Raw genomic sequence first — 110,223 nt, 5'->3', positions numbered from 1 at the left:
GCGGCCGCCAGCGAACGTGTAAGGCCCGAGCAGTCCCATCCTGGTGATCGCTTGAACCCCCTGCCCCAAAATCCCGTCGCTGCGTCCGGATCGTTCGCGGCGATGAGGTCCGTGCCGTACCGGCTCCAGTTCATCGCCTACGTGCTGGCGATGATGGCCGACAATATCGAGCATGTGATCAGCTATTGGGTGGTGTTCCAGAAATTCCACTCGCCAACGCTGGGCGGCTTTGCGGTGCTCTCGCACTGGCTGCCGTTCCTGCTGTTCTCGGTCGCGGTCGGCGGGCTCGCCGACCGGTTCGATCCGCGCCGCATCATCCAGTGCGGCATGCTGCTGTTCATCGCGGCCTCCGCCGGCTGGGGCTTCTTCTTCATCACCGACACGATCCAGATGTGGCACGCGATGCTGCTGCTGGTGATCCACGGCTGCGCCGGAGTCCTTTGGCAAACACCGAACCAGCTGTTGCTCTACGACCTCGTCGGCCCCGCCGACCTGCCGAGCGCGGTGCGGCTGAACGCGATGGCGCGCTATCTCGGCATCCTGGTCGGGCCCGCCGTCGGCGGCATCATCATGCTGACGCTCGGCACCTCGCACGGCATCATCTTCAACACGCTGTTCTACCTGCCGATGCTGCTGTGGCTGTTCTGGGCGCCGGTCCGCGACAGCAGCGTGGCGGTGCGACGCTTCGCCGTGCGCGGCTTCGCCGACATCCTGCTCACCATCCGCGCCATCGGCACCCAGCCGGTGCTGACGGCGATGACATGGCTTGCCGGCCTCACCTCCTTCATGATCGGCAACGCCTATCACGCGCAGATGCCGGGCTTTGCCGGCGATCTCGGCCACGGCGATCCCGGCGTCTCCTACAGCGTGCTGCTCGCCGCCGATGCCGCCGGCGCGCTGCTCGCCGGCATCGCGCTGGAATCCTGGGGACGCCTCAAGGGCACACCGCGCACGGCGATCACGCTCGCGATGCTCTGGAGCGTTGCACTGCTCGGCTTCGCCGCGGTGCGGATCTATCCGCTCGCGATCGTGCTGCTGTTCTTTGCCGGCTTCTTCGAATTGTCGTTCAACACCATGGCGCAGGCACTGGTGCAGCTGAACGCGCCGCACGACATCCGCGGCCGCGTCGTCGGCCTCTACAATATGGCTGGGCTCGGCATGCGGGCCTTCAGCGGCATCACCGTCGGCGTATTCGGCGCTGCGATCGGCATTCACTGGTCGCTCGGCCTCTCGGCCGCCGTGCTGCTGGCATTACTGTGCCTGCTCTACGGGCGCGCGACGAGGAAGCCAGCCGGTTGACTCCAGCCTCTCCCGACCGCACCCTCGGCTGAGGGGCATGGGGAGATGAGCCGTTGCGCAATCGCTGGGGCATTCTTGCGATCCTGTTCCTGGTTCGCCTCACCATCGCGTTCCAATTCCAAAGCGTGGCCGCGGTCGCGCCGCTGCTGCAACAGAGCTTTGGCGTCGGCATCGCCGATATCGGCATCCTGATCGGACTCTATTTCACCCCCGGTATCGTCCTGGCGCTGCCGGGCGGCGCGATCGGCCGATTTCTCGGCGACAAGCCGACGACGATTGCCGCGCTGCTGCTGATGACAGTGGGCAGCCTCGTCATGGCGGCCACCGATGTCTGGGGCTGGCAGATGGCGGGCCGGCTTACCTCCGGCGCCGGCGGCGTGCTGCTCACAGTGCAGCTCACCAAGATGGCCGCCGACTGGTTCGCAGGAAAGGAGATCGCCACCGCCATGGCGATCTTCGTCAATTCCTGGCCGGCCGGCGTTGGGATCTCTCTGCTGCTATTGCCGGCGCTCGGCACCGCCTATGGCGCAAGCAGCGTATTCCTTGCCGGAGCCGCGCTGACCGCGATCGGCGTTGTGCTGATCGCATTCTACCAGCCGCCGCCCGCAGCAATAGCCGGCCCGGCGGGCTCGGGCCGCCTCGATCCCCTGGCGCTGCTGGCGGTGATCGTCGCGGGCGCGATCTGGGGCCTCTATAATGTCGGCTTCGCCATGATCTTCTCGTTCGGCCCGTCCCTGCTCGCCGAGCGCGGCTGGAGCATCGCCGCCGCAGGCTCGGCGATCAGTGTCGTGATGTGGCTGTCGGTGATCTCGGTGCCGGCCGGCGGCTATCTCGCCGATCGCTTCAAGCGACCCTTTATACTGGCGATCGCGGCCAGCCTCGTCGTGGCCCTGCTGCTGGCCTGGCTACCGAGATCGGACGCCGTCATCACCATCCTCGTTCTGATTGGCCTGATCGGCGGCCATCCGGCCGGCCCGATCATGAGCCTGGCCGCGCGCGTGCTCGCCCCCGAGACCAGGGCGATCGGGATGGGCGTGTTCTACACGCTCTTCTATGCCGCGATGATGCTGGGGCCGGCCATTGCAGGCCGGCTCGCCAAATCGGCCGGCACCGCCGCGGTCGCGCTCGACCTCGGCGCGCTCGCAGTATTGGCCTGCCCGCCCCTGATGTGGCTTTTCGAGCGCATTGTTTCTGTCCGTCATCGCCGCGCGCAATCCTAACGCGGCATTAACCCTATGCACCTTAGGGTCGTCCCGGACTCCGCCAGGCGGGGGGTCGGGTTGTGAAAATGGCGTTGGCGAACAAAAAATTTCTTCCGGCCGCCGAGGAACGTCGGCGTTTTCAGCGGGTGAAGGTTCACCTGCTCGGTCGCTACATGCTGCCGGACCGCCGTGAATTCCCCTGCCAGGTGATCAACATGTCGCCGGGGGGTCTTGCGCTGCTCGCGCCCGGCATCGGCAATGTCGGTGACCGCGTGGTCGCCTATCTCGACCATATCGGCCGCGTCGAGGGCAAGATCACCCGCATCATCGACAATGGCTTTGCCATGACGATCGGCGCGACGCCGCGCAAGCGCGACAAGCTCGCGGCGCAGCTGACCTGGCTCGCCAACCGCGACATTCTCAATCTGCCCGAGGATCGCCGCCACGACCGTATCGTGCCGCGCAACCCGATCGCGGTGCTGACGCTCGAGGACGGCACCAAGATGACCTGCCGCATCATCGACCTGTCACTGTCCGGCGCGGCGATCGCCGCGGAGAACCGGCCGCCGCTGAAATCGACGGTTTTCCTCGGCCGGGTCCAGGGCCGCGTGGTCCGCAACCTCGAAGACGGCTTCGCGCTGGAGTTCATGCACGAGCAGCCGGCCGAGACACTCGAAGAGAGCGTTACCGCGCGGTAAAACGCAACCGCACCAAAACCACTGTTTTTCCAGACCAAGAGGCGGCCTCCGCGATGCGGACGCCGCCTTTTTCATGCGGCGTGACCAGCCTAGCGCGGGTTAACGCCGGCGCGCTTGCGCGCGGAAACGGCGGTTCCGCCAGCGTTTCCGCGTTAATCCCTAAAATTTGAATCAATTGCAGTATTCTCAAATTTTATTCGAATTTGGCTCAAGTATAGATCGAATTCTCCGCCAGTTTTACTTGCATTCGTCTCGACTTGACTTGGCCGACTTAGCGGCAACTCAAAAGCTCCATGCGAAACGTGGTCCCAACAAGAAACGGGGGCCGCAATGTTGGACTTCAGGGGACAGGGGAAAGGCTTGGCGATCGCCGCCATGCTCTTCGGGATCAGCGCGACAGCGCAGGCCGGCGAAGGCCGTCTGCTCTACGCGAGCCTCGGCGACACCACGCGTGCGCCGATCGGCTGGGTCGAGTTCTGTGCGGACAATGCCGCGCAGTGCCAGAGCGGGCCGACGCAGCCACGCGACATCGTGATGTCGCAGACGGCTTGGCGCGACCTCGTCAAGGTCAATCGCTGGGTCAACGAGACCGTCAAGCCTTTGACCGACCAGGAGCACTGGGGCGTGATCGAGAAGTGGTCGCTGCCGACCGACGGCTACGGCGACTGTGAAGACTACGTGCTGCTGAAGCGCAAGATGCTGATGGATGCCGGATGGCCGCGCGAGGCCCTGCTCATCACCGTCGTGCGCGACAAGAAGGGCGAAGGACACGCGGTGCTGACGGTGAAGACCGACAAGGGCGAGTTCGTTCTCGACAATCAGAACGAGAACGTCGTGGCCTGGACGGAGACCGGCTACCGCTTCGTCAAGCGCCAGTCGCAGAGCGATCCCAACGTCTGGGTCTCGCTGGGCGACACCAAGCCGGCGGTCTCCACCGCCAGCGCGCGAGATTAGGAACGAGACAACGAGTTACGCGACCCGGTCACATCCCCACCCCTCCCCGTCCCAGACCGGTTCGCGCGCGGCCAGCCATCCCCCAATGGCTGGCCGCAACTTTTTTGGGATGCGATCAGTTCTGCGACACCCACGGCACGCGCGCGGCGGTGAAATCGCGCCACGTGCTTTGCAGGGCGGGCTGCACGCCGACCGAGGCGCGCGCCTGCCAGCCGGCGATCGCGGCAGCCGCGATGGCGCTGTCGGAGGACTCGCCACCGAGCCTATCGAGCAGCGAGGCCGTGACCGCCATGTCGTTGAAGGCGCCGAGCTCCTCCTGCAGGCCGGCGAGCCGGCGCGAGTAGCGCCTGGCGGATTTGCGATCGGCAAACAGCGGCAGCAGGAACTCGCTGAGATAGCGCAGCCGCTTGGCCGCGAGCCGCACCCGGTGCACCTGCTCAGGCGACAGCGACTTGAACCGGCGCCCGCGCTTGAGCACCTTGGCGTGCTGCTCCGACAGGATGCGCTGCGCGAAATTGACCGCCGGCTCGGCGAGCTGGCCGAGGTCTTCGGCGGCGACGTCGTTGCGCCAGCCGCGCGTCTCGATCCAGCCGCCGAGGCCGATCAGGAACAGCGCGCAGCGGCGATCGCCGAGCGCGCGATGCGCTTTGCGATAAGCCTCGGACTGGCGCCTGGCCGCGGCTCGGCCGAGCGTATCGAAGCCGGCGACCGCAGGACAGGCCGAGGCGATCGTCGGCAAGGTGTCGAGCTGGAACACATCCCAGTCGCGCGCAGCCGAAAGGTCCTGCGCCAGCCATTTGGTTTCAGCCCGCAGCGCATCGAGATTGCTGAGCGCGCCGACCGACGCCATCAGATCGAGCGCCGAGCGAAGCCTCCGCAGCGAGACGCGCAGCTGATGCACGCCTTCCGGATTGCGACCGTCCTCGGCCGCCGGCAGCGATTGCAGCAAATGGTGGAAGCAGGACCGCAGGATGGTCTCGAAGGCCTCGTCGAGCGTGACTGACGGATCGAGCTGAAGCTTGCGCGGCCGGCGCGCCGCCGGCGGCTTGTCGGCGGCAAGATCGAAGCCGCGCGCCGACTTGCTGCGGATCGACGGCTTCACCGCGCCGTGCTCGGCAAGACGCAGCGCGATCTCGTAGATCGTGCTGGCGCTGCCGCTCTTCAGCTCAAGCTCGATCTCGCTCACCGGCAGCGACCGCTCGCCGGCAATCAGCTCGCCCTGATCGAAGGCGATCTCGACGGTGCCGGACGGCAGGTCGATCATTCGCGCGTGGCGATGGATGTCGGCGGTGAAGACGGGTTCAAGCGGCTGCGTCTCGAGCTGCTCGCGGAGCTTCTCCGGAATGAAAGGCATCGCCAGAGCGAGATCCGGCGCGAGCGAGGGAACGCTCGCCTCCCACTCGCCACGGCGCAGCGGATCGTCCGCGGCGTCGGTCTTCACGGTCTGCACGAAGCGCGCGCCGTTCTGGCGCACGCGCAAGCTGAGGCCGCTCTTCCGAAGCGCGCGCTCGGGCGTGTCGTAGTAGACCGATTTGAGATGCTTGCGTGCCCCCTTGTTGCGCGCGTTGCTCGCGATGATCGGCGCGGCATTGAAATGCGCCATGCGCTCGGCATCGACGAGAAGCTTGAGCTCGATCTCGGCCGAGACGCGCGCGGCGACAGTCGATTGGGTTGGCTCCGGCGAGGGCGTCGCATCTTGCGACGGCGTCTGATCACTCACAGCGCCCTCGACGGTCTTTGGTTCCGCGCCGGCCTCGGCCAGATCAATCTGCCTGAGGAAGCCGGCGGCGACTTGCGTTCTCTTGTTGTCCTTTGGGACAGGATTCCCATCCGGCGCGCCCGGAGTCTTGCGGGCCGGCGTTGCGTCTGACTTTAGCATTTTACGATGACATGACAGTTAGATGACAGAACGTCAGCATATAGCGGGTGCGGTGCGCGAGGAATAGTAACGTTACGCTGCGGCGCATGATCGTCCACACGACGTTCAGGCGCAAAAGTCAGGCAAAGCTTGTCACAATCGGCTTGACGCCGACGAATTAAATTGCCGCGGGGCCCGGCAAGTGATCGAATTGACAGCGAATCTCGTCGCTCTCGAAAGCGAGATGAACGCGTCAGCGAGCTTGACTCAATGCTAGCCGAGAAATTCTTCCTGGTTCTGGAAACGCTTAGAAGTCACGCATCCGATGACCGGCCCGAAATTGTGACAAGTCCTGCGAGGCCGCCTGCGATCCCGGAGATTGCATCCACCTCGCCGCGCAAGAAGCCGGCATCTGACGATCGCAACTAGAAGCGTTCCAATGTCGCAAGGCCGCGAGACGCGCCATACGCGTCAATGTGCAAGACTGTTCTTGTAGATCCTGCCGCCCTTCATGATCACGACAAAATTCTTCGCCGGATCTTCGACGAGCGCGATGTTGTCGAGCGGATTGCCGTCGACGAGCAGGAGATCGGCGAGTGCGCCCTCCTCCACCACGCCGAGCTTGCCAGGATAGGGATTGCGCAGGCCCGAGAGGCTCAACAGTTCCGCATTGGCCGAGGTCGCCATGGCCAGTGCTTCGGCCGGCGTGTACCAGCGCGTCAGCGCAGCCAGCATCGAGCCCTGCTTCTCCGCCAGTGCCTGCGAGAACAGCACGTCGGTGCCGAACGCGGTCTTGATCTTGTACTTCTTCGCCAGCGCGTAGACGCGATCGGTGCCGGCGACCACTTGCCGCATCTTGTCCTGCTCCGCAGGCCCGAGCGCAGCGGCACCGGACAGATCGAGGAACGGCTGCGTGCTGAGCCAGATGCCCTTCTCTGCGATCAGTTTCGCATTCGCCTCGTCCATGAGATGACCGTGCTCGATGCATCTCACGCCGGCCGCGATCGAGCGCTGGATCGCGACCGGCGTGTAGGCGTGCGTCGCAACGTAAGTGCCCCAATTGTCGGCGGCTTCGACTGCCGCGCGCAACTCGGGCTCGGTGAAGGTGGAGACGTCGAGCGGGCTGAACGGCGAAGCGACGCCGCCGCCGGCGGTGAGCTTGACTTGCGAGGCGCCCTGCATCAGCTGCTCGCGGGCGCGGACGCGCACCTCGTCGGGACTGTCGGCGACCATGCTGCCGCCGATCTGCTCCATACGGCTGAGCATGCCGCCGATGGTCCGCGGCAGGTCGGAGAGCTGGCGGAAATCGCCGTGTCCGCCAGTGATGGTGATGATGGCACCGGATGGATAGATGCGCGGGCCAGCAACGAGGTCCTCGTCGATGGCCTGCTTGAGGCCGAAGGTCGGCCCGCCCATGTCGCGAATGGTGGTGAAGCCGCGCATCAGCGTCGCGGTCGCTTCGCTCGCGGCAACCAGATTGTTGTAGCCAATGTCGCCCGCGAGCGCCGCCATCGGCGTCGGACGCACCAGCATCGCGTGCCAGTGCGCGTCGATCAGCCCCGGCATCAGAACGCGTCCGCCTCCGTCGATGATTTGTGCGGCTACCGTCGCGTCTCCCGTCGCAATCTTCTCGATGGCACCGTTCCTGACGAGGACGCTGGATGGCGCCGAGAGCGCGCTGGCCTTGCCGTCGAAGATCCGGACATTGCGGAACAGCACCGCGGAGTCCTCGGCCGCTGCTGACGAGGGGCCGCCGAGCCCCATTGCAGTGCCGACAAGCCATGCTGCGAACGCGAAAACTTTGGCCGACATCCTCAAACCCGACATATCCAGCCTTCCACTGAGGTCTAGGGCTACGCGAGGGGCGATGGCAGGCACGCAACGTCTGGTCGGCAGTTGACCCCGACGTTTAGCTTCCGTCAACGTACAACCATGGCGGCAAGATGCAGCCCTGCTATCTGCGTTGACGGGGATCGGCGCGATCAGCCGCAATTGAATCAAAGAGGTCGCGCGTGACGTCCGGCCGCGTCCGACTCAGGCGCCAAGCACGTCCACGAGCCGCAGCTCGTCGGCCGCGAGATCCTTCAGGAACAGCTCGGCCTCGATCTCTCGCAGATGCGACAACATCTGCGCCCGCGCGGCCTCCCGGTCGCGCTTGCGGATCGCGGCGACGATGCCGGCGTGATGATCGGTGCCGCAGGCCGGCGTGTCGTGGCGGCGATAGAGCAGGATGATCAGCGAGGAGCGCGCGATCAGCTCCTTGAGGAAGCCGAGATAGATGCTGTGGCCGCTCATCTCGGCAACAAGCCGGTGAAACTCGCCGGAGAGCCGCACGGAGGCGCGGGCATCGCCGCGCAGCTCGGCCTCGCGCTCTTCGGCGAGATGTTGCTGGAGACGATCGATCCAGACCGGTGACGCCGCATCGATCGCATGATCGACGATCGCCGGTTCGATCAGGCGGCGCGCCTCGAACACTTCGCGAGCATCGGCCGGCGTCGGCCGCGCGACGAAGGCGCCGCGGTTCTTCTCGATGTTGACGATTCCCTCATGTGCAAGCTGTTGCAGCGCGGTGCGCACCAGCGTGCGGCTCGCGCCGTAGATCTCGCCGATCTCGTCTTCGCCGAGCTTCGTGCCCGGCAGCAGGCGATGCTCGAGGATCGCGGCGGTCACGCCTTCCCTGATCCGGCTGACGCGATCGCTCGCATCTGGCGCGTCGGATTTCTGGCGGGTCTTGGCAGCCATGGGGTTGAGGGCTCGATCGGCGAATATCGGGCCAAATGTTAGTCGACGAGCTGTATCCAATCACAGGCGAAACTTTATACAATTTGCGCCCGTTTTGTGTGCAGGTGGCTGCGCGCGCGCCGGGCAGCCCGGATGCGCCGAATTCGATCTAACGATCTGACTCCGCAGCACACTTTCTGGGATTTGACGGACCGAAGCCTGTTGGCACGGACCTTGCGGAGAGAGGCGGAAAGCATCGCCCTCCCCCTGGACACGCCATGGCCACTCCCGCCGCTCTCGAACTGGTCGCCGTCACCAAGCGCTACGACACGACGCTGGCGGTCGACAACGTCAACCTGAAGATCCCGGCCGGCACCTATTGCTGCCTGCTCGGCCCCTCCGGCTGCGGCAAGACCTCGACCTTGCGCATGATCGCAGGCCATGAGGCGGTCAGCGCGGGCGACATCATTCTCGGCGCGCAGAACGTCACTGATCTCGAGCCCGCCAAGCGCGGCACGGCGATGATGTTCCAGTCCTACGCGCTGTTTCCGCACCTGACCGTGCTCGACAACGTGGCGTTTGCCCTGAAAATGCGCGGCGTCGATCGCGCGACGCGGCACAAGCGCGCAGGCGAGCTGCTCGAGCTCGTGGCCATGAGCCCCTATGCCGGCCGGCTGCCGGCGCAGCTCTCCGGCGGCCAGCAGCAGCGCGTGGCGCTCGCCCGCGCGCTGATCACCGAGCCGCAGATCCTGCTGCTCGACGAGCCGCTCTCAGCGCTCGACCCGTTCCTGCGGGTCAAGATGCGTGGCGAGCTCAGGCGCCTCCAGCGCGAGCTCGGCATCAGCTTCATCCAGGTCACCCACGGCCAGGAGGAGGCGATGGCGCTCGCCGACCACATCGTGGTGATGAACCACGGCAGGATCGAGCAGCAGGGCCCGGCCCGCGACATCTTCCACCATCCCCGCACCGAATTCGTGGCGCGCTTCATCGGCGGCCACAACGTCCTCAGCGACGCCGGCAACCTCATCGCCGTGCGCGCCGATCAGCTCGGCATCGTGCCGTTCGCCGACGGCGCGTTCGGCGCGCCGGCGCTGCTGACCCAGACCGAGTACCAGGGCTCCTACATCGCCGTCTCGCTCACGCTCGACGACGGCACCGCCCTGTTCTCCCACGTTCCGGAAGCCACCTTCGACGTTCACCCGTTCCGTCCGGGCGATCGCGTGCTGGCCACCTGGGATCCCGCCAAGGCGCAGCGCCTGCAATAGCGCCGATCAATCAGTGGAATGCGCAACAGAGGAGTGACTGATATGACCGAGACGACCAAGAAGGGTTTTAGCCGCCGCACCCTGCTCAAGGGCAGCGCGGGTCTCGCCGGCCTTGCCGCCGGCTCCGGCGCGATCACCGGTTTTCCCTATGTGCATTCGGCCGAGCCGAAGGTGCTGCGCTATCTCGGCACCGCCGTGAACGAGGGCGACGACATCTCCAAGCAGTGCCTGAAGGACACCGGCATCAAGATCGAATACATCACCGCGACCACCGACGACGTGACCAAGCGCGTGATGACCCAGCCGAACTCCTTCGACGTGCTGGACACCGAATATTTCTCGCTGAAGAAGATCGTGCCGTCGGGCAACATCCTTGCCCTCGACGCCAAGAAGATCAAGGAATTCGACAACATCACGCCGGTCTTCACCAAGGGCGAGACGCCCGGCGGTAAGAAGATCGGTGGCCAGGGCACCGCGCCGTGGAAGGTGCTCTATCTCGAAGGCAAGGACTCCAAGAAGTTCGCGACGTCGGCGACCGAATTCGTCACGCTGATCCCGACCGTCTACAATGCCGACACCCTCGGCATCCGCCCCGATTTGATCAAGCGTCCGATCAGCACCTGGGCCGAGCTGCTCAACCCCGAGTTCAAGGGCAAGGCCTCGATCCTCAACATCCCCTCGATCGGCATCATGGATGCCGCGATGGTCGTGGAAGCCAGCGGTAAATACAAATATGCCGACAAGGGCAACATGACCAAGGAAGAGATCGATCTCACCATGAAGGTGATGACCGAGGCGAAGAAGGCCGGCCAGTTCCGTGCCTTCTGGAAGGACTTCAACGAGAGCGTCAACCTGATGGCTTCGGGCGAAACGGTCATCCAGTCGATGTGGTCGCCGGCGGTGACGAAGGTGCGCTCGATGGGGATCGCCTGCACCTTCCAGCCGCTGAAGGAAGGCTATCGCTCCTGGGCCTCGGGCTTCTGCGTGTCGAAGGGCGTGTCGGGCGCGAAGCTCGACTGGGCCTATGAGTTCGTCAACTGGTTCCTGTCCGGCTATGCCGGCGCCTATCTCAACCGCCAGGGCTACTACTCCGCTGTGCTCTCCACCGCGAAGGCGCATATGGAGCCGTATGAGTGGGCGTACTGGATGGAAGGCAAGCCGGCCGAGAAGGACATCAAGGCGCCCGACGGCTCGCTGCTCGAAAAGGCCGGCGCGGTGCGCGACGGTGGCTCCTATGAAGATCGCATGGGCGCGGTCGCGTGCTGGAACGCGGTGATGGACGAGAACGACTACATGGTCCGCAAGTGGAACGAGTTCATCGCGGCGTGACGGACATGTCGGAAGAGGTTTTGCAACAGGCAACCCCGGGCTTGATCCCGGGGTCGGGCACGGCGCGCGCCGCAAAAGCGACGCGGCTGTCGCCCTCCTTCATCTCCTGGCTCCAGGCCGGGCCGATGATGCTGGTGTTTCTTGCCTTCTTCCTCATTCCACTCGTCTTCGTCGTCATCGTCTCGTTCTGGGACTACAACGAATATCAGCTGCTCCCGGCCTTCTCGGGCCGCGGCTACACCGACACGTTCGAGGGCTGCATCGCGCAGCTCCCCGATCTCTGCACCATCGGCAAGACCTATCTGAAGACGCTGAAGCTGTGCTTCCTGGTGTGGGCGATCACGCTCTTCATCGGCTTCTGGGTCGCCTATTTCCTCGCCTTCCACGTCAAGTCCAAGACCTGGCAGATGGGATTGTCGTTGCTCTGCACGATCCCGTTCTGGACCTCCAACGTCATCCGCATGATCGCCTGGATCCCGCTGCTCGGCCGCAACGGTCTCGTCAACTCCGGCCTGATCAAGACCGGCCTGGTCAACCACCCCGTGGAATGGCTGCTGTTCTCCGAATTCTCCGTCGTGCTCGCGCTCGTCCACCTCTTCACCTTCTTCATGGTGGTGCCGATCTTCAATTCGATGATCCGCATCGACAAGTCGCTGATCGAGGCCGCCTATGACGCCGGCGCCACCGGCCTCCAGACGCTGGTCAATGTCATCATTCCCCTTGCAAAACCCGGCATCGTGATCGGCTCGATCTTCGTCATCACCATCGTGATGGGCGACTTCATCACCATCGGCGTGATGGGCGGCCAGCAGATCGCCGCCGCCGGCAAGATCATCGAGACGCGGCTGAACGCGCTGCAATTCCCGGCAGCGGCGGCGAATGCCGTAATCCTGCTCGCAATCACTTTCCTGATCATCACCATGATGTCGCGCATCGTCGACATCCGGAAGGAGCTGTGATGAAGGAAGGACGCGCGCGCTCTTTCTACGTGCTCGCGATCTTCTTCGCGGCCTATGTGCTGTTCCTCTACGGGCCGATGATCGCGATCTACGTGCTGTCGTTCCAGGGGCCGCAGGGCGGCCTCACCTTTCCGATGAACGGCGTCTCGACCTTCTGGCTTGCAAAGCTGTTCGAGGGCACCGGCATCGTCGATCTCGGCGCCGCCTTCCGCCGCTCGCTGCTGCTCGGCCTCGTGGTGATGGCCGTCACCGTCGTGCTGTCGGTTGCCGCCGGCATGGCGTTCCGCAGGAAATTCAGGGCGCAAAGCATCCTGTTCTACTCGGCGATCGCGAGCCTCATCGTGCCCTCGATCATCACCTCGCTCGGCATCTCCCTGGAATTCCGCATCATCGACGATCTGATCAAGGCGCATTGGAACGAGAATTTCGAGACCTCGATGGGCCTACTCACCTCGGGTCTCGGCGCGCACCTGACCTGGACGTTGCCGTTCGGCCTGCTCATCATGTTCGCGATCTTCAACCGCTTCGACCCGCGCCTCGAGGAAGCCGCGCGCGACCTCGGCGCGACGCCGTGGCAGACCTTCCGCTACGTCGTGCTGCCGATCATCCTGCCGTCGGTGATCGGCATCGGCCTGTTTGGCTTCACGCTGTCCTGGGACGAGCTCGCCCGCTCCAGCCAGGCGATCGGCCCGGTGAATACGCTGCCGCTCGATCTGCAGGGCCTCACCACCACCGTGACCAAGCCCGACATCTACGCGCTCGGCACCGTGATCTCGGCGGTGTCGTTCGCGGTGATCGCGCTTGCGCTCGGCACCATCCACATGCTCAACAAGCGGCAGGCGGCCAAGGGCTCGGACGCTGGCAAAGGGCTCGTCTGATCGCGATGCGGCTGCACATCGTCAATCCCAACACGACCGCGTCGATGACGGCGAAGATCGCCGCTGCGGCGCGCAGCGTTGCGCTGCCCGACACCGTGATCGATGCGCGCCAGCCGTCGATGGGCCCGGTCTCGATCGAAGGCTTTTACGACGAGGCATTTGCGGTGCCCGGCATGCTCGGCTGCATCCGCGAGGCCGACCGCGACGGTGCGGATGCGCACATCATCGCCTGCTTCGATGACACCGGCATCGACGCTGCGCGTGCGGCCGCAAAGACGCCGGTGATCGGCATCGGCGAAGCCGGCTTCCACATGGCGAGCCTGATCGCAGCGCGCTTTGCCGTGGTGACGACGCTCGGTGTCTCCATCGTTCCGATCGAGCATAACTTACGGAAATACGGCCTCGCCGAGCGCTGCGCCCGCGTCCGCGCAGCCGAGGTGCCGGTGCTCGCACTCGAGGAGCGCAACACTGATGCGCTTGGAAAAATCTCCGCGGAGATCACCGCCGCGATCCGCGACGATCGTGCCGAGGCCATCGTGCTCGGCTGTGCCGGCATGGCCGACTTCGCCGCTGAACTCGCCGCCACGCACGGCCTCCCCGTGATCGACGGCGTCGCAGCGGCCGTGACGCTGGCGGAAGGATTGGTGCGGCTCGGACTGCAGACGTCGCGGCTCGGGCCCTACGCCGCGCCGCGATCGAAGACCTATTCCGGTCCGTTTGCGCCGTTCCAGCCATGAGCCCTAACCGGCGACCGGCAATCCCGATCAACTTTTATGTTTCTGTCATAGAGCGCACTGTTTTCGCGCCAACCCCGTGCTAGGAAGCCGCACCAGTATTTCTACGGGGCTACTATGAAAAAGAACGACGTGACGTGTTCCGCGTGCGGGGCCGGCTTTCGGCGACTGGAACTGTCGACACCGCCGGCCAACAAGGGCGAGTACCGCTGTCCCGCCTGTGACGAGGTCGTGGAGACCTTCGACGGCAGCGCGTTCATCGCCTATCGCATGACGATTCAGCCTTCGATGAAGGCTGCCCGTCCCTAGCGGATTCGTTGCATGAACACGGGGCCGTCCCCGGATCGCTCATCGTACCTCAATACCCGCTCATGCCGAATTCGGCGTGGGCGGGTATTTTTTTTGGCACACCGATCCCGGTCACGGGAAGCCGCCGGGCTTGTGATAATTACGTTTTCCGGCACACGGCCTCTTTTTGGTCCCATTCCTTGCGGAAACGTAACGTTTTCGGGACATCCCCGGCCGCCTCTTGTTCTGCGTTCTTGGGTTGCCGGTCTTCGCCACTCACCAAGTTTCAATTTGGGTTTTGTCAGCGATGATCGATCTCGCAGAGAACACATCATCAAACCCTCTCCTTCGGCTCGGCGCCCAGCCTATCGCGCTGACCGCCGCCGCCCTCCTCCTGCTCATCGTCGGCGTGACCTCGATTGCGATGTGGCGCGCCTATACCGGCGCAGCACCCGAGACCGACCGGGTGGTGGCGTCGCGGCAACTCCAGGTCCGCACGGCCCAGGCGTCCGAGCAGCTGGTCGAGAAGACCAAGGGGCTGGAGGCTACCCAGCAGGAATCGATCGACCAGCTCCAGGTCGTGCAGGACCAGCTCCAGACCATGAAGCGGCTGATGGCGGCGCAGCAGGCCGACACCAAGCGCCTCTCCGAGCAGGTCGCAACGCTCAACGAGTCGATCGACGGTTTGCGGCAATCCTTCGCCAGCGCGCGGGCGACAGAGGCGGAGACGCCCTCGGTTACCCGCAGGAAACCGGCACGGTACCGCGTGCACGCCAGCGGCCGCAAACGCTCGCGCGGCTGAGCAACCACGGCGCGACTTTATTTTCGGCACTTGTGAACTGGATCACATTCCCCCGTATGATTCCGCGCCATGCTGGCCGTCACCGGATGGCGTGAGCCGATTTCAATATCCGGGGCTGGCAAGGTCGTTGACGGTATACTGCGTCAACGGCCTTGTTTTTTCAGGGTCCGGCCGGTCACCCGGCTATTCGCAGACGTCGACGCGGCGGTATCGCCATCCCGCGGGCGTCATCACGCGCTTGCGCACGACGTAGCAGCCGCCATAGCCACCGTCGTCGTAACCGGTCCCATAATAGTAGGGGTCGCCGTAATAGGGGGATCCGTAGCCGTAGCCATAGTAGCCGCCGTAAAGGCCGGCGCCGGCAATTCCCGCCCCGATGGCGACGCCGGGCCAGAAGCCGCCGCCATGCCAGTGGCCGCCATGGCCCCAGCCGCCGCCACCGTGCCAGCCGCCACCGCCGTGGAAGCCGCCGCCATGTCCGAAACCGCCCCTCGCCTCAGCTGCCTGCGGCGCCGACAGCCCGACTGCCGCGACGGCCAGCGCCGCCATGATCATCTTGCGTAACATTCACTTGATCCTCCGCGTGGACACGCTCCACGCTTCAAAGCGGGATCAAGCTAGCGTCCCTTCCGCATTCCCGACAGCCACACTGTCTCACTTCCGCGCGAGCATCAGCAGCCGCGGCAGATGCTCTTGAGCTTCTTGTCCAGCATGCGGTTCTCGGCGTTCACGGCGGCATCGGTCGACCCACCGTTGCCGGTGCCGGTGGTGGCTCCCGAGCCCGGGCCGGATGATTGAGCCGTCCCCAAACTATTGGTCCCGGGCGGCGGAGCTGGAGAATTGGCGACACCGCCGGTCGATCCGCTTGATCCGGTCGATCCGGCAGAACCCGCGCCGCCGGTTGCTTGCGCGAACGATGCAGCGGGCATCACCGCAAGACTGAGGATCACGATCAAGCTCTTCATTGAAACGGTTGGCGATCTGGCCATCGGACATGCTCCTTTGGTTGACCAACCGCCCCGGCAAAGACCGGTTCCGGAACAAATGTAGCCCCACCAGCTTGAACCGGGCAGACAGACGCGCTCATGCGCGAGCTGATGACCGCGACCTCGCAATCATGGGAAGGCAAAGTTCACGATGACCGATCGCGATCCTTTTGCAGAAGGCGAACGCGCCGCGCGCGACAACATTCCACCTGAAGCCAATCCTTATTCAGACGGCAGCGACGAGCATGCGCTGTGGTCGGCGGGACACGAGAAAGTCGCAAGCGCCATGGAGGCCCGCGAGTCCGAAGGCAGCTAGCCGATCCGCTTCAGGCCTTTCTTGAAGCGCGGACCGTTGGCGACGTAGAACCTGGCCGCGCTTCCCATCTTCTGGACCTGGGCGTCGTCGAGCGTGCGGATCACGCGCGCCGGCGAGCCGATGATCAGCGAGCGTTCCGGAAATTCCTTGCCCTCGGTGATGACCGAGCCGGCGCCGACGATGCTGTTGCGGCCGATCTTCGCACCGTTCATCACGATCGAGCCCATGCCGATCAGCGCGCCCTCCTCGATCGTGCAGCCGTGCAGGATGACGTTGTGGCCGACGGTGCAGTTTCGGCCGATCACCATGGGAAAACCAAGATCGGTATGGCAGGTCGAGCCGTCCTGCACATTGGCGCCCTCGCCGATCTCGATCCACTCATTGTCGCCGCGCAGCACCGCGCCGAACCAGACGCTGGCGCCCGGCTTCAGGCGCACGCGGCCGATCACGGTCGCGGTCTCCGCGATGAAGTAATTGCCGTCAGCCGGAAGATCGGGCGCCTGCCCGTCGAGCTCGTAGATCGCCATGGAGGTCTCCTGTCGCGTTGACCTCAGGCATAGCGAAACGGCGGCGCGGAGGCAAAGGGCCGCCGCGCAGCCCTGCAGAACGGCGTCAGACCAGCACGCCGGCCGCGCGCAGCGTCATCAGGAAGAAGGTGCCGCTCATCATGCTCCAGAAGCCGGCGATGAGGGTCGCCATCATCACGAACTCGAAGCGGCGGCTTTCCAGCCGCATGCCGCGCAAGGTGTTGCGCATGATGATGAAGGGCGCCGCGAACACCAGGAACGGCACGGCCGCGAAGGTCGTCGGCGCGACGCCGGCCTGCAACAGGCCGAACCCGGCGGGCCGCTGCGTGGCGGCCTGGTATCCGTTCACGAGGGCGCCGGCGAGGGCGAAACCGATGCAGATCGAGAAGAAGGTATTGAGAGCTTCAGGTGTCATCGGAACAGTCCGCCCTTACGCAACGCGAGGAGCCTTCCTGTGACAAAAAGTGCTGGTTAGCGCTACATTATCCTTAAGGGAAGGTTAACGCCGCCGGCCGGCCCGCGCAGGGCCCTTCCCGTTCCCCGCAGGTGCGGGACGCTGCGCGAAATCGCCGCCGCGTGGCATATTCGCCGCTGATTCGTCGGCCAGCGGCCGACCTCCGGCTCGCGCAACCCATGACGATGTTTTCGGCAGCTTCCCTCAGGTCCCCCCGGACGCGCCCCCGGGCGCATGTCGTCCCGATCGTGCTCGGCGGCGCCGCGGCGGCGTGCGCGGTCGCGCTGGTGGCCTATCTTCTGTGGCCGACCTGGGGCGTGACCGGCGCCAACGCGCCGGACAAGCTGCCGGTGAGCGTCGGCGGCACGCTGTTCAATCTGCCGGCGGCGGCGATCCGCATGAAGATCCAGCGGCACACCGGGCCGCAGGAGCGCATCGATCTCGACTTCCTCTATCCCTCACTTGAGCCGCCCGGCGCGCCGAAGCACGTCACAGCCGACACCGTGGAAGTGGCGGTGCACTCGATCGACCGGATCTTCCTGTCGATCGCAGCCCATCACGATGCGCTCTCGCCCGAGCAGCGCACCGCCACGATCTATCCGCGCTATCTCGACCAGGCTGCAACCCAGCCGGAGGACGGGCTGACGATGCGGATGTTCCGCGCTGACACGCCTTACGGCAGCGAGGATCTCTACTCTGCCGCAAGCCCGGCGCTGACCGCGCGCTGCACCCGCGATGCGTCCACCCCCGGCATGTGCCTCTCCGAACGCCGCGTCGGCGGCGCCGACCTCACCTTCCGCTTCCCGCGCAGCTGGCTGTCACAATGGCGCGACGTGGCCGAGGCGATGGACCGGCTGACCGCGCAGCTCCGCGGGCCGAAGGGCTGAGCGCCCTCTCCGCTGCGGGATCGGCTTGCAGGGACGCACCCGGAGCCTCCCGACAAAAAATCGAAAACAACCCCATGCACAGTAGCCAAGCGTCTTGTCACGGCTTTCGCATTTTCAAAATTCGTCTTTTTCGAAATCGCGCTTGACCCGTCGGGCAAAACAGTGGCATGATGTCAGCATGGGGCGATCGACATGAACGATGCGGCAACACCTCTCCCACCCGGCGCCCAGCTGCTCGGACGCGAATGGCTTGGCTTCGACGAGAGCGGGCGTGCGCTGATCCGCTTTAGGGCTCAGCAGGCATTCACCAACAGGCACGGGACGATCCAGGGCGGATTTCTCGCGGCCATGCTGGACTCCGCTACCGGAATTTGCGCGCTGGCGGCGCCCTCATCCGAACTGACCGTCGTCACAAGAAATCTCGATACGCGCTTCCTGAAGCCCGCATCGGTCGGGCCGATCACGGCACGTGCGCGCATTGTCGAACAGACGGAGCGCGACATGGTCGTGCACGCCGAGCTCGTCGATACGAGCGGCATCATCGCCGCCGATGCCACGGCGCGGCTGCGCATTCTCGCGAGGAAATAGAGCTATCGAGCCGTAGCGCTGATGCTCGTCATTGTGGAGAGAGCGCGCCCCGATCTCCGATGCGTGCCCCGGAAGCAGCGCAGCGTCACTTCGACGGTGCGCTGCAGAGCCGGGGGCCCATGTTGCAGAGATGCGCTGTGTAGCTTCTGGGTCCCGGCTCTGCGCAGCAACGCTAAGAGCGTTGCAGCGCGTCCGGGACACGAGAAGACGCCTCGCGGAGCCCACACGGCTTCATTGCGAGCCCAGCGAAAACGCCGCTTCGCTCGCAATGACGGCGTCGAAAACTATTCCTGATCGACGAGATCGTCCTCGAGGATCGCCATCTGGAACTGGAACGAGCGATCGTCGTCCTCGTCGTCGACGAAGAGCACGCCGATGAATTCCTCGCCGATATAGACCTCGGCGGAATCATCCTTCTTCGGCCGCGGCACGACGCGGATCTTGGGATTGCCGAATACGCGCTTCAGATACGCGTCCAGCTTTCTGACTTCTTTGACGTCCACGGCAAGTCTCCGATCGAAATTGGTCGGCGGGTTTTAGGACGAGACGCGACGAACCGCCAGCATGAATTGCCAAAGAATTTGGGGACGACAAGCGCCGGAAAATCCGGCGCTTGCTCGCGCGCTCAAAGCCCCATCGCGTTGATCATCTGATCCATGGTGCGTGACGGCTCGGCGCAGCCGGCCTCACCGACGATCTTGGCGGGCACGCCCGCGACCGTGACGTTATGCGGCACGGGCTTGACCACGACCGAGCCGGCAGCGATGCGCGCGCAATGGCCGATCTCGATGTTGCCGAGAATCTTTGCGCCGGCGCCGATCAACACGCCGTGACGGATTTTCGGATGACGGTCCTCGTTCTCCTTGCCGGTGCCACCGAGCGTGACGCCGTGCAGGATCGAGACGTCGTCCTCGATCACAGCGGTCTCGCCGCAGACAAAACCGGTGGCGTGGTCGAGGAAGATGCCGCGGCCGATGCGCGCGGCCGGATTGATGTCGGTCTGGAACACCGCGGAGGCGCGGCTCTGGAGATAATACGCAAAATCCTTGCGGCCCTTCAGGTAGAGCCAGTGCGCGAGGCGATGGGTCTGGATCGCGTGAAAACCCTTGAAGTAGAGCAAGGGATCGATGAAGCGCGCAGTGGCGGGATCGCGGTCGTAGACGGCGACGAGATCGGCACGGAACGCGTTGCCGAGATCGGGATCGTCGCGGAGCGCCTCGTCGTAGGTCTGGCGCACCAGATCGCCCGACAGCGCGGAGTGATCGAGCCGGTCGGCGAGACGATGGATCACCGAATCTTCCAGGCGGCTGTGATGCAGCACCGTCGAATAGATGAAGGTCGCAAGCTCGGGCTCGCGATGGACGATGTCCTCCGCCTCGCCCCGGATCCGGTCCCAGATCGGATCGAGCGATGCGAGCTTTCCTCCCGGATTGACCTGATGCACTGCCATGGGATCTGCTCTTTCGAATGGGCTGGTTTTGTTGGCTCTATAACACAGTCTAGGCGACAAAGTCCTGACGGGCTTGCCTGAGAGTGAACAGCGCCTTGCCCCGCGAAAGCAGCCAACGCGTTGAAACACAACGGTTTCTTTTGACGCCCCCAAGCGGCAAGGTGGGCTCAAAATGGTCAGGCTTTGGCCAAATTCAAGCCGGGCGGCGTCAAACTATTGGTGAATTCCGTCTCGACGGTTATTGCGGGCATGGTCCCCGGGGGACGACGGAGCAATCTTGAGCATCACCACCGATCAATTGCGCGCGCGCGCCGCGGGCTCGTTTTGGCTGCGGCTGGCGGCGGCAACCCTGCCCCTCCTGCTGATCGCGCCGGCGTTCTGGAACGGCTATCCGCTATTGCAATGGGACACCGGCGGCTATCTGGCGCGCTGGTACGAGGGCTATCTGGTCCCGAGCCGCTCCACCGTGTTCGGCCTCTACCTGCACTATGGCGAGAGCTTCAGCTTCTGGATCAACCTCGCGGTCCAGTCGCTGGCAACGCTGTGGCTGCTTCAGCTCACGCTGCGCGTGCTCGGCCTGATGCAGACCTTCCGCTTCGTCGCGATCAGCCTGCTCCTGATCCTGTCGACCGCACTGCCCTGGCTCGCCAGCATGCTGCTCACCGACATCTTTGCCGGCCTCTCGATATTGTCACTGTTCCTGCTGGTCGTCGGCGGAGAGCGCACATCGCTGCTCGAAAAGATCTCGCTGTTCGTCTTCACCGCCTTTGCCGCCGCGACCCACAGTGCCACGCTCGGCGTGCTGCTCGGCCTCTGTGTCGTCGGCTGGACGGCGCGGCCGCTGCTGGGCAGCCGACTTCCGCTGGCCGGATTGGCGCAGGCGAGCCTGACCATCGTCGTGGGCGCCTTGATGCTGGTGTCGGCGAACCACGCGCTGTCGGGCAAATGGGCCTGGACCCCCGGCGGCTACGGCGTCGCCTTCGGCCGCATGATGCAGGACGGCATCGTCGCACATTATCTCAACGACCATTGCCCGCATGAGCACTACAAGCTTTGTCCCTATCGCAACGAGCTGCCTGCAACTGCCGACGAGTTCCTGTGGGGCAAGAGCATGTTCAACACGCTCGGCCGCTTCGAAGGCATGAATGACGAGATGGGCACCATCGTGGTGCATTCGCTCGCAGACTATCCGGCCTGGCAGGCCGGCGCAGCGCTCCGAGCGATGGGCCAGCAATTGCTGCACGTGGCGACCGGCGAAGGCGCCAGTGTCTGGCTCGGGCACACCTGGGGCATCATTGAGCGCTACATCCCGGCACAGGTCGCGCAGATGCGCGCGGCGCGCCAGCAGAACTGGGGCCTCGATTTCGACTATGTCAACTGGCTGCACGTCCCCGTCGCGCTGGTCTCGATGCTGGCGCTGGTCGCACTCCTCGCCCATGCGCTCGCAAACCGCCGGCTCGACGATCTGACGCTGCTGGCTGCGACCGTGACGCTGGCGCTGCTCGGCAACGCCTTCATCTGCGGCGTGATCTCGGGCCCGCATGACCGCTACGGTGCGCGGATGGTGTGGGTCGCGACCTTCGTGGTGCTGATGGCGCTGGCGCGCGCGTTCGGTGATGACGACGAGCCTAAGACCCGACGAGATTAGGGCGTGTACTCATAAACACTTGCCGAGGATCAGCGCCTCGATGTCTGCTCTACCCCCGACAGCGGCGGAATAGCGGACATCCCTCGACTGCCGCTTGGGGCCATGTGCAGTCAAGCCCCCTTTCGCCCCGCCCTGTGATTGATGTAGCCTAACTACGGAGCTGCTCAACGGGATGTGCCGAAGTCTCCGTCTATTGTGATGAGCAGCAATTGTGCCGTCGGCGGGCATCGCGTTCTCTACTGATCGCATTTTTTGCAGCGCCGTCATCTCACGCCAAGTGTGTGTTCCGCCGCGGAACACCACCGGAGAAGCACGAGGGCTCAATCATGAATAGGTTCGAGGGCGCGATGAAAATCGCTAGAGCTGTCCTTGCGTCGGCAGCAATTTGCGTAGCGCTACCCATCACCACAGCCACGGCGGGCGACTCACCGCCACGATGGGCTTATCCGGAGAACAATCCCAACTACAAGCCGCCGGTCGATGACGGTAACGTTGTGCGTGTGCCGAACAGCACGGCCGGTTATACCTGGAGCCAGCTCCGGGACCGATTCATCGCGCCGATCTGGCACCCGGACGACCATCGGCCACTGCCGGACATCGTAGCCAACGGCCGCAAGCCCGACGTATTCGCCTGCGGGTTTTGTCACCGCGCTGACGGACCTGGGGGTCCGGAAAACGCCGACCTAGCAGGTCTTCCGAAGAGCTACATCATCCGACAAATGGCCGAATATAAGAGCGGCCTGCGCGGCACCGCTGTCGCTGGCCGTTTGCCGCCGAGCTTGATGATCGCCCTTTCCAAGCCGATCACCGATGCCGAAGTGGAAGCAGCTGCGACCTATTTTTCTGGCCTCCAGCCGCGCAAGCGCATCAAGGTGGTCGAGAGCGACACCGCGCCGAAAAGTTACATCGCGGCGTTGCTCTGGGCAGCGGTGGAGGACGGTGAACGTGATCCGCTTGGGCAGCGCATTCTCGAAATTCCCGACGACCTGCACCGTTTCGAGAGCCGCGATCCGCGCTCGACCTTCACCGCCTATGTGCCGGTCGGTAGCCTGGCGAAAGGCGAGGCACTGGTGAAAAGCGGGTCGGGAAAGACGGTCGTATGCGCACCGTGCCACGGGCCGGAGCTCAAGGGGCTCGGGCCAGTGCCGAGCATCGCCGGCCGCTCACCGAGCTATATGTTTCGCCAGCTCTACGACTTCGGGCATGGCGCGCGGAACGGCGAGTGGAGCCCGCTAATGACGCAGGTGGTGAGCAACCTCGACCAGGACGACACGCTGGCGATCGTTGCCTATCTTGCTTCGCTCGATCCGTGACACGGGGCGGAGCCGCCCGACCGGAAGCAGGGCCGAGGCCAAGTGCAAGCGTGGCTCGCAATGCCGACGATTCAATCAGGCCTGTTTTAGGTCAAACTGCGAAGAACTCAGGTTGAGCAAATCTGGTCCGCTCTGGCTTGATGAGCGGACCTCCGTCGAACACGACGCAAGTTCGCAGGTGGGCCATTAGCAGACCTCGCTAGGTAGCGCGCTATTATGGTAATGTTACGCGGGATGCGTTCTGGCTCAAGTCGAGACCCACTCCATGAGAGATGAAAAGCCAAGGGGAGTTCTTAAGCTCGTTAGCGAGAAGCCTGGGCCCTCGCACGACCCGGGGCCGATAGTCGCTCACGAGACGATGTGTAGCAGCGCCGAACTCGATCCGCTCGTTAGGCTCGTCGCAGCCAATGCCTCCCTAATGAAAAGGTTTCGAGAGACTGTCGGCTGCAACGACGAAGCTCGTGTACGCGCCGTGATCGATGAAGTTAGAAGTTATGCCATCAGGATAGATCCCAATTTGACCTATGCCGAAGGCGCGAAACTCGCTCTTTTGCTTGCAGACTATCGATGAGCTGAATGGCCCGGTCGATAATCCTAAAGGTTTTCAGAGGTGTTGGCCTGTTTTGCTTATGCATCGTGGGGGTTGCCGTCGTTGTAGCCCCCTTGGAGCTTGTCGCTTACCCTATACTGAAATCCATCGGGTGCAGCTTGAGCGAGGAACAGCAAAGCTTCACTTGCGGAGGTGGCTGGGTCGGTAACTTCATCTCGACCGCTCTCAACCTGCCGATACTGTTCTCTGACGCGCGAGAGTTTACGTTCGGGGCGGGAGCGTCGTTCGGGCGCGGATTAGCGGTCTACCTGTTCGACGCGATTTTCATTCTCGCGCTGGCATATCCCCTACTGATACTCTTTGCGCGGAAAGGCGGCCGCCGAAGCAGCTAATGTCGGCAACGGGTCAAAACCAGTAAAGCTCAACCCGAGCAGATGCTTTCCGCTTGGCCGTCAGCAGCCGACGTTGCCTTTATGAGTACGCTCCTTAGCTAGGATGAATCGTCATTGCGCTTTACGTTGTTTGTTTAGGCATGATCTTTTCGGAAAACCGTTGCGCACATTTCCGGGTCATGCGCTCGGGACGAGACCTCAGCCGCGGCGTGACAGGAAATCCAGCACGCCGGTCTTGTAGACCTTGTCGCCGACCGCGCGCATGTGGTCGCGGCCCGGAATATCGAGCACTTCCGAACCAGGGATGATGGCGCCGAGCGCGCTGGCCGAGCCCGCGACGTCGTCGGTCGAGCCGACCGCGATCAGCACGGGCACGTCGATGCGTGCGGCTTCGCCCTTCGTCATGAGATCTCGCGTCCCGCGCAGGCAGGCGGCGAGCGCACGGCGGTCAGAGCGGGTTTGGTCTGCGAATGCACGAAAGGTGCGGCCGACGGGATCGCTGACGTCGTCGAGCGAAGGCGCCTCCAGCGCCTTGGCGACGTTCTCGCCGGGCCCGGTGCCTTCGATCAGGCCGCCAATGCCGATGCCGCCGAGGATCGCCGAGCGCAGCCGCTGCGGCTCGTTGAGGGCGAGCCAGGCCGTCATCCGTCCGCCCATCGAATAGCCCATCATGTCGGCCTGCGGGATGGCGAGATGATCCATCAGCGCGAGCACGTCGCCGGCCATTGTGGGGATCGAGTATTGCGCGGGATCGTAAAGTTTTGCGCTCTCGCCATGGCCGCGATTGTCGAGCGCGATCACACGGCGGCCGTTCTTGCGCAGCTCCGAGACCCAGGTCGGATAGACCCAGTTCACGTTCTTGCTGGAGGCAAAGCCGTGCACGAGGATGATCGGATCGCCCTCGCCTTCGTCGAGATAGGCAATTTCAACGGCGCCGTTATGAAAGCTCGGCATCATCAGTTCCGCAAGTCTTGAGGGGGAATGGGTGATCTTAGAGCATGATCCGGAAAAGTGTGCAGCGGTTTTCCGGCAAGATCATGCTCAAAGAATAGCGCGTTCCGCTTCAGGCCGTGACGGCCGTGTTCGCAAGAGCAGCCTGGGCTGCAATCTGGGCACGGCGGAGGCGCCGCGCCCGTCTGCGATCGCACCACGCCTGCGTCAGGCGCTCGGTGGTCGCCTTGATCGAGGACAGAAGGCCGAACAGCGTCAGTGCCGCACTGAGCAGCCAGAGCGCAAGATCGAACGCGCCGCCGATCAGCAGCAGCGCGCCGCGACCGAGCAGCTTCATGATCGCGCGGGTCTTGCCGCCCTGCGCTTCCGCAAGCCGTGCCGCGCGCGCGACATCCTTCGGACCCTCGGCGATCCGCAAGCTATCCATGGCGCCGCGCGTGCCGGTCTTTTCGGCGACGCGCGTGACATCCTTGCCGAGCCGGACCAGCGCGCCGGCCTTCTCGGCCCGGAACGCCGCCCTGATCGCGCTGACGGTCTCGCCGGGGCGGAACACCGAACCCTTGGCGACGGCGTTCTGGAGCATCGGCGCATCGACCACCTCGCGGGCGGACCGGCCGGCCCATGCAGCGAGCCCCTCGCCGAGCCGCCCGACCTTGCGGGCATCCTTCACCAGCGTCAGCCCGGCGCGAACCGGCGCAGCACCGCCAACGGAGACATAGGTCACGGCAGTGACCGCAAGGCCCGCGGTCGCAAGGCCCAGCACCAGACGGTCGGTGTCCTCGCCCATCGCCAGATGCTTGCCCTCGCGCACGACGTCCCTGATGTCACCGATCACGAAGAGATCGCCGGCGACGGTTCCGGACAGACTCGCGACATCGTCGGCGTTGCCGGTGATGAGGCCGGTTGCGAACCGTTTGGCGAAGTGCGAGGTGGAATTCTCGGCCTTGACCGCATCGCTCACGCGATTGATGAGGTCATCGGGCAGCGCGAGGTTGCGGTCACGCGCGAGCGCAACGAAACTGTCGGCGAGATCGGCATCGCCTGCGGCGAGCGCGGCCTCGATATTGTCCTGAACCAGACGGTCGTTCTGCCGGAGCAGCGCATCGAGCTTGAGCTCGGAGAGCGCGGCCGGATCATCCTGGGCGGTGAGAATCGCGCCGGCCTCGCGGGCATGCGGCGCTACCTGCACGAGCATGAAGCTGCACGCCGCGATCCCGGTCAACGCTGTGGTGATTCGCAGCCACTTCATGCGGAAAGCCTGGACGGTCCTGAAATCGTCTTGAAATCGTCTTGCGCCTGATGGTTCGTCTTTCGTCGCAACTTGCGCTTGCCCCAGACATAGTATGCCAAAATTGCGACACAACGTCCCCGACGAAAGAAGGGCTTCTCTCAGGCCGCAAGATTGTGTCGAATTTGCATGAGCAAATGAGCATGGGGCAATGCGAACCTTTCGGTTCCGCTGGACTAGCAATCATCAGCACCCACCATTATGGTCCGCGGCGCCTTAAAGATGCCGCGTCAGTTTTTGATTGTGTCTGCCGCCATTGCCACTCAGGATGAATTACGATGTCCGACCATGTCGTCCCGCACTTCCATAACGATGCCGGTGTTCCCGTCATCGAGATCGGCTCGCAAGAGTTCATGTGCGTGGGCGCTAATCCGCCGTTCGATCATCCGCATGTCTTCCTGGACCTCGGCAACGACAACGAGATCATCTGCCCCTACTGCTCGACGCTGTACCGCTTCGCGGCGGACCTGAAGGCGGGCGAAGCCCGCCCGCCGGAATGCGTCTTGAAGGACAAGGTGGCCTGACCGTTCCCATCGGTCAGGGGTGGCGCTCTCCCGAACGATTGTCATCACCGGTGCCGGTATCGGTGGCCTGACGGCCGCGCTGGCGCTCGCGGCCCGCGGCTTCCGCATCGTCGTGCTGGAAAAGACCGAGCGGCTCGAGGAAGTCGGCGCCGGCCTGCAACTCTCCCCCAATGCCAGCCGCGTGCTGGTCGAGCTCGGCCTCACCGAGCGCCTCAAGCTGCGCGCCGTGACGCCGGAAGCGGTCTCGATCATGAGCGCGCGCGCCGGCGGCGAGCTCTTGCGCATGCCGCTCGGCGAGGCGGCGTCCGCGCGCGCCGGCGCCCCCTATTGGGTGGTGCATCGTGCCGACCTGCAATCGGCGCTGGCGGGCGCTGTTGCCGATCATCCTGACATCGACCTGAAATTGGGTGCGACCTTCGAGGACGTCGCGCCGCACGCCAAGGGGCTGACGGTGGTCCATCGCAGCGGCACGATCCGCCGCAGCGATCTTGCGAGCGCGCTGATCGGCGCCGACGGCATCTGGTCGACTGTACGCCAGCATCTTTTTCCCGAGGTGCAGCCACGCTTCTCCGGGCTGATCGCCTGGCGCGGCACGCTGGACGCCACGCAGCTGCCGAAGGACTACACCGCCCGCCGGGTGCAGCTCTGGATGGGCCGGAATGCCCATCTTGTCGCCTATCCGATCGCGGGCGGGCGCCAGATCAACGTGGTCGCGGTGCTGCCGGGCACCTGGAACAGGCCGGGCTGGAGCACGCCCGGCGATCCCCTCGAGGTGATGGACGCCTTCGCCGCGCCGCGTTGGCCGCCGGCGGCGCGGATGATGCTGGCCGCGGTCGACAGCTGGCGCAAATGGGCGCTGTTCGGCGTGCCCGACGGCTGCCCCTGGAGCAAGGGTCCGGTCGCGCTGCTCGGCGATGCCGTGCATGCGATGCTGCCGTTTGCAGCCCAAGGCGCCGGCATGGCGATCGAGGATGCCGCCGTGCTGGCGCAGCATCTCAGTCCGGAAGCTGCCGAGAGCGCAGCCGGCATCACGGCGGTGCTGAAGCAATATGGCCGCGCGCGGGCGGCGCGCGTGCAGCGGGTGCAGCGGACCGCGCGGCAGCAGGGCCGCATCTACCATTTGGGCGGGCCGCTCGCGCTCGCGCGCGATATTGCCATCCGCGCGCTCGGCCCGGACCGCATGCTGGCGCGGCAGGACTGGATCTACGGCTGGCGGCCCTGACGCAGGCTCGATTGCGCCGGCTCAGCGAGCGGCGCTGCCGGGTTTCGGCGCGGGCTTGATGTCCGGCCGCTGCGGCGTCGAGGGCGATGGCGGCGCATTCGGCGGCGTCTCCCGGCACCTGTTGCGGCGCCAGGCGTCGTCGGCAAGCTGCGCCGAGCCGCGCACTGCGACGTAGTCGTTGCGATAGGCGAGCTCGGACACCACGGCGCCGCCGGTCCCCGTCTCCGCCTTGTCCATCAGCCTCTGCAGATCGGCGGTGCGGGCCGCGAGCCCCTTCCGCTCGGCCTCGAGCTGCTTGCAATCGTACAATTCGTACTTGCCGGGATCGGCAAAGGCCGGCGCGACCGTCTCGCTCATGCTGGCGCAGCCGGACAGCGCGGCGCCCGCCGCGAGCAGCACAACAAGCGCGCCGCAGCAGCGCAGGCGGTGGGAAAACGAAGCAGCCATGCCGGATGAATAGTCCCCGTGGATTGAGAATGCCTAAAGCAGCAACAGATGTCCGGATTGAGGCTTTGCCTTGTGCGCCCGGCTCGCTTAAGGAAGAACCGCCCCTCCGGCTGCGCAAGCGCCGATTCCAGACCGCCGGAGGTGGACTTAAGTGTTTGATCTCGTTGGATCAAGCGGGCATGGCGGAATTGGTAGACGCAAGGGACTTAAAATCCCTCGGTGCGCAAGCGCTGTGCCGGTTCGACCCCGGCTGCCCGCACCACCTCAGCTGACGACGCCGCCTGCGCCCGCAGCATGATCCAGAAGCACACCAACGCGGCCGCGATCTGGACGAAGCTGCCTTCGATCGGCATGCCCGACTGCGAGACCAGTGTTGGGACGGCAACGCCGATGGTCAGCACGGCGACAAGGGCTGCGCCAGGAAGATCGACGATGAGGATGGCGCCATAGAGCGCCAGCTCGAAGAAGGCATATTCCTTCAGGCGCGGCGCGCAGAGATAGAGCCCATACATCGCCAGCACGGTGATCCGCAGGGCCTCGTGCGGATGGTCGATCAGCCAGCGATCGAGCCGGGCAAGGAAAGAGGCTTCAATGCGCGCGAGGCCACCGGCCATGCGCAGCACGACCAGAGCAAACGGCGCCAGCACCAGCGCGAATGCCACGACCGCGTAAGCCACGAACACGACCGGCTTGCTGCCGCCGAGCCCGAATTGGTCCAGCGCGCCCTGCGCCAGCAGCAGCAGCGACGGCGTGGTGTCCATCACATAGACCGTATGCTGGTCGGGAATTTGACCCTTGATCGCGAGCAGCCAGCTCGCAAACAGATCGGGATAGAGGACCATCGAGAGCAGAACCGGCAGCCCAAGCCCTGCGGCCGCGGCTGCGATCAAGCCGATCTTCTGCCGACGCGGCAGCGGCAGGAAATACAGCGCGGCCAGCACCGGGCTGTACACCAGCTTGAACGAGGCAACGAGGCCGAGCAGCGCAGCGCCGACGATGCGCAGGCCGAAGCTTCGATCATCGTCCGCGTCCGGCGAAGGGAAACGCAGCAGCAGTGCCAGCGCAGCCGCGCTCAGCGTGCCGCTCATGATGGTAAAATTGCCCGACGCCAAGACCCACTCGAAGCCGAGGAAGGCGCCGAGCGCCCAGAGCAGCCTGAGCGCAATATCGCGCGAGCCGCCGCGGTCGCGGCCGAGCCCCGGTAGCAGCAGGCCGCAGAGCATGGCCAGCAGGAGAAACACGCCGCGGTGATGTCCGAGGAGAAAGCCTCCCGCGCAGAGCGGACGGAACGCGTCGAGCGTCACCGGCAGATAAGGATAGGAGAATTTCGTACCCTTCAGATTTTTCACGAAGTAGGGATCGAGCCCATCGACATGCGCATCGACAGCCGCGCAATTGACGCGCACGTCCCAGCCGAAATTCACATCGAGCGTGAGGTCGCTGACGAGATTGCCGAGCACCAGCAGCGCCACCAGCGCGACCAGGCAGTCGTGCCAGACATTGCGCTTCCCGGCCATGCCCGCCGGCCCCACCCATCGTGCTGTCCCGGTAACGTCAGACACGTCCAATCCTGCCTGTGGCTCGAGTTCCCTCGGCGCCTGACCGGCGTCCGGTCAGGCCACACTGGACAGGATGCGTTGCGGATTCATCTCCCCGATGGGCCGTCCTCGCTGTTATGGTGAATCCCTGGTTTCCAGACTGCGCCTAAAGCGCGATAGCATGAAGATGAATCACCATCGCGCTTTAGGTTACTGTTCGAGCATGATCTCCGCGCAAACGCGTTCCGCGTTTGTCGCGAGGGAAAACCGCTACGCACTTTGCGCTAACGCGGCCCTTCGGGTCCGGATCATGCTCTAGCGCGAGCCGCGGGCGGCGAGCCAGGCGTCGAGCGCCTCGCTTGTGTCCTGCGTCGCCGCCATGCGCGCGAACTGCTCGCTCTCGATGGCGAGGCCTTCCGTGATCGAGCTGTTGAGACCCCGCGTCGCGGCCGTGATGATGCGGGCGACCGCGAGATGCGAGTGCCGCGTGATGCGGTCCGCCAGCGCGAAGGCTGCGTCCAGCAGCTGCTCATGCGGCACGATGCGGTTGACCAATCCCATCTCCTGGGCTCGCTGCGGTGAAAAGGCATCGCCGGTCAGAAGATATTCCAGCGCGCGCTTGCGGCCTGCGAGCCGCGGCAGGCGCTGGGTGCCGCCGAAGGTCGGCGTGATGCCGATGGCGATCTCGGGCTTGGCAAAACTCGCCCGCTCGCTGGCGATTGCGAGATGCACCGCTTCCGTGATCTCGCAGCCGCCGCCGAAGGCGATGCCGTTGACGGTGGCGATGATCGGCTTCGGAAATGCCTCCATGCGCGCCGTCATGCCCTGCCCGCGCCGCACGAAGGCCTTCACCGCAGCGTCGGGCCCACACTTCACGCTCTCCGAGAACTCGGCAATGTCCGCGCCGGCCGAGAAGGCGCGCTCGCCCGCGCCGGTCAGGATGACGGCGCGGATGTTTGCATCGTCCTCGATGCGGTCGAGGATCGCCATCAGGCGGTCGATCAGCGCGTAGCTCAGCGCATTGAGCTTGCTCGGACGGTTCAACGTCAGCAGCGCGACGGCGCCGCGCGTTTCGCAGAGTATCAAGTCGGACAAGTGGCCGCTCCTTCCAGGTCGATCAGGGTCCGGAAGTCAGCCACAGCGGCCTTGTCGTGTATACTCACTAGGCAGTATACATTGCCGATGTCCGAGAAGGGTGACAGCACACGTGAGCAGATCGTCACTGCGGCGACGCGCCTGTTCTATGGCGAGGGGATCCGCGCGGTGAGCATGGACGCCGTCGCCGAGAAGGCCGGCGTCACCAAGAAGACGCTCTACTATCACTTCACCAGCAAGGACGAGCTCGTCGCCGCAACCATTGCGGCCAGGGATCAGCCGACGCTGGAGCTCTACAAGCGCTGGTTCGCCGAGACCGACGGCACCGTCGCCGACAAGGTCCGCGGCCTCTTCACAAAGCTCGGACGCTCCGTCGACACGCCGCGCTGGCGCGGCTGCGGCTTCCTGCGCACCATCGCCGAGCTCGCCAACACGCCGGCCCATCCGGCCGTGAAGGCCGGCGCGGCGCACAAGAAGCGTTTCGAAGCCTGGCTGGAGGCGGAGCTGAAGCAACATGGCGTCCCCGGCGCGGCGGCGCTCGCACGCCAGCTCCTGATCCTGCTCGATGGCGCCACCACGGTGATGCTGATCCACCGCGATCTCGCCTATGTCGAGACGGCGGGGCAATTGGCGCTCGGCCTGGTCGAGGCGGCCCGGAAGACAGCTCGCGCCTAGAGCCGCTTCACCAAGTCGTGTCCGCCGCGGTTCCGCCGGCCTGCCATCCCGAAACATGGGTTGTGCGACGCAGCATAACCGCTAGAAGAGCCTCTGATTTCAGAGGTGAGCTGCTTGTCCGACGTCAATGCCGACGATTGGGTGTCCTCCGGACACCGCCCCATGGGTTTTCCCGAATTCGTCATCGTGATCGCGTCCATCATGGCGCTGAATCCGCTTGCGATGGACATGATGCTGCCGGCGCTGCCCAATATCGGGGCAGCCTTCCAGATTCCCGTCGCCAACCATCTCCAGCTCGTGCTGTCGACCTTCCTGATCGGCTTCGGCGCGGGCCAGTTCGTGATGGGGCCGTTGTCGGATCGCTTCGGCCGCCGCCCGGTGCTGCTCGGCGGCATGGCGGTCTATGCGGTGGCGAGCGTGCTGGCGGTTGCCGCGCCCTCGTTCGAGACGCTGCTGCCGGCGCGCGCGCTGCAAGGGCTCGGCACCTCGGCAACGCGCGTGATCGCGACCTCGATCGTGCGCGACTGCTATGTCGGCCGCCGCATGGCGAGCGTGATGTCGCTCGCCATGATGGTGTTCATCGCGGTGCCCGTGATCGCGCCCTCGTTCGGACAGGCGGTGCTGCTGGTGACGGCGTGGCGCGGCATCTTCGTCGTGCTGATGCTCTACGGCCTGCTCGCGCTCGCATGGTGCGTGCTGCGGCTGCCCGAAACCCTCCCCGAGTCGGAGCGCCGGTCGCTGGCGCCGGCCGACGTGCTCTCGGCGTTCCGGCAGACCGTGACCAATCGCCAGACCATCGGCTATGCGACGGCCGCCGGCAGCGTCATCGGCGCGCTGTTCGCCTACGTGTTCTGCGCCCAGCAGGTGTTCACCGGCGTCTATCACCTCGGCCATTACTTCCCGCTCGCCTTCGCCGCGATCGCGGCGGGCACGGCGGTGGCCGGCTTCCTCAATTCGCAACTGGTCGGACGGCTCGGCATGCGCGTGATCTCGCATGGCGCGCTGAGCCTCTATGCCGCGGTGGCCGGCATCATGCTGCTGACGGAAATTCTCGGCGTGCTGCCGCTCTCGCTGTTCATGGTGCTCTCGGCGCTGATGATGTTCTCGTTCGGCATGATGGTCGCCAACTTCACTGCGCTCGCGATGGAGCCGCAGGGCCACATCGCCGGCACTGCGTCCTCGCTCTACGGCTCGATCACGACGCTGATCGGCATCGTGGTCGGCATGGCGATCGGCCAGAGCTTTGACGGCACGCTTCTGCCGTTCTCGATCGGCTTCTTCCTGTCGACGCTCGCCGCGCTCGCGGTCGTGCTGGTGGTGGAAAAGGGACGGCTGTTTCGGCCGCATCATCGTCCCATCGGTTGAGGAACTTCCCGGCGACGGCGATGTTGTACTGCAGCAATTTCGAAAGGCTGCCTCTATGGAACTGGAACATCGCGAAGACCGTACCGACAGGGATGCGCAGGCGGCGAAGCCATCCGTGCCGAATGCCGATCGAACGGCATTCACTCCGCCCTTCGCGAGCGAGGGCCTCGAGCAGGTGCGCGACAGCCACTGCTAAAGCTTAAGGCGCAGGACGCCTGCTGGCACCGAACTCGTCGGCCGCGCTCTCGGGCGCCGCGCCGCTGTCGCGCGGCGGCACCATCAGCACCACGACGTCACGCATCACGCCGGGCCTCCCCCACAGCGTTGCCTGCACGGTGAACTCGCGCCGGACGAAGTGCCCGGCTCGCCCGGACACTGATTCCATCCACCTGCCGCAATGATCCTGGCCGTGGAAACACAGCGCGGCCCAGCCGCGATCGAGCGTCGTCTTGCGCGGCAGGCCCCATTTGTATTGGTACTCGAACGGCCGCGCGTAACGGGGATGGTCAGGGCTGTAGAACGCGGTGGCAAAGGCCAGCGAATCGTCGCCGCTCACGGCACTCAATGGCTCGCCGGTCAGCTCCCGCCATTGCCGCGTCAGCTCGTTTGCCGCCTGCTCGTAGAAATTCCGCCCCTCTTCGTAGCCGTGATTGTTGCGATAGACAGCGTGGATCGGCGCTGCGACGAGGACGGCGGCGAGCGCAACGCCGATGACGATCACCGTGACATTGACGGTGTAGAAGCGCTCGATCGGATAGCGCGCGCCGCAGACGATGAGCACGACGAACAGGAACAAGCCCTGCAGCGCCCATAGCGAGGGCAGATCCGTTCCCATCGCGAGCGACGTCAGCACCGGCAGCACGATCGTGCCGATCGCGACATAGAACAGAAGCCGCAGGCCCGGACTCATGGCCGCGAAATCAGCCGGAAACTGCTTGAGCCGCGTCCCCGCGATCAACACCCAGAGCACCGCGGACACGCCCATGGCCGCCGCCAGCCCCAGCACGAAGTTCTTCACCTCGATGAGCGAGCTTGCGGCATTGCCGTTGGCGTGGGCCATTGCATAGGTGAAGGTCGACGCCCCCGTCGTCGCCAGCCAGTAGATGTGCGGCGACAGCACGGCGAGCCCGGTCACGGCCGATATCCAGGGCGAAGCCGAGCTGAAATAGGCACGCCGCGCCGGATGAGCCAGCGCCGCAAACGCGAAACTCGCGACCAGGAAGATCGAATAATACTTGCCGACCATCGCCAGCGCCGTCGTGCATCCCGCGGCAAACGCCCACAGCGCGGTGCGCGTCTCGAACGCGCGCAGGAAGCAATAAGTCGCGAGCGGCCAGACCGCGAGCAGCACCGAATTGGCATTGAAGCGCTGTGCGTGGAATTGATAGGCCGGCGTCAGCATCAACAGCAGCAGCACCAGGATGCGCTTGTGCCCGGTCACGAACTGCCGCGCGACCAGATCGACGCAGAACAGCGCGAGCCCCGCATTGGCCATCGACATCAATTGCAGCGACCAGTCGCTCAGCGGAAAGACCGCGGTCCAGCTCGCGGCAACCCAGCCCATCAGCGGCGGATGCTTGTGATAGCCGAACGCGAAATTCCGGCCCAGCGTCCAGGCCTCGAGCGTATCGGGATGCAGGCCACCGCCGGCATAGGCGATCGCAAGATAGAGCGTCCAGACCGCAACGAAGCACGCAATGAGAAGCGGCACGGCCCAGCCCGCCTCGACGGCGTCGAGCCAGCGCAGGAATGGCCGGCGCCATCGCGCTGGCGCGCGATCGGACTGTTCGGCCATCGCCTGGAATGCAAAATCGATCGGCACGGGAATCTGATGAACGAAAGTGATGTGCGAGCTGCGCACATCTATTTCAATTCAGAAACAAATAGCAATGATTGGAAACTGGAAGGGTTAAAAGCTGACACGAAGCTGACAAGCCAAAGCGCGCTGCAACGCTTCCGGCGGGCCCCTATTGGACGCGTTCGTCGGCCTCATCCAAAAGCCATGCAACGAATGCCTTCACCCGAGCATCACTTGCCAAGACCGCGGGCCAGCGCACGAGGTGTACCTTCGTCGACGGCATGTCCCAGGTCTCAGGCAGCACGCGCACAAGGCGGCCGTCGACGAGCGCGTCGCGCGCGAGGAGTGAGCGCGTTAGCACGACGCCGCTGCCTTGAAGTGCGGCACCGATCGCCGTCGCCATGTTGGCGTAACGTAGTCCAACCGGCGGCGGCGCGTTGAGGCCAAGTCGCGCGAACCACGTCGACCAGGACCACTCGGTTCCCGCGTTCGCGTCTTCGCCAGCCCCCTTATGGATCAGCGGCAGCGCGGCGATGCGCATCGGGTCGTCGAGCGGCGCGGACGGCAATAGTCGCGCGTGGCAAACGGGGAAGACCTGCTCGCGGAACAACACGCGCTGCGTCGAGGTCTCGCGTGCCTCGTCCTCGAGGAGCCAATGGATCGTGATGTCGAGATCGAGGCGGATCGCTTGCGCCGTGCTCTCGACGATGATCAGTTCGATCGGCGTCGATGGGGCCTTGAACATCGGCAGGCGTGCGACGAGCCAATAGTCCGCGAGCGCCGCGCTGACGCCCACGCGCAGTGGGCCATTGCTGGCCGCAGCGCGGCATCGCGCGCGTAGCTCTCCGAGGCCGGTGAGGAGCTCCGCGAGGCCGGATGCAAGCGCTTCACCCGCGGGCGTCGGCCGCATGCCGCCCGAAGTCCGCGTCAGCAGCGGCAAACCCATAAAGTCTTCCAGACGGCGCAACCGGTGGCTCACTGCGCTCTGCGTCACGCCGAGGTCGCTTGCTGCGGCGGTGACGCTGCCTAGACGGTGCACGGCTTCGAAGGCAATCAGGGCATCGAATGGAGGTTGGGCGGTCATGCCGGCATTATGAAGGAGATTCATGCCGAGTTGAACACTCCGCATACGCCGCGAGCGCAAACCGATGATACCAAGCGGGTTCTGCGCGGCACTTTCCCAGTTCGGCAGAGGATTTGTGAAAACGGCACCCGCCCTATGCGCTCGTGATCTTTCCGTTGCCCTGACACTCGGCCTCGGTGCGTTCTTCACGAATCTCGACGTCACCGCCGTCGTCGTCGCGCTGCCTGCGATGGCGCGTACCCTCAGCTTCGGCATGGACGCGACGGCGTGGGTGATCGATGCGTACTCGCTCGCTTTCACGGGCATGCTGCTCGCGGCTGGGGCAATCGCCGATCGCTTCGGTCGCCGCCGCGCGTTGCTGAGCGGCAATGTGATCTTCCTTGTCGCTTCCCTTGGCTGCGGCCTTGCCTGGGACGGCCCGTCGTTGTGGCTCGCCCGCGGTCTGCAAGGCGTTGGCGCAGCGTTCGTCGTCACAGGCGCCTTGGCGCTCGTCGCCAGCGCGTTCCCGGATGCTGCCGTCAGAGCGCGTGTGTTCGCCTTGATGGGCGTCGTCTCCGGTGTTGGGATGGCCGTGGGGCCGACGCTCGGTGGCGTGATCACGGCTTGGGCCGGGTGGCGCTGGATCTTCTTCATCAACGTGCCGTTCTGCGTCGCTATGGCCATTGCGGTGCCGCGGTTCGTCGCCGAGAGCCGAGCCGCGGAGAAGCGCCCGCTCGATATTGTCGGCGTTGCCCTGTTGACGACGGCACTCGCGCTGCTGATTGACGCGACGTTGCGCCTACGTGCCGACACGATCGGTGCCGCGAGCCTCGGCGGCGCGGCGCTTCTGCTGTTGGCAGGCTTCGCGCTTCAACAGCGTCGGCGCGCTGTGCCGCTCCTCGACCCGGCCGTGTTCGGGACACCCGCGATGATCGGTGTCGGCCTGCTGCTGATTGCGGTCTCCGTCAGCTACTGGGCCATCCTTGTTTATCTGCCGCCAGCGATGCAGAGCGCATTCGGGTGGCACGCCAATCGTACTGGCCTCGCGCTGCTCGCTGCCACGGCGCCGATGCTCATCGTGCCGCCAATTGGCGGCCACCTCGTGATGCGCATCGGTTGGCGCTGGCACTTTGCACATTCTCTCGCGATACTCGCGGTCGGCAATCTCCTTTTACTTGCATCCCTCTGGCGGACCGATACGGCCGAGACCCTCGTCCTTATGCTCGCGGGCATGGCAGCGATCGGCAGCGGCGCGGCGCTCGCCCACCCGCAACTTTCGGGTGCCCTGCTTGCGCTCGCCCCGCCAGACCGTTCCGGCATGGCCTCTGCCATGACGATCGTGGCGCGACAGGGTGGCTTCGCGCTTGGGATCGCTGCGCTGGCCGTAGTTGGTGGCGGGCAAGCCTTCGAGGCCATTTTTGCTACCGCGGCGTCAACAGCAATCTTGGGCGTTCTTGCAGCAATTTTCCTGCTTCCCGCCGATCGGTGAGCGCATGAAATATGGGTCTGGTTTGACCCGCGACCGTCGGCGATCGGGCTGCCGCGCTCGTAGACGCACTTGCTCCCGGAGATGACATGCTTTCCGGCTCAATGTCCCGAACTTATGCGTCGCCTCTTGTATCCGATGCGTTTGCGGATCGGTAGCTTCCTGCATTATATCGACCGTTGGCTGCCTCGATCTGCGCTACCGCACGCACTTGGTGGCTATTGGAACAAAGCGGACCTCGTCACCAGTTACGTGACGCCGCTGGGTTCATAGATACACGGCCTAGTGGTGGCGCCGCCGACTGGCGCTCTGACCAAGGGAGCCTTCATGAGCCGATCGGTGCATGTTCCTGTCGGAATCTTCGATAGCTTGCGCTACGGTTTCGCGCAGGTTGCTACTGTCCCCACACCGTTGGGCGACGTTGTGTATGTGTCCGGCCAGGTTGCTTGGGACGCAGACCAGAACGTCGTTGGCGCTGGCGACATCGGCAGTCAACTCAGCAAGAGCCTAGAAAATCTTAGCGTTGCGCTGGCATCGGTTGGTGCGAAACTCGATCAGGTGGGTGCGTTGCGGCTCTACATCAAGCAGAGCCATCTACACGAAGGCAAAGCGATTAGCGGCGCCCTCAAAGCGGCGTTCGGCGATAATCCGCCGTGTACAACCTGGATTGGAGTGCCAAGCCTGGCCAAGGATGAGTTCCTCATCGAGGTGGAGCCTTCTGCAGTTTTCCTGGCGCGAAACGGCTGATGCCGATCGTGGCTATGATCGCCGACTGAATTAGACAACACGCTACGACAAGCTGGCAGCGAACTACCTCGCTTTCGTTCAGCTTGCCTCGATCAGGCTATGGCTACGCCTTATCAGTCCACGTCCTACTCGGACTTGTCGATGTTCCAGAACACCGGCGTTGCCGGACCGTCGATCACGCCGGAGAGCGACTTCCGCCACGCGCTCGGCGCCTGATACTGGCCGAGCGGAACGTAGAGCACCTGGTCATAGGTCTCCTTCTGGATCTCGGTCGCGATCTTCTTCTGATCGTCGAGCGAAGCCGCGCGAACGAAAGCGTCCTTGAGTTGCTCGACCTTGGCATCCTCCGCCCAGCCGAACCAGCCGCCCTTCTTGCCTTGCCCGCCGACAGCGATGTTGGAGATCGGGTTCGACACGTCGGCGCTGACCCAGTTGGTGATGAACATGTTCCAGCCGCCCTCTTTCGGGGGCTTCTGGCTGGCGCGCCGGCTCACCACCGTCTGCCAATCGGTGGCCTGCAAGTCGACCTTGAAGCCGGCTTCGCGCAGTTGCTGGGCCACCACGATCGGTTGGGCCTTCAGTGTCAGCACGTCGCCCGGCGCCATGAGCACGACCGGCGTCCCATCGTAACCGGACTCGGCGAGCGCCTTTTTGGCCGCAGCCATGTCGCCGCCCTTGGCGAGGGTCTCACCGCCAACCTCCGTCGCGAACGGCGTGTCGCAGATGAAGACCGCGGCGCAAGCCTTGTAGTACTTGGGATTGCCGATCAGCGCGTCGAGCACGTCCTTCTGGTTGACCGCCATAAGTGCCGCACGGCGGACCTTGACGTTGTCGAATGGCGGATGAAGGAAGTTCATCCGAGCGCCCGTCTGGTAGCCGAACTTGTTCAGGATCTCGAGCTTGAGCTCTTTGTCGGCTTCGATGGTGGGCAACATTTCGATGGCGGGATTTTCCATGAAATCGATGTCGCCCGACTGCAGCGCGTTCAGCGCGGTCTGCGGGTCCGGCATCGTAATCCATTCGACGCGATCGACCTTCGCGACCTTGCCGCCGGCGGTCCAGCTCGCCGGCTCTTTGCGCGGCACGTAATCGGTGTTCTTGACGTAGACCGACTTCACCCCGGGCTGGAATTCCGACTGCACGAACTTGAAGGGGCCGGAGCCGATCTGCTCGGATATCTGCTTGTCCGCCGGCGTCTCGGCGAGACGCTTCGGCATCATGAAAGCCACCCGCGAGGACGGCTTGCCGATCGCTTCCAGCACGAGCGCGTACGGCTCCTTTAGCTTCAGCGTGATGGTCTTGGGGTCGGTCGCCTCGATGCTCGCGGTGAACAGCATCATCTGCTGACCCATGCTATCGACAACGGCCCAGCGCTTCAGGGAGGCAACGCAATCTTCCGCGGTGACCGGCGTACCGTCGTGCCACTTCAAACCGTCGCGCAGCGTGAAGGTGTAGGTCAGCTTGTCGTCGGAGATCTTCCAGTCCGCCATCTGCGGCTGGATCTTGAAGTTCGAATCCGTCGCGATCAGCGTGTCGTAGATCATGTAGCCATGATCACGCGAGATATAGGCGCTGGTGAAAATCGGATCGAGGACGCGCAGATCCGAATGCATCACGGCGGTGATGGTCTTGCCTGCGGCAAGAGCCGGCGAGGCCAGTGCCGAAAGCGCCACGACTGAAATCGCAAGTAGGGAGACGAACGCCCGACGCCGCCGGCGCATGAGTTGGAGCACTGAAATTCTCATGGCAAGTTTTCTTGGGTGGGTCTCTTGGGAAGTTCTCCTGGAAGCTCGTCTGGCGAGCGGCGCCGCTGGTGACAGCGGCGCCGCGTGACGATCGGTACGAAGGGTGCGGGAGCGTGCCCTCGCCTCACTCGGACTTGTCGATGTTCCAGAACACCGGGGTGGCCGGGCCATCGAGCACGCCGGTCAGCGACTTGCGCCAGCCGCTCGGCAGAAGATATTGACCGAGCGGAATGTAGATCACCTGGTCATAGGCTTCCTTCTGGATCTCGGTCGCGATCTTCTTCTGCTCGTCGAGCGAGGCGGCGCGGACGAAGGCGTCCTTGAGCTGCTCGATCTTGGCGTTTTCCGCCCAGCCGAACCAGCCCTTCTTGCCCTGGCCGCCGATCGAGAGATTGGCGATCGGATTGGCGACGTCGGCCGCGACCCAGTTGGTGAAGAACATGTTCCAGCCGCCCTCCTTCGGCGGCTTCTGGCTGGCGCGGCGGCTCACAACGGTCTGCCAGTCGGTCGCCTGCAGGTCGACCTTGAAGCCGGCTTCGCGCAGGAGCTGGGCCGCCACGATCGGCTGCGCCTTCAGCGTGGTGACATCGCCGGGCGCCATGACCACAACTGGCGTGCCGTCATAGCCGGATTCGGCGAGCGCCTTCTTGGCCTCCGCCATGCCGTTGCCCTTGATCAGGGTCTCGGCGCCGACATCGGTCGCGAGCGGCGTGTCGCAGACGAAGAACGCGCCGCAGACCTTCTGATATTTGGCGTTGCCGATCAGCGCGTCGAGCACGTCCTTCTGGTTCATCGCCAGGAAGGCGGCGCGGCGCACCTTGACGTTGTCGAAGGGCGGATAGAGGAAGTTCATGCGCCCGAGCGTCTGGTATCCGAACTTGTTGGAGACGTCGATCGTGAGCTCCTTGTTCGCCTCCAGCACCGGCAGCATGTCGTAGGGCAGATTTTCCATGAAATCGATGTCGCCCGACTGCAACGCGTTCACGGCCGTCTGCGAGTCCGGCATCGTGATCCACTCAACGCGGTCGACCTTCACCACCTTGCCGCCCGAGGTCCAGCTCGACGGCTCCTTGCGCGGCACGTAGTCGGTGTTCTTGACGTAGACCGCCTTCACACCCGGCTGGAATTCCGACTGCACGAACTTGAAGGGGCCGGAGCCGATCTGCTCGGGGATCTGCTTGTCCGGCGGCGTCTCGGCAAGACGCTTCGGCATCATGAAGGCGACGCGCGACGAGGGCTTTCCAATGGAGTCCAGCACGAGGCCGTAGGGCTCCTTCAGCTTCAGCGTGATGGTCTTGGCGTCGCTCGCCTCGAGGCTCGCGGTGAAGTCCATCAGCTTCTGGCCCATGCCGTCGACGGCTGCCCAGCGCTTGAGCGAGGCGACGCAGTCTTCCGCCGTCACCGGCGCGCCGTCATGCCACTTCAGGCCGTCGCGCAAGATGAAGGTGTAGGTGAGCTTGTCGTCGGAGACCTTCCAGTCCGCCATCTGCGGCTGGACCTTGAAGTTCGAATCGGTGGCCACCAGCGTGTCGTAGACCATGTAGCCATGGTCGCGCGTGATATAGGCCGTGGTGAAGATCGGATCGATGATGCGCAGGTCCGAATGCATCACGGCCGTGATGGTCTTGTCGGCCGCAAGCACTGGCGACGCCAGGCCGACCGAAAGCGCGACGACCGACAGCGCAAGTTTGGAGGCGAACGCGCGAGGCCTCCGGCGCATGAAGTGGAACATGGAAAGTTTCTCCTGACGTGAAACTGTTCAAAGGCAGGTTATTGGTTGAGCATCCGGTCCGTTCTTTGGGCGAACCAACCTCATGCAATGCCTTTATCTTTTCGAGACTTGCAGACAGTCTTGAGCGCGTCAATCCGGTTTCACTGCAAGCCCTGGCGGCGCGCGCACGGGCTCCACAAGGATCGGTTTGGCTCTACAACTCTCTCCGCTCGTCCCACTGCACCGATGCAATGTGCGTTCCATCTTTCGAAGCCTGAGAGACATTGAGATGAATCCAGCCAATCTTCCCTTCGATTCCGAGGCCATGCTCGAGGGCCTGCGCACCTGGGTGGAATGCGAAAGCCCGACCTGGGACGCGAACGCTGTGAACCGCATGCTCGATATCGCAGCGCGGGATATGGCGATCATGGGTGCGACGATCGAACGCATCGCCGGCCGCCAGGGTTTCGGCGGCGTCATCCGCGCGCGCTTCCCGCACCCGAAGCAGGGCGAGCCGGGCATCCTGATCGCCGGCCACATGGATACCGTCCACCCTGTCGGCACCATCGAGAAGCTGAAATGGCGGCGCGAGGGCAAAAGGTGCTACGGCCCCGGCATCTACGACATGAAGGGCGGCAACTACCTCTCGCTGGAAGCGATCCGGCAGCTGGCGCGCGCCGCCTTCACCACGCCACTTCCGATCACCGTGCTGTTCACGCCGGACGAGGAGGTCGGCACACCCTCGACGCGAGACATCATCGAGGCGGAAGCCGCGCGCAACAAATACGTGCTGGTGCCTGAGCCCGGCCGCGCCGACAACGGCGTCACCACCGGACGTTACGCCATCGCACGATTCAATCTCGAGGCGACGGGCCGGCCGAGCCACGCCGGTGCGACATTGTCGGCAGGACGCTCGGCGATCCGCGAAATGGCGCGGCAGATCCTCGCCATCGACGCGATGACGACGGAGGACTGCACCTTCTCGGTCGGCGTCGTGCATGGCGGACAATGGGTCAATTGCGTTGCCACGACCGCGACCGGCGAAGCGCTCTCCATGGCCAAGCGCCAGGCCGACCTCGATCGCGGCGTCGAGCGGATGCTGGCGCTATCGGGCACCACCAACGATGTCGCCTTCAAGGTCACGCGCGGCGTGACGCGTCCGGTGTGGGAACCGGATGCCGGCACCATGGCGCTCTATGAAAAGGCGCGCGGCATCGCCAAGTCGCTCGGCGCCGAGCTGCCGCATGCGAGCGCCGGCGGCGGTTCCGACGGCAACTTCACCGGCGCGATGGGGATTCCGACGCTCGACGGCCTGGGCGTGCGTGGCGGCAACGGCCACACGCTGGAGGAGTATATCGAGGTCGAGAGCCTGGTCGAGCGCGGCCGGCTGATGGCGGGGCTGCTGGCGACGCTGGACTGATGGGGGTCATCATTCCGGGGCGATGCGTTGGTTCGTAGGGTGGGCAAAGGCGCTCTTGCGCCGTGCCCACCATTTCCGTCCGGTGGGCACGCTTCGCTTTGCCCACCCTACGAAGACCGCTGAGAAGACCGGCCCTGCAAAACCTGTGGCCCGGATGGCACGGGAATTGCTGAAATGTTAGGCTGATGGCAACCTGCCGAAGGCCCTGCCGCAATTTGTCTCTAATCTGACGGATCCAACTTGCTGGGATATCTCGTTCGCCGAATTTTCGCCGCCGTGCCCGTGATGGGCGTCGTGGCGCTGTTCGTCTTCCTCCTGCTCCGCCTCACCCCCGGCGATCCCGCCGCGATTCTCGCCGGTGACAACGCGACGCCGGAACGGCTGGAGCGCATCCGCGCCTCGCTCGGCCTCAACGAGCCGCTGATCGTGCAGTTCATCACCTGGGTGAACAAGCTCTTGCACGGCGACCTCGGCACATCGCTGATCTCCAACCTGCCGGTGCTGAAGATGATCGGCCAGCGCGTCGAGCCGTCGATCTCGATCGCGCTGTCGACCATCATCCTCGCCGTCATCGTCGCCGTGCCCCTGGGCGTGATCGCGGCGTGGAAGCACGGCACCTGGATCGACCGCTTCGTGATGGGCCTGTCGGTGCTCGGCTTCTCGGTGCCGGTGTTCGTGGTCGGCTACATCCTGATCGAGGTCTTCGCGATCGACCTGCGCTGGGTGCCGGTGCAGGGCTTCAAGAGCATCTCGAACGGCTTCGGTCCGTTCTTCGAGCGCATCATCCTGCCGACCTGCGCCCTGTCCTTCATCTACATCGCGCTGATCGCGCGCATGACGCGGGCGGCGATGCTCGACGTGCTCGGTGAGGACTACGTCCGCACCGCACGCGCGAAGGGCATCAACGAGGTCGCCGTGATGATGCGGCACGCGCTGCGCAACGCCGCCGTGCCCGTGATCACCGTGATCGGCACCGGCTTTGCGCTGCTGATCTCCGGCGTCGTCGTCACCGAGAGCGTGTTCAACATCCCCGGCATCGGCCGCCTCACCGTCGATGCGGTGCTGGCGCGCGACTATCCGGTGATCCAGGCGATGATCCTGTTGACCTCGCTGATCTATGTCGTCGTCAACCTCCTGATCGACGTCGCCTACACGCTGCTCGATCCCCGGATCCGGTACTAGGGCTTAAGGATAACAACAACGATGTCTGTCGATAGCCTTCCCCGGTCCTCCATTCCGATCACCTCGCCGCTGCGGCCACGGTTCGGATTCCTCACCTCGACGCCGATCATCGCGGCGGCCACGGTGCTGCTCGCCCTGATCGTGCTGATCTCGATCCTGGCGCCGCTGATCGCGCCACACGACCCGATCCAGCTTGCGCCCTCGCAGCGGCTGAAGCCGTCCTCGGCGCAGTACCTGCTCGGCACCGACGCCTATGGCCGTGACCTGTTGTCGCGCGTCATCTATGGCGGGCGGGTCTCGCTGCTGATCGGCATCGGCTCGGCGATCCTGTCGATCGCCATCGGCCTTTCGATCGGCCTCGTCTCCGGCTTCTTCAAGCTGGTCGATGCCGTCATGATGCGCATCATGGACGGCCTGATGGCGATGCCGAGCATCCTGCTCGCGATCGCCGTGGTGTCCCTGTCTGGCGCCAGCATCTGGACCGTGCTGGTCGCGATCACCATCCCCGAAATTCCGCGCGTGGCGCGCCTGGTGCGCTCGGTCGTGCTGTCGGCACGCGAAGAGCCTTATGTCGAGGCGGCGATCTCGGTCGGCTCGTCCTTGCCGAAGATCATGTGGCGGCACCTGATGCCGAACACGATCGCACCGCTGATCGTCCAGGGCACCTATGTCTGCGCCTCCGCGATCCTGACCGAGGCCATCCTGTCCTTCCTCGGCGCCGGCATCTCGCCGGAGACGCCGACCTGGGGCAACATCATGGCCGAGGGCCGCCAGTACTTCCAGATCAAGCCATCGCTGATCTTCTGGCCGGGCCTTTTGCTCTCGATCGCGATCCTCAGCATCAACCTGATCGGCGACGCCGCCCGCGACGCTCTCGATCCCCGCATGAAGCAGCGGGAGGGGAAGTGAAACCAATACCGCTGTCATTCCGGGGCGCGACGAAGTCGCGAGCCCGGAATCCATTTCACCACCAACACTGCGGCCCGATGGATTCTCAGGTGCGCAATTGCGCACCGTAGTTCGCGCTGCGCGCGCCCAATGACGGCGGAGAGAATTGAAGTGACCAACACCGTCCTCGACATCAACAACCTCGTCGTCTCCGTCGGCAAGAGGCCGGGCGGCGCGAAGATCATCGACGGCATCTCGATCCAGGTGCGCGAGCGCGAGACGCTGTGCCTCGTCGGCGAAAGCGGCTCGGGCAAGTCGGTGACCTCGCTCACCACCATGGGCCTGTTGCCGAAGGGCACGCTGGTGCCGACCTCCGGCAGCATCAAGCTGGTCGGCGAGGAGCTGCTCACCGCGACCGACCGCCGCCTGCGCCAGCTACGCGCGACGCAGATGGCGATGATCTTCCAGGAGCCGATGACCGCGCTCAATCCGGTCGTGCCGGTCGGCCGCCAGATCGACGAGGTGCTGCGCGCCCACACCGATCTCGACGCCAGGGCGCGCAAGAAGCGCATCCTCGACATGATGGAGCAGGTCCGCCTGCCCCAGGTCGAGCGCATCTTCGCCTCCTACCCGCACCGCCTCTCCGGCGGCCAGCGCCAGCGCATCATGATCGCGATGGCCCTCGTGCTGGAGCCGAAGCTGCTGATCGCGGACGAGCCGACCACCGCGCTCGACGTCACCACGCAGAAGCAGATCCTGACATTGATCCGCGACCTCCAGCGCGATCACGGCACCGCCGTCTTGTTCATCACCCATGACATGGGCGTGGTCGCCGAGATCGCCGACCGCGTCGCGGTGATGCGGCAGGGACGGCTGGTCGAGACCGGCCCGCTCGAGACCGTGCTGCGCAAACCATCGATGGACTACACCCGCAATTTGCTGGCGTCGGTGCCGAGCCTGGTGCCGCGGTCGCCGCGCGAGGAGAGCCGCGAGCCCGTCGTGCTCGAGACCAACGACCTCAGCAAGATCTACAAGGAGCGCGCCTTCTTCGGCAAAGGCCGCGAGGTCGTCGCCGCCGACAAGGTGACGCTGACGCTGCGCAAGGGCCGCACGCTCGGCATCGTCGGCGAGAGCGGCTCGGGCAAGTCGACCGTGGCGCGCTGCATCGTGCGCCTGATCGATCCGACCTCCGGCGGCGTGCGACTTGCCGGCCGCGAGATTTCGGACATCTCGCGCCGCCTGCTCCAGCCGCACCGGCAGAAGATCCAGATCGTGTTCCAGGATCCCTACCGCTCGCTCAACCCGCGCGTCACCGTCGGCGAGAGCATCGCGGAAGGGCCGATCAATTACGGCGTCTCGCACGCGGATGCGATGAAGCGCGCCCGCGAATTGCTCGAGCTCGTCGGCCTGCCGGCCGACGCGGTGTCGCGCTATCCGCACCAGTTCTCCGGCGGCCAGCGCCAGCGCATCGCCATTGCGCGCGCGCTCGCGCTCGATCCGGACGTGCTGGTCGCGGACGAAGCGGTCTCCGCGCTCGACGTCTCGGTGCAGGCGCAGGTGCTGGAACTGCTGGACGAGATCCAGAAGCGGCTCGGCATCGCCATCCTGTTCATCACCCACGACTTGCGCGTCGCCGCGCAAATCTGCGACGAGGTCGTAGTGATGCAGCACGGCCGCGTGGTCGAACAGGGCCCCGCCGCCGAGGTGCTGACGCATCCAAAGGAGGCTTATACCAAGGCGCTCCTCGACGCCGCCCCCGGCCGCAACTGGGATTTTGCGAACTTCCGGCCGGTGTCGGAGGGCGTGGCGGCCAGCGTGTAATCTCTCCACTGTCATTCCGGGGCATCGCGAAGCGATGAGCCCGGAATCCATCGCGCGGCAGAGTCTGCCGCCTGATGGATTCCGAGCTCGCGCCAAGTGGCGCGCCCCGGAATGACGGCGGAGCAGCATTCCCAAAACAGCTTGACCCTATGCATGGCGCGATTGCTTCCCGCCTTGCTCTCTCCTCAAGGCCAAGGCTAACGTCGCGCCTTCTTGATCGACTGGACCTGAATTGATGACACGTATCGCCGTCGGCGGCTTCCTGCACGAGACCAACACCTTCGCCCCGACCAAGGCGACGTTCGCCGACTTCCAGCATGGCGGCGGCTGGCCCGCGATGACCGAAGGCGCCGACGTGCTGAAGGTGATGCGGCGCATCAATGTCGGCCTTGCCGGCTTCGCCGACAGCACCGAGGCCAATGGCTGGGAACTCATTCCGACCATCGCCTGCGGCGCGAGCCCGTCCGCCCACGTTACCAAGGACGCCTTCGAGCGCATCGTGAAGGTCATGGTCGACGGCATCAAAGCCGCCGGCCCGATCGACGCCGTCTATCTGGACCTGCACGGTGCCATGGTGACCGAGCATCTCGACGACGGCGAAGGTGAAATCCTGGCGCGCGTGCGCCGCGTCATCGGCAAGGATGTTCCGCTGGTCGCAAGCCTCGACCTGCACGCCAACGTCACGCCCGAGATGATGGAGCATGCCGACGCGCTGATCGCCTACCGCACCTATCCCCATGTCGACATGGCCGACACCGGCCGCGCCGCCGCGCACCATCTCGCGCTGCTGCTGAAGACGAAGCAGCGCTTTGCCAAGGCGTTCCGGCAATTGCCGTTCCTGATCCCGATCAGCTGGCAGTGCACCAACGACCAGCCGACCAGGGGCATCTACCAGAAGCTCGCTAGCCTCGAGAGCGATGCGGTTCCCACCCTCTCCTTCGCGCCCGGCTTCCCCGCCGCCGATTTCCGCGACTGCGGCCCGAGCGTGTTCGCCTATGGCAGGACGCAAGCCGACGCCGACCGCGCGGCGGACACGATCATCAAACTGATCGAAAGCCACGAGGACGATTTCGACGGCAAGATCTGGTCGCCCGACGACGGCGTGCGCCACGCCATGGAACTTTCGAAGACCGCGAGCAAGCCGATCATCATCGCCGACACCCAGGACAATCCCGGCGCCGGCGGCGATTCCGACACCACCGGCATGCTGCGCGCGCTGGTGCGCAACAAGGCGAGCGCTGCGACCGGCGCGATCTACGATCCGGAATCGGCCAGGGCTGCGCATGCGGCCGGCGTCGGCGCCACCGTGACGCTGTCGCTCGGCGGCAAGTCCGGCATTCCCGGCGACGAGCCCTATCGCGAGACCTTCGTGGTCGAACAACTCTCCGACGGCCGCTTCATCGCGCCCGGCCCCTATTATGGCGGCCGCGAGATGGAGATGGGCCCCTCCGCAGCCTTGCGCATCGGCGACGTCCGCGTCGTCGTCTCCTCGCACAAGGCGCAGCTCGCGGACCAGGCGATGTACCGCTATGTCGGCATCGAGCCGACGCAGGAGAAGATTTTGGTCAACAAGAGCTCGGTGCATTTCCGCGCCGACTTCGAGCCGATCGCGGAAAAGCTGATGATCTGCGCCGCGCCCGGCGCGATGCCGGCCGATACCGCCTCGCTGCCCTGGACGCGCCTCCGTCCGGGCATCCGCATCAAGCCGAACGGCCCCGTCTTCAATCCTCCTTCACGCTAACCGGACAGGAACCCATGCCCACGATCGACCGCATCGACGGCTACGCCGACGAACTCACCGCCATCAGGCGCGACCTCCACGCCCATCCCGAGATCGGCTTCGAGGAAGTGCGGACGTCCGGCATCGTCGCCGACAAGCTCACGAGCTGGGGCATCGAGGTGCATCGCGGTCTCGGCGGCACCGGCGTGATCGGCGTCATCAAGGGCAACGGTTCGGGCAGCAAGCGCATCGGCCTGCGCGCCGACATGGACGCGCTGCCGATGGAAGAGAACACCAATCTGAAATGGAGCTCGAAGATCCCTGGCCGCTTCCACGGTTGCGGCCATGACGGCCACACCACCATTCTGCTCGGCACCGCGCGCTATCTCGCCGAGACCCGGAATTTCGACGGCACCGTGCATCTGATCTTCCAGCCGGCCGAGGAAGGCCTCGGCGGCGCCCGCGCGATGATCAAGGACGGGCTGTTCGAGAAGTTTCCGTGCGACGAACTCTACGGCCTGCACAACGCGCCCGACCTCAACCATGGCGAGATCGCGATCCTGCCCGGCCCCGCGATGGCCGGCGCCGACTTCTTCGATCTCCGCATCACCGGCTATGGCGCGCATGGCGCGATGCCCGAGCGCTCCAAGGACGCGGTGATCATCGCCACCACGCTGGCGCAGGCGATCCAGACCATCGTCAGCCGCAACGTCGACCCGCTGCAGGCCGCCGTCATCTCGATCACCCAGATTCATGCCGGCTCGGCCTACAACGTCATTCCCGGCGATGCGCATCTGTGCGGCACGATCCGGACCTTCTCCAATGAAGTCCGCGCCCTGATCGCCGAACGCATCCGCACGATCTGCGCCGGCGTTGCGGCCGCCTATCAGTGCGAGATCGAGGCCGACATCCGCGACACCTTCGGCGTGCTGGTCAACCAGGTCGAGCAGTCCAAGGTGGTCGAGGAGGTCGCGCGCACTGTGGTCGATCCGGCCAACGTGATCACCCGCGCCCAGCCGAAGATGGGCAGCGAGGATTTCGCCGACATGCTGCAGACCATTCCCGGCGCCTATTTCTGGGTCGGCCATGACGGCTCGGTGCCGGTGCACAATCCCGGCTTCGTGCTCGACGACAAGATCCTGCCGATCGGTGCCAGCATGTTCGCCCGTATCATCGAAACGCGCATGCCGGTGAGCTAGCAATGCATAAAAAGAGCGTCGAAGAGGCCGTCACCTCGCTGCACGATCTGTCCGCGGTCGACCTGATCGCGGGCTATCGCGCAAAACAATTCTCGCCGAGCGAGGTGCTGGAGGACGTGCTCGCGCATGTCGCTGCGTGGGAGCCGCACCTGAAGGCGCTCTATGCATTCGATCCCGACAGCGCGCGCGAGGTCGCCAAGGCCTCGACCGCGCGCTGGACCGGCGGCGAACCCTCGGGCCCGCTCGACGGCGTGCCGGTTACGGTCAAGGACAACATCGCCACCAAGGGCGTGCCGGTGCCGCTGGGCGCGGCCTCCGTCAAGCTTGTGCCAGCCGAGAAGGACGCCCCGCCCGCCGCGCGGTTGCGCGAGGCAGGCGCGGTGATCTTCGCCAAGACCACCATGCCCGATTACGGCATGCTGTCCTCGGGGCTCTCCTCTTTCCATGCGCTCGCGCGCAATCCTTGGGACCTCTCCAAGAATCCCGGCGGCTCCAGCGCGGGCGCGGGCTCTGCTGCGGCGGCCGGCTACGGCCCCTTGCATCTCGGCACAGATATCGGCGGCTCGGTGCGCCTGCCCGCGGGCTGGTGTGGCCTCGTCGGCCTGAAGCCGAGCTTTGGCCGCGTGCCGATCGATCCCACCTATGTCGGCCGCGTCGCCGGTCCGATGACCCGCACGGTCGATGATTGCGCGCTGATGATGAGCGTGATCGCAAAGCCCGACCGGCGCGACGGCATGAGCCTGCCCGCCGAGCCGCTCAACTGGAAGGGACTGGAGAAGTCGCCGCGAAAACTGCGCATCGGCCTGATGCTCGATCCCGGATGCGGCATGGCGCTGGAGAAGCCGGTGCGCGAGGTCGCGGTGAAGGCCGCGAAGGCATTCGAGTCCGCAGGCAGCGTCGTCACCGAAGTCGACGGCATCCTCACCCGCGAGATGCTCGACGGCCTCGACAATTTCTGGCGCGCGCGGATGTGGGACGACCTCGCCAAGTTGACGCCGGCCGAACAGGCAAAAGTGCTGCCCTACATCTTCAAATGGGGCGAGTCCGGCGCGAAATTGTCGGGCGTCGACGTCATCCGTGGCTTCAACCAGACCATGGCCATCCGCGCTGCGGCGTCAAAGCTGTTCTGCGAGCTCGACTACGTGATCTCGCCGACCGCGCCGAACGTGAATTTTCCGGCGGAATGGGCCTCACCGATCAACGATCCCATGAAGCCGTTCGAGCACATCGCCTATACCGTGCCGTGGAATATGTCGGAGAACCCGGCCGTCTCCATCAATGGCGGCTTCGATGCCAAGGGTTTTCCCATCGGCGTGCAGATCGTCGGACGCCGCTTCGACGATATCGGCGTGCTCGGCATGGCCAAGGCCTTTGAGGGCCTGCGCGGAACGCAGCGGCCCTGGCCGAAGCCGCCGGCTCATTAAACGCACCGTCATTCCGGGTTGCGCCCTCTTGGCGCAAGCCCGGAATCCATTCATGGGCGCTACTGGCGCGGAGAGATGGATTCCGGGCTCGCGCTTCGCGCGCCCCGGAATGACGTGCTAGAGAAAACGACAAAGAGACAAGGGAAGGACCCCCCATGGCGTATGAGACGATCAAATACGAGGTCGCCGAGCAGATCCTCACCATCACGCTGAACCGGCCCGACAAGCTCAACGCCTTCAACGCTCAGATGCAAGCCGAGCTGATCGACGCGTTCGACGCCGCCGACAAGGACGACAATGTCCGCGCCATCATCGTCACCGGCGCCGGCCGCGGCTTTTGCGCGGGCGCCGATCTGTCGTCAGGCGCCGACACGTTCGATCGCGACGCGCGGCGCGGGCCGGTGAAACGTTTCGCCGACGGCAAGGTCGATTACAGCGATCCGCAGGTGCGCGACGGCGGCGGCCAGGTGACCTTGCGCATCTTCAAGTGCCTGAAGCCCGTCATAGCCGCGGTGAACGGCCCTGCCGTCGGCATCGGCGTCACCATGCAGCTTGCGATGGACATCCGCATTGCATCCGACGCCGCGCGGTTCGGCTTCGTGTTCTCCCAGCGCGGCATCGTGCCGGAGGCGGCATCGAGCTGGTTCCTGCCGCGCATCGTCGGCATCTCGCAGGCGCTGGAATGGTGCTACTCGGGCCGCGTCTTCCCCGCGCAGGAAGCCCTCGCCGGACACCTCGTCAGCAAGGTCGTAGCTCCCGATGATCTGCTCCCCACCGCCCGCGCGCTCGCCAAGGAGTTCGCCGCCAAGACCGCCCCGGTCTCGGTGGCGCTGATCCGCCAGATGATGTGGCGCATGATGGGCGCCGACGATCCTATGGAGGCCCATAAGGTCGACAGCCGCGGCATCTACACCCGCGGCCGCTCGGACGATGTGAAGGAAGGCGTGGTCTCGTTCCTGGAGAAGCGCCCGGCGCAGTTCAAGAACAAGGTGTCGAGCGATATGCCGGACTATTTCCCGTGGTGGACGGAGCGGGAGTATAAGTGAGGCTTTCGCGACTTCTCGTAGGGTGGGCAAAGCGAAGCGTGCCCACGTTCTTTCGTTATCATTGAGAGATGGTGGGCACGGCGCAAGAGCGCCTTTGCCCACCCTACGGCACCGTCACCACGGCACCGTCACTGCATCACCAGCGCCACGCGCCCGATCGCCTTGCGATCCAACAACAGCCGCATCGCTTTTGCGTAATCGTCCAGCGGGAGGCGATGTGAGATGTTGGGACGGAGCTTGCCCTCCTCCGCCCACTGCAAGAGCGCCTTCAGGCGCACCTCGCCCAGCGCGGGGTTCTTCCGCACGGCTTCGCCGGCGCGCACCCCTAACACGCTGGCGCCCTTGATCAGCAGCAGGTTGGTCTTGGCCGAACCGATACCGCCGGTAAAACCGATCACCAGGAGCCGCGCGCCCCAGGCGATGCAGCGCATCGAATCTTCAAAGACCTGACCGCCGACGGGATCGAACACCACGTCCGCGCCGCGGCCGTCGGTGATGCGCTTGACGGCATCGCGGAACGGCTCGCGGTCGTAGCGCACGAGGTGATCGGCACCGCGCGATTTTGCGATCGCGAGTTTCTCGTCGCTGGAGGCGGTCGCGATCACGGTTGCGCCGAGCATCTTGCCGATCTCGACGGCTGCAAGGCCGACGCCGCCGCCGGCGCCGTGCACCAGCAGCACCTCGCCGGGCTCGACCCGGCCGCGATCGATCAGCGCGTGATAGGCGGTGCCGTGGCCGGCGAGATACGTCGCGGCCTCTGCGTAATCGAAGGTGGACGGCATCGGCGTGAGCTGCGCCGGCGTCACCACGGCCTCATCGGTGAAAGCGCCGTGGCGCATTTTCACGATGACCTTGTCGCCGACGGCAACGCCCCTCGCCTCCGCACCGACCTCGGTGACGTCGCCGGCGGCTTCCATGCCAGGCGTGAACGGCAGCTCCGGCTTGAGCTGATATTCGCCGGCCGCCATCAGCACATCAGGGAAATTCAAACCAGCGGCACGGATCGCAACGCGCACCTCGCCCGGCTTCAGGACGCGCGACGGAAACTCCTCCAGCCGCAAGGTTTCGGGCGCGCCGAGCGCGCGGCAGACAACAGCGCGCACCATCAGGCCGCGCTCGCCTTGCTGCGCAGCAGAGCCTCGCGGATCAGCGGCAGGCGATCATTGCCGAAATACATGTCGGTCTTGTTCACGAAGATGGTCGGCGAGCCGAAGCCGCCGCGCGCCACGACCTCCTCCGTATTGGCCTTGAGCTGATCCTTGATGCCCTGCTCGGAAATGCCAGCGAAGAACTTTTGCTCGTCGATCCCGACCTTCTTGCAGATCTCAGCCAGCACCGCGTCCTGCGAGATGTCTTTGTCGCCGCCCCAATAGGTCTCGAACACTGATGTCGCGAACGGCACCATCTCCTTACCGAGCCAGATGCAGCCGCGCATCGCTTTGACGCTGTTCACCGGAAACACCGTCGGCGGCATCTTGATGGCGAGGCCCGCCGAGCGCGCCCAGTCGGAGAGGTCCTTCTTCATATAGCGCGCCTTCAGCGGCACCGGCGTCTCGCGCTGCGCGTAGACGCTTGGGTTGACCGTGTTGAAGATGCCGCCGACCAGGATCGGCCGCCAGACGATCTCGGCGCCAAGCTCCTTTGCCAGCGGCTGGATGTTGTGGAAGGCGAGATAAGTCCAGGGGCTGGAGCAGTCGAAGAAGAATTCGATCATGGCGTTTCCTTTGTCTGTCTGTCATTCCGGGATGCGCCGCAAGGCGCAGGCCCGGAATCCATTTCGCCTGTTGTTCTGCGGCCCGATGGATTCTCAGGTGCGCAATTGCGCACCGTAGCTCGCGCTTCGCGCGCCCCCGGAATGACGGCTACTTCCTTCCCAGCACTTCCTTAGCCCGTTGCCCGAACATGATCTTGCGTGATTCCTCGTCGAACGGCTCTTTCACGAATTTTCCAATCGCAAGCCCTGCCTGCACCTGCGGCCGGGCGCGCACCTCAGCGTACCAGCGCCTCACGTTCGGATAGTCGTCGAGGGTAAAACCCTGCGCCTTGTGGGTCATGGTCCAGGGAAAGCAGGCGATGTCGGCGATGGAATAGTTGCCGGCGAGATAGGCGCCGGTCTTGCCGAGCTGCCGGTCGAGCACGCCATAGAGCCGCGCCGCCTCGTCGCGGTAGCGCTCGATCGCGTAGGGAATTTTCTCTGCCGCATAGAGCGCGAAATGACCGTGCTGGCCGAGCATCGGCCCCAGCCCTCCCATTTGCCACATCACCCATTGGATGGTGGTGGAGCGGCCGCGCAGATCGGTGGGTAGGAAACGGCCGGTCTTCTCCGCCAGATAGATCAGGATTGCGCCGGTCTCGAACGCCGAGAACGGCGCACCGCCATCGGCCGGGTCATGATCGACGATCGCGGGAATGCGGTTGTTGGGGGAGATCGCCAGAAACTCGGGGCTGAACTGCTCGCCGGCGCGGATATTGACCGGCTTCACGGTGTAGGGAAGCCCGAGTTCCTCCAGCATGATCGAGATTTTCCAGCCGTTCGGCGTCGGCGCATAATAGAGGTCGATCATGACCTGTCCTCTGGCCTTTCCTTTGGGCCTTTCCCTTCGGCCTTCCCTGGCGTCGCCGCTGGAATAGAGAGCGACTTTCGTTGTTCTGTACCTCGACGTTAGGACATGGCAGGAAGGGGCGCAACTCAACCTGCCGGGAGGGCCGCCATGCTGTTTCCAACCACGATCGCCGGCTCCTTGCCGAAGCCCGAATGGCTCGCCGAGCCCAACATGCTCTGGGCGCCCTGGAAGTCCCAAGGCGACGAGTTGCTCCGCGCCAAGCGCGACGCGACGCTGATCTGGCTTAAGGTCCAGGAGGACGCCGGCATCGACATCGTCACCGAGGGCGAGCAGGCCCGCCAGCACTTCGTGCACGGTTTTCTGGAGAAAATCGAGGGCATCGATTTCGCCCACAAGGTCGAGATGGGCATCCGGAAAGATCGCTACAAGGCGATGGTGCCGCAGGTGGTCGCCCCGCTCCGGCTCAAGGGCCGCGTCCACGCCTTTGAGGCGCAAGTGGCACGCACGCATACGAAGAAGAAGCTGAAATTCACCCTGCCGGGCCCGATGACGATCATCGACACGATCGCCGACCGTTATTACGGCGACCGCGTCAAGATGGCGTTCGCCTTCGCCGAGCTGCTCAACGAGGAGGCCAAGGCCTTGCAGGCCGACGGCGTCGATCTCGTGCAGTTCGACGAGCCCGCCTTCAACGTCTACATGGACGAGGTCAACGACTGGGGCATCAAGGCGCTGGAGCGCGCCGCGCAGAGCCTGACCTGCACCACCGCCGTGCACATCTGCTACGGCTACGGCATCAAGGCCAACACCGACTGGAAGGAGACGTTAGGCAGCCAATGGCGGCAATACGAGCAGATCTTTCCGGCGATCGACGCCAGTCCGATCCAGCAGGTCGCGATCGAGTGCCGCAATTCGAAAGTGCCGCTCGACCTGCTCGCGCTGCTCAAGAACAAGATCGTGCAGGCCGGTGTGATCGATGTCGCCAGCGACACGGTCGAGACCGCCGAGGACGTCGTGCAGGTGATCGACGCCGTCTCGAAGTTCGTGCCGAAGAGCAACATCATCGCCACCACCAATTGCGGCATGGCGCCGATGCGGCGCGAGATCGCCGAAGCCAAGCTGATGGCGCTTGGCGCCGGCGCCGCGCTGGCGCGCGAGAAGCTCGGCTGATGGTGGACGTCCGGACGCTGCTCGTCGCCGCAGTCTTTGCGGCGATCACCTCGCCTATGCATGCGGAGGATCGCTCCGTGCTGCTCAACTGCAAGACGATGGTGGAACGCGCCGAGAAGGCGGCCGGCAGTGTCAGCGAGGCCGAACTCACCCGTTGCCGGCAGATCATCCGCGAATGGGCCCTGCGCGACGCGCGCACGACGGTCGACGAACAGGGACGGCCGCTGAAGTAGCTACGCGGCGTTCTGTGCACTAGGATGCATCGTGATCTCGTAGCCGGCATTCATGGCGCGCAGCGTCGAAGGCGGCGTCAGCAGTTGCGCGCCTTCAAATTCGCGGGCATCGGCAACATAACCCGCCGGCGACCACAGCAACGCCCTGCCCTGCACCACCAGAAAACTCTCCTCGCCCTGCTGCACCATCGCGCCGTCAGGGAGCTGGTCGAGCGGCACCAGCAGCGCGTGCAGCCGCTTCCTGCCCTGATCGAGCCGCTCGTGGTGCAACACCGTGTCGATGTCGTGCATGCGCACATTGTGCACGCGATTGCCCTTCTCCCATGCGCTGCGGAAGCGATTGGCATCGTCGCGGCGGCAGTAGAAGCAGGGGCGATGGCCGGCGGCGAGCGCGGTGGCCTCGTCCAGGAAGAACAGCTCGGTCCAGCTTCGCTGCGCCATCACTTCGCGATGGCGGCCGCGGAATTCGCAGGTGCAGGTGAGCCAGGCTGGCGTCGACCAGCGCTTCTTCAGAAGCGTCTTGGTGGCGGGATCATGGATGATGCCCCGATTGCCGGTGAACATGCCGCGATGCGGGGTGGCGATGATGTCGCCGGTGGGGGTGACGCGGTTTTGCAGGGGCATGGTGCGGCTCTTCTCCTTCTCCCCGCGTGCGGGGAGAAGGTCGGGATGAGGGGGAGCCTCCGCAAACTCGGTGAGAGCTGGACTCGCGGAGAGTCCCCCTCACCCGCGCCTACGGCGCGGCCTCTCCCCGCACGCGGGGAGAGGCGAAGAAAAACTACGCCGCCCCGTCGCGCAGCGGTGGATGGTACGACAGCGCGGTGTCCCACGGGAAGAATATCCACGTGTCCTGCGACACTTCGGTGATGAAGGTGTCGACCAGCGGACGTCCCATCGGCTTGGCATAGACCGTGGCGAAATGTGCATCCGGCAGCATCTCGCGTACCATTCTGCCGGTCTTGCCGGTGTCGACGAGGTCGTCGACGATCAAAAGCCCCTTGCCGGTGCCGTTGCCGAGCTTCATGGCCGCCTCGGAAATGCCCTTGAGCACCTGAAGCTCGCCCTGCTTGTTGTGATCGTAGCTGGCGATGCAGACCGTATCGATCACGCGCACGCCGAGCTCACGGGCCACGATCGCGGCCGGCACCAGACCGCCGCGGGTGATCGCGATCACCGCGTGGAACGGGCCGACCTCGTTGAGGCGCCAGGTCAGCGCCCGGCAATCCCTGTGGAACTGGTCCCAGGACACCGGGAAGGCCTTGCCGGCCTTCTCCTGCGCATTCAGTTCCGGTGCTTCACCAGCCATTGTCGTCTCCTGCTTCGTCACACGTCCGGCAAGCCGGGCGCGAAAGCATGATCCGGAAAAGTGTGCAGCGGTTTTCCGACAAGATCATGCTCGAATAAAACGCTAAAGCGCCGGGCCCGGCGCTTTAGCGGGTGATGTTCAATCCCGCCAGCATGTCCTTCACCGCCGCCATCGCTGCCGCCAGCTTATCCGCATCGCGCGAGCGTACCACCAGATTGGTGTTGGGCTTCTGCTCTTCATCCATGAAAGGATAGCTGCCGATGATGGTGTCCGGGTGAGCCTCCGCGATCGCCCGCAGCGGGCTGCCGATGTCGCCTTCCCGCGCATTGGCGCGGACCGATTCGGACAGCATGCGCACGCCGGATTTCAGCTTGGGCGAGACGATGTCCATCATCGCCTGCATGATCGAGGGCACGCCGGCCATGACGATGACATTGCCGATCTTGAAGCCGGGCGCGAGGATGGTCGCACTCTGGATCAGCTCGGCGCCGTCGGGGATGCGGGCCATGCGCAGGCGGGCCTCGTTGAGGTCCTGCTCGCTCCAGCGCTCGCGGAAGCGGGCGACCACTTCCGGATGATGGTCGATGCCGACGCCGAAGGCCTTGGCGACGCTGTCGGCGGTGATGTCGTCATGGGTCGGCCCGATGCCGCCGGTGGTGAAGACATAGGTGTAGCGATGCCGCAGCGCATCCAACGCGGCGATGATGTCGGCCTCGTCGTCGGAGACGACCCGGACTTCCTTCAGGTCGATGCCGATATTGGTCAGGTATTCGGCGATGAAGCCGATATTCTTGTCTTTGGTCCGGCCGGACAGGATTTCATCCCCGATGACCAGAATGCCCGCCGTGACGATCTCGCTCATTGCCTTCAGTCCCTCACCTGTCGTCTCGACTTTGCCGAGGTAACGCGTTGAAGTCACGCGGTTTTGCTGCCGAAATAAGCAGTCCTCAGCCATTTTTTCAGGCAAGCCGCCAGTCGTCCCCGGCAAATGCCCCTCCACCATGCTTATCGCGCTGGCCCGGCCCTTGCTACCACATGAAAGTCATGCACTCTTGCCGCATGGCCACAGGACGTTGCGGTCTGCACCTGGACCTCACCGACCTGACCATTGGCGCAACGCCTTGCGGAGACAAGTCGGGATCTATGGCAATCGCGTTTGACGAAATGAATATTCCCGGCGGGGACCTTCGCCCCGCCTATCAGGAGCTGGCACGCTGGCTCAAAGAGACGCCGCCCGAGGCGCTCGAATATCGCCGCCAGGAAGCCGAGCTCCTGTTTCGCCGCATCGGCATCACCTTCGCGGTCTATGGCGAGGCCGAGTCCACCGAGCGCCTGATCCCGTTCGACGTGATTCCCAGGATCATGTCCGGCAAGGAATGGGCGCTGCTGGAGAAGGGCCTGAAGCAGCGCGTGCGCGCGCTCAACATGTTCCTGCGCGACATCTATCACGGCCGCGACATCCTGCGCGCGGAGGTCGTGCCTGACGATCTGATCTTCCAGAACCCGGTCTTCCGCCCCGAGATGAACGGCCAGCAGGTGCCGCACGACGTCTACGTGCACATCGCCGGCATCGACATCGTCCGGGTCGACGCCGAGGACTTCATCGTGCTGGAGGACAATGCGCGCACGCCGTCGGGCGTGTCCTACATGCTGGAAAACCGCGAGATCATGATGCGGCTGTTTCCGGATCTGTTCGCCCGCCACAAGGTGGCGCCGGTCGAACGCTATCCGGACGAGCTGCTCGCGGCCTTGCGCTCGGTCGCGCCGCAAAGCGCCTCCGGAGAGCCGACCGTCGCGCTGCTGACGCCGGGCGTCTACAATTCCGCCTATTACGAGCACTCCTTCCTCGCCGACAAGCTCGGTATCGAGCTGGTCGAGGGCCGCGACCTCATCGTCAAGAACAACGAAGTGTTCATGCGGACGACGGAAGGGCTGAAGCGGGTCGACGTGATCTATCGCCGCGTCGACGACGATTTCCTCGATCCCCTCACCTTCCGCCCCGACTCCGTGCTCGGCGTGCCCGGGCTGATGTCGGCCTATGCGGCCGGCAATATCACGCTCGCCAACGCTGTCGGCACCGGCATCGCCGACGACAAGGCGATCTACTCCTACATGCCTGACATCGTGAAATTCTATCTCGGCGAGGAGCCGATCCTGAAGAACGTGCAGACCTGGCGCTGCCGTGAGCCGAAGGATCTGGCTTACGTGCTGGACAATCTCGGCGAGCTCGTCGTCAAGGAGGTGCACGGCTCCGGCGGCTACGGCATGCTGATCGGCCCCGCCGCGACGAAAGCGACGATCGAGGCGTTCCGCGAAAAGCTCAAGCGCGAGCCGGAAGGCTTCATCGCCCAGCCGACGCTGGCGCTCTCGACCTGCCCGACCTGCACGGCAAGTGGCCTTGCGCCGCGCCACGTCGACCTCAGGCCCTTCGTGCTCACCGGCAGCAAGCGCACCACGATCGTGCCGGGCGGGCTGACGCGCGTCGCGCTGAAGGAAGGTTCGCTCGTGGTGAATTCGAGCCAGGGCGGCGGCACCAAAGACACCTGGATTCTGGACGAGTAGAGAGAATGCTGTCGCGTACCGCCGAAAACCTCTACTGGCTCGCCCGCTACGTCGAACGGGCCGAGTATCTCGCGCGCACCATCGATGCGACCTTGCGCGTCACAGCCTTGCCCGCCGCCTATATCGGCAAGACCAATGAATGGGACTCCGCGCTGCTCACCGCCGGCGTCGCCGCCAGCTTCTACCAGACCTATGAGGAAGCCAACGAGCACAACGTCGTCGACTATCTCTCGTTCTCCGCGGATAACCCCTCCTCGATCCGGAACTGCATCGAGGCGGCGCGGCTGAACTCGCGCTCGGTGCGCACCGCGCTGACCAGCGAGATGTGGGACACCATCAACTCGGCCTGGATCGAGCTCCAGGCGGTCTGGAGCAAGGGCACCTCGACGCGCGAGGACCTCGCAAAATTCCTGCGCTTCGTGCAGGAGACCTCGCTGCGCTTCGACGGCTCGGCCTACCGGACCATGCTGCGCAACGACGCCTACTGGTTCTCGCGGATGGGCGTGCATCTGGAACGCGCCGACAACACCGCGCGCATCCTCGACGTGAAGTATCACGTGCTGCTGCCCGAGGAGGAGCATGTCGGGGGCCCGCTCGACTTCTACCAGTGGAGCTCGATCCTGCGCTCGGTCTCGGCGCTGACGGCCTATCACTGGGTCTATCGCGAGACGCTGAAGCCCTGGCTGATCGCGGACCTGCTCATCCTCAACGACACGCTGCCGCGCTCGCTTGCCAGCTGCTACGGCAATCTCGTGCGCAACCTCGACCAGATCGGCGTCGCCTATGGCCGCCAGGGCCCGGCCCAGCGCCACGCCCGCGGCATCCGCAACCGGCTGGAACACAGCAACATGAACGACATTTTCCAGCACGGCGTGCATGAATTCATTCAGGAATTCATCGCGGATAATTCCAGGCTGGGCGAAATCATCACGAAGCAGTATTTGATCTGATACACGCCGTCATTCCGGGGCGGTCCGATGGACCGAACCCGGAATCTCGAGATTCCGGGTTCGATGCTGGCGCATCGCCCCGGAATGACGGCTTTAGAACAACGGTCCACCATGCGCCTGCGAATCCAGCACACCACGACCTATCGCTACGAGCCGGCGGCGACCAGCGTGATCCAGATCCTGCGCATGACGCCGGGCAGCCATGACGGGCAATATGTGGCGGAATGGCAGATCGACGTCTCCACCGACACCAAGCTCGACACCCATGAGGACGCGTTCGGCAACGTCATCCATGTGCTGTCCTGCGGCCCCGTCGGCGACATCAGGATCACCGCCGAGGGCCTGATCGAGACCCACGATACCGGTGGCGTGCTGCGCGGCGCCGACGAGCGTTTTCCGGCCGGCATGTTCCTGCGCACGACCGACCTCACCTCCGTCAATCCGGCGATGATGGCGGTGGCGCGCCAGCTGCGCAGCGAGGCCGAGAACGACACGCTCGGCTTCCTGCACACGCTGATGACTGAGATCAGCGACCACATGACCTTCGACGAGGACCCGACCAACAGCGGCACCTCGGCGGCCGAAGCCTTCACGCTCAAGCGCGGCGTCTGCCAGGACTATGCGCACATCTTCATCGCCTGCGCCCGCACCGGCGGCGTGCCGGCGCGCTTCGTCTCCGGCCACTTCCTGCGTGCCGATGGCACCGTGCACCAGGACGCCGGCCACGCCTGGGCGGAGGCCTACGTGCCTGACCTCGGCTGGGTCGGCTTCGATCCCGCCAACAGCATCTGCGCCACCGACGCCCATGTCCGCGTCGCCATTGGGCTCGATTATCTCGGCGCAGCGCCCGTGCGCGGCACCCGCTACGGCGGCGGCATGGAGACGCTGACGGTGGCGGTCAAGGTCGACCAGGCCGGCCGCGGCGGCCAGTCGCAATCGCAGTCCCAGCGGCAGGGCTAGGCGCAGCGTTACAGCTGTAATCGACGACCGTCGCGCTGAAACCGCGCCGTAGCGCCATCCGTTCAACCTTCGTTGCGATCCGTTTCCGCAACAGAGGTTGAGACAGATGCGGCTTCAAGAAAAGACCAAAACACATTCCGTGCAACTGCGCGATCCCCACAAGGACATGCTTGCGGGCATCCAGAAACTGGCGCCGTCGATCAAGGCTCGCGCCGCCGAGATGGAAGCCGCGCGCTGCGTCTCGCCTGATATCGTGGAGCGGCTGAAGGCGATCGGGATCTTTCGCATGTTCGTGCCGCGAAGCCATGGCGGGCTGGAGCTGGATTTTCCGGCCGGAATGGAGGTCATCAGGGCACTTGCCCGTCTCGACGGCTCGATCGGCTGGATCACGGTCGTCGCGGGAGCCAGCAGCCTGTTCGTCGCCGCGTCACGCCCGGAATTGTACAAGCGCATCTATCAGGACGGGCCTGATACGGCGATCTGCGGCTCGTCCCAACCCGGTGGAACGGCAGAGCGCGTGGACGGCGGCTATCGCGTCAAGGGCCGCTGGCCGTTTGTCAGCGGTTGCACGCATGCCGAATGGATCGGCGGGTTCTGCATCGTCACCGAGAATGGCAAACCGATCCCGGGCGCGCAGGGCAAGCCGCAGGTTCGCGTCGTGGCGCTGCCGGCGCGCGACTGGGAGATCGAGGACACCTGGCACGCGGCGGGCCTCAAGGGCACCGCCAGCCATCACGTCACGCTGAAGGAGACGCTGGTTCCCGAGGCGGATTTCATCGATCTCGAAGCAGGCCCGCAGCAGCCGGGTCCGCTCTATCAGGCGGTGCGGCAATGGCTGCCCCTGGTGCACGGCGCAGTCACGCTAGGCATGGCGGAGGGCGCCGTCGATGAACTGCTCGCGCTTGCCGATACCGGAAGGCAGCAATTGTATGCGGCCGTGCCGATGCGGGAGTCCGAGACCTTCCATTACGAGCTCGGCCGGATTTCCGCTGACCTGGCGGCCGCGCGGGCGTTTCAAGAGGCCCAGGCCGCCAGCCACTGGCGTCACGCGGTGTCGGGAACGCTGAACGACGAAGACCTCGTCATCGAAGGGGCTCGATCCGCGACCTGGCTCGCCACGACCTGCGTCCGCATCGCCGATGCCTGCTTTGCGCTGGCCGGAAGCAGCGCGGTCTACGACACTTCGCCGTTGCAGCGGCGTCTGCGCGACCTCCATGTCGCAGCTCAGCACGCTCACGCGCAGCAGAGACAGTATGTCGACATCGGCAAGCTGGCCTTGCGTCGTTCGACCGCGCATGCCGGCTGACCGTGCGAGCCGTGCTACACTCGCGGGATCAGACCTGACCCCGCGAGGACCCCCATGGCGACCGTGAAGCTGCTGTCGGACGATGAACTCTCCACCGAGGCGCGCGCCGTTTTCGACGATATCCGCAAGGTGCGGAAGTCGGACTTCGTCAACAATTTCTGGCGCGCGCTGGCACATGATCCGAAGACGCTGCGGCGGACCTGGGAGAGCATCAAGGAGGTGATGGGTCCGGGCACGCTCGATCCCAAGGTCAAGGAGATGATCTATGTCGCGGTGTCGATCGCGCACGGCTGCAGCTACTGCATCCATTCCCACACCGCCGCCGCAAGGGCCAAGGGCATGACCGAAGCCGAATATGGCGAGCTGCTCGCCATCGTCGGCATGGCCGCCGAGACGAACCGGCTGGTCACGGCGCTCGGCGTGCCCGTCGATGCGGCGTTTCTGGTGGATGCGGCGGATTGAGCTAGCTGTCATTCCGGGGCGCGCGCAGCGCGAGCCCGGAATCCATCAGGCGGCACAGGTTAGTGGACGAATGGATTCCGGGCTCGCGCTGACGCGCGCCCCGGAATGACGGCCTATCCCCCCGGGAATCGGGGGGTTTCATGCCTCCCCGAAATTGGCTAGTAATTCCGCGCAAACGCGTTCGGGGACTGGAAATGACCTATTGCTGCGGAATCCTGGTTCGGGACGGTCTGGTGATGATCGCCGATACCCGCACCAATGCCGGCCTCGACAACGTCTCGACCTTCCGCAAGCTGCACATCTTCTCAAAACCCGGCGAGCGCATCATGGCGATCGCCAGCGCCGGCAACCTCGCCATCAGCCAGTCGGTGCTGTCCACCCTGACCGAAGGCCTGGAGGACCCCACCACCGGCGAGGTCGAGACGCTGATGAATGCGCCGACCATGTTCCAGGCTGCCCAGCGCATCGGCCGGGCGATCCGCGCGGTGCACGCCACCGAAGGCCCGGCGCTGAAATCCGAGGACGTGTCCTTCGACGTCTCCTTCCTGTTCGGCGGCCAGATCAAGGGCGCGCGGATGCGCCTGTTCATGGTCTACACCGCCGGCAATTTCATCGAGTGCACCACCGACACGCCCTACTTGCAGATCGGCGAGCACAAATACGGCAAGCCGGTGCTCGACCGCGCCATGCATTACGACGTCGAGCTCTACGAGGCGCTGAAGACCGGCCTGATCTCGATGGACTCCACCATGCGCTCCAATCTCGGCGTCGGACTTCCGATCGACGTGCTGGTGGTGCGCTCGGACGCCTGCGATGCCGATCTCAACCACCGCATCGAGGCGGGCGAGCCCTATTTCCACGACCTGCGCTCGCGCTGGTCGGCGGCCTTGCGCGCGGCGCATCAGAACATCCCGCGGCCGCCCTACAAGAACGACAAAGAACCCAAAACCTGACAGCAAGAGAAAAGGCAGGAAACGATGAGTGAAGCGAAAAAGATCGCATTGGTGACGGGCGCCGGCACCGGCGTCGGGCGCGCCGCGTCGCTGGCGCTGATGAACGCCGGCTTCACCGTGGTGCTCGTCGGCCGTCGGCTCGACATGCTCGAGGAGACCGCCAAGCTCGGCCCCGCGGGCAAGAGCCTGTGCGTCACCGCCGACATGACCAAGCCGGATTCCATTGCCGCGCTGTTCGACAAGGTGAAGGCGACCTATGGCCGCCTCGACGTGCTGTTCAACAATGCCGGCATGGGCGCGCCGGCCGTCAACTTCGAGGACCTCAGCCTCGAGCAGTGGCAGGCCGTGGTGAACACCAACCTCACCGGCCCGTTCCTGTGCACCCAGCACGCCTTCCGCATCATGAAGGACCAGAACCCGCGCGGCGGCCGCATCATCAACAACGGCTCGATCTCGGCGCACGCGCCGCGGCCGTTCTCGGCGGCCTACACCTCGACCAAGCACGCCATCACCGGCCTGACCAAGGCCAGCAACCTCGACGGCCGCATGTATGACATCGCGGTCGGCCAGGTCGACATCGGCAATGCCGCAACGCCGATGACCGACCGCATGGTCAACGGCCCCGGCGTGCTGCAGCCCGACGGCACCACCAAGCACGAGCCGCGCATGGATGCGAAGGCGGTCGGCGACGCCGTCGCCTACATGGCCGGCCTGCCGCTCGACGCCAACGTGCTGACCATGACTGTGATGGCGACGAAGATGCCGTTCGTGGGGCGGGGCTGAAGTAAGAGCTGAGAAAACAACCCCATGCACAGTAGGCGTCAAGGGGCGCTTACTGTGGGGGTGACGTCGACTAAAGCTCCGCGCCGCCTCCGCAATCGTCATTGCGAGCGCAGCGAAGCAATCCAGGGTCTTTCCGCGGAGGGATTCTGGATTGCTTCGTCGCTTCGCTCCTCGCAATGACGCGGAGAGAGCGGTGGCCCTACTCCAGGCTCTCCACCTGCCGCAGGCTGGGGAACAGCTTCATCCACAGCAGCGCGACCGCGACGGTGCAGACGCCGCCCAGCACGGCCGCGGGCATGGCGCCGAACAGAGCCGCCGTCAGGCCGCTCTCGAACTGGCCGAGCTGGTTCGAGGCGTTGATGAACAGGAAATTCACCGCGCCGACGCGGCCGCGCATCTCGTCGGGGGTGGCGAGCTGCACCAGCGAGAAGCGGATCACGACGCTGATCGTGTCGGCCGCGCCCAAGACGGCGAGCGAGAGCACCGACAGCCACATCCAGGACGACAGCGCGAACACGATGGTGGCGAGGCCGAACACGATCACGGCCTGGAACATGCGCAGGCCCACATGCCGCGAGATGGCGTGACGCGCCAGCACCACCGTCATCAACAGCGCGCCGACCGCGGGCGCGGCGCGCAGCACGCCTAGCCCGACCGGACCGGTCTGCAGGATGTCGCGGGCATAGATCGGCAGCAGCGCGACGACGCCGCCGAACAGCACCGCGAACAGATCGAGCGAGATGGTGCCGAGGATCGCCGGATTGCTGCGGATGAAGCGGACGCCGGCGAAGATATTGTCGGCATCGTCCATGTCCTTGGCGATCGCCTGCGGACGCGGCCGGATGAAGCCGGTCAGGATCATCCCGAGAATCCAGAACAGCACCATCACGGCGTAAGCCAGATGCGGCGCGATGGCGTAGGCAAAACCACCGAGCGCAGGGCCCGTGATGGTCGCGACCTGCGCCGCGCCGCTGGACACGGCGGTGGCACGCTGGAGCGAGCCCTGTGGCGCGATCAGCGGCAGCAGCGCCGCGGTGGTCGGGCTCTCGAAGGCGCCGGCGATGCCAAGCACGAAGGTCGCAACGAAGATCTGCACCTCGCCGACCGCGCCGAGATAAGTGATGATTGCGAGATAGAGCGCGGTCGCAGCTTCCACCAGCTGGCAGAGCTGGACCACGCGCTTGCGCTCGAAACGGTCGGCGGCGTGGCCGGCGACGAACACCAGCAGGGCTGTGGGGAGGAACTGCACCAGGCCGACCATGCCGAGATCGAACGCCGAGCCGGTGAGATCGTAGATCTGCCAGCCGATCGCGACCGCCGCGATCTGGCTGGAGAATCGCGACAGGCTGCGCGACAGCAGGAAGAACAGGAAGGCGCGGTGGGCGAGGAGCTGGCCGGCCGTCACCGGCGGACTGGCCGTCACCGGCTGCGCTTCGCTAAGCGCTTCACTTGCCTTTTGGCTCACCTTCCGGACCATCCGCGCCTGATATTGACGATGCCCCGCGTGGCTGACGCGGACGGGCTTGTCAACAGCGGGCGGCTCCGGTGTCCTTCCGGCATTGCGTTTGCAACGCAAGCGCGGCCATAATCATTGAGGGTTTGGGGACATCATGCTGCGGCTGCAATCGGCACTCGGCATTTTCGCATTGCTGCTGCTCGCCTATGCGCTGGCGGAGAATCGGCGCGCCGTCTCGCTGCGGCAGGCCGCGATCAGCCTTGTCGTGACCTTCTTCACCGCGCTCGTGCTGTTGAAGCTGCCTGTCGTCGCGCACGCCTTCGGCGCCATCAACGACGCGGTCGGCGCGATCTCGGCGGCCTCGCGCGCCGGCTCCGCCTTCGTGTTCGGCTATGTCGGCGGCGGCACCCTGCCCTTCGACCTCAAGGTCCCGGGGGCCGATTTCATCCTGGCTTTCCAGGCGCTGCCGATCGTGCTGGTGATGAGCGCGCTGACGACGCTGCTGTTCTATTGGCGCGTGCTGCCTCCGGTCGTGCGCGGCATGGCCTGGCTGCTGGAGCGCACGTTAGGGGTCGGCGGCGCGGTAGGCCTGTCGACCGCCGCCAACATCTTCCTCGGCATGGTCGAGGCGCCGCTGTTCGTGCGGCCGTACCTGAAGCAGATGACGCGCAGCGAATTGTTCCTGGTGATGACCGGCGGCATGGCCGGGATCGCCGGCACGGTGCTGGTGCTCTATGCGACGCTGCTGGCGCCGCTCATCCCCGACGCAGCCGCCCATTTCGTCATCGCCTCGGTGCTGGGCGCACCCGCCGCGATCCTCGTCAGCCTGATCATGGTGCCGGAGACGAGTGACAGGCGCACCGGCGGCGCGCTGGAGGACCCTGATATGGACGTCGCCAGCACGATGGACGCGATCGTGAAGGGCACCACCGCCGGCCTCGAGCTGCTGCTCAACATCGTCGCGATGCTGCTGGTGCTGGTGGCGCTGGTCTATCTCGTCAACGCCGCGCTCGGATTGCTGCCTGATATCGGCGGCGCCGCGATCTCGCTGCAGCGTCTGCTGGGCCTCGTGATGGCGCCGGTGTGCTGGCTGATGGGGCTGCCGTGGGACCAGGCGATCACCGCCGGCAGCCTGATGGGCACCAAAACCGTGCTCAACGAACTGATCGCCTATGTCGATCTGTCAAAACTGCCAGCCGATGCGCTCGATCCGCGCTCGCGCCTGATCATGCTCTACGCGATGTGCGGCTTTGCCAATTTCGCCAGCCTCGGCATCATGATCGGCGGCTTGGGCGTGATGGCGCCGGAGCGGCGCGAGGAGATCAATGCGCTCGGACTGAAATCGATCGTATCAGGCACGCTGACGACGTGTCTGATGGGGGCGGTGGTGGGGGTGCTGAGCTAGCTCTCTCCACTCGTCATTCCGGGGCGCGCATAGCGCGAGCCCGGAATGACAGCAAACTCCCGCTCAACCGCACAATTTGTGCTTCTGCAAGATGCGACGCACGTCGGCCATCTTGGCACCGCACGGCTCGGCCGCCATTGCCTTCGCCTCGCTGGTCCGTCCCTGCACCATCAGCAACACCGCCATCAAGCCCTGCGCCCCGGAGCGCACCGGCCCGCCCGCCACATCCGAGGCTGCGAGCGACATGGCGGCCCGCACTTCCGCCTCGGCGGCACCGAGATTCTCCTGCTCCAGGAAATAGACCGCACGGAAAAAATGAGCCCGCGGGTCTTTCGGGTAGCGCGTGACCAGATCGAAGGACCGGTCAGCCACCTTGGTACCCTTGTCCGGGTATTCCGATATTCGGACATACTGCCTGGCGTCGGCCATGTAGGACGCATAATGAGCAGCGGCGAAGCCGGCGCAGATCAGAGATCCGACGCATCCTGCGAGTAACGTCATGCTCGCGCTCCGCGGCAGGCTGTCATAGGAACGGAAGAGAAGCCACGGCATGATGGCCAGCACACCGCCGGCCAGCGCACCACCTGCATGGGCAAAATAGTCGACATTGCCAGAGGCGCCAAAGGCAAGCGGCAGCAGCGCAGGAACGCCGAAGAAGAGCGACGTCTTCAGTCGCGATATCGTCTGATCGGCGTCCGCTTCCGGATCGAAGCTCGAGACGAACAGCGCGGCGATGAGCCCGGTAATGGCGCCGGACGCACCGACGCCTGGCTGGCCGGGCGCATTGCCGAGGAGCGACCCCGCCTCGCCGACCAGCGCACTGGCAACAAAGATCAGCGCAAACCAGCCACGGCCGATCAGAGGCTCCAGCCTGACGCCGACGATGAACAGCGCAATGCAGTTGCCGATGAGGTGCCAATCGCTGCCGTGCAGAAGCGGCGCAAGGCCAATCCGCCACCACTCTCCCCTTCCAACAACCAGATCGTAGCTGGTCGCGCCGTAAGCGATCAGCGAGCGGACATCGAGTGAGCCGTCGCGCGCAACGTCGATGGCCAGACTGCGTTGCAGGGCGAAGATCAGCAGCAGACCGAAGATCAGGCCAATGGTGAGGAAGGGGATATCGGCCAGCAGCTTGTTGTCGGCAAAGAACGTCCCCTCGCTGGGCAATGGCCGAGGCGCGATCGGCGCGGCCACGGGTTGAAGCGATGCGCGTTGAAACGATCCACTTGGTGGTGGCGCCACGACGCCGCGTCGGCCAAAAGTGTTGGTCGCCATGAAAGCATGTCCTGCATGTTCACAGCCCTGAGTTGACGCGAGGAATATTCTCGACTGGTTACCACCCAGCGCTGCAGGTGGCTGGAACCTTTCAACTAGTAACGGTCCGGTTTCTCGGATCGCGTGGATTTTAGGGATTATCGCGCGCTGTCATTCCGGGGCGCGACGAAGTCGCGAGCCCGGAATCCATCATGCGGCAGCACACGCGGTGAAATGGATTCTCGCGCTGCGCGCGCCCCGGAATGACGGCTGAGAGAGCGTGCCTACGCCTTCAGCTCCACCGTCTTGAACTCTGCCGGCAAGATTACCTCCAGCAGCTCCACATCGTCCGAATAATCCAGGATCATGTGCTTGATCTTCGGCGGCTGGGTCCAGGCGCTGCCTTCCTTCATCAGGCTCTCGCCCTGGCCGTCCATGTAGGTCTTCACCCAGCCCTTGAGCACGTAGACCATCTGGAATTCGACGTCGTGGAAGTGCAGCTTTGAGACCTCATCCGGATTGCAGGGACCCTGCAGGCGGATCACATGGGCCTGCGCGAGGCCGTGGGTCGCATCTGAAATGCCGAGGTCACGGTATTTGGCGTAGGTGCGCAGGCCGTCGGCTTTGAAATCTTCCTCGCGGTGATGGCTGATGGCGATGCGCTGCTTGGGGCGGGCAGGCTTTTTCGGAGCCGCCGTGCGGGCCTTCGCCTTCACTGCCTTGCGCGCCGTGGATCGCGCTGCGGCCTTGGTGCCGCTCCGCTTCTTGATCGCGGTCTGCGCAGCGCTGCGCGATTTTGCTTTCTTGCTTGATTTCTTGGCCATGGGCCGCCTCCCGTTGTTGTTATGGGCGGAGGCTAGCACAGAACGAAGGTCCGTAGGATGGGTAGAGCTCTTGCGAAACCCATGATCTCTCGGCCTGCCAAGGCGATGGGTTTCGCTTCGCTCTACCCATCCTACGCAGCTCCAACGCAGATATCGTAGGGTGGGCAAAGCGACTTGTCCGCCATAGCTCGAAGAGCGACGGCGGAAGCGTGCCCACCTTCCGCGTGCGATCGGAGAGAGATGGTGGGCGCAGCGCTTACGCGCCTATGCCCACCCTACGAGACTGGTGCTCGCGATATCAATTCAAGCGGAACACCACGAGACCGGTGCTCGCCTCAATGCAGCCGGAACACGCCGTCCACGGCGCGCAGCTCGGCGGGCTTGATCAGCTTGGAATGGGCGACCGTGACCGAATGCAGCGGGCCATCGAGCTTCTCCTGCCAGAAGGCCAGGAAGTCGGTCAGCGCCGGAAATTTCGGAAACATGTCGTAGTTCTGCCAGACATAGGTCTGCAGCAGCGACGGGTGATCCGGCATCCGGTAGAGAATTTGTGCCGTCGTCAGCCCGTAACCCAGCATCTGTTTCCGGAAATCCTCGGAAACGCCCCCAACGCGCAGTCCCATGCCAAACCTCCTTTGCAGGAGCGCATTCGGGGAGTGGCTTGATCGGTGCCCCGGGAGCCACCCGGAAACGATGCGCTCACATGAGAGAAATGTGACGCAAACTGACAATCCATCTCAAGCCCAAAAGTTTAACAAGCTGTTGAAATTCAAAGCGTTAGCAGCAGATGCGCCCCCGTGCTAATACGGCCTCCACGAGGCCCTCGCGTTCGTTAACGATGGTAAAGAGATTCTGGCACTTGGGCCTTCTGAGTGCCGATTTTTCTGCTAGAAGCCCTTGCCCCCGCAAAATTCCTGTCCTATTTCAGCCTCGCCCGTGCTAGCACTCGCGGGCAACGATTGCTAACAATCTCAAAATCCTCAACTCGTGCAAATGTTTAGGAGGACTGCATGAAATTCCGTCCGCTTCACGACCGCGTCGTGGTCAAGCGCATCGACGCAGAAGAGAAGACCGCAGGCGGCATCATCATTCCAGACACTGCCAAGGAAAAGCCCTCCCAGGGCGAAGTCGTCGCCGTTGGCCCGGGTGGCCGCGACGAAGCCGGCAAGCTGATCCCGATAGACCTGAAGGTCGGCGACCGCGTGCTGTTCGGCAAGTGGTCCGGCACCGAAGTCAAGATCGACGGCGAAGACCTGCTGATCATGAAGGAAAGCGACATCATGGGCGTCCTCGACGTCCCCGCTTCCAAGAAGAAGGCGGCCTAAGAGCCCCTCTCTCCCTCCAGTCAACATCCTCAAGGAAAATTCCAGATGGCAGCCAAAGAAGTCAAATTCTCGGTTGAAGCGCGCGACAAGATGCTGCGCGGCGTCGACGTTCTCGCCAACGCGGTGAAGGTCACGCTCGGTCCGAAGGGCCGCAACGTCGTGCTCGACAAGTCGTTCGGCGCTCCCCGCATCACCAAGGACGGCGTCACCGTCGCCAAGGAGATCGAGCTCGACGACAAGTTCGAGAACATGGGCGCCCAGATGGTGCGCGAAGTCGCCTCCAAGTCCGCTGACGCGGCCGGCGACGGCACCACCACCGCCACCGTGCTGGCCCAGGCGATCGTGAAGGAAGGCGCCAAGTCGGTCGCCGCCGGCATGAACCCGATGGACCTCAAGCGTGGTATCGACCTCGCGGTCGAGGCCGTCGTTGCGGACCTCCAGAAGAACTCCAAGAAGGTCACCTCGAACGAGGAGATCGCCCAGGTCGGCACCATCTCGGCCAACGGCGACCAGGAGATCGGCAAGTTCCTCTCCGACGCCATGAAGAAGGTCGGCAACGAGGGTGTCATCACCGTCGAGGAAGCCAAGTCGCTCGAGACCGAGCTCGACGTCGTCGAGGGCATGCAGTTCGACCGCGGCTACATCTCGCCCTACTTCGTCACCAACGCCGACAAGATGCGCGTTGAGATGGACGACGCCTACATCCTCATCAACGAGAAGAAGCTCTCCTCGCTGAACGAGCTGCTGCCGCTGCTCGAGGCCGTGGTGCAGACCGGCAAGCCGCTGGTCATCGTCGCCGAGGACGTCGAAGGTGAAGCGCTTGCCACCCTGGTCGTGAACCGTCTCCGCGGCGGCCTGAAGGTCGCGGCCGTCAAGGCTCCGGGCTTCGGCGATCGTCGCAAGGCCATGCTGCAGGACATCGCGATCCTGACCGGCGGCCAGGCGATCTCGGAAGATCTCGGCATCAAGCTTGAGAACGTCACGCTCAACATGCTCGGTCGCGCCAAGAAGGTGATGATCGACAAGGAGAACACCACGATCGTCAACGGCGCCGGCAAGAAGGCCGACATCGAGGCGCGCGTGGCCCAGATCAAGGCGCAGATCGAGGAGACCACCTCGGACTACGACCGCGAGAAGCTCCAGGAGCGTCTGGCCAAGCTCGCGGGCGGCGTCGCGGTGATCCGCGTCGGCGGCGCGACCGAGGTCGAGGTGAAGGAGCGCAAGGATCGCGTTGATGACGCGATGCATGCGACCCGCGCAGCCGTGGAAGAAGGCATCGTCCCGGGCGGCGGCGTCGCCCTGCTCCGTGCCTCCGAGCAGCTCAAGGGCCTGCGCACCAAGAACGACGACCAGAAGACCGGCGTCGAGATCGTGCGCAAGGCGCTGTCGGCTCCCGCTCGCCAGATCGCGATCAACGCCGGTGAAGACGGCTCGGTGATCGTCGGCAAGATCCTGGAGAACAAGGCCTACAATTACGGCTTCGACTCCCAGACCGGCGAATACGCCGACCTCGTCAAGAAGGGCATCATCGACCCGACCAAGGTGGTCCGTACCGCGATCCAGAACGCAGCCTCGGTTGCCGCGCTCCTGATCACCACGGAAGCCATGGTCGCCGAGCTGCCCAAGAAGGGCGGCGCCGGCCCGGCGATGCCCCCCGGCGGCGGCATGGGCGGCATGGACTTCTAAGGTCCGGTCAAGCAAAGTCGAGAAATGCGAAACCCCGGCAGCAATGCCGGGGTTTTTGTTTTGGGGCACGTCATTCCGGGGCGCGCCCTCCTGGGCGCGAGCCCGGAATCCATAACCACGAATGCTAGTTGGTTATCCCGGGATAGAGATCATCCCAATTTGGGTTCTGCTCCTCGATCAGGCGCGTCTTCCAGTCGCGACGCCACTTCTTGAGTTCTTTCTCGCGGGCGATGGCGGTAACTGCATCGTCGTAGATCTCGAACAAGACGAGCTTATCGACGCCGTACTTCGTGGTGAAGCCGGGGACGGCCTTCGTCTTATGCTCGTACACACGGCGCACGAGATCGCTGGTCACGCCGATGTAGAGTGTGCCGTGCTTCTTACTTGCGAGGACATAGTAGGCCATTCCATCCGCCTGTGGTTATGGATTCCGGGCTCGCGCCCAAGAGGGCGCGCCTCGGAATGACGGGTGGAGAGGCCTTCTCACCACACCTTGCCGAGCCGCTCCATGTGCGGCTCGCCGTCTTCGTCGAGCGACCAGAAGATCCGCGTCACCTTGCCGACGAGATTGTCCAAGGGGATGAAGCCCATCGCTGCCATGCGGCTGTCGGTGGAGTTGTCGCGGTTATCACCAAGCACGAAGAAATGGCCCGGCGGCACCGTGAAGACGTTGGTGTTGTCGAGATAGCCGTTGTCGATGCAGTCATAGGTGGCGTAGGACGCGCCGTTCGGCAGCGTCTCGCGCCAGCGCCTGACTTTCGCGGCATCGTCGGTCCCGCAGGCGGAGCCTGCGACAGTCTCCTTCAGAGCAACGCGCGTCACCGCACGGTCATTGAGAAAGAGCTGCCCTCCCCGCATCTGGATGCGGTCGCCGGGCAGCCCGATCACGCGCTTGACGTAGTCGACCGCAGTGTCCTTCGGCGCACGGAACACAACGACATCGCCGTATTCGGGATCAGCGGCGCGGAAACGGCCTGAGATCCATGACGGCGCAAATGGGAAGGAATAGCGGCCATAGCCATAGGCATATTTGGCGGCGAAGACGTAGTCGCCGACCACCAGTGTCGGCATCATCGAGCCCGAGGGGATGTTGAACGGCTGATAGAGGAAGAAGCGAAACAGGAACGGCGGCGACCACAGCACCGGGATCAGCAGGATCAGCACGACGATCGCCTTCCATTCCCCGGATTTGGCCGAGGGGCGGATGGTTTGCTCGAGAGTGGTCATGCGCCCTTCCTGGTCGAGACTGCAGACGTTGCGAGCTTACGCAACCTTCGCGCGCGCGCAATCCCCGCTTGGTAGCTTGGTCGCAGCGGCGCGCTCGCGCGTTCACCACTGGCGGATGACGGACATATGAAGGGCCGCCCTTCGCTTCACGCGCTCACTGGCATCTTCAGGCGCACGAGCCGGGTCAGGAGGGCGAGAAGGTCGGCCGCATCGACCTCCATGCCGCCAGCGACGAGGGCCTCGATGCCGCCTTCGCGGACAGCGCGGCGCGACGTTACTTGCGTGACGTATCCTGGAAGCACGCCCTCACCCAATCGATGGTGACGCGTGTCGCGGCGTCGCGCTTGAGATGATTTTGCACGAGCAGCCAGACGTCGCGGCGCTTCGGCAGCAGCGTGGCGCGCAGGCGGCGATCGCCGAGCAGATCCGCGCAGACATATTCCGGTAGTACGCCGGCGGCCTGATGCGCGCGGATCAGGTTGCGGATGACACGGACGTTGTCGGTGACGCAGCGCGTGCGGGCTGTCCTGGTGCGCAGGAATTGCATCTCGGGAATGGTGCCGAGTTCGTCCGGATAGACGCACAGCATCGGCTCGCCCTCGATCGTGACAGGCTCGAAATAATAGAGCTTGATGTCGCCGAGCTTCGAGATCGCGAAGTCGCCCTTGTCGGGCTTGCGCAGGCGGATGGCGAGATCGGCCTCCCAGCGCGAGAACCTGACGTTCTCGCTCGACGTGAGGAATTGCAGCGTCAGGCCGGGATTGGCGCGCAGGAAATCGCTCGCGCGCGGCGACAGCACCTCCTCGGCGACCGTATTGGTGGAGGCGATGCGCAGGCGTCCCACCGGACCTTCAAGGCTCTCACTGAGACGACCGATCTCGGCGGCGTGTGCGGACATCGCCTCGACATGCGCCAGCACCGCCTCGCAACTGCGCGTCGGCCTGCGGACGCCGTCGGCGGCTTCGAACAGACGCAAACTGAGTGCTCGCTCGATGCGCGACAGCCTGCGCCCGACCGTGGTCTCGTCGATGCGCAGGCGCGCGCTGGCGCCGGCATAAGTGCCTTCGTCCCTGACGGCGGCGATGATGCGAAGATCGTCCCAGTTCATGGCCTGAGGCTATATCGCGCCGCGCTCACCTGCAATATCGCAGCCACCCGCTGCAATATCCCTGCATATCGGCAGGCACGCCCGGGGCTATGCTTTATGAGCATTTCGCTCCGGAGATTTCAGAAATCATGACGACCGCAAAGACCCTGCTGCAGCTCGCCGGCGCCGACCTCAACCCGCCGCGTCTTGGCGACGCCGCGCTGGTGCTGATCGACATCCAGAACGAATATCTCGCGGGCCCCCTCGCTTTGCCCGACGCCAAGCCCGCGATCGCGCGGGCCGCCGCCCTGCTGGCACACGCACGCGAGGCCGGTTCCGCCATCATCCACATCGCCCATCGCGGCAAGGCGGGCAGCCTGTTCGACCGCAGCGCCGACCGCGGCGCCATCGTCGCCGAGCTGAGCCCCCGTGCCGGCGAGCTGGTGATCGAGAAGGAGCTGCCGAACGCGTTTGCCGGCACTGATCTGCAGGCACGCCTTGCCGCGACCGACAGGAAGAACATCGTGCTGGCCGGCTTCATGACGCATATGTGCGTGTCCTCCACCGCCCGTGCCGCGCTCGACCTCGGCTTTCGTACCACGATCGATGCCGACGCCTGTGCCACGCGCGACCTGCCCGACGGACACGGCGGCACGCTCAACGCCCGGACCATCCATGAGGTCGCGCTCGCCGAGCTATCCGATCGCTTCGCGATCATCGCGCGCGGCGATGCGCTGAGATAACGGAGCAACGCGATGCTGCAACTCTATTTCGCGCCGATGGCCTGCTCGCTTGCGAGCCGCATCGCGCTGATGGAAGCGGGCCTCGAGGCGCGCTACCATCTGGTGCAGCTCCGCACCAAGAAGATCGTCGACGACGACGGCGATTTCCACGGGATTTCGCCGAAGGCCGCGGTGCCGGTGCTGGTGCTGGAGAACGGCGAGCGGCTGACCGAGAGCGCTGCGGTGCTGCAATACATCGCCGATCTGAAACCGGAGGCGGGTCTTGCGCCCCGCCCCGGTGAGCCCGACCGCTACCGCCTCCAGGAATGGCTGAGCTTCACCGGCGCCGAGATCCACAAGGCGTTCCTGTTTCCGACCTTCTGGTACCAGGACGACGGCTCGCTGGCGAAGCCGCGAGCAAGGATCGTGCAGACGTTGCAGGTGCCATCAGCGCATCTGGCGGACCGCGAATTCCTCGTCGGCAACCGCTTCACCATCGCCGACGCGCATCTCGCCTGGGCCTTGCTGCTGCTCCGCCCTGCCGGAATCGACATCGCGCAATGGCCGCCGCTCTCGGCCTATCTCGCGCGCATGCAGACGCGCCCCGCGGTGAAAGAGGCGATCGCCATCGAGATGGCGCTGCGCAAGACGATGACGGCTTAAATGTCCCTAGTCGACCCGCGCCAGCACCGCGAGCTTGCGGATGCCCTTGTTGCGGTAGGCGTCGAGGAACGCGTAATAGTCCTTGAACGACACGCAGCCGTTGGAGTCGCCGTTCGGCCCGAGCATGAAGGTGTGCGCGAGCAGGCCGTCGCGGCCGTAGATCGCGTTCTCACCGCCGATTGGGGTCAGGCGCAGCGCCGGCACGCCGTGGAACAGCGCCTCGCGCGGCTTCAGCGTGTAGATGTGCGGCGGCGTCACGCCGCGCATGCGGACTTTCGAGGAGCGCGGATCGTCGAGATTGGAGCCGAGGCCGGAATGCGCCTCGAGCTTGGTGCCGTCGGGCAGGTAAACCGTCCTGGCGGTGATGTCGTAGACGGCGGTGTCGCGCTCATAGGGCGGCGCGCCGCCGAACATCGGGTTCTGGTCCTTCGGCGCGATGGACGCGGTCACGCTGGCATCGGCGGAGGCATAGGCGAGCAGCCCGCCGGACGGCTCACGCTTGCCCCAGAGCTTTTCCACCATCGACTGCCGCGGGCCGGTGATCGACATCACCGCGGCCTTGGCGCGGTCGGCGAACGATTTCGGCTTGGCCTCGGGCGCCGGCACGATCTCGGCCGGATCAGCCGAAGCCAGCTGCACCTGTGCATCCGGTGCGCGCTTGGCCTTCGCGGCATCCGCGGTCTTGGCCGGGGCTGCCGGCTTCAGCACTTCAGCGACCTTCGCGATCACGCTCTGCTTCGGAGCCTCGGCGACCTTGGTCGCGGGCGCGGCGCTGGCCGCATTCGACTCCACGCCCTGCGTGGCAGCCGCGGCGAAACGCTCGTTGAACATCTCGCGCGAGATCGGGGCTGCGACCTGCAGGCGGTCGGGCAGCAGCGCAAAGGCTTCCTTGATGGCATCGCCCGCCTCGCGCAGCGCGACCTTGGGCGCACGCTTGATCACGGGCTCGTCGTAACCGGCGCTGCCGACGGACGGGTAGACGCTGGCGGCGAAGATGTTGTTGTAGACGGTCCAGCCGGCAAGCACGACGCAGCCGATCACAGCCGCGCCAAGCACGTTTTGGGTGGTCATTTTCCGGGAAGGCTTCCGATGTGAATGCTTGCCAGGATTGTTGGACTTCCGTGCCGCGTTACTCTGCGCAGCGATACTCGTACTCATTCGCCTTGCGTCCAGGACGGTGTCACTCAGTCCCCCTTCGAAGTGCCGCTGGTCACGATCCGGGAACAGCATCTCGCAGGAGGTCGGAGCGTCATTAAGGCGACTTTTAGTTAAATGCGGATTAAGTTCGGGCAGATGTAGGGCAGCTCGCCAACGCTGTGCCATTTCGAGAAAAAAGACCGCAGAACTACGGACTTAGGCGCAACTGTTAACCATAATTCTCGGCCGGATTGGCGGGGTCAGCGGAGGCGTTCCGGCCGCCTCTCTAAACGCACCAACCAAGTCCTTTTCGTGGTCTTCAATGCCCGGAAGATAGCGGGGAAGCGTTGCGCGAGGCTGGTGCGCGCTGTGCCTCTCCGGGGCATCGGTGTCAGCAGCACGGCGGTAGCTCACGCACCTCACAAAGCGCGCACAGATGCTCACGCAACACGGCGCCCTGACTGAAAGTTGATCGTGCCGCACTGGAAAATACCGCGGCGAGAAAATAGCTGCGAGAGCGGCACTTTTCAGCAGCCTCTGCGTGTGATACGGTACCGTATCAACATCGCCTTGAACTGTGCCACGCACGCAAACGGAGGCTGGCATGAGAAGGTTTTCGCGCGCCGGGTTTTTCGCTCTGGCGTGGTCGTTTCTGTTGATTGGATCTGCGACTGCACAGCCTGCCGCCAATGCGGGCTGCACCGCATCGCCAGCGGCCGCCGGCACGCAACTCTGGCGCTGCGACAACGGCATCACCATCGTTGCGGAAAATGGCGCCAGATTTGAACTTAAGGACGCCAACCGCGACGGACATATTGACTCCGTGGAGTTGAGCAGCAAGGCGCTGCTGGTCGAGGTGCCCAAGAAGCCCGGCGGCAATCCCTTCAAGGTGCTGACGCCGCAGGCGATCGCCGCCGTGCGCGGCACCAAATGGGCAGTCGATGTCGCCGAGGCCAAGACCTCCGTCTTCGTCGCCGACGGCCGTGTCGGCGTGAGCCGCAGGACACGCGGGCGCGGCGTCGTATTGGGCCCCGGCGAAGGCGTCGACGTCGAGGCAACCGGTCCGCTGACCGTCAAGACATGGGGCCAGCCGCGCGTCGACGCGCTGATGGCGAGGCTCGGACAATAAGGTTCGCACGATAAGCCGAGTCAGTCGGACCCGGCCAATGAGATTTGGACACTGGAAGATTGCAGAACGAGCGCAAAAACGACCGCATGAGTAGCCGACGCGTTCAGATCCTGATGGCACTCGTTCTCACCGCGCTGTGGGGCGCGGGCATCTTTGCCGCACGCGCCAACGGCCATCTGCAGTTTCTCGACCGGATCGAAGCAACGCTGACCGATCTGCGGACCCAGGTCCGCGGCGTGCAGCATCCGCCCGATCTCGTCACCATCGTCGCGATCGATGACACCGTGATCAAACGCGGCGGCAGCTATCCGCTGCCGCGCGCCGATCTCGCCCGCGTCGTCGACACCATCGTGCAGTTCAAGCCGAAGGTCGTTGCGATTGATTTGCTGCTGGTTGACCGCAGCGCCGCGATCGGCGATGCCACGTTGGCGAATACGCTCGCCACCGGGCCCATGGTGCTCGCCGCGGCCGCGATCTTCCCGTCCGCCAGCGAGACCGTGGCGCCCGCCAGCGAAGGCCCGCTCGCCGTTCTGCCGCAGGCCGAGCGCTTCCTGCTGCCGCTGCCGGCGTTCGCCGACCATGCCGAGGTCGGCGTCGTCAACGTCGCGACGGGACAATCCGGCTCGCCGCTCTCGGTGCCGATGCTGTTCCGGACGCGCGACAAGGTCGAGCTGTCGTTTCCGCTTCGCGTGGCGACGCGCGCGCTCGACAAGCCGCTGACGATCGCGCCGGATCATCTCATGCTCGGTGACCGCGCGGTGCCGACCGACACCGACTTCGCGCTGCCGATCACCTATTACGGCCCGCGCCGCACCATCCGCACTGTCAGCGCGCAGAGCATCTTCGACGGCACGCTCGACCGCGCCGCGATCGAGAACCGCATCGTCGTGATCGGCGCCGCGGTCGCCGGCGGCGGCGACTTCTATCCGACCCCGTTCGATTCCCTGATGCCTGGCGTCGAGGTGGTCTCGACCGCGATCACCCATCTCGTCGCCGGCGACGGCATTGTGCGCGACCGCAAGGTGCACATCATCGACGCGCTCACCGCGATCCTGCTGCCGATGCTGCTGGTCGGCCTGCTCGCCTGGCGGCGCAGCGCGCTCGGCATCATGGCGGCGGCGATCGTGATGATCGCCTGGGCCGGGCTCAATCTGTTCGCGTTCACGCACGGCATCTGGCTGAATGCCGCAACCACACTCGCGGCCGCGGTGCCGCCAGTTGCCGTCTTTGCCGGCGTGCAGCTATGGGCGGGCGGCCGCCGCACGCAATATCTCGCCGCCAAGAGCCGCTCGCTCGCGCGATTCCAGGCCCCCGCCCTGCAGGAGTGGCTGGCACGCGATCCGGACTTCCTGTCCAAGCCCGTCCGGCAGGACGGTGCCGCCGTCTTCATTGATCTCTCCGGCTTCACGACATTGACCGAACGGATTGATCCGGACGAGCTCCAGGACGTTCTCGAGGCATTTCATGTGTTGATCGACAAGACTGCGGTCGATTGCGGCGGCATGATCACCAGCTTTCTCGGCGACGGCGCAATGATCCTGTTCGGCCTGCCACGCGCGATGCCGGACGACGCCGCGCGCGCGCTGAAATGTTCGATCGAGCTCTATCGCAGCGTCGATCGCTGGATCGCTTCGTTGCCGCCCGCAATCCGCAGTCAGCTTGGTTTCAAGATCGGCGCGCATTACGGCCCGATCGTCGCCTCCCGTCTCGGCGAAAGCCATCAGCACATCACGGCCAACGGCGACACCGTCAACGTCGCGAGCCGCCTGATGGAGGTTGCCGCCCAGAACTGTGCGCGGCTCGCGCTCACCGACACGCTGCTGGATGCAGCCGACTTCCAGGGCTCTCCAGACGGCATCCTGTCGGGCCCCCTGCTCACCCAGGTGCGCGGCCGCTCCGGCGTCGTGACCGTCTGGTTCTGGCGCGACCGGAACGGGCCGAACCAGGCCAGCACCAAGGCCGAGATGATCGATTAAAGCACGATGAGATCAGGATGAACCGTCATCGCGCTTTAGCTTGTTGTTTGCGCAGGATCTTTTCGGAAAACCGCTGCGCATTTTGCGCTAACGCGGCCCTCCGGGTCCGGATCATGCTTTAGCGCCGCTGCGCCTTGCGCCTCAGCACCCAAGCGCCGCGAGCTCTACCGACTAATTCGGCTCGAGAACGAGCCTCTTGAGATGGGCCGCCACGCTCTGGTCGGGAACAGCATCGAGGCGCAGCCCCTGCTCGGCCCACATTTTTCCCCAGAGATGGACGCCCGTAACACGGGGGTCGCTCAAGATCTCGAAGCCGTCCCGGCCTTCGGAGACCAGCAAGTCGACTTCGCAGTCGTCGATCGCATTGAAGGCCGTCGGCGGCAGGATCGACGACCGGAGCTTCTCGTCGTCTGACAGAAGCAGATATTCGCTGAGCAGCAACGGCCCCACCGCGCCGTATTCGACGCGCCGCTCGTTGAAAAGCCGCTGGAGCGACAGCGCATACAGATTGGCCATATGCAGCGAGCCCTTGGGCGCGCGCATCACGCCGCCGACGCAGACATGGCCGTTCTCGACTCCCGACCATTGCGTGGAAAACACGTGCTCCGATGCGAAATCCAACGGCTTGACGAGGACGATGTCCGCGTCGAGCCACCACCCGCCGAACTCTTGAAGGACAGCATAGCGGAAGATGTCGCTGAAGTAGCGGACCTCGCTATGAACGAGGGCATGATGGTAGGTCGACTTCGGCACGACGCTTTCGGCGTCGGCCACCATGACTCCAGGCGGCACGAGCGCCTGCATGGTAGCTACGTCGTCGTAAGTGTACAGCTTGACCGGATGGCCCTGGCGGATCATCGACTGAAGCGAGAGATACGACATGTCGTTCAGCAGCGTGTCCGACCAGAAGCAATGGATGGGATCGCGGGCCGCATCCGACCGCGCGAGGTTGCGAAGGTGAGGATTGAATTGCTCCGTCAGGGCATTCCAGCCGCTGCGAGGAGCAGAATCGCATTCCGCCAGGAACGGCATTCTTTGATAGGCCCGTGCGATCACGAAGCAAAGGTTCGCCTGGTTGCCGTGCCCCGTTCTGCTCAAGGCGTGGCCATAGTTCTCCCAGATTGACGGATCGACGGGATCGAGCTCCACCGCGCGCTGAAACGCCTCCAGCGCCTGCTCCTGCATCCCCTTGCCCTGCAAGGCGGTCCCGAACGTTGCGAGATAGGTCGCCTTCATCTCGTTGGTGAGAGCACGGCCGGCCCACTGGATCGCGGCATCGTAGTCGCCGTTGAGCAGCGACACACCGGCCATCAGATGCAGCAAGCCGGCATGATTTGCGTCTGCGGCCAGCCCTTCCCGGCAACGCGCTTCGGCCTGTGCAAGCTCGCCTGTCTTCAGGTGCCGCAGGCAGATCTGATAATATTCATCCCGCGTCAGCGACGGCGGCTCTGCCGAGATCTGGGTTGCGCTTGCGAGAGTGCCGTCGTGATAATTCATCGGAGACCTTCCAGATCATGGGACAGCAGACAGCAACCCACCTCCCGATTCTTCGGGAAGCTCGCCGCCATTCAACTATCCCGCCTGTAGCTTGCACGAAGCTTGACACCGCTTTCGCCTCACCGCTCCGCCGCGTGGCGAATCAAAGGGGGCGCTGATATGGCAGCAAATAGCGACCGGCGCACCTTGTCCGGTCTTTCGATCTGCTCTTCGGTGGAGAGGACGGTCATTTGGCCACGAGCAATCAACTGGACGTCCATGTCGCGGCCTATCAAGGCAAGAACATCTACGATTTCGACAACGAAATTGTGCTGACCTGGTATCCGAAACGGATTGCTCACGTCGTCAAGGATCCGCGCTCCGTTCTGGATCTGGGACTGGGGCATGGTTTTGCCACCGAGATTTTTTCGGACCGATGCGCGCGCCATGTCGTTCTTGAAGGCTCTCCCGCCGTCATCCAGAACTTCAAGCTGAAATTTCCGGACAACAGAAGCGAAGTCATCGAAACCTACTTCGAGGAGTTCGATACCAAGGAACGATTCGACCTCATTGTCATGGGGTTCATCCTCGAGCATGTCGACGACCCCCTTGTGATCTTGAAGCGTTTCAGAAAGTTCCTGACACCTACAGGTAAGCTCTTTGTCGCGGTCCCGAACGCCGAGGTCATGAACCGGAGGCTGGGACATCTGGCGGGGATGCTGCCCGACATGGAGGCTCTCTCGGAGAACGATCTCCTCCTCGGGCATCAGCGCTACTTTACGGTCAGCTCACTCACCAAGCTGGTGAGCGATGCCGGTTACAAGATCGAAAAACTGGAAGGTATCTATCTAAAACCCCTCGCGACCAGTCAGATCCTGGCGCTGAATCTCGCGGACAACATCATTCAGGCCCTGTGCGAGATCGGAATTGACTACCCGGAACTGTCCTGCGGGATGCTGGCCCAGCTCACTCCAGTCGATCCGGCGCGATCATGAGAGTCCTGCTCGTTGGGGGGACCTCTTCGCTGGCTCAGACGCTCATCCCGCTTCTTCGTGAACGGTGCGAGCTGTTGACGGCTGGGCGCAAGGGCTGCGATGTCGAATTGGACTTGTGTTCGCGCGACATTCAAATTCCTGACGGAATCGACTGCGTCGTGAATCTGGCCGCGGCTTTCGGCGGCAAGGAACCGACCGACATCCTGCAAACGATGGATGTCAACGTGCTTGGTGTGATGAAGCTCTGCCATGCCAGCTCGAAGGCGGGCGCAAAGCACCTTGTGCACATCTCCAGCATTTTTTCGGATCTCGGGAGCGCGTCTCCCTTCTTCGGCGCTTACTCACTCTCAAAGAGGCATTCGGAAGACGTCGCGCAGTTTTGCGGCCGGGAATTCCACCTGCCGGTCGCGGTCCTGAAGCCGTCCCAGATTTATGGTGTGGGACCAGGGTTTCGAAGGCATCAGCCATTCCTGTACACCATCATGGACAAGGCCCAGGGCCATGAAGACATCAATCTGTTTGGCTCGATTGACCCTTTGCGGAACTTCATTCACGCGCAGGACGTAGCCAAAATCATCTCGGCCGTCATTGCGAAGAAGATTGAAGGCACCTACCCTTGCGTGCACCCCGACAATGTCACCTACTCGCAAATTGCGGCGGCGGCCATTTCCGCTTTCGAGAGCAAAAGCAAGGTCGCCTTCCTGAAAGACAAGCCTGACATCCCGAGCAATGGCTTTGCTTGTGACGAGACGCTGTTCCGACTGCTCGACTATTTTCCCCGCATCTCCACGGCGCAGGGAATGCAGATGGAAGCGGCTCATCGAAGGCAGGCGTCATGAGAACGATATTGGTTTCCGGCGCCGCGGGAATCGTCGGCTACGGAATCTTGCGCTCCCTGAAAAGATCGAACAGCCCGATGAAGCTGATCGGCACCTCGATCTATACCGACTCGGTGGCATCAGGGTTCTGCGACGTCTTTGAACGGGTGCCCAGGACGGATGCGCCGGACTACCTCGATTGCCTTCTCGCGCTGCTGCGCAAGCATCGCGTCGACGTGGCGATCCCCGGCATCGATGCAGACATGTACAAATGGGCGGACCGACTGGCCGAGATTGAATCGACCGGGACCAGGGTCGTCCTGAATTCACCCGATCTAATCTCCAGATGCTCCGACAAATGGGCATTTTACCAGCGCCAGCTCGAACTGAAGCTGCCCTATGCGATCCCGAGCCATCTGGAAATGGACTTCGATTTTCTCAAGGAGAAATGCGGCCTGCCGTTTCTGCTGAAACCTCGCCGGGGTTTTGGCTCCAAGGGAATCGTGGTGGTCGCAACTGCGGAGCAATTTGCCGGGATCGATCCCGCGACAAAGCCGACCTTGATGGCCCAGCCCATCGTCGGACGCGACGACGAGGAATTCACGGTGTCCGCGTTTTGCGATGGCCGTGGACGCTATTCGGCGATCATGGCGCTTCGACGGAAGCTCTCCAAGGACGGGTTCACGGAAAAGGCCGAGGTTGTCGACGAGGCGGAGTTTTCCGAAGCGGTTCGGGATCTATGTCAGGCGTTCTCTCCGGTCGGACCGACCAATTTTCAATTTCGCAGGACCAACCACGGCCTGAAGCTGCTCGAGATCAATCCGAGGATATCTTCGTCCACGTCGATACGCGCCGCCTTTGGATACAACGAAGCACTGATGGCGGTCGACATGGCCATCGACAACCAGATGCCGGTCCAGCCGGACATCAGGCGCGGTCGAGCCGTCCGCTATACGGAGGATCATATCTTCTATGAAAATAGCGTTCATCTCTGACATCCATGGGAATTTCGAGGCGCTGACGGCGGTTCTCGCCGAGCTTGACCGCATGCGCGTCACCGAGATCTTCTGCGTCGGCGACGTGGTCGGATACTATTCCCAGGTGAACGAATGCTGCGACGAGCTGAAAAGGCGCGACATCAAAAGCCTTCTTGGCAACCATGACTGGTACCTGGGCTTTGGGGGCTTTTGCATTCGATCCAAGAGCGTCAACGAATGTCTGGTCTATCAGCGGAAGGTGATCACGCCCGAGAATCTGAACTGGCTAAGGACGTTTCGGGTGCACATGCAGGTGGGGGACGCTCAAGCCGTACATGGCGGATGGTCGGACCCGATCGATGAATACCTAAGGGAGCCCGACGAAGCCTATTTTGCGCGCCTGTCCGGCAGCATCTTTGTCAGCGGCCATACCCACGTGCAAAGTGTGCATCACTTCGGCGGCAAGAGCTATTGCAACCCCGGATCGGTCGGACAACCGCGCGACGGTGATCCACGGGCGGCGTTCGCGACTTTCGACGGCAAGAGCTTCGAACTGCATCGGGTCGAGTACAACATGCCAAAGGTATTCGAGCTGATGGAAGCTGCAGGCTTCAATGACTACTACTACGGCGGACTGAAGACCGGCGCGAACCGGCTTCGACGGCTCGAGGATTGAGATCAGACCATGCTGCAATGGGAAAAGCTTGGAAAGCTCTTTGACCCCCGCGACCACAAGGATCATCCTTGGATGCGCGAATTCGCGCAATCTCCGAGCGTCCTGATTCTCGACGATGTCATCAGAGTCTATTTTTGCTCGAGGCCTGCGCCGGACGAGCTCGGCCAATACAAGAGCTACATTGCGTTCATCGAGTTGGACCGAAGAACGCCGACGCGGGTGGTTCGGATTTGCAACGAACCGGTGATGAGGCTCGGCGGGTGCGGAACCTTCGACGAATTCGGAACGAATCCGGTCTCGGTGATCCGGCACGACAACGAGATCCGTGCGTATTATGCGGGGTGGACGCGATGCGAGTCGGTCCCCTTTAACGCCGCGATCGGCATCGCCATCAGCAACGACAATGGCGAATCCTTTGAGAGGGTTGGCCAAGGACCGGTCCTTTCATACACCCCGGATGAACCGTTTCTCCTGGGAAGCCCGCGGATTCGAAGATTCAACGGCCAATGGTACCTCTGGTACGTCGCGGGCAAGCGGTGGCTGAAGACTTCGGGCAGGCCCGAGCCGGTCTACAAAATTCGCATGGCCACCTCCTCCGACGGATTGAGCTGGCGAAAGGCGGGCGTCGACCTGATCGAAGACAGGCTGGGTGAAAACGAATGCCAGGCGGGCGCCGACGTCATCGAACGGGCCGGCCGTTTTCACATGTTCTATTCCTATCGGCAAAGCCAGAACTACAAGGGCCGGGAAGGCGGATATCGCATTGGCTACGCTGTTTCCGAGGATCTCGTGACCTGGAAGAGAAATGACGCGGTCGCGGGAATGGAAGTTTCCGCCGAGGGCTGGGATTCTGAAATGGTGAACTATGGCCACGTGTTCGGTTTGGACGGCGAGACGTACATGATCTATCAGGGAAATGAGATGGGCCGCGCAGGCATCGGTTTGGCTCGCCTGCAAAACTCCCCGGATTGGTTCAAGCCATGAAGTGGAGGAAGCTCGGGAAGATCTTCGACCCCGCCGAACATAAGCTGCCAAACGATTGTTTGGAGTTTGCCCAGTCGCCGCAAGCGCTGGTTCTGAAGGATCGTGTGCGGGTTTATTTCTCCGCTCGCAGACGAGACGAGGTCGGGAAATATCTAAGCCACGTCGCCTACGTGGATTTCACCAGGAACATGGGCGAGATCCTCGATGTCTGCGAGCACACGGTCATAGAGCTGGGAGAGCTCGGGGCCTTCGACGAGCATGGCATTTTCCCCATGCATGTTTTTGATGACGGCGACAGAGTTCTTGGATTCACCACGGGATGGAATCGAAAGGCCTCGGTCAGCGCGGATTCATCGATTGGCCTTGCCATAAGCACGGACGGCGGACGGACGTTTCAAAAGCACGGAACGGGTCCGGTCATGACCGCCTCTCTGGACGAACCCTTTTTGATCGCCGATTCATTCGTGATGTCGGTCGGCGGCATTTACTACATGTGGTACATTTTCGGAACGAGATGGAAATCGTTCTCCGAAACCGACCCACCCGACAGAGTCTACAAGATCGCCTGCGCCACATCCACGGATGCGATCAACTGGCAAAGGAATGCCACGCAAATCATCGCTGATTGCATCGGCGACGATGAATGCCAGGCTTTGCCGACGGTATTCAGCCGGGATGACGTCTATCACATGTACTTCTGCTTCCGTCCCTGCCACGGCTTCCGGGAAAAAGGCAGAAATAGCTATCGTCTCGGATACGCCTATTCGCAGGACCTGATCAGCTGGACGCGAGACGACTCGAAGGGCGGCATCGATCTTTCGCAGGATGGCTGGGATTCGCAGATGCAATGCTATCCGCATGTTTTCGCCTGCGATGACAGAATCTACATGCTCTACAATGGGAACGAGTTTGGCAAATTCGGCTTTGGATTGGCCGAATTGGTATAACCTCAGAATCTTTGAGAGACCCTTATGTCGCAAATGAGAGACTACAATCGCGAGCTGAACGACACTGGTAACGTGGACAATCAGAAATACGCGTACCAGTTCGATTTCGATGTGATGCAGCCATTCATGATCCGGTCCTTTGCGCCCTTCTTCAGAGGCGAAAGTCTTCTCGAGCTGGGAAGCTACACCGGCGAATTCACCAAGAGGTTTCTGCCTTTCTTCAAGGATATAACCTGCGTCGAAGCATCGGATGTCGCGATTGCGGAAGCCAAGAGCCGTTTCGGCTCCAGGATCGAGTTCATCAACTCGACATTCGAAACCGTGCAATTGCCGAGGCGATACGACAATATCGTGATGACCCACGTTCTCGAGCATCTTGACGATCCCCAACTCGTCTTGCGCTTGATCAACGAAAAGTGGCTTTCAGAAAATGGGAGATTGTTCTTGGCATGCCCGAATGCGCATGCCCCATCGAGACAGATTGCGGTCAAGATGGGACTGATCTCGCACAACTCCGCCATTACTCCTGCGGAAGCTGAGCACGGGCACCGCATCACCTATTCGTTGGATACGTTGGAGCGTGATGCGGTTGCGGCGGGGCTCAATGTGATCCATCGCTCCGGGGTGTTTTTCAAGGCCCTGGCCAACTTCCAGTGGGATCGCTTGCTGCAGACGGACATCATTTCCGAAGCCTATCTCGAGGGCGCCTACAAATTGGGCCAGCAGTATCCGGATCTATGCTCGAGCATTTTCTTGGTTTGCGAACCTGGACGATCAAAAGCCTGACCCGGCGATTTTCTTTCGGAGCTTTGGCGGGTTTGGGCTAATCCGCCTATGTTTCCGGTGCGAGGATCTCTGCGCCGCGCACTGTTTTCGTGCGAGGACCAGCTCCCGCCATTTAGCCAATGGCGGGCTCTTTCATGAGAGAGCGATCTCCGCGCGACGACCGCCGATCTGTGCTGCACGCACGGGCTCAGCCAACCGACCTTCTACACCTGGGGGAGCAAATCCGGCGGTTCGGAGCAAGCGCCTCCAACCAGGTCATAGTTGCCGGCTATGACTTCCCTGAGCTTGGCCACCGAATTGAACATCAGCAGATCGACAATCGAAAGATACGGCACCTGAGCCTGGCCGAATTGTTCGTAGGGAAACGGCCTTGTTCGGAGAGCTCTAAATTCGACTCCACGGGCTCCAAAAGCGTTGGGATCATAGAGCTCCAGGCCGCCAATCGCGTTGATATACTTTCGCGCCCCCATCGCTTCGCACAATGCAAGGACCTTGTCCTGAAACTTGAGCGAATGGTCGATGGGAACCTCGGACGAGATCTTGAGGGCGGTCTTTAAGCCCAGATGCTCGCAGGTCATGCGCAGCGAATTGAAGATATAGCGAAATAGATTGGGGTCCTGAAAACCGACAATCTCTTCCAGGAGCGGAAAGGTCTCCTTGAAGAAAGGCGCGGTGCGATAGGCTCCCCGCCATTGATTGAGCAGCTTTGCACGATCGAAATCGGCCGCCAATTCCCTGTCACGAATATCCAGGGCATCGGAATCCTTCTTCAACGAAAGTGAAAACAGGACATCCTTTCCGTTGACCAGCATCCGGTTGCGGTTGATCCATCCCTTCTTGGTATATTTGATGTTGTCGTAGACGACAAAAACATCGACCGCAGCAATGAGCTGATAGTAGCCGATGTAGGGAAGAAAATACGGCTGCATGATCGCGAGTTTCATTTCGTGCAACGCCCTGCTACCGTAAAGAAGCTCATTCGCAAACTTCGCCCGCCCCCGCCGAATCCATATTGGGGTAAACCGGCAGACAAGCCGCCCGTCCAACCCGCGGAAAACGCACTCAGGCGATGACGACCGACTCTCGACCTGCGTTCATCAGCTCCGCACGTCCGTAAAGCTGATGTGCATCCGGCCCCAGATCCTAACCCCAAACCCGCGCCGCACTCGGGATATGACTTTGAGTCGTTGAGGTCGCATTATCGTTGCGGGGCACCACAAGCGGTGCGAGACAAGTATACGCCTTGACGAAGCGATAGATGCTGTTCCCCATCATATCGGCCCCGTACGTCGTCATTGCGCGGTTGCCAAGCGCCTCGATGGTCACCAGCCGGTTGTCCATCGGGAGCCAATACGGATACATTCTCCGCGCTCCTGCAGGGGATAGTACGTACCCGCCCGGGCCAAAACAGCAGTTCAGCCTGAAGGCCGCAACCTGGGACGTCGCTCGCTGGAAAGCGGCGTCGCTCACGTCATCCGGGCGCTGAGGCCGAAAGACCATCATCGACTTCATGCCTGGCGCCAGCTCAATATCGAGTACCGAATCTATATTGCAGCCGAGTACCAGGATATCCCAGTCGCCAAGGGACGGCAGAAGCGTCTTCAGGCGCGCGAGAATGTCGTGACGGATCGTGCAATCGTCCTCAAACACGAGGGCCGGCTGATCCTGCTCGGCAACCATCTTCCATATCCGCGACATCGAGGCGGTACCGCCGACCGCGCCCGGGGCGAACCGCGAACCGGGAGCGACAATCCCCATCGCCATGACTTCCTCATCGGTCAATTTCAATCCGTCAACAGCTGGGAAACGTTCGAAGGCGATTCCGCAGCCTTCATTCCGCTTCAGGAATCTTTCGAATTTCTCCGGCTGGCGATCGAGATTAACGACGAAGTTCTTCATGTTTTTCCAACAATGGCGTTAAGGCGACGGATGCCGATGCGATCCATTAGCCAGCAATCGATCCTGATTCGCCATACCCGCACCATTCCAGATGTGCGCTATTTCGGAAAATCCCCGCGGCGCGGCATGCTTCGCGCAAGCTAGGGACGATATCGCTAATCAATAGACATCGTGGACTCGAGATGACTGACGCGGCCGCCACGCATGAAATTCGGCGACGCGGAGTTCAGCCTAGAACTCGGGCCTCCATGGCCTTGCAACGCGTTGCGAACAGGATTCCGAATGCGCACTATTCTGGTTACCGGGGGTGCAGGGTTTATCGGTGCAAACCTGGTTCACTACCTCATGGAGAAGTATCCTCTCGATAGGGTCGTGGTCCTCGACGCGCTGACCTATGCGGGCGCCGTCGAAAATCTTCCGCACGATATGGTTCGCTTGCACGATTCTCGCGGGTCACTCTGGTACGGCGATGTTTGCAACGCCGCACTGGTCGACACGCTTGTGGCAGAAGCCGACGTGGTGATCCATCTGGCGGCAGAGACCCACGTCACGCGCTCGATTCACGATAGCCTCCAGTTCTTCCAAACTGACGTGTTGGGGACTCAGACGCTGGCGAATGCTGTTGCCAGGTTCGGGCGCAACATCAAACGCTTCATCCACGTCTCGACATCCGAGGTGTATGGAAATGCGGTTTCGGACATGATGGATGAAAACCATCCGCTGAATCCGATGAGCCCTTACGCAAGCGCCAAATGCGGTGCCGACCGGCTGATCTATTCTTATTGGGCGACCTACAATATTCCCGTCGTGATCGTTCGGCCTTTCAACAATTTCGGCCCGATGCAGCATCTCGAAAAGCTCGTCCCGCGCTTCATAACCAGCGCGATGCTCGACGAGCCGCTGACGGTTCACGGCGGTGGCGTGGCCGCCCGCGATTTCGTCTACGTTGAGGATACCTGCCGCGCGATCGATCTTGTCCTTCAGGCCCCCGGCGAGCTCGTCCATGGCGAAGTCTTCAATGTCGCGACCGGCCAACACCGCACGATCAACGAGATCGCCCACGACATCATATCCAAGATGAATTATTCGCCCGCCAAGATCGAATTTGTCGGCGACCGGCCCGGACAGGTCGTGAGACATACCGGTGATTGGTCGAAGATCAATCGCGTGCTCGGCTGGAAACCAAGCTTCTCCTGGCAGGATGGCCTCAGCCGGACGATCGATTGGTATCGCGAAAATACCGAGCGCTGGTCGCGACAGCTTTGGCTGCGGAGAATCCCGATCACGTCGGCGTCCGGAAAGAAAGAGTATCACTAGTCGACCTGCTTCCCTATTCGACGTCGTTTGTCAGGTGACGCGCGCAAGCTGCTTGTGCATCAAGTCCGCAGCAGCTCAAGATGTGCATGGTTGCCGCGAGCTGATGTCAGTCGCGAGTACCCGTGGCGTGGGCATGCCACATCACCATGGAGCCAAAGTTGCAGGACTATATCGGTATTCGTCGTAGACTCGAGAGGACTGACGCGGTGGCGCCTGAACTTCCGATGCCGCGGGCACAAAATCCTCTCAATATCGTGCGTCCAAGCTTTCCAAAAACAGAGCAGTTCCTGGCCGCCTTTGAGACGGCACTGGAAACCGGCCAGGTCGCGAACAATTCCCGTTGGGTTGTCGAATTTGAGCGACGTTTGAGCGAATATCTCGGTGTCCCGTCCCTCGTCTTCTGCAATGGCCAGATCGGGTTGATGGCCATGCTACGGGCCGCTGGAGTCACCTCTGGCGAAGTGATCGTGCCGTCGTTCACGTTCTGCGCCACACCTCATGCTGTGGAATGGGTGGGCGCCGAACCGGTCTTCGCGGATATCCTTGACGACCTGACCATGCGCCTCGATCCGGAGGACGTGGAGCGCAGGATCACGGATCGCACCATCGCCATCCTTGCCGTCGACGCTTACGGAGTAGCCAGCGACTACGCCTCGCTCGCCGACATCGCCAGGCGCCACAGGCTCAAATTTCTCGTCGATAGCGCGCCCTCGTTCGGTACCCGCGTTAATGGCCAGCCGGTCGGGAGCTTCGCGGACGCGCAGATGTTCAGCTTCCACGCCACCAAGACCTTCTCGACGATGGAGGGCGGATGCGTCTGCAGCCACGATCCGGAATTGCTCGCCCGCGTCAAAGCGATACGCAACTTCGGGCAAGTCGACAGTTCCGATTGTGGTGAGCCGGGCCTGAACGGCAAGATGCTGGAAATATCGGCCCTCATCGGCATCGAGCAGCTCAAGACGTTCGAGCTCGCCGTTGCGACGCGCCGTCGGGCCGTCGAGCGCATGCGCAGCGGGCTTTCCGAAATTCCCGGTCTGCAGGTGGGGCGAGAACCCGCAGGTGTCGAGGCGAACTGGCTATTCCTGCCGGTCGTTGTCGACGCCGAGCAGTTTGGACTCGACCGTGAAGCGCTGGCATCAGCGCTCGAGAAATGTAACGTCTTTGTCCGGAAGTATTACAGCCCGCCATGCCATCACATGACGGCTTACAAGACTCAGAACGACGTGAAATTGGACGTGACGGAGCGAACTGCCTACAACGTGATTGCACTACCCGTTTATAACGACATGACCGATGACGAGTGCGATCTCATCGTCGCCGCCCTGCAGTACGTGCACCAATCGTCGCGTGGCGCGAGCAAGCCTTAAGCACGAAGAGAAATCGACACCACCCCGGACATGACCGCTCAAGGCACGAGTTCAGGCGGCGGCGAGCGGTCCAGCACATCGCCCCTCGCGCCTTCGAGCAGATCGATGCCGTAGGTTTCGACGACGAGCGGCCCGCGCTTGCGCTGCAACTGCGCGACCTGCGTCACCTGCGTGAAGAAGTCCTCGAGGATGGGATGGCCGCCCTCGCGCAGCTCGTCGACATAGATCAGCTTGCCCGCCAGCAATTTGGGATCCGGCTCAGGCATGTTGACCCAGCGGATGCGCTGGTTCTGCTGCGCTACGCAGGTGCCGCGGGGCAGGTAGAAGGCGAGCCAGCCGGTCGTGCCGTAGTCGGGCGCAAGCACGCAGCTCGCGCCGGTGCGGATGCGCACCGCCTCGATCTCGGCCGCAAGCTCGCGCCAGCCGACGCCGACGCTGCGCACGGTCGCATCGCGGCGATACCCCGACAGCCAGCCGGTGTTGGCCTGCACGATCAGCGCGGCGAACATCACGGTGCCGACCGGCGCGGCCCAGCGCAGGCAGAAATCGGCGAGGCGCCGCTGGCACGGCTGCCACGGCACGAGATTGGCAGCGGCCGCCGCAGCGACGACGAAGGGCGGATAGACCGGCGCGAACCAGTTGGCCTCGACGCGGGCGTGCAGCGAGTGCCAGACGAAATAGACGACGATGGTCCAGAACATCGTCTCGATCAGCACGCGTGAGGCCAGCGCGCCGGCTCGGTGCCAGGTCAGCGCGTGCAGCCCCATCGCGCCGAGGAGGAAGACCAGCGGGGTAGCGAATGCGATCTGGGTCGGGATCAGCTCGGCGATGAAGACCGGGCGGAAGTCCTCGATTTTGGCGCGGCCGAGCTGCTTTGCGAACGAGACCCATTGATGGTCGGCGTTCCACAGGATCACCGGCGAGAACAGCGCCAGCGCAACGAGCCCGCCGAGATAGGGCCAGGGCGAGAGGAACCAGCGTCGCAGTTTCGGCACCGCCGCGAGCCAGATCAGGATCGCGGCGCCAAAGAACATCGCGGTGTACTTCGACAGCAGCGCCGCACCGACCGCGGCACCGACGGCTAACCACCAGACGCCGCGCCCGGTCTCCAGCACTTTTGCGAGGAAGAACAGCACGAAGCTGGAGGCCACCAGCAACGGCGCATCCGGCGTCACGATCAGCGTGCCCACGGAGGCCATCATGGTCACGTTGAGCAGGATGGCGCTGGTCGCCGCCACCCGCGCCCCGCCGAACAGGATCGCGGCGGTGCGATAGATCGCATAGCTCATCGGCAGCGCGAGCAGGATCGACACCAAGCGGACGCCGAGCTCGGTGTCGCCGGCGATCATGGTACCGGCACGGATGACAAAGGCGACCATCGGCGGGTGGTCGTAATAGCCGCCTGCCAGGCTCTTCGACCACATCCAGTAATAGGCTTCGTCGAAGGTGATCGGCGTGAACGCGGCCGCGACGAGGCGCAAGGCCACCAGCGCGACGATCACCAGCGCGGTGTTGCGGACGATCCGCGCGTCAGCCCCGCCCATCCTCAGCTATTTCTTGCGCCAGACGAACAGCCCGGACATCGCGTAGTTCCACACCACGCCCATCAGCGCGCCGGCCATGCCGGCCAGCCACCAGATCGGCTCCTGGTCGTAGACCGAGAAGGCGACGCCGACATTGGCGAGCAGCCCGACGCTGCACACGATGTAGAACGCGATCAGGCCGCGCAGCAGCGCAAAGCCCTTCAGCCGCTGGTCGCGATAGGTGAGGAAGTTGTTGAGGACGAAGTTGCTGGTCATGGCGACGATGGCGCCCGCGGCCTGCGCCTCCGCAAACGGCACCTTGACCAGTTCAAGGGCGATGAACAGCGTGGTGAGATGCACCACGAGGCCAATGCCGCCGACCATCGCGAACAGGATGAAGCGCAGCGAGACGATGTCGTTGGTGAGCTTGGCCAGCAGCAGGCCGAGGAAGTCGAGTGCGACCATGGAATCCAGCTTGCTCTCGCCATGCTGGCGGGCGCCAAAGGTGTAGGGAACCTCGACCGTGCGCAAGCCGCCATGCGCGCTCGCGACGACGTCGAGCAGGATCTTGAAGCCGTGCACCGACAGTTTCGGCGCGAGCTGCTCGAAACGGTCGCGGCGCATCATGAAGAAGCCGCTCATGGGATCGGCGATCTCGACCCGCAGCATCTTCCTGGCGAGCTCGGTCGCCAGCGCGCTGGCGCCGGCGCGCTGCTTGTTGAAACCTTCGCTCTTGTAGCCCTCGATGTAGCGGCTGCCGACGACGAGCTCGGCCTCTTCGCTTGCGAGCAGCAGCAGCATCTTGGGCAGCTGCGTCTCGTCGTGCTGGAGGTCGGCGTCGATCACGGCCACATAGGGCGCGCTGGAGGCCAGGATGCCCTCGATGCAGGCGCCGGACAAGCCGCGGCGGCCGATGCGCCGGACGCAGCGCACGCGGCTGTCGCGCTGGGCCAGCGCGCGCACGACGTCCCAGGTGCCGTCGGGCGAATTGTCGTCGACGAACACGACCTCCCAGACGACGTTGGCGAGGGTCGCCTCCAGCCGTCGGTACAGCACCGTGACGTTGTCGCGCTCGTTGAAGGTCGGGACGATGACCGACAGTTCCGGGCCTTCGTGGGCCTGCGGCGGGCTGTCGGCGCCCGGTCTGATCGCTTCATTCATGACGGCAGCGTATATCCGCCACGTCCTGCGCTGCCAAGCCGGGGTTTTTTCTGGGGAATGGACCAAAGGGGCCCTAAAATGCCAACGACCCCGGAACGGCGGGCCGCGCGTACATCCGGCGCAGGCCCAAGCTATTCCAAGGTCGTCCCAGCGCCGGAGTTTTCGCTCAACGTCGCCGTTAAAAGCTAGATAGGAACGACAAACCCGCTTCGCAAGGGACGAAAGGGTCGATTTTCGGCCCTATTGGTTGGGGACTTCCTTGATCACCGGGCCACGCGGCGCGGGCGCGGCGGGGGCTGCGGGTGCCGCAGCCGGGGCAGGCTCGACCTTCGGCTTTGGCGGCTTGCCGTACTGGCCGATCGGCCCGAGGACCACGGCGACCGCAAGCACGATCGCCGCGACGATCGCGCCCAGAATGCCCCCCACCGACTCAGACGACATGGAAACCCTTCCGTGTTCCAGATGCGGCGAGTGATACCACGGATGCGCGCTGCACCGGAAGGCCCCGGGCGAATGGCGAGGAGCGAATGAGGACGGCCTGCCTTTTCGCCCTATTCGCTATTGGCCATTCGCCACTCCCCTACTTCGCCGGCGCTCGGCGCTTGACGAAGGCCGTCACGATGTCCTTCTGCGCCGACTCGACCGCCCTGTTCGCGGTGGCGAGATGCGCGCCGGAATCGATGTTCGGGTATTGCGTGGTGAGATAGTCGAGCAGCGCCACCCGGTAGTACTGCCGTTCCGATGGGCAGGCGCCGGCGACCGAGCGGCCGAAATCCTGTTCCGACAGACCCTGATTGCTGTCGCGCGAATATTCCCGCGCCAGGCAATGCCAGTAATCGTCGCGGCCCTGCTGGGCGAGCTTCTGTGCGCTCTTTGCGTCATCGTCATCCGCCATGACGGAAGATATCATGGCAGCAGATGTCATCATGACGAGCGCCGCTCCCACCACCAGCATCCGCATCTTGTTCTCCTTTTTCGCGGGTCACCTCGCAAGCTTAGACCGGGGGCGGCAACTGGCCAATCACATCTGGTTTGATTAGGATGAGGTCCCTCCCCGTCGATGCGAGATCCCTCCCGTGGCCAAAGCAAAAACCGCGTCCAAAAAATCCGGCAACATCTTCATCGGCATCGGCGGCTGGACCTTCGAGCCCTGGCGCGGCGTGTTCTATCCGGAGAAGCTGACGCAAGCGAAGGAGCTGTCTTACGCGGCCTCGAAGCTGACCTCGATCGAGATCAACGGCACTTATTACGGCTCGCAGAAGCCGGAGAGCTTTCGCAAATGGGCGAGCGAAGTCCCTGATGGTTTCGTATTCTCCGTGAAGGGGCCGCGCTTCGCCACCAATCGCCGCGTGCTCGCCGAGGCCGGCGATTCCATCAAGCGGTTCTACGATTCCGGTGTGCTGGAGCTCGGCGACCGGCTCGGGCCAGTGCTCTGGCAGTTCGCGCCGACCAAGAAGTTCGACGGCGCCGATTTCGGCAAGTTCCTGGAGCTGCTGCCGCGCAAGCTCGACGGTCGCGCGCTGCGCCACGTCGTCGAGGTCCGCCACGACAGCTTCTGCACGCCGGATTTCATCGCGCTGATCCGCGAGTTCGAGACGCCGGTGGTGTTCGCCGAGCACGGCAAATATCCGGCGATCGCCGATGTCGCCAGCGATTTTGTTTACGCGCGATTGCAGAAGGGTAACGACGAGCTGAAGACCTGCTATCCGCCGAAGCAGCTCGACGCCTGGGCCGAGCGCTTTCAGGCGTGGGCCTCCGGCAGTGAACCGGATGACCTGCCAAAGGTTGACAAGGCCAAGCCGAAGAAGGAGCCACGCGACGTGTTTGCTTATGTCATCCACGAGGGCAAGGTGCGCGCGCCGCACGGCGCCATGGAACTGATCGCGCGGGTGACCTGAGGTGTCTCGTGGCAAAGGCGAAGAAGCTCTTCACCATCGGCTATGAGCAGACGCCGCCCAAGGCCGTGCTGGACGAGCTGGAACACGCCGGCGTCAAGCTCGTGGTCGACGTGCGCGCGGTGACGTCGTCGCGCCGGCCGGGCTTTTCCAAGAAGCAGCTCGCCGCCGGCTTGGACGAGCGCGGCATCGCCTATGTCCATCTCGCAGCCCTCGGCACGCCGAAGGAAGGCCGGCTTGCCGCGCGTAGCGGGCAATACGACGTGCTGGAGAAGATCTTCTCGAAGCACCTGAAGGCGCCCGAGGCCAAAGACGCGATGGACGAGCTCTCGGCGCTGGTGAAAAAGGCGGGGCCCGTGTGCCTGCTCTGCTACGAGCGCGATCACACCCACTGCCACCGCCAGATGATCGCGGAGATCATCGAGGAGCGCGATGGGGTGGCGGTGAAAAATCTGGTGGGGCGGCAGGTGTAGCCACCTCCGCCGTCATTCCGGGGCGCGCGCAGCGCGAGCCCGGAATCCATTCATCCACCAACTCTGCCGCCCGATGGATTCCGGGCTCAGCGCTTCGCGCTGCCCCGGAATGACGAGCGGAAAGAGCTCACCCCTCCCCCGCCAGCTTGAACGTCCCTTCCATCATCTGCACGCAGCTGCCGCCGACATGGGCGGACAAAATCTTGCCGCCCTGCTTGCGCACGCGCGTCTGGAGGATGCTGGGCCGGCCCATGTCGAAGCCCTGGCCAATGGTCAGCTTCAATTCACCGTCACGCGTGGGATCGAGATCGGCAAACAGCGCCGCGGCGGCGACCGTGGCACTGCCGGTGGCGGGGTCCTCGACGAGACCGCTGGCGCCGCGCATGAACATCCGCGCCTGCCGCTCGCAAGGCGCCTCCGCTGGCGGCACATCGCGCGTATAGAACCACACCGAGCGGGCGCCGTCGCGCGGCAAGACCTTGCCGTAGGCCACAGCATCGGGCCGGGCCCGCTTCAGCGCCTCGCGCGAATGCAGCTCCATCACCAGGAACGCGTTTCCGACGGTAACGACATGTGGTGCGTGGTTGTCGGTCTTGACGTCATCCGCACTCAGCGAGATGCAGCTCGCGGCCTCAGCCGGTGACAACGGCGCATACCGCGCCAGGGGCTGCGGCGCGGTGAGCTCGGTCCTGATCACCCGGCCCTGCTCCCGCACGATCTCGACCGGCACGAGACCGGCCTTCTCCTCGAACAGCAGGCGCGGCTTCGGCTCCTTCGCCATCGAGGCGAGCACAAAGGCAGTGCCGACATTGGGATGGCCGGCAAAGGCAATCTCCTGCACCGGCGTGAAGATGCGAACCTCGGCGTCATTGGCCTTGTCGCGCGGCGGCAGCACGAAGGTCGTCTCGGAATAGTTGAACTCGGTCGCGACCGCCTGCATCTGCGTGGTCGACAAGCCGCCGGCATCGAGCACCACGGCGAGCTGATTGCCGCCGAAGGCGCGGTCGGTGAACACGTCGACGGTGATGTAGCGGCGCTGCATCGTCACTTCCCCATGCAAGTCGCGGCCACGACCGGCCGCATCGCGCGGCAGTCTACAGGCCGGCGACATCGTCCGTCATGCCCCAAAATTGAGTGCAATCGGAGCAATGGCGCAAGGGGGAGTCAGAAGCGGAAGAGCGACCGTGGTGACGCCAACACTTGCGCCCGCTCGCTCGCATCAGTGATCATCGTGTCGAGAAATTGCCGGTTCTTCTCGTAGCTCTGCGAAGCCTCGAACTGCGTGTGCGGCCAATCGCTGCCCCACAACAGGCGATCCACGCCGTAGGCGTCGCGCAGCAGCGGATAGGCCGCCTTCGCAAAATCTTCGCCGACCGCGCCATTGCGATACGGCGCGGAGACCTTGACCCAGACGTTCTTCGTCGCGCCGAGCTTCAGCACAGACCGAAAGCCGGGATCGGCGATACCGAGCTTCGGATCCGGCAGCGCGTAGTGATCCAGCACGACGGTAACACCGTGATCGAGCAGCTGCGGCGCGAGCACCGCGAGATCGGACGCATTGCGCTGGACCTCGACCTGCCAGCCCATGGCTTTCACGTTTGCGAGCAGCGCCGTCCACTCGCGGGCGGCGAGATCAGGCAAGGGCTGGCCGACGAGATTGAGACGAATGCCGACCGCGCCGGCGCGGTCGAGCGCGCGCAGCTCGTCCGCGGTGATGGTGGGATCGACCACGGCAATGCCGCGCAGGCGCCCAGCCGCCTGCTTCAGGCATTCGACCAGATAGGAATTGTCGGTGCCGAGAAAGCTCGGCTGCACCAGCACGCCATTCGTCATGCCGTTGCGATCGAGCTGCTCCAGATACAGCGGCAGCGGCGCGTCGTAGTCCGGCGCATAGCGCCGGCCCGGAGCGAGCTTGAGGCCGCGGTGGAAGACATGGGCGTGGGTGTCGATATCAGGCAAGGCCGCCTCACTCCTGGCTGTGGTCGCAACCACCGTGGCGAGCGACGCAAGGCCCGCGCCGAACTGGCGGCGCGTGAGGCCGCGCTGGGCGAATGTCATGGTGGCTACTCCCCATCCGTCGTCAGGCGCGCGTCGCGGCGGTCTGCTCAAAAACCTTGCCGCGGGTCTCGGGGAGCATCAGCACCGCGATCAGCACCAGCGAATAAGCAAACGCCGCATCGATGCCGATCGCCGGTCCAAGCCCGATGTGATCGCTGAGGAAGCCGACCAGGAAGGGGAATGCCGCAGAGACGACGCGGCCGAAATTGTAGCAGAAGCCGACGCCGGTGCCGCGCACGCCGGCGGGATAGAGCTCGCTGAACAGCGCCGCCATGCTGGCCGGGATGCCGGCCGAGAAGAAGCCGAGCGGAAAGCCGAGCACCAGCATCTCGCCATTGGTCAGCGGCGCGAAGATGTAGATCAGCACCGTGATGATGCAGGCGCTGGCGAACAAGGCGACATTGGCCCGGCGGCCGATGCGGTCGCTGATGATGCCGCTCGCGACGCAGCCGCAGAAGAAGGCGACGATGATGACGGCGAGATAGCCGCTGGAACCCAGCACCGACAGGTGCCGCACCTCGCGCAAGTATGTCGGCAGGAAGGTGGTGAGCGCGGCATACCCGCCATGGGCGCCGATGCCGAACAGGCCGCCGATCAGCGTCGAGCGCAGCACGTCGCGATGGAAGATGCCGGAGAGCGTGGCGAAGAACGGCGTCTTATCGGCGGCCACAGATCGCGGTGGCTCCTTCAGGCCGCGCCGGATGAAGATGATGAGGAGCGCCGGCAACAGCCCGAGCGCGAACAGGAGTCGCCAGGCGATGTCTGCCGGCGCATAGGTGAACACGAGCGCCGAGAGCAGCACGGCGGCGCCCCAGCCCACCGCCCAGGCGCTCTGCACCGAGCCGAGCGCCCTGCCGCGATGCTCGGGACGGATGATCTCGGCCATCAGCACCGCGCCGCAGGCCCATTCGGCGCCGAAGCCGAGGCCCTGGATCGCCTTGAGGATCAGGAGCTGGGTGTAGGTCATCGCGAAGGCGCAGGCGAAGGTCGCGAGCGCAAAGGTCGCCACCGTGATCTGCAGCGCCTTGACGCGGCCGAAGCGGTCGCCGAGCGCGCCGCCGATCCAGCCGCCGAACGCGCCGAAGAACAGCGTGATCGAACCGAGCAGGCCGGCATCGGCCTTGCTGATGCCGAAGGCCGCGATCAGCGCGGGGATGGCGAGGCCGAACATCTGCACGTCGAGCGCATCCAGCGCCCAGCCGCCAAAGCTTGCCCAGAACGTGCGCCGCTCCAGCGGCGAGCTTTCACTGTACCAGTTCGACATGTTTCCACCCCTGTACTCGTTGTTGCTTGATGTCGTTGAAAGGCCGCGTCAGCGGATCTCGGCGTGGTAGCGGAAGCGATCCGCCGGGCCACGCGAGCGGCGCCATTCGATCGGCCGCCGCTCGAGGTCGAGCGCAAGGCGTTCGATCACGATCAGCGGCGCGCCGGTCTCGAGCCTGAGCAGGCGCGCCTGCATCTCATTGGCGGTCTCGACCGTCAGGATTTCCTCGGCGGAGACCACCACCTCGCCGCAGCGCTCCTCGTAGAGCGGGTACAGCAAGTCGCCGAATTCGGCGGTGTCGATGTCGAGGATCTTTGCGAAGCGCGACTGCTGGAGCCAGATCTCTTCGGCGAGCAACGGCACGTCGTCGATCAGGCGCAGGCGCGACAGGCTGATCACGGGCTCACCGACGGGAATGCGCAGCGCGGAGGCGACGGCCGAATTCGCCGGCACGCTTTTGCGGCGGATGATGCGGCTCTTCGGCACGCGCCGCTCGCCGCTCTCGGACTGGAAGCGGAAGAAGCGGAACAGCGAGGAGTTGAAGCGCGCGCGGCGCACGAAGGTGCCGCGGCCCTGCTGGCGCTCCAGCACGGCATCGCTGACGAGCTGGTCGATCGCCTTGCGCACGGTGCCGATGGCGACGCCGTAATGCGCACCGAGCTCGGCCTCCGACGGGATCGGCTCGCCCGGCCGCCACTCATTGCGGTTGATCCGCGCGGCGAGGTCGTCGCGCAGGCGCTGGTAGCGCGGCAGGCGGTCGTCGTGCGGGGCTGCATTCATCTAGTCATATAGATGACTAGATGAGATGGGAGTCAAGCACTACGAAAATACCGCGCACGGGGAGAAGGCGGAAAGCGATGTCGGGCCGGCAGACCTGCCGGCCCGACGCCGCTCGCGTCAGTTTGTTGCCTTGGGCATGCAGGGCGGCTGCTTGTAAGGCGCCGAGGCAAACGCCCCTGCCGCTGGCGCTCTCACGCAATCCGCAGTTGCCGAAGGCTGGGCGTGGCGCGGGATCACGTCGCGGGCGGCAGCGGCCTGCATCTGGCAGACGGCCGCAGCGATGAGGATGGCTGAGACAAGGGTCAATCGGGACATGGATCTTCTCCGCATGGCAAACGGAAGCCGAGAGCTTTCGACTTCCTGAGTGCGAGAGCGGAAAACGAGGCGGGATATTTCATCACGCGCATTCAACGAAATGCGAGCAGTCTATCCCAGTTGAAACACCGGCACCGGCCGCTCGTAGCCGCGCACCTCGACTTCGCCGAGCGCGACGGCATCCTTGCCGTCATCGCCGAGGGCCTCGCGCACCGACGCGGAGATCAACAGCTGCGAGCCGAACTCCTTGTTCAAAGCTTCAAGCCGCGAGGCGAAGTTCACGGTGTCGCCGATGACAGTGTATTCCTTGCGCCGGGGCGAGCCGATATTGCCGGCGACGACCTCGCCAAAATGGATGCCGATGCCGATCCGCAGCGGCCAGCTCGTCTCTGCATTGATGCGGTCCATCGCGGTCAGCATCTCGCGGCCGGCCGCGACCGCGCGATGCGCGGCATCCGAGGCCTCCAGCGGCGCGCCGAACAGGGCGAGAAAGCCGTCACCGAGAAACTTGTTCACGATGCCGCCCTCGCGATCGAGGATGTCGACCAGCACAGCGAAGGCGCCGTCGAGCCGGTCGACCACCTCCTGCGGCGTGCGCGACTGCGCACCGGCGGTGAAGCCGCGGAAATCGACGAACATCACGGCGACGCGTCGGATATCGCCGCTGGCGCTGGTGCCCTCCGCCATCAGCCGTTCGACGACCTGCGGCGAGACGTGCTGGCCGAACAGGTTGGTGACGCGGTCGCGCGCGGTGGCCGCCGCGATGCTCGCGGCAAATTGCCGCCGCAACCGCGCGCCGACGGCTCCCGCCAGCACGCCGCAGATCAGGAGGATGACGCTGCGCACCGCGTGGAAATAGGTCTGTGGCTCGCCGACGCCGCTGTCAGGATCATAAATCAGCGCGACGGCGAACAGCTGCGACGCGGCGACAAAGCCGGTGAAGGTAGACAGCCAGAAATCGAGCCGCAGGGTCGAGAGAATGACGAAGATGAAGTAGACCAGCGGCACCGCGAAGCCGAGCGCCTGGCTCGCGCCCATGGTCCGGATTTGCAGAAGGAGGATGAGCGTGGGCAGCGACGTCTCGATGAGCGCACCGATGTAGCGCCGGGCCACCGGCAGATCGCGATTGAGCCTGAGGTTCCGCCTGATCTGGGCGTAAATCCACACCTCGAGCAGGATGAAGCCGATCAGAAGGCCGTATTCCTTGACGAGCCCGCCCGTACCACGCCAGACCCGGTTCACGACGGCAGGGTCGATCAAATACATCGTGGTGAGGAGGATGATGATGACGCATCCGGTCATGATCAGCGCCCGCACCCGCAACAGCTCGGTGCGCAGCACCTCCCGCGTCAGCTCGCGCTCGTAATCCTCCGACAAGGCGGCATGCTGCCGGGCCTTCCTGCTCGCAAACCTGGCCATCATTCCCCCTGCTCGTTCCGGGGCGCGACGCAATCGCGAACCCGGAATCTCGAGATTCCGGGTTCGACGCTATCGCATCGCCCCGGAATGACTCTCAAGGGGCAGTTTGCCTCAATCCAGCGTGCGGCGGAAGCGCGTCACGGCGATGACCATGGCAAGCAGCATCAAGGCCGCCAGCGCCAGGGCGTCGAACCGCAGATTCTGCATGGTCGCGCCCTTCAGCATGATGGCGCGGACGATGCGCAGATAATGCGTCAGCGGCAGGCCTTCGCCGAGATATTGCGCCCAGGCCGGCATGCCTGCGAACGGGAACATGAAGCCGGACAGCAGGATGCTCGGCAGGAAGAACATCATCGACATCTGCATGGCCTGGAGCTGGTTCTGCACCACGGTCGAGATGGTGTAGCCGATCGCGAGATTGGTGGTGATAAACAGTGTCGAGAGCAGCGCCAGCAGAAACAGATTGCCGAGCACGGGCACGCCGAACAGGAACACGCCGATGCCGATGATGAGGAAAGCCTGGACGAAGCCGACCAGCACGTAAGGGATGATCTTGCCGAACATCACCTCGACCGGCTTGATCGGCATCGACAGCAGGCTCTCCATGGTGCCGCGCTCGACCTCGCGCGTGACCGACAGCGCGGTGAAGATCAGCATGGTCATGGTGAGGATGGTGCCGACCAAGCCCGGCACGATGTTGAGGCTGGAGGCCGCCGCCGGATTGTAGCGCGCATGCGCCCGGATCTCGAACGGCATCTCCGGGGGATCGCCGATATAGAGATCGTGCGCGAGCGCGGTCTGCACCACCATGCCGAGCGAGCCAAGCGCGGAGCTCGCCGCCACGGGATCAGTGGCGTCGGCCGCAACCAGCAGCGCCGGCTTGTCGCCGCGCCGCACCGCCCGCTCGAAGCCGCGCGGGATCTCGACGCCGAACAGCACCTTGCCGGATTTCAGCAGATTGTCGAAATCGTCGACGTCGTGCACCTCGTAGATGAAGCGGAAATAGGCGGTGTTCTCCAGCGCCTTCAGGATCGAGCGGGCGAGATCGGAATCCTCCTGGAGCAGCACGGCACTGGGCAGGTGGTGCGGTGTGGTGTTGATGGCATAGCCGAACAACAGAAGCTGCATCACCGGCAGCATCACGATCATCGCGAACGAGACGCGGTCGCGCCTCAGCTGGATGAACTCCTTGATCAGCATCGCATAGGAGCGCTTCCAGAAGCCGAAGCGTTCGCGGATTTCGTGCCGTGGTGCGGCTTGATCGACAGCGCTCATTGGAAATTATCCTTGGAGCGGCTCATCAGCTCGATGAAGACGTCTTCGAGCGAGGGCGAGGATTTGTGCCAGTGCAGGCCGCTCTTTTCGCGCCAGGGCGCGATGCTGGCCTCTAACGCGGTCACGTCGCGCCCCGAGACGTGCAGCGAGGTTCCGAACGGAGCCACCATGTCGATGCCGGGCTTGCCCGTGAGCTCGGCCGTGAGGCCGTTCAGGTCTTCGCCCGTGACGGTGTAGGTCGAGAGCGCGGATCCCGCGATCACCTCCTCGACCGTGCCGTGGGTCAGCAAATGACCATAGGCGATATAAGCGATCTCGTGGCAGCGCTCGGCTTCGTCCATGTAGTGGGTCGAGACCAGCACGGTCAGCCCTTCAGCCGCAAGCGCGTGGATCTCGTTCCAGAAATCGCGCCGCGCCTTGGGATCGACGCCGGCGGTCGGCTCGTCCAGCAGCAGCAGCTTTGGATTGGGCAGCGTGCAGGCGCCCAGCGCCAGCCGTTGCTTCCAGCCGCCGGAGAGCTCGCCCGCGAGCTGCTCCTCGCGCCCCGAGAGCCCGAGCCGCTTGATCATGTCGCGCGCGGCGCCGCGCGCATCGGTGAGGCCATAGAGCCGCGCGACGAATTCGAGGTTCTCGCGCACCGACAGGTCCTGATACAGGCTGAAGCGCTGGGTCATGTAGCCGACCTGGCGCTTGATCTTCTCGGCGTCCTTCAGGATGTCGTAGCCGAGGCAGGTGCCCTCGCCGCTGTCGGGCGTCAGCAGGCCGCAGAGGATGCGGATGGTCGTGGTCTTGCCCGACCCGTTCGGCCCGAGGAAGCCGTAGATCGAGCCGCGCTTCACCTGCATCGACAGATCGTGCACGACCTCGCGCCCGCCGAACGATTTGGTCAGGCCCTTGACGTCGATCGCGATGTCGTTGCGGCCGTTCATCGCTTGTCCGCCACCGGCGTCTTCGGGTTGAGATAGACGTTGATCGGCTGGCCGACGCGCAGGGCGTCGGGGCGCGAGGGCCGCGCCTGGATCAGGTAGACCAGCTTGTTGCGCTCCTCGAGGCTGTAGATGACGGGCGGGGTGTACTCCGCCGAGGTCGCGATGAAATAGATCTTGGCGGTGAGGTCGGCGGCGCAATTGTCGCAGGCGATCCGCACCGTGTCGCCGATCGTAAGCTTCGGCAGCTCGGTCTCCGGCACGAAGAAGCGCAGCTTCATGTTGCCGGGCGGCATGATCGACAGCACCGGCCGCTGTGCCGCCACCATCTCGCCCTCACGGAAATAGATCTGCTGGATGGTGCCGGCGACCGGCGCAAAGCCCTTGCGCCGCGCCATCCGCGTCTCCGACGTCGCCACCCGCGCTTCGGCAACGCGCAAGGCCGACACCGCGGAGTCGAGATTGGCCTGCGTGCCCGATCCGGTCTTGCTCAGCGAGGCCGCGCGGTCATAGGTCTGCTGGGCGTTCGCCAGCGTCGCCTTGTTCTGGTTGAGGTCGGCGAGCTGGAGGTCGTCGTCGACCGAATAGAGGTGATCACCGACCTTGACCTCGTCGCCTTCGCGCACGTTCAGTTTCGTGACCCGGCCTGCTTCATCCGGGCTGACGAAGATCATGTCGGCCTCGACCCAGCCCTGGAAGCCGGGATCGCGCTTCTCGTTGCAGCCGGCGAGGCCGGTTGCGAGCACGAGCGCCAATGCAAATGTCAAAAATACCCGCGACGACCTCATGTCGTCCTCCGTTCACCAAAAATCAAATCGAGATGGACACGCAGCATGTCCTGCGCATCGAGTGGCGCGTGCCGCGCAAACAGGCTCTGCCAGATCACCGCGATCATCGCGGGCGCGACCAGGATCTGCGGATAGCGCGCGAGGTCCTTCTCCTGGATCTCGCCACGGGCGATGCCGAGCTCGATCAGGGTGCGCATCGTGGCGATGCCGCGCGAGACGACCTCGCGGTAGTAGAAGTCGGCGACGGAAGGAAAGCGCGGCCCCTCCGCCACGATCAGGCGCACCAGATCGCCGCGCCTCGTGCCGATCACTTCCTTCAGGAAATTGCGGGCGAAGGCCTCGACGAGATCGCGCACCGAGCCCGCCGGCGGCGGCAACTCCGTCAACCGCGCCACCACGGGCACGATGACGATGCGCACCAGCTCCTCGAACATCGATTCCTTGTCCTTGAAGTGCAGGTAGATCGTGCCCTTGGCGACACCGGCGCGCCTGGCGATGTCGTCGAGCCGCGTCGCCGCGAAGCCGCGCGCGATGAACTCCTCCATCGCGGCCTCCACGATCGCGGCACGCCGTTCCGCTGCGCGTGTGGCGCGGTTCGAGGCAGGTCCCTCCTCGCTCGCTGCGAGGACGTTCGCGCTGGTGCGAGCTGCGGGGGACATGGCGGCTTTGGTCGACTTCTTTGGCATCCTCAATTTATGACTGACTAGTCAGTCATAGTCAAGCAAAGGACGCAACGCAATTCGGCCAACGAATTAGTGTTGACTAATTCATTAGCATTCGCTAATTGAACTCGCATGATTGAGCCCGCCCCAAATCCCGTCACCACCGTGATGCGCGCCCTCGCCGATCCGACCCGCCGCGCGGTGTTCGAGCGTGTGTTCGAGAGCAAGGAGATCAGCGTCGCCGAGCTGACCCGCGGCAGCGGCGTCACCCAAGGCGCGATCTCGCAGCACCTGAAATCGTTGAAACAGGCCGGCCTCGTCGCTGAGCGCGCCGAGGGCCGCAACGTCTATTACCGCGCCGCGCCGCAAGGCCTCGCACCGCTGGTCACCTGGATGGACCATTACGGCGTGTTCTGGCGCGAGCGCTTCCAGAACCTGCGTGACCTCTTGAAGGAGATCGACCCGTGAGTGCAGCCGCGTTGCAAGCCGAGACAAAAGACATCGTCATCGACGAGGTGCTCCCTCATACACCGGAGACGGTCTGGAAGGTGCTGACCAATGCGCAGCTGATCGCGCGCTGGCTGATGCAGCCGACCGGGTTCGAAGCGGTCGAAGGCAAGTCTTTCACGTTCCAGACCACGCCGGGCGGCAATTGGGACGGCGTCATTCATTGCCGCGTTCTCGAAGTCGTGGCTTTCAGGCGCCTCGTCTACGCCTGGAAGGGCGGCGATGCGCGCAACACCGGCTACGGCGCGCCGCTCGACACCGTGGTGACCTGGTCCCTCACCCCGGTCGAGGCCGGCACGCGGATCCGGCTCGTTCATGCCGGCTTCGTCCTGCCGAGGAACGAGTCGGCCTACACGGTCATGAGCGGCGGCTGGAAGAAGGTCGTCAAACAGCTCGATGAGATCAGCGGCGAAGAGTGAGCGGGAGATTTTTCGATGACAAAGCCCTTTACCGGCGGCTGCGCCTGCGGCGCCATCCGCTATTCGATTCTTGGCGAGCCGCTGTTCAGCAATCACTGCCAGTGCCGGGACTGCCAGCGGGAAAGCGGCAGCGGACACGGCTCGTACGCGACCTTCGCGCGCGCCGGCGTCACGCTGACGGGCGAAGCGAAGCACTGGGACATGGTCGGCGACAGCGGCAATGTGAAGACGCGCGGCTTCTGTCCGCAGTGCGGCCTGCCGGTCTATATGACCTTCGCCGCCATGCCCGAGATCTTCACCATCCGTGCCGCCAGCCTCGACGAGCCCGCCCGCTACAAGCCGCAAGCCGTGACTTACGCCGCGCGCGCCCATGATTGGGATCGCCTCGACCCCGACTTGCCGACATTCGCAGGCATGCCGCCGGGCTGAGGCGCCAGATTCCCGTTTCGACGCGTTTTCTTTATGCGAACCGGTATCCAATTCGCTCGAAAACGCTTCAAGCAAAATCCAGCACCATGCGGCCGTCGATCTTGCCGGCCTTCATCCGATCGAAGACGTCGTTGATTTGCGCAAGCGGCACCTTCGCCACCTCGGCCTTGACCTTGCCGTCGGCGGCGAAGGCGATGGCTTCGTCGAGATCGCGCCTCGTGCCGACGATGGAGCCGCGCACGGTGATGCGCTTGAGCACGACGTCGAAGATCGGCGTCGGGAATTCACCCGGCGGCAGGCCGACCAGGCTCACGGTGCCCTTGCGGCGCACCATCTTCAGGGCCTGCGCGAACGCGGCGGTCGAGACCGCGGTCACCAGCACACCGTGGGCCCCTCCGCCGGTTGCCGTCAGCACCTTGTCCACGGCATCGGCTTCAAGCGCGTTGACCGCGAGATCGGCGCCGGTCTCGCGTGCGAGCGCAAGCTTGTCCTCG

At 64.1% G+C, this 110,223-nt stretch carries 113 protein-coding genes and 1 tRNA gene (1 of these 114 running past the window's edge); 65 read left to right on the top strand and 49 right to left on the bottom strand.

Features of this window, described 5'->3' with window-relative positions:
• Positions 1-51 precede the first annotated feature (51 nt).
• The 4 genes from BRAGE_RS0108225 (at position 52) to BRAGE_RS0108210 (ending at position 4,153) form a co-directional block, all read left to right on the top strand.
• Entirely contained in the window at positions 52-1,299 is a 1,248-nt protein-coding gene (locus tag BRAGE_RS0108225) for an MFS transporter (protein ID WP_027560073.1), read from the top strand.
• A gap of 53 nt (positions 1,300-1,352) precedes the next feature.
• Complete coding sequence (locus BRAGE_RS0108220) at positions 1,353-2,519, top strand: MFS transporter (RefSeq protein WP_027560074.1); 1,167 nt, start codon at positions 1,353-1,355, stop codon at positions 2,517-2,519.
• A gap of 68 nt (positions 2,520-2,587) precedes the next feature.
• Positions 2,588-3,199, top strand: a complete 612-nt coding sequence (locus tag BRAGE_RS0108215; protein WP_027560075.1) for a PilZ domain-containing protein — start codon at positions 2,588-2,590, stop codon at positions 3,197-3,199.
• Positions 3,200-3,529: 330 nt separating this feature from the next.
• Complete coding sequence (locus tag BRAGE_RS0108210; protein ID WP_027560076.1) at positions 3,530-4,153, top strand: transglutaminase-like cysteine peptidase; 624 nt, start codon at positions 3,530-3,532, stop codon at positions 4,151-4,153.
• Positions 4,154-4,268: 115 nt separating this feature from the next.
• On the opposite strand, the gene BRAGE_RS0108205 is transcribed toward BRAGE_RS0108210, so the two are convergent.
• From BRAGE_RS0108205 to BRAGE_RS0108195, 3 genes are all read right to left on the bottom strand, one after another.
• Entirely contained in the window at positions 4,269-6,032 is a 1,764-nt protein-coding gene (locus tag BRAGE_RS0108205) for a CYTH and CHAD domain-containing protein (RefSeq protein WP_027560077.1), read from the bottom strand.
• A gap of 450 nt (positions 6,033-6,482) precedes the next feature.
• On the bottom strand, positions 6,483-7,775 hold the full coding sequence (locus tag BRAGE_RS0108200; protein ID WP_231164390.1) for a metal-dependent hydrolase family protein: 1,293 nt from the start codon (positions 7,773-7,775) through the stop codon (positions 6,483-6,485).
• Positions 7,776-8,045: 270 nt separating this feature from the next.
• Entirely contained in the window at positions 8,046-8,753 is a 708-nt protein-coding gene (locus BRAGE_RS0108195; RefSeq protein ID WP_027560079.1) for a GntR family transcriptional regulator, read from the bottom strand.
• Positions 8,754-9,010: 257 nt separating this feature from the next.
• Between BRAGE_RS0108195 and BRAGE_RS0108190 the strand changes: the two genes are divergently transcribed.
• The 7 genes from BRAGE_RS0108190 (at position 9,011) to BRAGE_RS0108160 (ending at position 14,987) form a co-directional block, all read left to right on the top strand.
• Positions 9,011-9,997 carry an ABC transporter ATP-binding protein gene (locus BRAGE_RS0108190; protein ID WP_027560080.1) on the top strand — a complete coding sequence of 329 codons (987 nt, stop codon included), beginning with the start codon at positions 9,011-9,013 and terminating at the stop codon, positions 9,995-9,997.
• A gap of 42 nt (positions 9,998-10,039) precedes the next feature.
• A complete protein-coding gene (locus tag BRAGE_RS0108185; protein ID WP_027560081.1) occupies positions 10,040-11,326 on the top strand; it encodes an ABC transporter substrate-binding protein in 1,287 nt (428 codons plus the stop codon).
• Between the two features lie 5 nt (positions 11,327-11,331).
• Positions 11,332-12,285, top strand: coding sequence for an ABC transporter permease (locus tag BRAGE_RS0108180; RefSeq protein ID WP_084334450.1), 954 nt, complete (start codon positions 11,332-11,334; stop codon positions 12,283-12,285).
• The gene (locus BRAGE_RS0108175) at positions 12,285-13,163 is read left to right on the top strand and encodes an ABC transporter permease (protein ID WP_027560083.1); all 879 of its coding nucleotides are present in this window, start codon (positions 12,285-12,287) and stop codon (positions 13,161-13,163) included. Before BRAGE_RS0108180 ends, BRAGE_RS0108175 begins: the two co-directional genes overlap by 1 nt.
• 5 nt (positions 13,164-13,168) lie before the next feature.
• Positions 13,169-13,900 carry an aspartate/glutamate racemase family protein gene (locus tag BRAGE_RS0108170; protein WP_027560084.1) on the top strand — a complete coding sequence of 244 codons (732 nt, stop codon included), beginning with the start codon at positions 13,169-13,171 and terminating at the stop codon, positions 13,898-13,900.
• 114 nt (positions 13,901-14,014) lie between these two features.
• Positions 14,015-14,206: a hypothetical protein gene (locus BRAGE_RS0108165; RefSeq protein ID WP_027560085.1), complete on the top strand. Its 192-nt coding sequence runs from the start codon at positions 14,015-14,017 to the stop codon at positions 14,204-14,206.
• Positions 14,207-14,492: 286 nt separating this feature from the next.
• Positions 14,493-14,987, top strand: coding sequence for a hypothetical protein (locus BRAGE_RS0108160; protein ID WP_027560086.1), 495 nt, complete (start codon positions 14,493-14,495; stop codon positions 14,985-14,987).
• 183 nt (positions 14,988-15,170) lie between these two features.
• Here the strand turns inward: BRAGE_RS0108160 and BRAGE_RS0108155 are convergent, their stop codons facing one another.
• Positions 15,171-15,554, bottom strand: coding sequence for a hypothetical protein (locus BRAGE_RS0108155; RefSeq protein ID WP_027560087.1), 384 nt, complete (start codon positions 15,552-15,554; stop codon positions 15,171-15,173).
• A gap of 104 nt (positions 15,555-15,658) precedes the next feature.
• Positions 15,659-15,976 (bottom strand): hypothetical protein, encoded by a 318-nt coding sequence (locus BRAGE_RS0108150; RefSeq protein ID WP_027560088.1) that lies wholly within the window; start codon positions 15,974-15,976, stop codon positions 15,659-15,661.
• 148 nt (positions 15,977-16,124) lie between these two features.
• On the opposite strand from BRAGE_RS0108150, the gene BRAGE_RS55745 reads away from it, so the two are divergent.
• Positions 16,125-16,289, top strand: coding sequence for a hypothetical protein (locus BRAGE_RS55745; RefSeq protein ID WP_167336492.1), 165 nt, complete (start codon positions 16,125-16,127; stop codon positions 16,287-16,289).
• Here the strand turns inward: BRAGE_RS55745 and BRAGE_RS0108140 are convergent.
• Together BRAGE_RS0108140 and BRAGE_RS0108135 are read right to left on the bottom strand one after the other, a co-directional pair.
• On the bottom strand, positions 16,286-16,816 hold the full coding sequence (locus BRAGE_RS0108140; RefSeq protein WP_027560089.1) for a gamma carbonic anhydrase family protein: 531 nt from the start codon (positions 16,814-16,816) through the stop codon (positions 16,286-16,288). The two genes, BRAGE_RS55745 and BRAGE_RS0108140, sit on opposite strands and share 4 nt — an antisense overlap.
• Before the next feature lie 85 nt (positions 16,817-16,901).
• On the bottom strand, positions 16,902-17,231 hold the full coding sequence (locus BRAGE_RS0108135) for a DUF6949 family protein (protein WP_027560090.1): 330 nt from the start codon (positions 17,229-17,231) through the stop codon (positions 16,902-16,904).
• 218 nt (positions 17,232-17,449) lie between these two features.
• Here BRAGE_RS0108135 and BRAGE_RS0108130 point away from each other — a divergent pair, with 218 nt between their 5' ends.
• Complete coding sequence (locus BRAGE_RS0108130; protein ID WP_027560091.1) at positions 17,450-18,157, top strand: hypothetical protein; 708 nt, start codon at positions 17,450-17,452, stop codon at positions 18,155-18,157.
• A gap of 192 nt (positions 18,158-18,349) precedes the next feature.
• A complete protein-coding gene (locus BRAGE_RS0108125) occupies positions 18,350-18,745 on the top strand; it encodes a PaaI family thioesterase (protein WP_035729480.1) in 396 nt (131 codons plus the stop codon).
• Positions 18,746-19,029: 284 nt separating this feature from the next.
• Here BRAGE_RS0108125 and BRAGE_RS0108120 read toward each other — a convergent pair whose 3' ends face one another.
• Both BRAGE_RS0108120 and cysE read right to left on the bottom strand, forming a co-directional pair.
• Positions 19,030-19,248: a DUF3126 family protein gene (locus BRAGE_RS0108120; RefSeq protein ID WP_007602550.1), complete on the bottom strand. Its 219-nt coding sequence runs from the start codon at positions 19,246-19,248 to the stop codon at positions 19,030-19,032.
• 122 nt (positions 19,249-19,370) lie between these two features.
• Positions 19,371-20,195 carry a serine O-acetyltransferase gene (gene cysE, locus BRAGE_RS0108115; RefSeq protein WP_027560093.1) on the bottom strand — a complete coding sequence of 275 codons (825 nt, stop codon included), beginning with the start codon at positions 20,193-20,195 and terminating at the stop codon, positions 19,371-19,373.
• A gap of 277 nt (positions 20,196-20,472) precedes the next feature.
• Between cysE and BRAGE_RS0108110 the strand changes: the two genes are divergently transcribed.
• The 3 genes from BRAGE_RS0108110 (at position 20,473) to BRAGE_RS54305 (ending at position 23,727) form a co-directional block, all read left to right on the top strand.
• Entirely contained in the window at positions 20,473-21,843 is a 1,371-nt protein-coding gene (locus BRAGE_RS0108110) for a hypothetical protein (RefSeq protein ID WP_027560094.1), read from the top strand.
• Positions 21,844-22,169: 326 nt separating this feature from the next.
• Positions 22,170-23,156, top strand: a complete 987-nt coding sequence (locus BRAGE_RS0108105; RefSeq protein WP_231164079.1) for a c-type cytochrome — start codon at positions 22,170-22,172, stop codon at positions 23,154-23,156.
• Between the two features lie 265 nt (positions 23,157-23,421).
• The gene (locus tag BRAGE_RS54305; protein ID WP_141263069.1) at positions 23,422-23,727 is read left to right on the top strand and encodes a hypothetical protein; all 306 of its coding nucleotides are present in this window, start codon (positions 23,422-23,424) and stop codon (positions 23,725-23,727) included.
• A 569-nt stretch (positions 23,728-24,296) separates the two neighbouring features.
• Here the strand turns inward: BRAGE_RS54305 and BRAGE_RS0108095 are convergent.
• Both BRAGE_RS0108095 and BRAGE_RS0108090 read right to left on the bottom strand, forming a co-directional pair.
• Entirely contained in the window at positions 24,297-25,052 is a 756-nt protein-coding gene (locus BRAGE_RS0108095; protein WP_027560097.1) for an alpha/beta fold hydrolase, read from the bottom strand.
• 109 nt (positions 25,053-25,161) lie between these two features.
• A complete protein-coding gene (locus BRAGE_RS0108090; RefSeq protein ID WP_027560098.1) occupies positions 25,162-26,298 on the bottom strand; it encodes a hypothetical protein in 1,137 nt (378 codons plus the stop codon).
• Between the two features lie 317 nt (positions 26,299-26,615).
• Between BRAGE_RS0108090 and BRAGE_RS0108085 the strand changes: the two genes are divergently transcribed.
• Positions 26,616-26,861, top strand: a complete 246-nt coding sequence (locus BRAGE_RS0108085) for a zinc-finger domain-containing protein (protein ID WP_007602543.1) — start codon at positions 26,616-26,618, stop codon at positions 26,859-26,861.
• Between the two features lie 19 nt (positions 26,862-26,880).
• The gene (locus BRAGE_RS0108080) at positions 26,881-28,083 is read left to right on the top strand and encodes an FAD-dependent monooxygenase (protein ID WP_027560099.1); all 1,203 of its coding nucleotides are present in this window, start codon (positions 26,881-26,883) and stop codon (positions 28,081-28,083) included.
• A gap of 21 nt (positions 28,084-28,104) precedes the next feature.
• Here BRAGE_RS0108080 and BRAGE_RS0108075 read toward each other — a convergent pair whose 3' ends face one another.
• Positions 28,105-28,530, bottom strand: a complete 426-nt coding sequence (locus BRAGE_RS0108075) for a hypothetical protein (protein WP_027560100.1) — start codon at positions 28,528-28,530, stop codon at positions 28,105-28,107.
• A 173-nt stretch (positions 28,531-28,703) separates the two neighbouring features.
• On the opposite strand from BRAGE_RS0108075, the gene BRAGE_RS0108070 reads away from it, so the two are divergent.
• The 3 genes from BRAGE_RS0108070 to BRAGE_RS56385 all read left to right on the top strand — a co-directional run bounded on the left by BRAGE_RS0108070 (position 28,704) and on the right by BRAGE_RS56385 (position 30,212).
• Positions 28,704-28,792, top strand: a tRNA-Leu gene (locus BRAGE_RS0108070).
• A gap of 277 nt (positions 28,793-29,069) precedes the next feature.
• Entirely contained in the window at positions 29,070-29,735 is a 666-nt protein-coding gene (locus tag BRAGE_RS55740; RefSeq protein ID WP_167336491.1) for a hypothetical protein, read from the top strand.
• Between the two features lie 45 nt (positions 29,736-29,780).
• Positions 29,781-30,212 (top strand): hypothetical protein, encoded by a 432-nt coding sequence (locus tag BRAGE_RS56385; RefSeq protein ID WP_027560102.1) that lies wholly within the window; start codon positions 29,781-29,783, stop codon positions 30,210-30,212.
• A 171-nt stretch (positions 30,213-30,383) separates the two neighbouring features.
• Here BRAGE_RS56385 and BRAGE_RS0108055 read toward each other — a convergent pair whose 3' ends face one another.
• Positions 30,384-31,163, bottom strand: a complete 780-nt coding sequence (locus BRAGE_RS0108055; protein WP_027560103.1) for a crotonase/enoyl-CoA hydratase family protein — start codon at positions 31,161-31,163, stop codon at positions 30,384-30,386.
• 87 nt (positions 31,164-31,250) lie between these two features.
• Between BRAGE_RS0108055 and BRAGE_RS0108050 the strand changes: the two genes are divergently transcribed.
• The 3 genes from BRAGE_RS0108050 (at position 31,251) to BRAGE_RS55735 (ending at position 33,399) form a co-directional block, all read left to right on the top strand.
• Entirely contained in the window at positions 31,251-31,838 is a 588-nt protein-coding gene (locus BRAGE_RS0108050) for a TetR/AcrR family transcriptional regulator (RefSeq protein ID WP_027560104.1), read from the top strand.
• Positions 31,839-31,952: 114 nt separating this feature from the next.
• Positions 31,953-33,203, top strand: coding sequence for a multidrug effflux MFS transporter (locus BRAGE_RS0108045; protein WP_027560105.1), 1,251 nt, complete (start codon positions 31,953-31,955; stop codon positions 33,201-33,203).
• 55 nt (positions 33,204-33,258) lie between these two features.
• Positions 33,259-33,399 carry a hypothetical protein gene (locus BRAGE_RS55735; protein WP_167336490.1) on the top strand — a complete coding sequence of 47 codons (141 nt, stop codon included), beginning with the start codon at positions 33,259-33,261 and terminating at the stop codon, positions 33,397-33,399.
• Positions 33,400-33,402: 3 nt separating this feature from the next.
• Here the strand turns inward: BRAGE_RS55735 and BRAGE_RS0108035 are convergent, their stop codons facing one another.
• Together BRAGE_RS0108035 and BRAGE_RS0108030 are read right to left on the bottom strand one after the other, a co-directional pair.
• The gene (locus BRAGE_RS0108035) at positions 33,403-34,998 is read right to left on the bottom strand and encodes a glycosyltransferase family 39 protein (RefSeq protein ID WP_051378425.1); all 1,596 of its coding nucleotides are present in this window, start codon (positions 34,996-34,998) and stop codon (positions 33,403-33,405) included.
• A 172-nt stretch (positions 34,999-35,170) separates the two neighbouring features.
• Positions 35,171-36,085, bottom strand: a complete 915-nt coding sequence (locus BRAGE_RS0108030; protein WP_035731019.1) for a LysR family transcriptional regulator — start codon at positions 36,083-36,085, stop codon at positions 35,171-35,173.
• A gap of 115 nt (positions 36,086-36,200) precedes the next feature.
• Between BRAGE_RS0108030 and BRAGE_RS47975 the strand changes: the two genes are divergently transcribed.
• Positions 36,201-37,553 carry an MFS transporter gene (locus BRAGE_RS47975; protein WP_051377723.1) on the top strand — a complete coding sequence of 451 codons (1,353 nt, stop codon included), beginning with the start codon at positions 36,201-36,203 and terminating at the stop codon, positions 37,551-37,553.
• 324 nt (positions 37,554-37,877) lie between these two features.
• The gene (locus tag BRAGE_RS0108020; protein ID WP_027560108.1) at positions 37,878-38,297 is read left to right on the top strand and encodes a RidA family protein; all 420 of its coding nucleotides are present in this window, start codon (positions 37,878-37,880) and stop codon (positions 38,295-38,297) included.
• Positions 38,298-38,422: 125 nt separating this feature from the next.
• Here BRAGE_RS0108020 and BRAGE_RS0108015 read toward each other — a convergent pair whose 3' ends face one another.
• Both BRAGE_RS0108015 and BRAGE_RS0108010 read right to left on the bottom strand, forming a co-directional pair.
• On the bottom strand, positions 38,423-40,030 hold the full coding sequence (locus tag BRAGE_RS0108015; protein WP_027560109.1) for an ABC transporter substrate-binding protein: 1,608 nt from the start codon (positions 40,028-40,030) through the stop codon (positions 38,423-38,425).
• Positions 40,031-40,166: 136 nt separating this feature from the next.
• Positions 40,167-41,774, bottom strand: a complete 1,608-nt coding sequence (locus tag BRAGE_RS0108010; protein ID WP_027560110.1) for an ABC transporter substrate-binding protein — start codon at positions 41,772-41,774, stop codon at positions 40,167-40,169.
• Positions 41,775-42,042: 268 nt separating this feature from the next.
• Here BRAGE_RS0108010 and BRAGE_RS0108005 point away from each other — a divergent pair, with 268 nt between their 5' ends.
• From BRAGE_RS0108005 to BRAGE_RS0107970, 8 genes are all read left to right on the top strand, one after another.
• Positions 42,043-43,173 (top strand): M20/M25/M40 family metallo-hydrolase, encoded by a 1,131-nt coding sequence (locus tag BRAGE_RS0108005; protein WP_027560111.1) that lies wholly within the window; start codon positions 42,043-42,045, stop codon positions 43,171-43,173.
• Positions 43,174-43,413: 240 nt separating this feature from the next.
• The gene (locus BRAGE_RS0108000) at positions 43,414-44,355 is read left to right on the top strand and encodes an ABC transporter permease (RefSeq protein WP_027560112.1); all 942 of its coding nucleotides are present in this window, start codon (positions 43,414-43,416) and stop codon (positions 44,353-44,355) included.
• A 21-nt stretch (positions 44,356-44,376) separates the two neighbouring features.
• Positions 44,377-45,264, top strand: coding sequence for an ABC transporter permease (locus tag BRAGE_RS0107995; protein WP_027560113.1), 888 nt, complete (start codon positions 44,377-44,379; stop codon positions 45,262-45,264).
• Between the two features lie 150 nt (positions 45,265-45,414).
• Positions 45,415-47,064 (top strand): ABC transporter ATP-binding protein, encoded by a 1,650-nt coding sequence (locus tag BRAGE_RS0107990; RefSeq protein ID WP_027560114.1) that lies wholly within the window; start codon positions 45,415-45,417, stop codon positions 47,062-47,064.
• A 235-nt stretch (positions 47,065-47,299) separates the two neighbouring features.
• The gene (locus tag BRAGE_RS0107985; RefSeq protein ID WP_027560115.1) at positions 47,300-48,805 is read left to right on the top strand and encodes a M81 family metallopeptidase; all 1,506 of its coding nucleotides are present in this window, start codon (positions 47,300-47,302) and stop codon (positions 48,803-48,805) included.
• Between the two features lie 14 nt (positions 48,806-48,819).
• A complete protein-coding gene (locus BRAGE_RS0107980; protein ID WP_027560116.1) occupies positions 48,820-49,983 on the top strand; it encodes a M20 aminoacylase family protein in 1,164 nt (387 codons plus the stop codon).
• 2 nt (positions 49,984-49,985) lie between these two features.
• Positions 49,986-51,407 carry an amidase gene (locus tag BRAGE_RS0107975; protein ID WP_027560117.1) on the top strand — a complete coding sequence of 474 codons (1,422 nt, stop codon included), beginning with the start codon at positions 49,986-49,988 and terminating at the stop codon, positions 51,405-51,407.
• A gap of 155 nt (positions 51,408-51,562) precedes the next feature.
• Positions 51,563-52,453 (top strand): crotonase/enoyl-CoA hydratase family protein, encoded by an 891-nt coding sequence (locus tag BRAGE_RS0107970; protein ID WP_027560118.1) that lies wholly within the window; start codon positions 51,563-51,565, stop codon positions 52,451-52,453.
• Positions 52,454-52,581: 128 nt separating this feature from the next.
• Here BRAGE_RS0107970 and BRAGE_RS0107965 read toward each other — a convergent pair whose 3' ends face one another.
• From BRAGE_RS0107965 to BRAGE_RS0107955, 3 genes are all read right to left on the bottom strand, one after another.
• Complete coding sequence (locus tag BRAGE_RS0107965; RefSeq protein ID WP_027560119.1) at positions 52,582-53,559, bottom strand: NADPH:quinone oxidoreductase family protein; 978 nt, start codon at positions 53,557-53,559, stop codon at positions 52,582-52,584.
• Positions 53,559-54,167 carry a 2-hydroxychromene-2-carboxylate isomerase gene (locus tag BRAGE_RS0107960; RefSeq protein WP_027560120.1) on the bottom strand — a complete coding sequence of 203 codons (609 nt, stop codon included), beginning with the start codon at positions 54,165-54,167 and terminating at the stop codon, positions 53,559-53,561. Before BRAGE_RS0107960 ends, BRAGE_RS0107965 begins: the two co-directional genes overlap by 1 nt.
• A 148-nt stretch (positions 54,168-54,315) precedes the next feature.
• The gene (locus tag BRAGE_RS0107955; RefSeq protein WP_027560121.1) at positions 54,316-55,017 is read right to left on the bottom strand and encodes a glutathione S-transferase N-terminal domain-containing protein; all 702 of its coding nucleotides are present in this window, start codon (positions 55,015-55,017) and stop codon (positions 54,316-54,318) included.
• A gap of 147 nt (positions 55,018-55,164) precedes the next feature.
• Here BRAGE_RS0107955 and BRAGE_RS0107950 point away from each other — a divergent pair, with 147 nt between their 5' ends.
• Positions 55,165-56,187, top strand: a complete 1,023-nt coding sequence (locus BRAGE_RS0107950) for a methionine synthase (RefSeq protein ID WP_027560122.1) — start codon at positions 55,165-55,167, stop codon at positions 56,185-56,187.
• Positions 56,187-56,420, top strand: coding sequence for a hypothetical protein (locus BRAGE_RS0107945; protein ID WP_035729475.1), 234 nt, complete (start codon positions 56,187-56,189; stop codon positions 56,418-56,420). The genes BRAGE_RS0107950 and BRAGE_RS0107945 overlap by 1 nt, the downstream gene beginning before the upstream one ends.
• Here the strand turns inward: BRAGE_RS0107945 and BRAGE_RS0107940 are convergent, their stop codons facing one another.
• The 3 genes from BRAGE_RS0107940 to BRAGE_RS0107930 form a co-directional block, all read right to left on the bottom strand.
• Positions 56,421-57,044: a hypothetical protein gene (locus BRAGE_RS0107940; RefSeq protein WP_027560124.1), complete on the bottom strand. Its 624-nt coding sequence runs from the start codon at positions 57,042-57,044 to the stop codon at positions 56,421-56,423.
• Positions 57,045-57,198: 154 nt separating this feature from the next.
• Positions 57,199-57,726 (bottom strand): xanthine phosphoribosyltransferase, encoded by a 528-nt coding sequence (gene gpt / locus BRAGE_RS0107935; protein WP_027560125.1) that lies wholly within the window; start codon positions 57,724-57,726, stop codon positions 57,199-57,201.
• Positions 57,727-57,850: 124 nt separating this feature from the next.
• Entirely contained in the window at positions 57,851-58,588 is a 738-nt protein-coding gene (locus BRAGE_RS0107930; RefSeq protein ID WP_027560126.1) for a competence/damage-inducible protein A, read from the bottom strand.
• 281 nt (positions 58,589-58,869) lie between these two features.
• On the opposite strand from BRAGE_RS0107930, the gene BRAGE_RS0107925 reads away from it, so the two are divergent.
• The 7 genes from BRAGE_RS0107925 (at position 58,870) to BRAGE_RS0107895 (ending at position 65,702) form a co-directional block, all read left to right on the top strand.
• A complete protein-coding gene (locus tag BRAGE_RS0107925) occupies positions 58,870-60,288 on the top strand; it encodes a circularly permuted type 2 ATP-grasp protein (protein ID WP_027560127.1) in 1,419 nt (472 codons plus the stop codon).
• Positions 60,289-60,293: 5 nt separating this feature from the next.
• On the top strand, positions 60,294-61,238 hold the full coding sequence (locus tag BRAGE_RS0107920) for an alpha-E domain-containing protein (protein WP_027560128.1): 945 nt from the start codon (positions 60,294-60,296) through the stop codon (positions 61,236-61,238).
• A gap of 111 nt (positions 61,239-61,349) precedes the next feature.
• A complete protein-coding gene (locus BRAGE_RS0107915) occupies positions 61,350-62,198 on the top strand; it encodes a transglutaminase family protein (protein ID WP_027560129.1) in 849 nt (282 codons plus the stop codon).
• A 106-nt stretch (positions 62,199-62,304) separates the two neighbouring features.
• On the top strand, positions 62,305-63,504 hold the full coding sequence (locus BRAGE_RS0107910; protein ID WP_027560130.1) for a flavin-dependent monooxygenase: 1,200 nt from the start codon (positions 62,305-62,307) through the stop codon (positions 63,502-63,504).
• Between the two features lie 54 nt (positions 63,505-63,558).
• Positions 63,559-63,966 carry a carboxymuconolactone decarboxylase family protein gene (locus tag BRAGE_RS0107905; RefSeq protein WP_027560131.1) on the top strand — a complete coding sequence of 136 codons (408 nt, stop codon included), beginning with the start codon at positions 63,559-63,561 and terminating at the stop codon, positions 63,964-63,966.
• Between the two features lie 194 nt (positions 63,967-64,160).
• Entirely contained in the window at positions 64,161-64,919 is a 759-nt protein-coding gene (locus BRAGE_RS0107900) for a proteasome-type protease (RefSeq protein WP_027560132.1), read from the top strand.
• 24 nt (positions 64,920-64,943) lie between these two features.
• Positions 64,944-65,702, top strand: coding sequence for an SDR family oxidoreductase (locus BRAGE_RS0107895; protein WP_027560133.1), 759 nt, complete (start codon positions 64,944-64,946; stop codon positions 65,700-65,702).
• A 199-nt stretch (positions 65,703-65,901) separates the two neighbouring features.
• Here the strand turns inward: BRAGE_RS0107895 and BRAGE_RS0107890 are convergent, their stop codons facing one another.
• Positions 65,902-67,125 carry an MFS transporter gene (locus BRAGE_RS0107890; RefSeq protein WP_027560134.1) on the bottom strand — a complete coding sequence of 408 codons (1,224 nt, stop codon included), beginning with the start codon at positions 67,123-67,125 and terminating at the stop codon, positions 65,902-65,904.
• A gap of 187 nt (positions 67,126-67,312) precedes the next feature.
• On the opposite strand from BRAGE_RS0107890, the gene BRAGE_RS0107885 reads away from it, so the two are divergent.
• The gene (locus BRAGE_RS0107885; protein ID WP_027560135.1) at positions 67,313-68,563 is read left to right on the top strand and encodes a NupC/NupG family nucleoside CNT transporter; all 1,251 of its coding nucleotides are present in this window, start codon (positions 67,313-67,315) and stop codon (positions 68,561-68,563) included.
• A gap of 63 nt (positions 68,564-68,626) precedes the next feature.
• Here BRAGE_RS0107885 and BRAGE_RS0107880 read toward each other — a convergent pair whose 3' ends face one another.
• The 3 genes from BRAGE_RS0107880 to BRAGE_RS0107870 form a co-directional block, all read right to left on the bottom strand.
• A complete protein-coding gene (locus BRAGE_RS0107880) occupies positions 68,627-69,838 on the bottom strand; it encodes a rhomboid family protein (RefSeq protein WP_027560136.1) in 1,212 nt (403 codons plus the stop codon).
• A gap of 263 nt (positions 69,839-70,101) precedes the next feature.
• Positions 70,102-70,641 (bottom strand): cupin domain-containing protein, encoded by a 540-nt coding sequence (locus tag BRAGE_RS0107875; protein ID WP_027560137.1) that lies wholly within the window; start codon positions 70,639-70,641, stop codon positions 70,102-70,104.
• A 335-nt stretch (positions 70,642-70,976) separates the two neighbouring features.
• The gene (locus BRAGE_RS0107870; protein WP_027560138.1) at positions 70,977-71,264 is read right to left on the bottom strand and encodes an usg protein; all 288 of its coding nucleotides are present in this window, start codon (positions 71,262-71,264) and stop codon (positions 70,977-70,979) included.
• Between the two features lie 387 nt (positions 71,265-71,651).
• On the opposite strand from BRAGE_RS0107870, the gene groES reads away from it, so the two are divergent.
• The gene (gene groES, locus BRAGE_RS0107865; protein ID WP_027560139.1) at positions 71,652-71,966 is read left to right on the top strand and encodes a co-chaperone GroES; all 315 of its coding nucleotides are present in this window, start codon (positions 71,652-71,654) and stop codon (positions 71,964-71,966) included.
• Positions 71,967-72,011: 45 nt separating this feature from the next.
• Entirely contained in the window at positions 72,012-73,652 is a 1,641-nt protein-coding gene (gene groL / locus BRAGE_RS0107860) for a chaperonin GroEL (RefSeq protein ID WP_027560140.1), read from the top strand.
• Between the two features lie 124 nt (positions 73,653-73,776).
• Here groL and BRAGE_RS0107855 read toward each other — a convergent pair whose 3' ends face one another.
• From BRAGE_RS0107855 to BRAGE_RS0107840, 4 genes are all read right to left on the bottom strand, one after another.
• A complete protein-coding gene (locus tag BRAGE_RS0107855; protein ID WP_027560141.1) occupies positions 73,777-74,058 on the bottom strand; it encodes a GIY-YIG nuclease family protein in 282 nt (93 codons plus the stop codon).
• Positions 74,059-74,135: 77 nt separating this feature from the next.
• Entirely contained in the window at positions 74,136-74,879 is a 744-nt protein-coding gene (lepB, locus tag BRAGE_RS0107850) for a signal peptidase I (protein ID WP_027560142.1), read from the bottom strand.
• A gap of 146 nt (positions 74,880-75,025) precedes the next feature.
• Positions 75,026-75,181: a hypothetical protein gene (locus BRAGE_RS54295; RefSeq protein WP_156950841.1), complete on the bottom strand. Its 156-nt coding sequence runs from the start codon at positions 75,179-75,181 to the stop codon at positions 75,026-75,028.
• Positions 75,154-75,987, bottom strand: a complete 834-nt coding sequence (locus BRAGE_RS0107840; RefSeq protein WP_027560143.1) for a LysR family transcriptional regulator — start codon at positions 75,985-75,987, stop codon at positions 75,154-75,156. Before BRAGE_RS0107840 ends, BRAGE_RS54295 begins: the two co-directional genes overlap by 28 nt.
• Positions 75,988-76,115: 128 nt before the next feature.
• On the opposite strand from BRAGE_RS0107840, the gene BRAGE_RS0107835 reads away from it, so the two are divergent.
• Entirely contained in the window at positions 76,116-76,709 is a 594-nt protein-coding gene (locus tag BRAGE_RS0107835) for a cysteine hydrolase family protein (protein ID WP_027560144.1), read from the top strand.
• Between the two features lie 12 nt (positions 76,710-76,721).
• The gene (locus BRAGE_RS0107830; protein ID WP_027560145.1) at positions 76,722-77,351 is read left to right on the top strand and encodes a glutathione binding-like protein; all 630 of its coding nucleotides are present in this window, start codon (positions 76,722-76,724) and stop codon (positions 77,349-77,351) included.
• Between the two features lie 6 nt (positions 77,352-77,357).
• On the opposite strand, the gene BRAGE_RS0107825 is transcribed toward BRAGE_RS0107830, so the two are convergent.
• Positions 77,358-78,422 (bottom strand): DUF2778 domain-containing protein, encoded by a 1,065-nt coding sequence (locus BRAGE_RS0107825; protein WP_027560146.1) that lies wholly within the window; start codon positions 78,420-78,422, stop codon positions 77,358-77,360.
• 670 nt (positions 78,423-79,092) lie between these two features.
• Between BRAGE_RS0107825 and BRAGE_RS0107820 the strand changes: the two genes are divergently transcribed.
• Together BRAGE_RS0107820 and BRAGE_RS0107815 are read left to right on the top strand one after the other, a co-directional pair.
• A complete protein-coding gene (locus BRAGE_RS0107820) occupies positions 79,093-79,617 on the top strand; it encodes a FecR domain-containing protein (RefSeq protein ID WP_027560147.1) in 525 nt (174 codons plus the stop codon).
• Positions 79,618-79,703: 86 nt separating this feature from the next.
• Entirely contained in the window at positions 79,704-81,593 is a 1,890-nt protein-coding gene (locus tag BRAGE_RS0107815) for a CHASE2 domain-containing protein (RefSeq protein WP_027560148.1), read from the top strand.
• A gap of 171 nt (positions 81,594-81,764) precedes the next feature.
• Here the strand turns inward: BRAGE_RS0107815 and BRAGE_RS0107810 are convergent, their stop codons facing one another.
• Complete coding sequence (locus BRAGE_RS0107810; protein WP_027560149.1) at positions 81,765-83,090, bottom strand: glycosyltransferase; 1,326 nt, start codon at positions 83,088-83,090, stop codon at positions 81,765-81,767.
• 230 nt (positions 83,091-83,320) lie between these two features.
• On the opposite strand from BRAGE_RS0107810, the gene BRAGE_RS0107805 reads away from it, so the two are divergent.
• The 7 genes from BRAGE_RS0107805 to BRAGE_RS0107775 are packed head-to-tail and all read left to right on the top strand — an operon-like array spanning position 83,321 to position 89,252.
• Positions 83,321-84,064: a class I SAM-dependent methyltransferase gene (locus BRAGE_RS0107805; RefSeq protein ID WP_051377719.1), complete on the top strand. Its 744-nt coding sequence runs from the start codon at positions 83,321-83,323 to the stop codon at positions 84,062-84,064.
• Positions 84,061-84,903, top strand: coding sequence for an NAD-dependent epimerase/dehydratase family protein (locus BRAGE_RS0107800; protein WP_027560151.1), 843 nt, complete (start codon positions 84,061-84,063; stop codon positions 84,901-84,903). Before BRAGE_RS0107805 ends, BRAGE_RS0107800 begins: the two co-directional genes overlap by 4 nt.
• A complete protein-coding gene (locus BRAGE_RS0107795; protein ID WP_027560152.1) occupies positions 84,900-85,877 on the top strand; it encodes an ATP-grasp domain-containing protein in 978 nt (325 codons plus the stop codon). The genes BRAGE_RS0107800 and BRAGE_RS0107795 overlap by 4 nt, the downstream gene beginning before the upstream one ends.
• Positions 85,855-86,535, top strand: a complete 681-nt coding sequence (locus tag BRAGE_RS0107790) for a metallophosphoesterase family protein (RefSeq protein ID WP_027560153.1) — start codon at positions 85,855-85,857, stop codon at positions 86,533-86,535. Before BRAGE_RS0107795 ends, BRAGE_RS0107790 begins: the two co-directional genes overlap by 23 nt.
• Before the next feature lie 9 nt (positions 86,536-86,544).
• Entirely contained in the window at positions 86,545-87,519 is a 975-nt protein-coding gene (locus BRAGE_RS0107785; RefSeq protein WP_027560154.1) for a glycosylase, read from the top strand.
• Positions 87,516-88,466: a hypothetical protein gene (locus BRAGE_RS0107780; protein ID WP_027560155.1), complete on the top strand. Its 951-nt coding sequence runs from the start codon at positions 87,516-87,518 to the stop codon at positions 88,464-88,466. Before BRAGE_RS0107785 ends, BRAGE_RS0107780 begins: the two co-directional genes overlap by 4 nt.
• 24 nt (positions 88,467-88,490) lie before the next feature.
• Entirely contained in the window at positions 88,491-89,252 is a 762-nt protein-coding gene (locus BRAGE_RS0107775) for a class I SAM-dependent methyltransferase (protein WP_027560156.1), read from the top strand.
• 203 nt (positions 89,253-89,455) lie between these two features.
• Here the strand turns inward: BRAGE_RS0107775 and BRAGE_RS0107770 are convergent, their stop codons facing one another.
• Positions 89,456-90,196, bottom strand: coding sequence for a WbqC family protein (locus BRAGE_RS0107770; protein WP_027560157.1), 741 nt, complete (start codon positions 90,194-90,196; stop codon positions 89,456-89,458).
• Positions 90,197-90,395: 199 nt separating this feature from the next.
• The gene (locus BRAGE_RS0107765) at positions 90,396-91,151 is read right to left on the bottom strand and encodes a glycosyltransferase family 25 protein (RefSeq protein WP_027560158.1); all 756 of its coding nucleotides are present in this window, start codon (positions 91,149-91,151) and stop codon (positions 90,396-90,398) included.
• 282 nt (positions 91,152-91,433) lie between these two features.
• Here BRAGE_RS0107765 and BRAGE_RS0107760 point away from each other — a divergent pair, with 282 nt between their 5' ends.
• Together BRAGE_RS0107760 and BRAGE_RS0107755 are read left to right on the top strand one after the other, a co-directional pair.
• On the top strand, positions 91,434-92,468 hold the full coding sequence (locus BRAGE_RS0107760) for a dTDP-glucose 4,6-dehydratase (protein WP_027560159.1): 1,035 nt from the start codon (positions 91,434-91,436) through the stop codon (positions 92,466-92,468).
• Between the two features lie 158 nt (positions 92,469-92,626).
• Complete coding sequence (locus BRAGE_RS0107755; RefSeq protein ID WP_159073933.1) at positions 92,627-93,835, top strand: DegT/DnrJ/EryC1/StrS family aminotransferase; 1,209 nt, start codon at positions 92,627-92,629, stop codon at positions 93,833-93,835.
• Between the two features lie 38 nt (positions 93,836-93,873).
• On the opposite strand, the gene BRAGE_RS0107750 is transcribed toward BRAGE_RS0107755, so the two are convergent.
• From BRAGE_RS0107750 to BRAGE_RS0107735, 4 genes are all read right to left on the bottom strand, one after another.
• Positions 93,874-95,379: a glycosyltransferase family 39 protein gene (locus BRAGE_RS0107750; RefSeq protein ID WP_027560161.1), complete on the bottom strand. Its 1,506-nt coding sequence runs from the start codon at positions 95,377-95,379 to the stop codon at positions 93,874-93,876.
• Between the two features lie 6 nt (positions 95,380-95,385).
• Positions 95,386-96,519, bottom strand: coding sequence for a glycosyltransferase family 2 protein (locus BRAGE_RS0107745; protein ID WP_027560162.1), 1,134 nt, complete (start codon positions 96,517-96,519; stop codon positions 95,386-95,388).
• A gap of 240 nt (positions 96,520-96,759) precedes the next feature.
• Positions 96,760-96,960, bottom strand: coding sequence for a hypothetical protein (locus tag BRAGE_RS0107740; RefSeq protein ID WP_027560163.1), 201 nt, complete (start codon positions 96,958-96,960; stop codon positions 96,760-96,762).
• Between the two features lie 139 nt (positions 96,961-97,099).
• A complete protein-coding gene (locus tag BRAGE_RS0107735) occupies positions 97,100-97,480 on the bottom strand; it encodes a hypothetical protein (protein ID WP_027560164.1) in 381 nt (126 codons plus the stop codon).
• A 115-nt stretch (positions 97,481-97,595) separates the two neighbouring features.
• On the opposite strand from BRAGE_RS0107735, the gene BRAGE_RS0107730 reads away from it, so the two are divergent.
• On the top strand, positions 97,596-98,417 hold the full coding sequence (locus BRAGE_RS0107730) for a DUF72 domain-containing protein (RefSeq protein ID WP_027560165.1): 822 nt from the start codon (positions 97,596-97,598) through the stop codon (positions 98,415-98,417).
• Positions 98,418-98,425: 8 nt separating this feature from the next.
• Complete coding sequence (locus BRAGE_RS0107725; protein WP_028146220.1) at positions 98,426-98,887, top strand: DUF488 domain-containing protein; 462 nt, start codon at positions 98,426-98,428, stop codon at positions 98,885-98,887.
• 127 nt (positions 98,888-99,014) lie between these two features.
• On the opposite strand, the gene BRAGE_RS0107720 is transcribed toward BRAGE_RS0107725, so the two are convergent.
• The 9 genes from BRAGE_RS0107720 to BRAGE_RS47970 all read right to left on the bottom strand — a co-directional run bounded on the left by BRAGE_RS0107720 (position 99,015) and on the right by BRAGE_RS47970 (position 108,398).
• Entirely contained in the window at positions 99,015-99,929 is a 915-nt protein-coding gene (locus BRAGE_RS0107720; RefSeq protein WP_027560167.1) for a PhzF family phenazine biosynthesis protein, read from the bottom strand.
• Positions 99,930-100,051: 122 nt separating this feature from the next.
• Positions 100,052-100,945: an amidohydrolase family protein gene (locus BRAGE_RS0107715; RefSeq protein WP_027560168.1), complete on the bottom strand. Its 894-nt coding sequence runs from the start codon at positions 100,943-100,945 to the stop codon at positions 100,052-100,054.
• 22 nt (positions 100,946-100,967) lie between these two features.
• Positions 100,968-102,209, bottom strand: coding sequence for an MFS transporter (locus tag BRAGE_RS0107710; RefSeq protein ID WP_027560169.1), 1,242 nt, complete (start codon positions 102,207-102,209; stop codon positions 100,968-100,970).
• Between the two features lie 48 nt (positions 102,210-102,257).
• Positions 102,258-102,989 carry a GntR family transcriptional regulator gene (locus BRAGE_RS0107705; RefSeq protein ID WP_027560170.1) on the bottom strand — a complete coding sequence of 244 codons (732 nt, stop codon included), beginning with the start codon at positions 102,987-102,989 and terminating at the stop codon, positions 102,258-102,260.
• Positions 102,990-103,415: 426 nt separating this feature from the next.
• A complete protein-coding gene (locus BRAGE_RS0107700; RefSeq protein ID WP_027560171.1) occupies positions 103,416-104,723 on the bottom strand; it encodes an adenylate/guanylate cyclase domain-containing protein in 1,308 nt (435 codons plus the stop codon).
• Positions 104,724-104,834: 111 nt separating this feature from the next.
• Positions 104,835-105,998, bottom strand: a complete 1,164-nt coding sequence (locus BRAGE_RS0107695) for an ABC transporter permease (RefSeq protein ID WP_027560172.1) — start codon at positions 105,996-105,998, stop codon at positions 104,835-104,837.
• Positions 105,995-106,927 (bottom strand): ABC transporter ATP-binding protein, encoded by a 933-nt coding sequence (locus tag BRAGE_RS0107690; RefSeq protein ID WP_027560173.1) that lies wholly within the window; start codon positions 106,925-106,927, stop codon positions 105,995-105,997. The genes BRAGE_RS0107695 and BRAGE_RS0107690 overlap by 4 nt, the downstream gene beginning before the upstream one ends.
• Positions 106,924-107,712 carry an HlyD family secretion protein gene (locus BRAGE_RS0107685; RefSeq protein ID WP_027560174.1) on the bottom strand — a complete coding sequence of 263 codons (789 nt, stop codon included), beginning with the start codon at positions 107,710-107,712 and terminating at the stop codon, positions 106,924-106,926. The genes BRAGE_RS0107690 and BRAGE_RS0107685 overlap by 4 nt, the downstream gene beginning before the upstream one ends.
• On the bottom strand, positions 107,709-108,398 hold the full coding sequence (locus tag BRAGE_RS47970) for a TetR/AcrR family transcriptional regulator (RefSeq protein ID WP_027560175.1): 690 nt from the start codon (positions 108,396-108,398) through the stop codon (positions 107,709-107,711). The genes BRAGE_RS0107685 and BRAGE_RS47970 overlap by 4 nt, the downstream gene beginning before the upstream one ends.
• Positions 108,399-108,506: 108 nt before the next feature.
• Between BRAGE_RS47970 and BRAGE_RS0107675 the strand changes: the two genes are divergently transcribed.
• The 3 genes from BRAGE_RS0107675 to BRAGE_RS0107665 are packed head-to-tail and all read left to right on the top strand — an operon-like array spanning position 108,507 to position 109,729.
• Positions 108,507-108,842 carry an ArsR/SmtB family transcription factor gene (locus BRAGE_RS0107675; protein ID WP_027560176.1) on the top strand — a complete coding sequence of 112 codons (336 nt, stop codon included), beginning with the start codon at positions 108,507-108,509 and terminating at the stop codon, positions 108,840-108,842.
• Positions 108,839-109,300 carry an SRPBCC family protein gene (locus tag BRAGE_RS0107670; protein WP_027560177.1) on the top strand — a complete coding sequence of 154 codons (462 nt, stop codon included), beginning with the start codon at positions 108,839-108,841 and terminating at the stop codon, positions 109,298-109,300. The genes BRAGE_RS0107675 and BRAGE_RS0107670 overlap by 4 nt, the downstream gene beginning before the upstream one ends.
• Positions 109,301-109,315: 15 nt before the next feature.
• The gene (locus BRAGE_RS0107665) at positions 109,316-109,729 is read left to right on the top strand and encodes a GFA family protein (RefSeq protein WP_027560178.1); all 414 of its coding nucleotides are present in this window, start codon (positions 109,316-109,318) and stop codon (positions 109,727-109,729) included.
• Positions 109,730-109,796: 67 nt separating this feature from the next.
• Here the strand turns inward: BRAGE_RS0107665 and adhP are convergent, their stop codons facing one another.
• On the bottom strand, positions 109,797-110,223 hold the end of the coding sequence (gene adhP / locus BRAGE_RS0107660) for an alcohol dehydrogenase AdhP (protein ID WP_027560179.1). The gene runs 599 nt beyond the window's last position; 427 of the gene's 1,026 nt are visible here — the last part of the coding sequence; its start codon lies beyond the right edge, outside the window — the gene reads right to left on this strand; its stop codon occupies positions 109,797-109,799.

It is taken from the genome of Bradyrhizobium genosp. SA-4 str. CB756 (assembly GCF_000473125.1).
In the GTDB taxonomy this organism is placed as follows: Bacteria; Pseudomonadota; Alphaproteobacteria; order Rhizobiales; family Xanthobacteraceae; genus Bradyrhizobium; species Bradyrhizobium arachidis.
Note: the sequence above shows the minus strand (reverse complement) of the source record. Positions and strands in the feature narration are given on the sequence as shown.

What these genes read in the sequence shown, in the direction of transcription:
- BRAGE_RS0108215 (WP_027560075.1), top strand. Translation starts at nt 2,588, where the DNA reads ATGGCGTTGGCGAACAAAAAATTTCTTCCGGCCGCCGAGGAACGTCGG.
- BRAGE_RS0108210 (WP_027560076.1), top strand. Translation starts at nt 3,530, where the DNA reads ATGTTGGACTTCAGGGGACAGGGGAAAGGCTTGGCGATCGCCGCCATG.
- BRAGE_RS0108205 (WP_027560077.1), bottom strand. Translation starts at nt 6,032, where the DNA reads ATGCTAAAGTCAGACGCAACGCCGGCCCGCAAGACTCCGGGCGCGCCG.
- BRAGE_RS0108200 (WP_231164390.1), bottom strand. Translation starts at nt 7,775, where the DNA reads ATGGGGCTCGGCGGCCCCTCGTCAGCAGCGGCCGAGGACTCCGCGGTG.
- BRAGE_RS0108195 (WP_027560079.1), bottom strand. Translation starts at nt 8,753, where the DNA reads ATGGCTGCCAAGACCCGCCAGAAATCCGACGCGCCAGATGCGAGCGAT.
- BRAGE_RS0108190 (WP_027560080.1), top strand. Translation starts at nt 9,011, where the DNA reads ATGGCCACTCCCGCCGCTCTCGAACTGGTCGCCGTCACCAAGCGCTAC.
- BRAGE_RS0108185 (WP_027560081.1), top strand. Translation starts at nt 10,040, where the DNA reads ATGACCGAGACGACCAAGAAGGGTTTTAGCCGCCGCACCCTGCTCAAG.
- BRAGE_RS0108180 (WP_084334450.1), top strand. Translation starts at nt 11,332, where the DNA reads ATGTCGGAAGAGGTTTTGCAACAGGCAACCCCGGGCTTGATCCCGGGG.
- BRAGE_RS0108175 (WP_027560083.1), top strand. Translation starts at nt 12,285, where the DNA reads ATGAAGGAAGGACGCGCGCGCTCTTTCTACGTGCTCGCGATCTTCTTC.
- BRAGE_RS0108170 (WP_027560084.1), top strand. Translation starts at nt 13,169, where the DNA reads ATGCGGCTGCACATCGTCAATCCCAACACGACCGCGTCGATGACGGCG.
- BRAGE_RS0108165 (WP_027560085.1), top strand. Translation starts at nt 14,015, where the DNA reads ATGAAAAAGAACGACGTGACGTGTTCCGCGTGCGGGGCCGGCTTTCGG.
- BRAGE_RS0108160 (WP_027560086.1), top strand. Translation starts at nt 14,493, where the DNA reads ATGATCGATCTCGCAGAGAACACATCATCAAACCCTCTCCTTCGGCTC.
- BRAGE_RS0108155 (WP_027560087.1), bottom strand. Translation starts at nt 15,554, where the DNA reads ATGTTACGCAAGATGATCATGGCGGCGCTGGCCGTCGCGGCAGTCGGG.
- BRAGE_RS0108150 (WP_027560088.1), bottom strand. Translation starts at nt 15,976, where the DNA reads ATGGCCAGATCGCCAACCGTTTCAATGAAGAGCTTGATCGTGATCCTC.
- BRAGE_RS55745 (WP_167336492.1), top strand. Translation starts at nt 16,125, where the DNA reads ATGACCGATCGCGATCCTTTTGCAGAAGGCGAACGCGCCGCGCGCGAC.
- BRAGE_RS0108140 (WP_027560089.1), bottom strand. Translation starts at nt 16,816, where the DNA reads ATGGCGATCTACGAGCTCGACGGGCAGGCGCCCGATCTTCCGGCTGAC.
- BRAGE_RS0108135 (WP_027560090.1), bottom strand. Translation starts at nt 17,231, where the DNA reads ATGACACCTGAAGCTCTCAATACCTTCTTCTCGATCTGCATCGGTTTC.
- BRAGE_RS0108130 (WP_027560091.1), top strand. Translation starts at nt 17,450, where the DNA reads ATGACGATGTTTTCGGCAGCTTCCCTCAGGTCCCCCCGGACGCGCCCC.
- BRAGE_RS0108125 (WP_035729480.1), top strand. Translation starts at nt 18,350, where the DNA reads ATGAACGATGCGGCAACACCTCTCCCACCCGGCGCCCAGCTGCTCGGA.
- cysE (WP_027560093.1), bottom strand. Translation starts at nt 20,195, where the DNA reads ATGGCAGTGCATCAGGTCAATCCGGGAGGAAAGCTCGCATCGCTCGAT.
- BRAGE_RS0108105 (WP_231164079.1), top strand. Translation starts at nt 22,170, where the DNA reads ATGAATAGGTTCGAGGGCGCGATGAAAATCGCTAGAGCTGTCCTTGCG.
- BRAGE_RS54305 (WP_141263069.1), top strand. Translation starts at nt 23,422, where the DNA reads ATGAGAGATGAAAAGCCAAGGGGAGTTCTTAAGCTCGTTAGCGAGAAG.
- BRAGE_RS0108095 (WP_027560097.1), bottom strand. Translation starts at nt 25,052, where the DNA reads ATGCCGAGCTTTCATAACGGCGCCGTTGAAATTGCCTATCTCGACGAA.
- BRAGE_RS0108090 (WP_027560098.1), bottom strand. Translation starts at nt 26,298, where the DNA reads ATGAAGTGGCTGCGAATCACCACAGCGTTGACCGGGATCGCGGCGTGC.
- BRAGE_RS0108085 (WP_007602543.1), top strand. Translation starts at nt 26,616, where the DNA reads ATGTCCGACCATGTCGTCCCGCACTTCCATAACGATGCCGGTGTTCCC.
- BRAGE_RS0108075 (WP_027560100.1), bottom strand. Translation starts at nt 28,530, where the DNA reads ATGGCTGCTTCGTTTTCCCACCGCCTGCGCTGCTGCGGCGCGCTTGTT.
- BRAGE_RS56385 (WP_027560102.1), top strand. Translation starts at nt 29,781, where the DNA reads ATGTCCGAGGAGAAAGCCTCCCGCGCAGAGCGGACGGAACGCGTCGAG.
- BRAGE_RS0108050 (WP_027560104.1), top strand. Translation starts at nt 31,251, where the DNA reads ATGTCCGAGAAGGGTGACAGCACACGTGAGCAGATCGTCACTGCGGCG.
- BRAGE_RS55735 (WP_167336490.1), top strand. Translation starts at nt 33,259, where the DNA reads ATGGAACTGGAACATCGCGAAGACCGTACCGACAGGGATGCGCAGGCG.
- BRAGE_RS0108035 (WP_051378425.1), bottom strand. Translation starts at nt 34,998, where the DNA reads ATGGCCGAACAGTCCGATCGCGCGCCAGCGCGATGGCGCCGGCCATTC.
- BRAGE_RS0108030 (WP_035731019.1), bottom strand. Translation starts at nt 36,085, where the DNA reads ATGACCGCCCAACCTCCATTCGATGCCCTGATTGCCTTCGAAGCCGTG.
- BRAGE_RS0108020 (WP_027560108.1), top strand. Translation starts at nt 37,878, where the DNA reads ATGAGCCGATCGGTGCATGTTCCTGTCGGAATCTTCGATAGCTTGCGC.
- BRAGE_RS0108010 (WP_027560110.1), bottom strand. Translation starts at nt 41,774, where the DNA reads ATGTTCCACTTCATGCGCCGGAGGCCTCGCGCGTTCGCCTCCAAACTT.
- BRAGE_RS0108005 (WP_027560111.1), top strand. Translation starts at nt 42,043, where the DNA reads ATGAATCCAGCCAATCTTCCCTTCGATTCCGAGGCCATGCTCGAGGGC.
- BRAGE_RS0107995 (WP_027560113.1), top strand. Translation starts at nt 44,377, where the DNA reads ATGTCTGTCGATAGCCTTCCCCGGTCCTCCATTCCGATCACCTCGCCG.
- BRAGE_RS0107985 (WP_027560115.1), top strand. Translation starts at nt 47,300, where the DNA reads ATGACACGTATCGCCGTCGGCGGCTTCCTGCACGAGACCAACACCTTC.
- BRAGE_RS0107980 (WP_027560116.1), top strand. Translation starts at nt 48,820, where the DNA reads ATGCCCACGATCGACCGCATCGACGGCTACGCCGACGAACTCACCGCC.
- BRAGE_RS0107975 (WP_027560117.1), top strand. Translation starts at nt 49,986, where the DNA reads ATGCATAAAAAGAGCGTCGAAGAGGCCGTCACCTCGCTGCACGATCTG.
- BRAGE_RS0107970 (WP_027560118.1), top strand. Translation starts at nt 51,563, where the DNA reads ATGGCGTATGAGACGATCAAATACGAGGTCGCCGAGCAGATCCTCACC.
- BRAGE_RS0107965 (WP_027560119.1), bottom strand. Translation starts at nt 53,559, where the DNA reads ATGGTGCGCGCTGTTGTCTGCCGCGCGCTCGGCGCGCCCGAAACCTTG.
- BRAGE_RS0107960 (WP_027560120.1), bottom strand. Translation starts at nt 54,167, where the DNA reads ATGATCGAATTCTTCTTCGACTGCTCCAGCCCCTGGACTTATCTCGCC.
- BRAGE_RS0107955 (WP_027560121.1), bottom strand. Translation starts at nt 55,017, where the DNA reads ATGATCGACCTCTATTATGCGCCGACGCCGAACGGCTGGAAAATCTCG.
- BRAGE_RS0107950 (WP_027560122.1), top strand. Translation starts at nt 55,165, where the DNA reads ATGCTGTTTCCAACCACGATCGCCGGCTCCTTGCCGAAGCCCGAATGG.
- BRAGE_RS0107945 (WP_035729475.1), top strand. Translation starts at nt 56,187, where the DNA reads ATGGTGGACGTCCGGACGCTGCTCGTCGCCGCAGTCTTTGCGGCGATC.
- BRAGE_RS0107940 (WP_027560124.1), bottom strand. Translation starts at nt 57,044, where the DNA reads ATGCCCCTGCAAAACCGCGTCACCCCCACCGGCGACATCATCGCCACC.
- gpt (WP_027560125.1), bottom strand. Translation starts at nt 57,726, where the DNA reads ATGGCTGGTGAAGCACCGGAACTGAATGCGCAGGAGAAGGCCGGCAAG.
- BRAGE_RS0107930 (WP_027560126.1), bottom strand. Translation starts at nt 58,588, where the DNA reads ATGAGCGAGATCGTCACGGCGGGCATTCTGGTCATCGGGGATGAAATC.
- BRAGE_RS0107925 (WP_027560127.1), top strand. Translation starts at nt 58,870, where the DNA reads ATGGCAATCGCGTTTGACGAAATGAATATTCCCGGCGGGGACCTTCGC.
- BRAGE_RS0107920 (WP_027560128.1), top strand. Translation starts at nt 60,294, where the DNA reads ATGCTGTCGCGTACCGCCGAAAACCTCTACTGGCTCGCCCGCTACGTC.
- BRAGE_RS0107915 (WP_027560129.1), top strand. Translation starts at nt 61,350, where the DNA reads ATGCGCCTGCGAATCCAGCACACCACGACCTATCGCTACGAGCCGGCG.
- BRAGE_RS0107910 (WP_027560130.1), top strand. Translation starts at nt 62,305, where the DNA reads ATGCGGCTTCAAGAAAAGACCAAAACACATTCCGTGCAACTGCGCGAT.
- BRAGE_RS0107905 (WP_027560131.1), top strand. Translation starts at nt 63,559, where the DNA reads ATGGCGACCGTGAAGCTGCTGTCGGACGATGAACTCTCCACCGAGGCG.
- BRAGE_RS0107900 (WP_027560132.1), top strand. Translation starts at nt 64,161, where the DNA reads ATGACCTATTGCTGCGGAATCCTGGTTCGGGACGGTCTGGTGATGATC.
- BRAGE_RS0107895 (WP_027560133.1), top strand. Translation starts at nt 64,944, where the DNA reads ATGAGTGAAGCGAAAAAGATCGCATTGGTGACGGGCGCCGGCACCGGC.
- BRAGE_RS0107885 (WP_027560135.1), top strand. Translation starts at nt 67,313, where the DNA reads ATGCTGCGGCTGCAATCGGCACTCGGCATTTTCGCATTGCTGCTGCTC.
- BRAGE_RS0107880 (WP_027560136.1), bottom strand. Translation starts at nt 69,838, where the DNA reads ATGGCGACCAACACTTTTGGCCGACGCGGCGTCGTGGCGCCACCACCA.
- BRAGE_RS0107875 (WP_027560137.1), bottom strand. Translation starts at nt 70,641, where the DNA reads ATGGCCAAGAAATCAAGCAAGAAAGCAAAATCGCGCAGCGCTGCGCAG.
- BRAGE_RS0107870 (WP_027560138.1), bottom strand. Translation starts at nt 71,264, where the DNA reads ATGGGACTGCGCGTTGGGGGCGTTTCCGAGGATTTCCGGAAACAGATG.
- groES (WP_027560139.1), top strand. Translation starts at nt 71,652, where the DNA reads ATGAAATTCCGTCCGCTTCACGACCGCGTCGTGGTCAAGCGCATCGAC.
- groL (WP_027560140.1), top strand. Translation starts at nt 72,012, where the DNA reads ATGGCAGCCAAAGAAGTCAAATTCTCGGTTGAAGCGCGCGACAAGATG.
- BRAGE_RS0107855 (WP_027560141.1), bottom strand. Translation starts at nt 74,058, where the DNA reads ATGGCCTACTATGTCCTCGCAAGTAAGAAGCACGGCACACTCTACATC.
- lepB (WP_027560142.1), bottom strand. Translation starts at nt 74,879, where the DNA reads ATGACCACTCTCGAGCAAACCATCCGCCCCTCGGCCAAATCCGGGGAA.
- BRAGE_RS0107840 (WP_027560143.1), bottom strand. Translation starts at nt 75,987, where the DNA reads ATGAACTGGGACGATCTTCGCATCATCGCCGCCGTCAGGGACGAAGGC.
- BRAGE_RS0107835 (WP_027560144.1), top strand. Translation starts at nt 76,116, where the DNA reads ATGACGACCGCAAAGACCCTGCTGCAGCTCGCCGGCGCCGACCTCAAC.
- BRAGE_RS0107830 (WP_027560145.1), top strand. Translation starts at nt 76,722, where the DNA reads ATGCTGCAACTCTATTTCGCGCCGATGGCCTGCTCGCTTGCGAGCCGC.
- BRAGE_RS0107825 (WP_027560146.1), bottom strand. Translation starts at nt 78,422, where the DNA reads ATGACCACCCAAAACGTGCTTGGCGCGGCTGTGATCGGCTGCGTCGTG.
- BRAGE_RS0107820 (WP_027560147.1), top strand. Translation starts at nt 79,093, where the DNA reads ATGAGAAGGTTTTCGCGCGCCGGGTTTTTCGCTCTGGCGTGGTCGTTT.
- BRAGE_RS0107815 (WP_027560148.1), top strand. Translation starts at nt 79,704, where the DNA reads ATGAGTAGCCGACGCGTTCAGATCCTGATGGCACTCGTTCTCACCGCG.
- BRAGE_RS0107810 (WP_027560149.1), bottom strand. Translation starts at nt 83,090, where the DNA reads ATGAATTATCACGACGGCACTCTCGCAAGCGCAACCCAGATCTCGGCA.
- BRAGE_RS0107800 (WP_027560151.1), top strand. Translation starts at nt 84,061, where the DNA reads ATGAGAGTCCTGCTCGTTGGGGGGACCTCTTCGCTGGCTCAGACGCTC.
- BRAGE_RS0107795 (WP_027560152.1), top strand. Translation starts at nt 84,900, where the DNA reads ATGAGAACGATATTGGTTTCCGGCGCCGCGGGAATCGTCGGCTACGGA.
- BRAGE_RS0107790 (WP_027560153.1), top strand. Translation starts at nt 85,855, where the DNA reads ATGAAAATAGCGTTCATCTCTGACATCCATGGGAATTTCGAGGCGCTG.
- BRAGE_RS0107785 (WP_027560154.1), top strand. Translation starts at nt 86,545, where the DNA reads ATGCTGCAATGGGAAAAGCTTGGAAAGCTCTTTGACCCCCGCGACCAC.
- BRAGE_RS0107780 (WP_027560155.1), top strand. Translation starts at nt 87,516, where the DNA reads ATGAAGTGGAGGAAGCTCGGGAAGATCTTCGACCCCGCCGAACATAAG.
- BRAGE_RS0107775 (WP_027560156.1), top strand. Translation starts at nt 88,491, where the DNA reads ATGTCGCAAATGAGAGACTACAATCGCGAGCTGAACGACACTGGTAAC.
- BRAGE_RS0107770 (WP_027560157.1), bottom strand. Translation starts at nt 90,196, where the DNA reads ATGAAACTCGCGATCATGCAGCCGTATTTTCTTCCCTACATCGGCTAC.
- BRAGE_RS0107765 (WP_027560158.1), bottom strand. Translation starts at nt 91,151, where the DNA reads ATGAAGAACTTCGTCGTTAATCTCGATCGCCAGCCGGAGAAATTCGAA.
- BRAGE_RS0107760 (WP_027560159.1), top strand. Translation starts at nt 91,434, where the DNA reads ATGCGCACTATTCTGGTTACCGGGGGTGCAGGGTTTATCGGTGCAAAC.
- BRAGE_RS0107750 (WP_027560161.1), bottom strand. Translation starts at nt 95,379, where the DNA reads ATGGGCGGGGCTGACGCGCGGATCGTCCGCAACACCGCGCTGGTGATC.
- BRAGE_RS0107745 (WP_027560162.1), bottom strand. Translation starts at nt 96,519, where the DNA reads ATGAATGAAGCGATCAGACCGGGCGCCGACAGCCCGCCGCAGGCCCAC.
- BRAGE_RS0107740 (WP_027560163.1), bottom strand. Translation starts at nt 96,960, where the DNA reads ATGTCGTCTGAGTCGGTGGGGGGCATTCTGGGCGCGATCGTCGCGGCG.
- BRAGE_RS0107735 (WP_027560164.1), bottom strand. Translation starts at nt 97,480, where the DNA reads ATGCGGATGCTGGTGGTGGGAGCGGCGCTCGTCATGATGACATCTGCT.
- BRAGE_RS0107720 (WP_027560167.1), bottom strand. Translation starts at nt 99,929, where the DNA reads ATGCAGCGCCGCTACATCACCGTCGACGTGTTCACCGACCGCGCCTTC.
- BRAGE_RS0107715 (WP_027560168.1), bottom strand. Translation starts at nt 100,945, where the DNA reads ATGACATTCGCCCAGCGCGGCCTCACGCGCCGCCAGTTCGGCGCGGGC.
- BRAGE_RS0107710 (WP_027560169.1), bottom strand. Translation starts at nt 102,209, where the DNA reads ATGTCGAACTGGTACAGTGAAAGCTCGCCGCTGGAGCGGCGCACGTTC.
- BRAGE_RS0107705 (WP_027560170.1), bottom strand. Translation starts at nt 102,989, where the DNA reads ATGAATGCAGCCCCGCACGACGACCGCCTGCCGCGCTACCAGCGCCTG.
- BRAGE_RS0107700 (WP_027560171.1), bottom strand. Translation starts at nt 104,723, where the DNA reads ATGGCCAGGTTTGCGAGCAGGAAGGCCCGGCAGCATGCCGCCTTGTCG.
- BRAGE_RS0107695 (WP_027560172.1), bottom strand. Translation starts at nt 105,998, where the DNA reads ATGAGCGCTGTCGATCAAGCCGCACCACGGCACGAAATCCGCGAACGC.
- BRAGE_RS0107690 (WP_027560173.1), bottom strand. Translation starts at nt 106,927, where the DNA reads ATGAACGGCCGCAACGACATCGCGATCGACGTCAAGGGCCTGACCAAA.
- BRAGE_RS0107685 (WP_027560174.1), bottom strand. Translation starts at nt 107,712, where the DNA reads ATGAGGTCGTCGCGGGTATTTTTGACATTTGCATTGGCGCTCGTGCTC.
- BRAGE_RS47970 (WP_027560175.1), bottom strand. Translation starts at nt 108,398, where the DNA reads ATGCCAAAGAAGTCGACCAAAGCCGCCATGTCCCCCGCAGCTCGCACC.
- BRAGE_RS0107675 (WP_027560176.1), top strand. Translation starts at nt 108,507, where the DNA reads ATGATTGAGCCCGCCCCAAATCCCGTCACCACCGTGATGCGCGCCCTC.
- BRAGE_RS0107665 (WP_027560178.1), top strand. Translation starts at nt 109,316, where the DNA reads ATGACAAAGCCCTTTACCGGCGGCTGCGCCTGCGGCGCCATCCGCTAT.